The sequence below is a fragment of the Sorangium sp. So ce836 genome, from assembly GCF_028553905.1.
In the GTDB taxonomy this organism is placed as follows: domain Bacteria; phylum Myxococcota_A; class Polyangia; order Polyangiales; family Polyangiaceae; genus Sorangium; species Sorangium cellulosum_D.
The window spans coordinates 7186200-7301542 of the sequence record NZ_CP102233.1 but is presented as its reverse complement, the minus strand read 5'-3'; the positions used below and the strand labels follow the sequence as shown (position 1 = coordinate 7301542).

The following is a 115343-nucleotide window of genomic DNA, read 5'->3' as shown; positions in this document are numbered from 1 at the left end:
CGCCGGCGCTTCGAGCGCCGCGACGGCGGCTGCGGCGGCGGTGGCGGCCGAGAACGTCGAGCTGAAGGCGCGTCTCGACCGGCTGGAGATCTCCGCGATGCTCGACAAGCGCCCGGACCTCTCTGCGGCCGTGCGGAAGTGGTGCCTCGCGCAGACCCCCGACGTCGCGCGGAGCTTCCTCGAGCAGGCGAGCAAGCCCACCGCGCAGCGCCACGAGAAGGCCTCGCAGCCCAAGGCCGGCCCCGCCCTCCTCGAGGGCCGCGAGCGGGACGAGCTCGACGAGGGGATGGGCATCCGGAAGGCGGGCGCCTCGGGTCCCAGCAAGGACGAACACGGCCGCTTCACGATCAATGTGGAGACCCCGGCCCAGACCCGCGCGCGCCTCGCCGCGCAGAAGGGGGCGTGACCCATGGCCGCACTCACCAAGCCCAAGGGCAACTCCATTCGGGTGATCGGCAGCCGTGACAAGCGCCCGCTCGCGGCGAACGTCAAGGCCTTCCAGGGCGGCTTGGCCGTGTGCATCGTCAGCGGGACGAGCCGCGGTTTCTACGCGCCTGCGTCTGACGACCTGATCGCGGTCCCGGTCGGGCGCTTCTACGAGACCATCGACAACACCGGCGGCGCGGACGGCGCGAAGAAGGTCGAGATCCAGTTCTTCAAGGAGCGGAAGGTGCTCCTGATGGCGAACGACACGGACACCCCGGTCGTCGCCGCGGACCGCGAGAGCCTCTGCTACGTGCTCGACGACCAGACCGCGACGGGGGCCGTGAGCACGGCGCCTGCCGGCCCGGTCTACGACGTCACCAGCGAGGGCGTCTGGGTCGAGGTCGGCGCGGCGACGATGTCGACCGCGGAACCCTCGGGCCTCTCCAACGTCGCGCCCGCAGACCCGAGCTCGACCGCGGCGTCGGCCGGCTCGGCCGACGAGGCCGCGCGCCAGGACCACAAGCACCACATCGCGCTCGCGACGCCCTCCGGCGAGGGCCTGATGAGCGCGGCCTACGCGAGCGCGGTGCACGCGCCTGTCGCCGACCGGACCGCTCTCAAGGCGATCGCCGCGGCGGACCGCGCCGCCGGGATGCTGTGCCTCGTGCTCTCCGACATGAGCCTGTGGCGGTTCCACGCCACGTCGACGGCGGCCGACACGACGGAGAACCTCGTCGCGACGCCGGCGGCGGGCAGCGGCCGATGGCTCCGCGCCGACCCCGTCGTCACGCTCTCGCTGCCGGTCACCTCCGCCACCGCGGACGGGGCGACGATCTTCACCGTGCCCGTCGGAGCGCGCCTTCACCCGCGCGAGGCGTGGTGGGAGGTCGGCACCAACTGGACCGGCGGGTCATCGTCGGCCATCGGCGTGAGCGCTTCGGTCTCCGGATGGGACACCGAGGGCGACATCCTCGGCGGGGCCTCCGGCGACGTGCAGGCGACGCTCGTCACCACCAACACCCGCATGACGGGCACGATCGGCGCCACGCTCGACACGCGCAGCGACGGGCGCCTGATCCTGGTCGCGGCCGACACGCTGGTGTTCAACCGCATCACCTCCGCCTTCACCGCGGGCGCCGCCAACGTGCGCGTGCTCTGCGACGTGCTCGCCAATCTCGGCGCGTGAAAGGGATCTGAGTCATGAAGATCACACCGACTTGGATCGCGACGTTCGAAACGAACGTCCAGACGATCATCCTGAACGCCTGGGATGAGACGGCGTCCGACCTCATCTGGGACAGGTTCATGGACGTGAAGACGTCCGGCACCCGCCGCGAGCTCTTCTTCTGGCTCATCGAGTCCGCGGGGATCGAGATGCAGGGGCAGGGCGGCAACGCGCGATACGACGACATCGCGGCCACGTACCTCGAGATCGAGAACGATGACTCTGGTAAGAACCTCGAGCTCACCGTGAACGAGATCGAGGACAACCAGATGGCGAGTCCGATGCTCCGCGGCATGCCGGCGCTCGACTATGCGGCCAACTGGGCGCGCCAGATGGGCAGTTCCGCCGCGTACTGGCCGCAGAAGAGCCTGTTCACGCGGCTCATCGCGAACGGCCTCACCGAGGCCGGATACGATGGGGTGCCGTTCTTTTCGCAGGCCCACCCGATCAACGTGGCCAACGAGGGCGCCGGGACGTTCAGCAACTTGCTCACCGGGGCCTCGTCGGGGAGCTACCCCGGTGCGTGCCCGATCGACGTCACGAACGCGCCGACGCTGGACGTCGCGCACACCAACCTGGCGCGGGCGGTGGCGTACATCCAGGGCCTTCGCGGCCCGCACGGTGAGACGCGGCGGCTCAAGGTCAAGTACCTCCTTGCCGGCGAGGACCTGCGGAAGCGCTCCGCGGAGATCCTCACGACGCGGTACTTCGGCACCGGGCAGGGCTCGACGGAGAACGTGATCTCGACCTACGGGATCGAGCCGGTCATTGCGCCGGAGCACAACGAGATCGGCGTCTACTACCTCGCGTGCCAGTGGGCGAAGGGATCTGGCGGGCCGTTCGTGTTCCAGAACCGCAAGCCCTACCAGCTCAACACCTTCACCGCGTACACCGATGTGCAGCTCGCGCACCGGGACAGCTACGAGTGGAAGTTCAAGGGGCGCAACGGCGTCTCATACGGCCACCCGTACCTGTTCTTCCGCGTGCAGCCCACGTGACCCGCGCGGCGTGAGCCGCTGTCCGCCAAGGCGCCCCAGGAGCGGCGCCGCCCGAACCCCGACCGGCTTTGCCGGCGGGGCTTCTGGGTCAAGAGTCCATGAGCTGCTACGCCACGCTGCAAGACGTCATGGACCTGGGGATCCTCCTCCAGGAGGATGTCGACTGGCTGGAGCAGCGGTATCCCAGGATCGTGGAGCGGACCGTCACGAAGGTCAGCGGGTCCATCGACGGGCGGCTGGCGAAGCGCTACGGGGTGCCCTTCGTCGCGCCGTACGACGACGGCCTCGTCGACGCCACGGCCGCCATCGTCGCCTACCGGCTGCTCGTGAAGCGCGGCGCCAGGCCCGACGGCACGAAGGTGGCGGCGGCCGAGCGCGCGCACGACGCCGCGCAGGCATGGGTCATGGAGGCTGCGAACTCGAAGGACGGGCTCGTCGAGCTCGTGCGCACGCAGTCGACTCCGCGTGGTGCGACGGCGATCGATAAGGGCGCTCCGATGGCGTACAGCGAGGCCTCCCCCTACGAGTGGATGGACCGCCAGGTCGAGCGCTTGGGGGGGCGCTGCGGATGAGTGGCATCGACGGCGTGGACCGCATCGAGGAGCTGGCGGAGTGGTTCCGCACGCTGCCCGGTCGCACGAAGGGCAAGGGCATGGAGCTCGTGGCGGCCGCGGTGCAGAAGGTCGCGCTCAACGAGTACGCGCAGGGCAAGGGGCCGCCTGGCGCCCGCGGCCCGTGGCCGGCCCGCAAGAAGGACGGCGCCGTCGCGCTGCTGCGCCCCGCCGGCGAGGTGCAGTTCTTCGGCAAGGCGGGCGCGATCCGATCGACGACCGCCGAGGAGCCGACGCTCGACCATCACCGCGGACTCCGGCCCGTCTACCCGGGCGCGGGCAAGGCCAAGCAGATGACGCCGTCGTGGGTCGAGGCCGCGGAGAAGGCGCTGCGCGAGTACCTCGACGAACTGTCGCGGAGGGCGCCGAAATGACCCTCGCGATCGACTGGCTGCGCGACCAGGTCGCGACCTACTTCGAGCAGAACGGGATCGACGTGCCCGTGATCTACGGGACGGAGCAGGACTACCGCGACCTCGACACGCCAGCGCGCGTGGTGATCGGGCTGGCTCGCACCTTCAAGATGCTCCCGGCCGGTCCCGCAGGGGCGCCGGGCAACCAGCAGATCGCCGCGGGCTACTCCTCGCGCAGCCTGGCGACGAAGCGGCAGGGCTTCTGGATCGTGGTGCGCGCAACGCCGTCGCCTGGTGTCGACGCGGCCGACCGCGTGCGCGTCTCCCAGTCGCTCGCCTCCGACCTCCTCGACGAGGTCATCCGGGCGATCCACAAGGCGACGCACGGCTCGAACAGCCTGAACGTCGACGCGGCCGGGGAATGGCCCGAGGTCGACGAGGCGGACGACCGGCACGGGGCGCTGATCAAGGTGACCGGCACGCTGGACATCCCGGTGTTCGAGCGGCGCCGCCCGCGCTTCGGGCTCGCAGGCTCCTCGCTCGACCCGACGAAGGTCAACATCGGTCTCGACCTCGAGGCCTGCGACTCGACCGTTTGCACCCCCGTGGTGTCCTCACCGTAGGAGATTCGATGGCTCTCGCACTTCCCTCTGCCAGGCTCCGGGTACGCTCGAATCGAGCGGTGTTCGCGCCCGTGAGCCGCATCCATAGCGTGGTGGGCCCCTGCTCCAAGGGCCCGTACACACCGACGCGCGTCGCTGACGTGGACGCGCTGACCTCCACGTTCGGCTTCGGCCCCGCCGTCAAGGCGCTCGCCTACGAGATGGGCAGGACCGGCGCGCCCGGGATCATGCGCCGGATCGACCCGACGACGCAGCTCGCGGAGGTCGGGGATGTCGTCCCTGGCGAAGGTGCCACGGTGCCCGCGATCACCGGGACGCCGAACGACCACTATCAGGTGATGTGGGAGACCACGACCCCCGGCGAGCTCAACGCCGCGCAGGGGCGCTATTCGCTCAACGGCGGTGCGACGTGGAGCACGCCCGCCACGGTGCCGAGCGGCGGCGCGGTCGTGCTCGGGAGCTCCGGGCTCACCGCGACGTACTCGACGGCTACCGGCAACGACGTCGCCGGCAGCTGGACGCTCGAGGCCTTCCCTGCGTCGCAGGCCGTGCTCCCAGTCGTCGCGACCCGCGTCGGCTCCTCGACGAGCGTCGTCACCATCACCGGGACGCCGCTCGACGCGTACGAGATCGTGCTCGAGGCGCTGACCGGCGGGACCATCGGCACGGCCGGGATCGTGGCGCGGTACTCGCTCGACGGCGGCCGAACATACACCAAGCGGATCCGCCTCGGGACGGCGACCACGCTCCAGATCAACGACGGCACCGAGGACTCCGGCCTCGACTTCAGCTTCGCCGCGGGGACGCTCGAGACGGGCGACGAGTTCGCCTCTGGAACGACGGAGCCCGCGATCGCCGCGAGCGACGTCGTCGAGGCGCTCGACGAGCTCGACGCGATGGCGGTCAACTGGCGCTTCTGCCACGTCGTCGGCGCGGTGGACGCGCCGGCGGCCGGGACCATCGGCGCGGAGTTCACCGCGTTCGCCGCCGACGAGCTCTCCAACGCACGCTTCGCGTGGGCGCTCATGTCGGCGAGGGACCGGCGCCGCCTGGAGACCGAGACGGCCTGGGAGAACGCCCTCGTCGACGATTTCGACGCGCTCGAGAACGCGCGCGTCGCGGTGGGCGGGGGCTACGTGCGCATCACCTGCCCGCTCACCCGCCGCCGGAACCGCCGGCCGGTCGCGTGGCTCGCGGTGCCCGAGCTCCTCCGCCGGCCCATCGAGGAGGACCTCGGCCGGAAGGCCTCCGGGGCGCTCTCCAGCGACGTCGCCATCTACGAGGACGGCGAGCGCATCGAGCACGACGCGCGCGTCTCGCAGACGCTCCAGGGGGCGCGCTTCCTGACCCTCCGCACGTTCAAGCGCAGCGGCGACAGCGTGTTCTTCACGCGCGGCTCGACCTTCGACGCGGAGGGCGGGCTCGAGGGCTACATCGCCCGGCGCCAGGTCCTCGACGTGGCGAGCGACATCTTCGCCCAGGTGCTCGAGGAGCAGCTCATGGACGGCGTCGAGGTCAACGCCGCGGACGAGGAGAACCCCGGCGCGATCACCGAGGCGAACGCGGCGCGCATCGACCGCGAGGTCGAGACGGCCATCCGGCGGCAGCTCGAGGGGAAGTTCTCGGCCCTGTCCGTGCGGACCTCGCGCACCACGGTCCTCGCCGCGGGCGTGAGGCTCCCCTGCAAGGTGTCGATCGTCGGCCTCGAGTACCTCGAGCAGCTCGATGGCGACATCGGGTTCGTGACTCCGGAGCTCGTGCAGCTCGCGGCGTGAGGTGAACGACGATGGGCCTCTACCACAACGGGAATTACCACAACCACGCGAGCGCCGAGATCGACTGCGCCGGCAAGCCGTTCCTGGGCATCACCACGCTCAACTACTCGGACGAGCTCGAGAAGGAGCTGCAATACGGCACCGGCTCGATCGCGCTGGGCGTCTCCCAGGGTCAGTACAAGCCGAACGCCGACATGGAGATGTTGAAGAGCGAGTGGGAGCGCATGAAGGCCGTGCTCCCGCAGAACGGGTTCGGCGAGTTCCCGTTCAACATCGGGGCGACGTTCAAGGAGGCGAGCGGGACGATCGTTGACGAGCTGCGCACCGTCTTCATCACCAAGGTCGAGAACGCGTCGCAGCAGGGTCCGGCCGCGAACAAGGTCAAGCTGTCGCTGTGTGTGGTCGAGCCGATTCGCCACAACGGTTCGACGCTGGTGAAGGTCAAGGAGCGCCCGCGCCTCGCGCTGCGGACGTGACGGGAGAGGTTATGAGCAAGCCGGACATGAAGGGGTGGACCCCCGAGCAGATCAAGGCGTACGAGGAGGCCGCGGCGGCGCTGGCGGCGGAGGAGAGCGCGATCGCGGAGGCTAGCGCCCGCCAGGAGCGCGAGGCGGCCTCCCCGGAGGCGCTGGCGGAGAAGCTGCGCGAGCAGGCGGCGGCGGCGCGCGAGGCGCGGGCGCGGGCGGCGCGCGATGCGGCGGACGACGCCGCGTACCGCAAGGCCTGCAAGGAACACGGCGAGCGGCGTGTGGCGCGCACCCGCACCGTCGAGGGATCCGTGATCCAGCGCGCCATGACCCGGCAGGAGCACGAGGAGTTCAGCGACCGGATTGCCGGGCTGGAGAGCGAGGCCGACATCCTGAAGGTCGCGCGAGCGGCGACGCTCGACACGGTGGTTCACCCGCCGCGGCCGCGCATGCTCGAGATCCTCGAGCGATATCCGCGGCTCTGGGTGCACCTCTACGCCGCGCGCGATGAGCTGATCACCGGCGTGGAGGAGGCCGCCCGGGGAAAAGGCTGAAGCTGTACGAGGAGGCCCGCGGGCGTCTCGAGGCGACCGCGGAGCTCCTCGCCGCGCTGCTCCCCCCGAGGCTGCGCGCGGACGACAGGGCGAGAGCAGCGCTCCTGTGGATCGCTGAGGTCGGCAGCAACCTGATCGGGTTCGAGAGGAATGGACAGCCGTAGTGGAGCTCGTCGCCAAACTTGATGACCAGATCTCGGAGCCCGCGGCTGCGGCCGCGGCGGCCCAAGAGGGTCTCGCGCAGGCGACGAAAGCGGCGGACGCGCAACTGCGGGCGCTCGACAGCACCCAGCAGAAGGCGGCGCGGCGCTCGCAGCTACAGGCCAAGGCCTTCAGCCCGAAGGCCTACCAGCAGCAGATCCTGGCGGAACGCGAGCTCGCCGGCGCGAAGGAGAAGGCGCTTCAACAGCTCGGGCTGGGCCTCTCCCAGCGAGAGAAAGAAGAGGCCGCGGCGAAGAAGGCCGCGGAAGAGGAGCGCAAACGCGAGAGAGACGCCGCGCGCAAGCGAGCGTCCAGCGGCATAGGGGGGCTGGCGTCGCAGGCCAAGTCGCTCGCGCTCGCCCTCGGTGCCGTCGCCGGCGTGTCGGGGGCTCTCGGGTTGGCCAAGGTCGCGATCGGCTACCAGGGCATGGCCCGGCTCCAGGTGATCTCGTACCAGGCGGGCCTCCAGATCCGCTCGCTATTTCGGGGCGTCGACTCGCGGCCGCTGGAGCGCGCCTACCTCCAGTTCACCAAGCTATTCTCGCTGTCTACCACGACGGGACAGGCGGTCTCCAAGGGCCTGACGCGCGGCTTCAACGGCCTGTTCTCGGCCATCGAGAAGGCGGAGCCGTACGTGTCCGGCTTCATTCGCGGCATGGTGCTCGGCGCGCTCAAGGTCGAAGGGGCGTGGCTGGCTGCACGGATCTGGCTCTTCCCGCTCACGGATGCACTCGAGGACGCAACCGGGAAGGTCGACGGGGTCAAGGTCGCCGCGTACGCCGGCGTCGTCGCGGTGGGGTTGCTCGCCGCGAAGGGGACCGGGATCCTCTCGGTCGGCAGCGCAGCGCTGACGGCTAGCAAGGGGCTGACGCTGCTCGCGGCGCGCGGGACCGCTGCGGGTTTCGCCGCTACCGGCGCGGCAGCGCCGTGGCTCGCCTTCGCCGCGGCGATCGGGGCCGTGGTGGCCGCCGGCTATCAGCTCTCGAAGCTGATGGACGAGTGGGACACGGACGTGATGCTGCGCGCGCTCGGGATCGGCGGCGGCGAGTCGGACGCCGATCGGATGAACCGGCAGTTCGACGAGGAGGCCGCGGCGCGCCGCAAGGCCGGCAAGAAGTCGCTCGTGCGCGAGGTGGACCAGCTCCCGGCCGCGGCGGGGCCACGCATGGCGGGCGATGCGTGGATGGACACGCGGAGTCAGGCGCTGATCGACGGCAAGAAGACCGGCGCGGCGATGGGGGCCGGCATCGTCACCGGGCTCAAGTCCAAGGAGGCCGAGGTCGCCGCCGCGGGCGGGGCGCTCGCCGCGGCCGCGGACCGCGGTGTGCGCTCGGCGGCGGACATCCACAGTCCATCGCGCCTGTTCCGCAAGGAGGCCCGCTATATGGGCCAGGGCGCGGAGCTCGGCCTCAAGGACAGCGCCAAGGGCGTCCAGATGGCCGCCGCGGAAAGCCTCGTGCCGTCGCCCCGCGCTGCCGCCGCGCCGAGCTCGGGCGGCGCCGCAGGCGGCGCGCCGGCGAGCGTCACGCTCTACTTCATGGGGGACATCAACGTCGGTGCCGGCGTCGACCGCCAGGAGGTCCGCGAGAGCTTCGATGAGGCGATGACCGCGATGCTCCAGCAGGTGGGAGTGATGCTCGGCGCGCCGCGCGCGGAGGTGCCGAGTGCTGGTTGACAGCCCGATCGACAACCCGGCCGCGTGGGACTCGATCACCATCGACGGGATCGACACGCCTGGGACCTGCGCGCTCTCCGGCGGCGTCCGACGCACCAAGATCGACCAGCAGGTCTCGCCGATGCAGTCGGGCTCGTTCTCCGTCACGCGCGGGCTCGAGCTCGTGCAGGTCGACTACAAGGTCCGCGTCTGGACGACGGAGCAGTTTAACGAGCTCCAGGCGCTCGCGGCGCGGCTCGCGGCGGCGCAGGAGAGCAGGCCGCCGCGGCAGCTGAGGCTCGTCGATATCGCGGTCGCGCACCTGAAAATGAAGGGCGCCGAGGTCTCGTGGCTTGGCCCGATCGAGAACCCCAAGCCGGGCACGTGGACTCTTGGCTTTGGCTTCCTCGAGTGGAAGAAGCGCAAGCCGATCGGCGGCGTCGCGCGCCCGAAGGACGACATTGACCGCGCGATCGAGGCGCAGGAGCAGCAGAATGCGGGGCTGCGCGCGCAGATCGAGGCCCACAACGCGGCGCGCGCGAGGGGGCTCTGATGGCGTTCCACGTCGCCGGCATCGACATCCAGCGCGCGATCGCGGTGCTCCCGGACGCGGGGATCTGGTCCGTGCGCGCCGACCTCGTCGGCGGGAAGGCGCCGCCGGAACGTGCCCGGGTGCAGGTGGTCCTCGGCGACCTCGTGCTGTCCGGGACCGTGCGCCACGCGGAGGTGTTCGCGGGCCGCGCCGAGGTCTTCATCGTCGGCGGCGCGGACCGGTGGGGCGATCCGGTCCAGCGGCGCCCGTACCGCGCGGACAACGGCGTGCGGCTCGACCGGGTGGCTGGCGACCTCGCGCGCGACGCCGGCGAGACGCTGGCGCCCCTGGGCGCGCTCGCGGGCGCGATCGTGGGGTACGCGTGGGTCCGGCCGGAGGGCCCCGCGGTCGCTGCGCTGAACGAGCTCGGGCACCCGTGGTACGTGGACCTCGACGGCTCGACGCGGCTCGGCGCGCGTCCCACCGTCGCCAGGGGCGGGCTGCGCCTCGGTGTCAACTACCGCCCTTCGCTGCGCCGCGCGGTGATCACGAGCCCGGAGGACGCATTCGCCGCGCTCACGCCCGGCTCGGTCATCTCCGGCGATGGGTTCCCGACCCTGACCATCCGGGCCACGACGATCCAAGTCACGGACCGCACCGCCTTCGCCGAGGTCGACGTATGAGCGCCGCGCCCGACTTCGCTCGACTCCTGCGCTTCATCGAGTCCGGCATTCGCCGCTTGATGGCCTACTCGTGGGTCCACCCCTATCGAGTCGTCGGGCAGAACGCCGTGTCTGGCCGCCTGAGCCTCCAGGCGGTGAACGAAGGCGACGTCCTGCTCCCGCAGCTCGTCGAGGTCCCGAAGGCGCACGGGACGCCCGGCGTCGACGAGAAGTGCCGGCCCGGGACGATCGTGCTCGTGGGGTTCCAGGGCGGCAACCCGGGCGCTCCCTACGTGGCCCACTACATCGAGTCGGTGCGGCGCCCCGGGGAGGCAGAGACGCCGCAGACACCGCTCGAGCTCGAGCTCGACGCCGAGGACGAGATCCGCGCCGGAGCGGGCGCCACGCTGGGCGCGGCGCGCGTCAACGACACGGTGACGGTGCTGCTCCCGCCGGCGATGTTCGTGGGGACCATCGGCGGCTCGCCGGCGAGCGGCATGGTCATCTGGAGCCCCGGGCAGACCACCGGGACGATCACCACCGGCAGCGCGAAGGTGAAGGTCGCATGATCGTGGACTACGGCTCGCTCAGCCTCGGGGTGGTGGTTCCCGGCGCCGCGAACGCCGCGGTGGCGATCGACGTCGCGTGCGGCGTCGCCGCGCCGAACGTGTCCGCGCAGCTCACGGCGCTCGCGACGTTCACCCCGAGCGCGTCGCTCGGCCTGGCGGCGCAGCTCGATCTGGCCCAGGCCATCGTGGCGAACATCCAGAGCGCGATCGCCCTCGGGCTCGAGTCCCCGAGCCTCGATGCGCAGGTGGCGGCGGCGGCCGCCATCACGGCCGACCTGCAGGCGAAGCTCTTGACGGTGCAGGCGCAGGTCGACATCGCGGTAGAGCTCCAAGGCATGCTCGCGACGGGCGGCGTGCGGTTGCTCAAGTTCGTGGGGACGCAGGACGCGTTCGGCGCCGAGCTGGCCGCGGAGCTTGGGCCCGCGACGACGGCAACCTACGCGCTCGTGCTGCTCACGAACGGCGGCGCCGCTTGGACCGCCGTCCAGGGGGTGTTCAAGACGTCATGAGCGCCTACGGCGAGAGCATCAACATCGACAGCCCCACGTTCCGCCGGACGAGGGACCCCGCGCGCATCATCGCCCAGGCGATCGAGATGCGGCTGTCGACGCGGCGCGGGACCTACATCGACGATCCGGACTACGGGCTGCTCATCGACGACTTGCTCCTCGATGCGGCCCCGGCCGGCCGCCGCGCGCGCCTCGCTGCGGAGATCGCCGGGGAGATCGAGAAGGACGAGCGCGTCGAGAGCGCGACCGTCACGCTCGCCGCGGAGAGCAACGGCGGGGTGTCGTTCGCGGCCGATGTGACCCTCGTCGATGGGCAGGAGTTCCCGCTCACGATATCGATTCATGACTTGACCGTGGATGTCATCCTCAGAGGTGCTTGATGCCTACGCCGCTCGATGACCTGTTGGCCGACCTGACCCCCGAGGAGATCTTCGAGGACCTCCTCGCGATCGCGAAGGCGCTCGGGCTCTCGACGACGGCATGGCAGCCGGGGGAGCCGATCCGGGGCGTGATGTCCGTGTTCTCGCGGTGGACAGCCCCCTTGTGGAATGGCCAGGTGTTGCCCGCCCTGCGGGCGCTCTTCTTGGATAAGTCCTCTGGCGACTGGCTGACGCTCGTCGCGTGGGCGTTCTACAAGGTCTATAAGAAACAGGCCACGTTCGCGAGCGGACCGGCGATCACCGTCGAGAACCGCGAGGGCGGTTTCTGGGGGATCAACCCCGGCGACATCCGGTTCGAGGTCGCGGGCAAGACGTACACGAACATCGACGGCGGCACGCTCCCGGCGTGGACGGGCACCGGGGCCTTCCCGGTGGTCGACCTGCACTTCGTCGCGGACGAGGCGGGGACGGACAGCGATCTCGACCTGGCCGACGTACCGGAGCACCCCGCGGCGCCGTTGCTCGCGCCCGGCGCGGGCATCTACCTCCGCGCGGGAGAGGGCATGCTCCTCGGCCAGGACGAGGAGGAGGACGACGATCTCAAGGAACGCTGCCGGCTCTCGACGGGGCCGCTCTCTCCGGCCGGGCCGCGCGCCGCGTACCAGTACGTCGCGCTCTCGACGCGCCGGCCGGCGGCTGACGAGGCCGTGACGATCGAGCGGCTGCTCGTCTCCCAGGCGGGAGATATCGGCGTCAACGTCAACCGCGCCCTCGTGCGGAACCTCGGCGGGGGCGTCGTCGACGTGCGGCTCGCCTCGCCGTCCGGCGCGGCGTCTGGCGACGTCGCCACCGCGGGCACCGACGTCTACCTGGTGAACCAGGCGATCCAGCTGCTCGTGGTCCCGATGGGGCTCACGGCGAACGTGGCCTCCGCCGCCGAGGAACCGCTGGCGATCGCGCTCGAGCTCGACGTGCTGCGCGAGAGCAATGTGACGGCCGCCGCCGCGAAGGCGGCCGCGGAGAAGGCCGTCAACGACTTCTTCCGGCGCTTCCCGATCGGTGGGCGCAAGCTGGCAGACAGCGCGGTGCGGTTCGTGGTCATGAGCGAAGTGCGTGCGATCGCGAAGGCCGCGTCGCCAGGCATCTACCGGGTCAGGTCGACGCCGCCGGACGATCAATCGATCTTGGTGACCGACGTCGTCGTCCCCACCGTGACCGCGACCGCAACCCTCGTGGAGCAGTGACATGGCGCTGATCGACAAGCTCGAGACGATGCTCCCCGGGTGGATGGTCGAGCGCTCGCACTGGCTCGCGCTCGGGGGCACGTTCGCGGCCGTCATCGACGCGCTGATCGAGGGCGTGCACGACGGCGTCCTCGGGGCGCTGCCTGGCCAGATCGACGACCTGCCGTTCTTGGGCGGATTCGCCGGCACCGACGGGCTCCCGCTCATCGGGCGCGACCGACGCATCCCCCGCGGCCTGTTGGAGAAGCCTGGCGTGTACGCGGCGGCGCTCCGGGAGTGGCTATTCATCCACCGCCGCGCGGGCACGGCGTTCGGCTTTCTCGCGCAGGTGCGGCGCGTGCTCGGGCCGAGCTTCCCGCGCGTGCGGCTCGTGACCGGGGCCGGCGTCTGGCACACGATCGAGTCGGACGGCTCGATGAAGCTGCACACGCCGGCCGGGACGGGGCTCCAGATCAGCGCGCAGGGCGTGTCGACGCCGCTCACCACGCCGGCGCACCCGTGGGACTGGGACGGCTCCGGAAACCCGTTCCAGGCCTTCCTAATCGTGTACGCGCCCGTCGGTGGGCTCATCGCGGCGAACGAGGGGACGTGGGGTGACGGCTCGACGCGGTGGGGTCGAGAAGGGGAGCCCGGTGGGGGCCTCATCGGCATCGACTCGACGCTCGCCGTCGTCAACCAACTCCGCGGCCTGATCAACGAGTTCGGCGCGCTGGGCGTGACGATCCCCTGGGTCGTCGTCGCCTTCGACGCGGACAGCTTCGACCCGGAGACCCCCGGCCCCTATCCGGCCGCGGGGATGCCGGACGGTACATGGGGGCGCGCCGGCCGGCTCGTCGGCGGGGTCTACACGAGAACGCGCCTGAGCACAGCGCGGTACGTGAGAGGTGTCTTATGAGCACGGTGACGGGTAACAGCGCTGCTTATCACGCGTCGGTCGAGGCCCCGGACGACGGCGACGAGCGCGACGCGGAGGCGCTCCAGGTCATAGCGGAAGCTGCGATGGACAACACCGCGTTCCTATATGCGCGTGTCGTTGGCGGGTCGGAGGTGATCAACACCGGCGGCCTGAACGTCGCCGGTACCGCGGACATCGCAGGGAGCGCCCACGTCGGCGGCAGCCTGACGGTCGACGGCAACTTGACGGTCCACGGCACGGCGAATGTGCACGTGCTCGATGTCGACCTCGGCGCCGACGTCGGCGGCGATGTCGTGGTCACGGGCGGCAGCGTCACGTCCGAATTCGGTTACTTCCTCCTGTCTCCAAAGACGGTTACGATCGCCATCGACGGACCAGCAGAGACCGATGACGGGTGGGAGTTCAACCGGTCGACGAACGACTTCTTCTGGTCGTCGACGTCAACGAGCCAGCGGCGCATCCGGCTCTGCCTGAACGCTGTCGTCCCTCGCAACGCCAACATCACCCAGATCGTCGCGCGGTTCAAGGGCGCCCCTGGTCACTCGGCGCTGCCTGGAGGAATGCCAACTCTCATCCTCTACAGGAAGCGGATCGGAACGACGGGGGCCGCGTCTGGCGTAGTCGACAGCACGAACGACGGGTCCGCGGATACCACGGCCTACCAGGCAGAGCATAACATCACTCTTACCCTGGGGACGCCCCACACTGCCGACACGTCGACGCACTCCTATTACGCAGTGATAACCAGCGAGTCCGACGGCGGCTCCAACGCGATTGCTGGGGCTGAGTTCTACGGGCTGCGCGTCACCTACACCTACTCGAGGGTTGACAGGCAATGAGCTGGATCACCGACAAGCTCCTCGGCCTCCGGGCCGTATTCTTCGGTGGGGAGCAGCTGCCGGAGCGTGGTGCGCTGGAGTTCGCGGGCGACGGCGTCGAGGTCGAGGACGACCCCGCGAACAAGCGCACGAAGGTGACAATCGCCGGCGGCGGGGGCGGCCCGAGCGTGCTCCGTTACGAGCGCGCGGCGGACTCAGACCCTCTTGACGAAACGGTCACGCACCTGAGCTCGTTTCTGACAGAGAGTCGTCGAATTACGACAGCGCACTTTTTGTCGTACGACGATTACGACAGCGGTAGTGCCGTTGATATCGCTCGTATCCAGCTGGTGGCGCAATCTCCAGGGCTCGAGGATATTTTGCTGGGTGAGATCGCCACCAATACGGGCGGTGGCGTCTCCGGTTGGACAGGCGTTTACAGCGAACTTGGTGCGTCGATGATCGGTATTCCGCTTGACATACCAACCGTGCCGGAGCCTTACGCTCTCGTTTTTCGTGTGCTCAAGCAGGGGGCCGGTTCGACTCTGCCGAGAATTATGCTTTTCGTCACATGGGCCCCGGAGGATTGAGGCGATGGCCATCGCAAACGCGATAGGCGGTCGTCGCGGTCCCCAAGGGCCTGCAGGACCGCAGGGTGCGCCAGGCGCCACGGGCCCGACCGGCCCCGCCGGCGCGGACGGCGCGCAGGGGCCCCAAGGCCCGCAGGGGGCAACAGGCCCTTCGTGGGATGTCCAGGCGACGGGTCAAACGACCAACGCGAACGGTCCGTTGGATATCATCACATGGCCTGTACCAGCAAACACCGTGCAATTCATCCGGGTGAATTGCACGGGCTCGGCGACGGTCTCGGGCAACCCGCGGGCCGTGGCGTTCGGGCGGGAGCTCTGCGTACGTCGCGGGGCTAGCGGTGCGGCGGCGATCGTTGCGTCGTCGCCGAACGGCACGCTGACCGTGCGCGACACGGAATTGAATACCACGAACATCGCGTTCAACGTCGATTCCAGCGGAAACCTGTTGGTGCAGGTGACAGGGACCGCCAGCGACACGATCACTTGGAGAGCGAACCTTCGGGCCTCACCCACTGGAGCGATATGACAGCAGCGTACGACGACCAGTTCATCACGGACACGGAGATCACCGCGTCGGGCGCGCACGAGATCGCGCGCATCCCGATCGCGCCCGGGGCGACGGCGGCGGGTGTGGCCGAGTTCTTCATCGTCGCGCGCGGCTCCGGGACGCGCATCTTGATCGACGAGCCCCGTGTGCGCTTCGCGAAAGGCTCTTCGCTCAACGTGCAGCCGCTCACGCGAAACGAGCCGCCGTTCGTGGGCGCGGGGCTCTCCGGCGCGACGCTCGCGATCGTGGCGGACGGGAGCGACATCGTCGCGCGCGTGACGCTCTCCAGCGCGGTCAGCATCTCCGTCAAGGTGCGCTGCAAGATCAGCGGCATTTTCGGGGGCGACGCGTGAGCACCGCCTACCCGCGGCCCTCGACGCCGGAGCCCATCACCTACTCGCACGCCGCGGACGACGGCACGCCGATCAGCGGCGCCGACGTCGTGGTGCGGGTCCGACGCGCCGACGGGCTCTGGCTCGACTGGGCGGACGGCACCTACGCCGCGCGCGCCGCGGTCGCGCAGCTCGACGAGCCCATGCCCGAGATCGACGAGCCGGGCACCTACGAGGCGACGTGGCCGGGCGGCGAGGACGGCGAGCGCTACAAGGCCTTCGTCGCGGTCGACGGCGTCGTTCGCGGCGTCGTGGAACTCCACGTGGGAGGCCTCGCTGCGCCCGGGGACGAGATGTCGCTCGAGGCGGGCGCGGTCACCGCGGTGCAGGTCGGGCTTGCAACCGCGGCCGCGCTCGCGGACGTGGCCAGCGACGCGGAGATCGCCCGGAAGGTGCTCGACAATCGGCAGGAGGTCGACGCCGTGGGGGGCGGCAGGTGCATCACCTACGACGACGACGGGACGACGCCCTGGCGGACGAGGACGCTGCGCGACGGCGACGGCAACGGGATCGCGCTCGGCGCCGGCGTCCCGGCGAGGAGGGGCGCGCCGCAATGAGCTGCTCCACCGCCATCCCGAAGTACTGCACGCGGCAGGGCGCGCGCGACCCGGTCGCCCTGCGCATCGTCATCGCGGCGAGCGATGCCGTCCCGGACCTCACGCTGGTGACGGCCGTCGAGCTCTCGGCTCTGGACCGGCGCGCTTCGCCGGCGACGCCGGAGACCTGGACGACGACGATCCTCGAGCGCGTCGAGGACGAGCTTGTCGTCGAGCACCGCTACCAGGAGGCTGACACCGCCACGCCGCGGACGTGGCGCATCACGCCGTGGATGACCATCAGCGGGGCCGCGAACCCGGTCGCCGCCGCCACCTTCGACCTGCAGGTGATGGCGCGGCCATGAACCTGTTGGGCTTGCTGTCGCAGCTCGGGAGCGCGCTCGTGTCGCTCGGTCTGGGGGGGCCGGGCGAACAGGAGCGAGAGGCGATCCCGTGCCCGGAGGTGCGCGCTACGGCGGACGCGCACACGATCGTCGAGGTGACCGCCGAGAGCCACACCGTCGTGCAGGTCACGACGGACTGCTGAGGAGCCCCCCATGAACGAGAACGAGCGACGTCCACCGATCATCCCGACCGAGCCGCCGCCGCCTCCGCCGGCGCGAGCGCCCGAGGAGCCCATCGAAGAGCCGCCGCCCACGGTGCCACCGACCGAGCGCCCCCGGCATCCCTCCTCGCCCGACCACGCCCCTTCGCAGCGCTCTGGCGGGCGCGTGACGCTCAAGCGCAAGGAGACGCCGCCCGAGGGGACCCCGGTCATCATCGACCGCCAGCGCGGCAGCGCCCGCGCCCAGGCCGGCATCCACAGCGCGGGCCTCGCCGGCGTCTACCTGCTCGGCTGAGACGCCGCGGTGTGGCCGGTCGTCGCCGCCGCTCTCCTGCTCCTCGCGATGGCGGAGAGCGCGGCGATCGTCGTCCTCGCGCTCGTCCTCCGCGCGATGCGGCGCGAGCGCGCGCCGGCGCCAGAGGCCGCCCGGGAGAGCGAGCCATCGCCCTCCGAGGAGCTCACCCCGGCTCGCCGACCGATCGGGTTCCGGCCGCCGTGACGGCCTCCTTCGCTCGCTCGGCGCGCACCCGCCCAAGCCACGCCGCGGCGTGCTCGCACGCAGGCTCGACGTCGACCTCCGCCGTCGCTGGCCCAGTCATGTTGGTGCGCATCATCCAGCGCACCCGGGTCACCGTCCACTTCCCGCGGTAGCCTCGACTGTCTTGACCGGCAGCCATGATTGTCTCGCCGACGCGCGGGACGTCGCCGGTCCAGTCGCAGACCTCCACATCGTCGTCGGCCATCGCGCAATGCAACATCACGCCTCCTCGCGCATCAAAGCGCGCCCTTGCAAGAATACCAGCACCGCCCCCATGACGCCCGCCTGCGCCGCCACGACGGCCCACCCCCACCCGAGCTTGGCCCAGGCCTCGGGGAAGCCCAGGGGCCCCGCGAGCGCGAGCACGTCCCCGCCGGCGAGCACCAGCGCGCAGGTCTCCGAGACGCCCGCGGCGCGCGGCGAGCGCCAGAACGACACCGCGGCCGCGCCCTGGACGACGACCGCCGCCACGTGCGCGGCGAGGGGCGCGTGCGGCCAGAACCACGGCCAGGCGACCGCCAGCCAGAGCGCGGCGGCCCAGATGGCGAGCGGCGCCGCCGGCGCGGCCCACGGCCCGAGCCCCGCCAGCACCCGCAGCGCGCACCACGCCGACAGCGCCGGCGCGGCGAGGTAGAGCGCGAGCTCGACCTGCGGCGGGAGCTCCAGCGCCGCCCGCGCGAGGTCGCCGACGAGCACGCCCCCGAGCGCCCACGCGATCGGCCGGTGGGCGGCGTCGCGCCGGGCGAGGACGGCCGCCAGGACGACGGCCGCGCCGATGACGAGGCGGGGGACGATCACGAGCGGCGTGGTGGGCGAGGTCGAGAAGGACCTCACCGGCGAGATCTAGAAGCTCCCGAGCGCGGCGAGTCCGACGCCCGCCGTGTCACCCCATGGGAGGCGAAGATAGAGGGCGGAGAGCTCGACACCGACGCGCGTGTTGCCGTCGACGTAGAGAGCGCGCACGTCCCCCGCGGTCCAGGCGTTCCACCACCTCATGCACTGCCTGACGCCGGTATCCCACGGTCGGCACGTCGCGAGTTGCCCGTACGGCAGGCCAAGTCCGCCCCCGAGCTCGAAGGCGCCCCAACGCCTCCACGCCCCTGCCCGCGGCCCGGCGACGACACCCATGTGATACCAGCCGCCCTGGATGCCGATGAGGCGGAGGCCTGCGCCAAGGTCCACCCCCGCGTCGTCGCCAATCGGGACCCGCGCGAGCGCGGACGCACCGGCCGACATGCCGCCCGCAGGTGCGTCGAACCCCAAGACCATCACGCCGGCCCACGGCTCCACGGTGATGCGGACCTTGCGCGGCTCCTGACCGACGGCGGAGGCAGGCAACGCGAGGGCCGCGGCGATGCCCAGCGTGCAGAGCGAGCGCTTCATCGGTCTCCTCCGCCGGACGAGGCGGACGTGCTCGGCGGCGCATCGTCGAGCGGGTTGTCGACGCAGGCCCAGTCGACGCCCTGGGGACACAGGACGCCGCCGGGTCCGACGAATCCAGGTACGCCCATCAGCAGCAACTGGATCTCGACGGGGGGAGGAGGGCCGAGCAGGGCGTCTCGGATCTGTTCGTCAGTGATTCTTTTGGCGTCCATCTCGGGCGGGATCTTGGCCGGATCCATGTCCGGCTCGAACCAACTCCACTCGCATCCGAACTGGTCGCCTCTAATGCGGTTAATATCTCTTACGATGAGATCCAGGCACTCCTTGTATGTCGTTGTAAGGTTCCTGTTCAGACACAGGAGCATCTCCTCCATCGGTACGGGAATGTACTCACCGTCCTTCGCCTTGCCGTCTACGCAGAATAGGCCTCCGAGGTTGTTTCCGCGGTGATTAAGGCAGTACCCGTAGGCTATCCGGTTGGCGGCCCACTGGGACAGTGCTGCCTTCAGCCCTGTCGGCAGTGACGCCACCTGGTCTTGTAGCCTGTCCAGATCGTCGCCGTCCGGGATGGCCTTGCATCCGACCGCCATCGCCACGCCAACTACAAGTGCCGCAATTATCGATCTCATTGTGTCTCCTAGTCCCGCATCACCGCGGACGCTCGCCCCCGCACGCAGGGGCGAGCGTCCGCGGCGCCACGTGGCGCCGGGTCGGTCAGGTCGGTGAGCCCCTCCTCGCCCGCGCGCGGGCCGCGCTATCGGGGCAGTGCCCGACGCAGCAGCCATGCACCCCGCTGAGCACGCACGCGCAGCGCTGGTCTGCGGCCGAGAGCAGGTCGGCGGTCAGCACGTAGGCGGGCCGGTCCCCACCGCACTTGCACCGGCAGGCCGTGAGCTGCGCGCGGAGGCTCTCGAGCTCGAGCCGGAGCCCCTCGATCTCAGACAGGAAGCCGATGCGCTCCTCCATCAGGTGCGCCTCGAGCGGGCGCCGCATCTGGGCGCGGGTCGACTCCCGCACGGCCTCCTCGACGACCGCGCGCGCGAAGGCCTCGAGGCTCTCTGTGGTCTTGCGCACCAGCGCCGCCGGCGTGCCGTGGTGCGCGAGACGGCTGCCGTCCACGTCGTGGCCCGTGATCCGGCACGCGACGGAGAGCGCCGCGGGCGCGACGCCCTCCGTGACGGGCTCGAACCGCTCGAGCAGCCCGAGGGCCTCGGTGATGAGGCGCATCCCCGAGGATCGCCGCTCGGCCTCCGGCGTGCTCTCGTCGAAGAGCGCGACGGTGGCCATGAGCTTGGCGCGGAGCGCGACGATGTCGTTCATGCCGCCCGCGCCCCCTTCGCCGCCCGCATCCGCGCCGCGATCGCGTCGAGCTCCTGGACCTCCTCGCGGGTGAGGCCCTGCACGTCGATCTCGTGGATCACGGGCCGCCGCGGCTCCCTGGGCTTCGGACCCCGGTTGCTGACGACGAAGCTCTCCACCGAGGCCGCGTCGACGTACCAGGTGCCGCCGTCCTTCCGCGCGCGCAGGCGGCCCGCCGTGATGGCCTGCCTCGTCGCGCTGTCGCTGATCCCGAGCCGCCGCGCGGCCGAGGCCACCGAGAGCTCGCGTTTCTGTTCTGTGCCTGACATCGCCTCTCCCTTCCTTCCACCACCCCGAAACCACGCGGCCGCCTTGCGCCTGAGCGCCTCGCGCGCGCGGGCGGCCGCCACGCGCTCGCGGTTCAAGCAGCCGCAGCTCTCCGCCTTGCCGCTGCGCAGGTGCTTGCCGCGCACCCGGAGCCGCACGCTGCACGGCACGCACTCGACCAGCGCGAGCGCCGCGCGGTGCCGATCGCGCCCGGCGTACTCCTGGATCACCCGCAGGCGCCCGTAGTCCTGCTCCAGCGGCCCGGCCCTCATCGCGAGCCCCCTTCGCCCCCGCGGTGGCGCGCGTGCGAGCACCGGGCGAACGGACAGGCCGGGTCGCTGCATGGGTCCACATCGCCGCCGGTGACGTCGTGCGCGGCCTGCGCCGACCCCGCCTCGAGCACGTCCCAGAACACGCCAGCGGCCGCGGCGGCGCCGCGCATCTCGACGAGCTCGACTACGACCTGCTGGTCGCCGGCGCCGCCATGGGCTACGTCTGGGGAGGGGAGGGAGCCATGCGGGACGGCCTCATGGCTCTGCCCCAACGCTGCCCCAAAAACGACATTTCGCGCACTTACGGGCGCCGGTCCGGGTGCATGCGGCGCGTCGAACCCTCCGGATGGCGGCTCGAAACCAGCAGATGGCGGCATATTACGCGGGTTCGAATCCCGCTGGGGACGCCATCGGTAGTGCACCTGGCACTACCCTCGATGGCGAGCATCGCCTCGAGCCCGACCTCCCCCTCGATCCGGTAGCGTTTGCCCTCTCGCGCGCTCGGCGATGCGGCAACGCATCTCCGGAGGGCCTCGGCGATGGCCTGCCGCGTCGACCAGCCCTGGGGGCTCGACGCCGCGGGCGTTGAGGTCCTTCGCGATCGTTCGAAGCCCTTCACCGGCGGCGTACCGCCGGAAGATCTCGCGGACGATCTTCGCCTGCTCCTCGTTGATCTTGTACTCGACGCGTACGCGCCGGTCGCCGTCCTCGATCTCGATATTGTCGTAGCCGTAGACCCGGCCGCCGACGTTGAGCCCGCGCCGGGCCTTGGTCGGGAGGTGCTCGTGCGTCCTCTGGCTGATCTTCTCCCGCTCGAGCTCGGAGGCGAAGTTACGCACGGTGAGCACGACCTTGTCGACAGCGCCGTCGATCCTCACCTCCTCGTCGGTGAAGTAGTAGAAGAGCCAGACGCCGGTATCGAGCAGGTTCTGGATGAACGGCGAGGTCCGGTTCATGTCGCCGCCGAGGCGGGACTCGTCGCGCACGAGGACGGGGGACCCGTCCTGCGGCTGCCGAAGCTGCACGTCGAGATCGAGCCTCGTGCGACCGAGACGCGATGCGGCGGGCTGGCGTTGGTCGAGCAGTTCTATCGGAAGTTCGGGGTGGCCCAGGAGATCAATCAGCGGGTTCGCGTGCTCAAGCAGCACCTTCCGTATCGCGAGGCGGACCATGTGCTCGCCCAGGCGATGAACGTCTACGTCGGCGGGCGGTGCCTGGAGGACACGGCAACGCTGCAGAACGACGAGGCGGTGTGCAGGATGTTCGGTGCGTGCCGGCAGCCCGACCGACGACCGCGGGGGACTTCCTGAGGCGCTTCAACGCCGACGCGCTGACTGGTCTTCGGCAGGCGATCGACGCGGTCCAGCACAAGGTGTGGAGCAAGCTCGCGCGGCACAATGGCCGGCGCTGCACCGAGCGCTCGCTCGCGGTCGTCTACCTCGACGGCCATCTCAAGGCGCTGTACGGGAATCAGTTCGAGGGCGCAGACTTCTCCTACAAGGGCAAGCTGTCGTTCAACGCGCTGGTGGTCACGCTGGCCGGCACCGGCGAGTGCCTCCGCATGGTCAAGCAGTACGTCGGTGAGGTGGGCTGGACCCCGCGGGGCAGCCATCAACCCCTGCGGCTCGTTGTTCGCCGGCAGATCCTCGACCGCTTCGAGGGAGAGCAGGGCCGGCTGACCGACTTCATTCGCGAACGATACGTGGTGACCGACCTCCCCCAGAGCTGGTCGGTCGAGGACCACAGGCATTCATCGGGCGCGTCAGAGTTGGCTCCGCTTCGCTGGCTCGCACCGCTTCGTGCATACGCTCTTCGCCGCTCTCCTCGGCTTGTCGCCATAGCGTTGACACCGCCCCGCAACGCACGCGTCGCATGCGTATCGCTGTCAAACGCCGCTTGCAGCGGATACGTGTGTCCTCAGCCAGGGGAAAGAGCCTCCTCGAGCGGCGTTGGACCGGCTCAGCTCGTCCACGTTCCCCTCATTGCCGCTCGAGCTCGCCGCAGCAGCACTGAAAATGTTGGGGCTGCCTATATATGTGACTCGTGAGTAAAGAAATGTTGTGGCTGCCGACACATGGTTGACTCGTGAGCAAAGGCGGGTCAATTCTTCTGAGCGGGGAAGAACCGGATCGAGGGCAAGTCGGCGGCGGAGGTCTCGCGCATGGCGGGGATCTCTCCAAACACGGTGGCCGCGCGTTTGCATGCGCGCAGTGCGCGCTCCGTGAGGCACGCGCTTCGTGAGGACTTGACGGCGCGAGAGCGCGCGCTAGAGCATCGACCAGGTTGATTTTTTGGAAATTCTGAGCGGTCCGATGGATGGATCGACAGGTTCGCATGGCCATGATCTCATCCGCACCAGGAGGTGCATGAATGGAACGATAGTCGCCGCCGGTGGAGCTGTCGCGGCAGGAGCAGTCGCTGATGAAGCCGTTGGCACGCGTAAGGACACTGCTCGGCTTTCTCAGGCTGCACCGGCACGAGCTGTTCGACGGGGCATTCCAAGAGCAGCTCGAGAGCATGTACCGGACAACGGGAGCAGGGGAGCCGCCCCATCCACCGGCGCTCATGTGCATGGTCACGCTGCTTCAAGGTTACGTCGGCGCATCGGATGCAGAGGCGGTGGAGCTGTCCGTCGTGGACCTGCGCTGGCAGATGGTGCTCGGCTGCCTGGGTGCGGTCACGCCCCCATTCTCGCAGGGCGCGCTGCAGGGGTTCCGAGAGCGCATGGTGGCGCACGAGACGGCGGCTGCGCATCGCCGAGCTCCACATTGATCGCGCCTACGTGAACAGTCCCGTCGTGGATGGCCTGGTCACGACGATATGACGGTCGGCGGACAGAGGGCCGTCTAGATGCGCGTCGATTGTGTGTCGACCAGCCGCCACACGTGGAGTTCGTGAAAGGTCCCCGTTCAGGAAATAGGCTCGGTGTACGGCTGGTCGCGCGCCGACGGCGCCAAGGAGGAGTGATCGATGTTGTCAGCAGACATGCCCATGGTCGCCGGCCTCGCCAAGACAGCAGAGGATTTGTATGAGTCCGTCAAGCGACGTGAGTCCAGCGCACGGACCTATGCGTCGTCGTTCGAAACGGTGTTCGAGCGCGGGACGGGCATCCGCATGCGCGACCGGTCCGGGCGCGAGTTCATCGATTGTCTGGCCTGCGCCGGCGCTCTGCCGCTCGGGCACAATCACCCGGAGATCCGAGACGCACTCCTACACTTCATCGACTCGGGTCACGTGCAGCAGGTCCTGGATCTGACCACGCCGGCCAAGTGCGAGTTCCTCGACGAGCTGTTCGGCCTCTTACCAGACAAGTGGGCCGCCCGGGCGAAGGTCCAGTTCTGCAGTCCGAGTGGGTCCGATGCGGTCGAGGCGGCGATGAAGCTGACGCGCATCGCTACGGGTCGCCAGCCAATCATTGCCTTTCACGGCGCGTACCACGGCATGACCGGCGGCGCGCTGGCCGCGATGGGAAATCTCACCCCCAAGGCGGGGCTGCCCGGTGCGGCTGGCGGTATCCACTTCGCGCCGTATCCGTACCGGTACCGCTGCCCGTTCGGCACCGACGGACGCGATACCGACCAGCTCTCGATCCACTACTTGCGAAATCTGTTGTGTGATCCGGAGAGCGGGATTCCCCGCCCAGCGGCCGTCATCGTCGAGGTCGTCCAAGGGGAGGGAGGGTGCATCCCGGTCTCGGACGACTGGCTACGCCAAGTGCGGCAGCTCACCCGCGAGCTCGAGATCCCGCTCGTCATCGACGAAGTGCAGACCGGATTCGCACGGACCGGGACCATGTTCGCGTTCCAACGCGCGCGCATCGTGCCCGACGTGCTCATTCTGTCCAAAGCTGTCGGCGGTGGTTTCCCGCTGTCGGTCGTCGTGTACGACGAGGCTCTCGATCTGTGGTCCCGCGGCATGCACGCCGGAACGTTCCGCGGTAACCAGATCGCGATGGTGGCCGGAAAGGTCACGATGCAGATCTTGCGACGCGATCGGCTCGCCGAGCACGCAGCGGAGATGGGTGAGCTGCTCATGACGGGTCTGCGCCGGATCGCGAGCGACCACCCGGAGCTGGGAGACGTGCGCGGGCGCGGGTTGATGATCGGCGTCGAGGTCGTGGAGCCGTCGCCCGGCGCGCGCCGCGGACGGCACGACGGAGTGCTGAGCGCGGCGATCAAGCGAGCGGCATTCGAGAGCGGCTTGCTCGTGGAAACTGGGGGCCGGCGTGGCTCCGTGCTCCGGCTGCTCCCGCCGCTGATCGTGACGAGGTCCGATGTCGGCGAGATCCTCGACCGCCTCGAGGCGGCGGTCGCTCGCGCCAAGCGGCAGTGACGAGGCCGTGGTGACGCAAACACGCGTCCGGCAGACGTTCGCCTTGTTGTGGGCGAGCGAGACCGCCTTCGACCTCGGCTCCGCGCTGATGACGTTCGCGCTCGGAGTCTGGTTGTTCCAGCAGACGGGATCTGCGCAGCAGTTCTCGATGGCGATCGTGGCGACCGCGTTTCCAAGCCTGCTCATGACCCCGGTGGCGGGCGCGCTGGCCGATCGGTTCGACCGGCGCTGGGTCATCGTGGGGTGCGACGTCTGCTCGGCGGTGTTGGTCGCCGTGCTCGCTGTCCTGGTGTTTCAGAATCGGATGCAGCCGGGCCACCTCTATGCGTTCAACGTCGCCAGTGCGGTCGTTGGCTCGATCCGCATCCCGGCGTACCGGGCGGCGATGGGATCGATCGTGCCGCGGGAGCGGCTCACCCAGGCTGGTGCTCTGATCGGGCTCACGCAGAGCGTGTTCCAGGTCGCGGTGCCCCTGGTCGCGGGTTACCTCATGGCCGCGCTCGGACTGACCGGCATCGTCACCGTGCACATTCTCCTCGTGGCTGCTGGAGCGATCGCCGCGTTCGGCGGGCTCTCGCGGAGCCGGCAGGCCGTCCGCGGGGTCGAGCGCGCGGGGCGGTCGTCGCTCTTCCGCGAGACCGCTCTCAGCGTGCGCTCCGCGTTGGCCTATCTCCGCGAGGTGCCGATGATGGCCGGGCTCTCGATCTATGGCGCGATCCAGGAGGCCCTCGTCGTGCTCGCCGCGAGCATGATGATCCCGCTCGTCCTGTCGACGCATGCCAGCGAAGCGGTCGGCTTGATCCTGAGCAGCGGTGCGCTGGGAGCGGTGGCGGGGTCGGGACTGCTGGTGGTCGCGCCGGTGCGTCGTCGCCAGATGCGCTGGATGCTCGTGGCTCAGCTGTTGGTATCGCTGACGCTGGTGCTGGTCGGGCTCGCGAGCTCGACGGTCCTGTGGGCCCTGTGCGCGTTCGGCGCGTACTTCGGCGGTGCGACGTCGACCGCATGCGCCCTCGCGCTGCTCCTGCGCAAGACGCCGGTCGAAAGCCGAGGAAGTCTGTTCGCGCTGAATGCTGCGCTCAACGGGGTCATGTTGTGCGTGGCGATGCTGGTGGGTGGCTATTTCGCTCACCATGTCTTCGAGCCGGCGCTTCTGCCCGGAGGCGCCTGGGCGAGCACGGTGGGCGCCTGGGTCGGCACAGGCAAGGGCCGCGGTCTGGCCTTCGTCTTCATCGTGTGCGGCGCCGCTGGCGGCCTCCTGTCGCTCATCGCGCTGCTCTCGCCGCGATTCCGGGACTTCGACGAAGGGACGCCCGATCCAGCGGATGAACCGACGACAGCCACGTCGCCGGCCGCGGCGCACCCCGATCCGTGGGCCCGAGGCCACGCGCCAGGTGTGGATGAACTTCTCGCTTGCGAACCGACGTCACCCGAGCGCCCAGGAGTCGCCGTTGACCACTCGACATGACCTCACGTCCGTCCAGCAGGCGATCTGGCTGGATCAGATGCTGGCGCCAGGGGTGCCGTCCTACAACATCGGGATGGTCTTTCGGATCGATGGCGACCTCGACGAGGCGCGGTTCGAGGCGGCGTTCGGTCACGTCGTCCAGAGCCACGACGCGCTTCGGCTGGTGATCGGGGAGGAGGCCGGTGTCCCTTTCCAGCGCGTCGTGCCGCGTGTCGGTGGCATCGTGCCGGTGCTCGACCTGACCGGCCACGACGACGCCGAGGCGCGCGCCTGGGCCCACATCCAGCGGGCAGCAAGCACGCCGTTCGAGCTTTACGGCCGCCCGCTGTGGGAGGCGCAGCTCGTGCGGATCAGGCCGGACTGCCGGTACTTTCGGCTCCACTTCCACCACCTCGTGTCCGACGGCACCCACTTCGCCATCGTGGTGCGCGCCATCGCGGAGGCTTACGAGCGGTGCTCGCGCGGCGCACCGGTGGGCGCGCCGGCGCCGTCCTACCTCGAGTTTGCCGAGAAAGACCGGCTGTATCTGGCGTCGCCCCGCTACGAGGCCGATCGACAGTTCTGGACAGAGCGATTCGCCACCTTGCCACCGCCGCTCCTCTCGCCGCGCGCGATCGAGGCCATGGCCAGCGGTCGCGACGCCTGGGTCAGCGACCGTGTCATGCGGCGGATCGAGGGCGACGAGCTCGCCCGCCTGCGCGCGTATCTCGCGGCGTCTGGGAGCACGTTGCAGCACTTCCTGCTCGCCGTCGTGGCCGCCTACTTCGCGCGCACGCATGGCGTAGAGGAGGTGGTGATCGGGGTGTCGGTGCACAACCGCGGCACGGCGCGCGACCGGTGCACGGCGGGCATGTTTTCCTCGATGATCCCGCTCGGGATCCAGGTCGATCGCGGCAAAAGCATCGCCGAGCTGATGCAGGACATCGCCGCCGAGCTGCGGCGTTGCTATCGCCATCAACGATTCCCGATCCAGGATCTCAACAGGTCGCTGCGCCTCGACCAGCTCGGCCGGCGGCAGCTGTTCGACGTGACGCTGAGCCTGGACATCTATCCGGAAGCAGCGCCGATCGGCGCGGCGCGCTGGGCGGTGGTCGACAAGATGTACAGCGGCTTCGCTCAGGTCCCCCTGGCCGTGTGCATCAACGAGTATCCGGGGACCGACCGCGCAATCATCGAGCTCGACTACAGCCGCGCGGCCTTCGAGCGCGGCGAGATCGAGCGCATTCAGCGCCGCCTTTCGTGCGTGATGAATGCTGTGCTCGAAGGCGGCGCTGGCCGGCCGATCGGCGCGCTGCCGCTGATCGACGAGGACGAGCGGCGCCAGGTGGTGGTGGGCTGGAACGAGACCGGCACGGCGTACCCGACGGGGCTGCGCGTGCACGAGCTGTTCGAGGCGCAGGTGGCGCGGACCCCGGCCACGGTGGCGGTGGACGACGGCGCGCGGCGGCTGTCCTACGCGGAGCTCAATGCGCGCGCCAACCAGCTTGCGCACGCGCTGCGGCGGCAGGGCGTGGGCCCAGACGTGCCGGTGGGGCTGTGCCTGGAGCGCAGCGTGGAGATGGTGATCGGGCTTCTGGCGGTGCTGAAGGCGGGCGGCTGCTACGTGCCGCTCGATCCAGACCAGCCGAAGGTGCGGCTGCGCGAGATGATCGCGGACAGCGCGCCGTGCGTGGTGCTGGTGGACGAGGTGGGTGACCGGACGCTGGTCGAGGTCGAAGGCATCGGCGCACGGCGCGTGGCGCTCTCGATGCAGGCCTGGGGCTTCTCGCATGAGCCGTGCGACGAGACGCCGGCGGAGGGACACGAGCGCGACCTGGCGTACGTGATCTACACGTCGGGCTCGACGGGGACGCCCAAGGGGGTGATGAACGAGCACCGCGGCGTGGTGAACCGGCTGCTGTGGATGCAGCAGGCGTACGGGCTGGGCGAGCGGGACGTGGTGCTGCAGAAGACGCCGTTCGGGTTCGACGTGTCGGTGTGGGAGCTGTTCTGGCCGCTGATGGCGGGAGCGCAGCTGGTGATGGCGCGGCCGCACGGGCACAAGGACCCGGAGTACCTGGCGACGCTGATCGAGCGCGCGAGGGTGACGACGCTGCACTTCGTGCCGTCGATGCTGCAGGCGTTCCTGGCCGAGGACGTGGCGGAGCGGTGCACGAGCCTGGTGCGGGTGTTCTGCAGCGGCGAGGCGTTGCCAGCGCCGCTGGTGCGGCGCTTCCACGACCGGCTGCCCGGGATAGAGCTCCACAACCTGTACGGGCCGACCGAGGCGGCGGTGGATGTCACTGCGTGGCAGTGCAGGCCGGGCGAGACGAGCGATTCGATCCCCATCGGCCGGCCGATTGCGAACACACAGCTTTACATTCTCGACGAGCGGCGGCAGCCGGTGCCGGTGGGCGCGACGGGCGAGCTCTACATCGGCGGCGTGCAGGTGGCGCGGGGCTACCTGAACCAGCCGGCGCTGACCTCAGCGCGTTTCGTCGACGATCCGTTCACGGCGGGTGGTCGGCTGTATCGCACGGGAGATCTGGGGCGCTGGCGGTCAGACGGGGCGATCGAGTACCTGGGGCGCAACGACCTGCAGGTGAAGATCCGCGGCGTACGGGTCGAGCTGGGCGAGATCGAGGTGCGGCTCGCCGAGGTGAAGGGGCTGCGCGAGGTGGCGGTGACGGCGCGCGAGGACGAGCCGGGCGACCTTCGGCTGGTGGCGTACTACACGGCAGATGGCGAGCAGGCGCCGGACGCCGAGGCGCTGCGAGCGCACGCGGCGCAGCGGCTGCCAGCGGCGGCCGTACCGGCGGCGTACGTGCGGCTCGCGGCGATGCCGGTGACGACGAATGGCAAGCTCGATCGCAAGGCATTGCCCGCGCCGGATGCTGCGGCGTTCGCACACCGGGTGTACGCGCCTCCCCAGGGCGCGACCGAGCAGACGCTCGCCGGGATCTGGGCCGAGCTGCTCGGGATCGAGCGGGTCGGCCGCCACGACAACTTCTTCGCGCTGGGCGGCCACTCGCTGATCGCCATCCGGCTGATCGAGCGCATGCGCAGCGCGCACATGCACGCCGACGTGCGGGTCGTGTTCAGCGCTCCGACCCTGGCGGCGCTCGCGAGCCAGGTCGGCGCGGACAGCGACGAGGTGGCGGTGCCGCCGAATCTCATCCCGCCGGACGCCGACCGCATCACGCCCGAGATGTTGCCGCTGGTGAGCCTCAGCCAGGCATCCATCGACGCGATCGTCGCGGCGGTCGATGGCGGCGCGGCCGGCGTGCAGGACATCTATGCGCTGGCGCCGCTCCAGGAGGGGATCCTGTTCCATCATCTGGTGCGGAGCCCCGACGACGCGGATCCGTACGTCATGTCCGGCGTGTTCGGCTTCGCCAGCCGCGCGCGGCTCGACCGCTTCCTCCAGGCGCTGCAGCAGGTGATCGACCGCCACGACATCCTGCGCACCGCCATTGCCTGGCAGGGCGTGGTGGAGCAGCCGGTCCAGGTGGTACACCGGCGTGCGACGCTCGAGGTCGAGGTCGTCGCGCTCGATCCGGACGCCGGCGATATCGTCGCGCAGCTCGAGGCAGGTCACGACGCGCGGATCGACGTGACCCGGCCGCCGCTGTTTCGCGGTCGCGTCGCTGCCGACCCGACGCGCGGGCGCTGGCTTCTGCACCTCCTGTTTCATCACCTGGTGCTGGACCACACGACGCTGGAGACCGTGCTCGCCGAGGCGCGCGCGATCGAGGACGGCCAGCGCGATTTGCCGGCGCCGGCGCCGTTCCGCGACTTCGTGGCGCAGGCGAGGTCGCGGGTCTCTGCCAGCGAGCACGAGGCGTTCTTCCGCGAGATGCTCGGCGACGTCGACGCGCCGACCGCGCCGTTCGGGCTGCTCGACGTGCACGGCGACGGCAGCGGCATCGCCGAGGCGAGCCGGATCTTGCCGGCCGAGCTCGCGCGCGCGGTCCGTGATCGCGCGCGGGCGCTGGGCGTGAGCACGGCGAGCCTCTTTCACCTGGCGTGGGCGCTCGTGCTGGCGCGGACGACGGACCGGCGCGACGTCGTGTTCGGCACCGTGCTCGTCGGTCGCACGCAGGGCGGCGCGCGAGCGGACCGGGCGCTCGGCGTGTTCATCAATACGCTGCCGATCCGCATCGACGTGGACGCACGCGGTGTCGCGGACACGGCGCGAGGCACGCACGCGCGCATCGTCGAGCTACTCCGCCACGAGCACGCGCCCCTCGCGCTGGCGCAGCGAGCCAGCGCGATCCCGAGCCAGGCGCCGCTGTTCACCTCGCTCCTCAACTACCGGTTCAGCGCGGACGACAGCGATGCGCCATCGCTTTCGCACGTGCTGGGATCGGAGATCGAGCTCCTCGCCAGCCGCGAGCGCACGAACTACCCGCTCGGTCTCACCATCGACGATCTCGGGCAGGCGCTCGTCCTCACGGCCAAGGCGCCGCGGGAGGTGGGGCCAGAGCGGATCTGCGACTTCGTACAGACCGCGCTCCACGTGCTGGTCGACGCGCTCGCAACGGAGCCCGCGCGGCCCGTGTGCGAGCTCGACGTGCTGCCGGCGTCCGAGCGCGAGCGCGTGCTCGCGTCCTGGAGCGACACCGCGATCGAGGTCCCACGAGGCGCGTCCGTCCACGGCCTGTTCGAGGCGCAGGTCGCGCGGACGCCACGGGCGATCGCCGTCGTGCACGGGGATATCGAGGTGACGTTCGCCGAGCTCGATGCGCGGGCGAACTGCGTGGCGCAGGCCCTGCGCGCCCACGGCGTCGGGCCAGATCGCCGGGTTGCGATCGTGCTCGAGCGCGGGGTTGACATGATCGTCGCCGTGCTCGGCATCCTCAAGGCCGGAGGCGCCTACGTGCCGCTCGACCCGTCGTGGCCGCCGGAGCGCCTCGCGCAGGTGTTGGTCGACGCCGGACCGGTCTGCGTGATCTCGCAGGCGGCGCTCCGCGCGAGCTTACCTTCCGCACCGCCGGTGATCCTGCTGGCCGCGGGCGGAGCGAACATCGCGCTTGCCCGGGGAATGGCCGACGCGCGGCTTGAGGAGACGGTAAGCGATGCGCCCGGCGCGTCGAGCGATCCGGCTCGCCAGCTGGCCTACGTCATCTACACGTCGGGATCGACCGGGCGACCGAAGGGGGTCATGGTCGAGCACGGTAGTGTGGTCAACCTCTGGGCGGCGCTGGAGCGCGCCATCCACGCGCATCACCCGCGCTGCCGGCGGGTCAGCCTCAACGCGCCGCTCGCGTTCGACTCGTCCGTCAAGCAGTGGGTCCAGCTGCTGTCTGGACGCACGCTCGTCGTCGTGCCGGCCGATGTGCGGGCCGACGGCGCGGCGTTGCGCGACTTCGTCGCCGCGCACGAGATAGACGTCCTGGACTGCACGCCGTCTCAGCTGGCGCTGACGCTGGACGAGCACGGGGCGCCTCGCTGCGCCGTCACGCTGGTCGGCGGCGAGGCGATCAGCCCGGCGCAGTGGCATGCGCTGGTCGAGCAAGGCCAGACGACCTTCTACAACGTCTACGGCCCGACCGAGTGCACCGTCGACGCCACGGTGGCGCGCATCTCGGGCAGTTCGCCGCACATCGGCCGACCGATCACGAATGTGCGGGTGTACGTCGTGGACGCGTCGTTTCGGCCATCGCCGGTTGGTGTGGTCGGTGAGATCGTGATTGGCGGGGCGGGGGTGGGGCGGGGCTACCTGGGGGAGCCTGGTTTGACGGCGGAGCGGTTCGTGGACGATCCGTTCGTGTCCGGAGGACGAGTGTACCGGACAGGGGACCTCGGTCGCTGGCGTGCGGACGGGACGATCGAGTACGTGGGCCGCAACGACTTTCAGGTGAAGCTTCGAGGCTACCGTATCGAGCTTGGGGAGATCGAGGCGCGGCTCGGGGAGGTGAGGGGAGTCGAAGAGGTGGTGGTGGTGGCGCGTCGCGAGGGCGGGGACGCGGGCGATGCGCGGTTGGTGGCGTACTACACGGGCGAGGGGAATCTAGGGGACGCGCTGCGCGCCCACGCGTCGCGGAGCCTTCCGTCGTACATGGTGCCGACGGCGTACGTGGCGCTCGAGGCGCTGCCGCTGACGGCGCACGGCAAGCTCGACCGGGGTGCGCTGCCTGCGCCCGAGGCGTCGGAGGCGAAGCCAGGCGAAGCGCCGCGGAATCAGATTGAAGAGATCCTCGCCGGGCTGTGGAGCGAGCTTTTGGGGCGCGAGCGGGTGAGCCGGAGCGACCACTTCTTCGAGCTTGGTGGGCACTCGTTGCTGGCGATGCAGCTTGTGTCGCGGGTGCGTCGGTTGCTGGGGGTGGAGCTTGCGTTGTCCGAGCTGTTCTCGCACCCCGAGCTGCACCGGCTGGCGGCGCGCGTGAGGGTGGCGGAGCGCACGGAGCTGCCGGAGATCGCGGCGGGTGAGCGGCGCGGACCGGAGCCGGTGTCGCTGACGCAGCAGCGGCTATGGTTTTTGACGCGGCTGGAGGGCGCGAGCGCGGCGTATCACATCCGGGGTGCGTTTTTGCTGCGCGGCGCGCTGGACCGGGGCGCGCTGGTGGGCGCGCTGAGGCGAATCGTGGAGCGTCACGAGTCGCTGCGCACGCGCTTCGGGGTGCAGGACGGCGTGCCGGTGCAGGAGGTGCAGGCGACGGCCGCGCTTCAGCTGCGCGAGGAGGATGTGCGAGGCTCGGCCGATGCGGCGGCTGCGGCGCGCGCGCTGGGCGATGCGCATGCGGCCAGGGCGTTCGAGCTGAGCGAGGACCTGCCGCTGCGGGTGCTTGTCGTGCGCACGGGCGAAGACGAGCACGTGCTCGAGGTGGTGATGCACCACATCGCGTCGGACGGCTGGTCGGTGGGCGTCTTTTTGCGCGAGCTGAGCGCGCTGTACGCCGCGTATGCGTCGGGTCGAGCCGATCCGCTGCCGGCACCGACGGTGCAGTACGCGGATTGGGCAGCGTGGCAGCGGAGCACGCTGGCGAGCGGGCAGCTTGCGCGGCAGAGCGAGTTCTGGCGGAGCAACCTTTGCGGTGCGCCGAGCCTGTTGAGCTTGCCGTGGGACCGACCGCGCCCTGCGCAGCAGGATCCTGCAGGCGCGAGCATCGACGTCGAGGTGGGCGCGGAGCTGACGCGCGGGCTGCGTGCGCTGAGCCGTCGTCACGGGGTGACGATGTACATGACGCTGCTCGCGAGCTGGGGGGCGGTGCTCTCTCGGCTGAGCGGGCAAGAAGAGGTGGTGATCGGGAGTCCCGTGGCTGGGCGTGGGCGGGCGGAGATCGAGTCGTTGATCGGGTTCTTCGTGAACACGCTGGCGCTGCGCATCGACCTGCAGGGAGAGCCGACGGTAAGCGAGGTGCTGGCGCGTACGCGTGCGCAGGTGCTTGCGGCGCAGGAGCACCAGGACCTGCCGTTCGATCAGGTGGTGGAGGTGGTCGCGCCGCCGCGCAGCCTGTCGCACACGCCGCTGTACCAGGTGATGCTCGACTGGCACGGCACGCGGGATGCGCCGGTGACGCTGCCTGGCTTGCAGGTGACGACGCTCCCGACGGAGCTGGACACGGCGCAGTGCGACCTGACGCTGGCGCTGCAGGAGCGTGAGGAGGGGCTGGTCGGGAGCCTGAACTACGCGACGGCGCTGTTCGAGCGCGAGACGGTGGAGCGCTACCGTGGCTACTGGCTGCGTGTGCTGGAGGGCATGGTGGCCGACGATCGGCAGCCGATCGGTGCGATTCCTGTGCTGTCGCCGGCGGAGTGGCAGCGCGTGGTGGTCGAGTGGAACGACACGGGGCGTGCGTTGCCGCTCGAGCGGTGCGTGCACGAGCTGTTCGAGGCGCAGGTGGCGCGGGCCCCTGAGGCGATCGCGGTCGACGACGGGACGGAGCGCCTGAGCTACGGCGAGCTGAACCGGCGAGCCAACCGGCTGGCGCGACACCTGCGCGAGGTGGGCGTCACGGCGGACGCGCGGGTGGGCGTGTGCGCCGAGCGCGGCACGCCGGTGCTTGTCGCGCTGCTAGCCACGCTGAAGGCGGGCGGAGCGTACGTGCCGCTCGATCCTGCCTACCCAGGCGAGAGGTTGGCCCACATCATCGAGGACAGCGCGCCCGTCGCGGTGCTGACGGCGGGGGGCGCAGGGCGCGACGTGGCGCGCCGTCACGTGGCCGGGACGGTCCCGATGTTCGATGTCGAGCTGGACGCGGGCCAGTGGGCCTCGCGCCGTGATGACGACCTCGACGCGCGGGCGCTGGGTGTTGGCGCGGAGCACCTGGCCTACGTGATCTACACGTCGGGCTCGAGCGGTCAGCCGAAGGGCGTGATGATCGAGCACCGCAACCTCGTGAACTACACGCTTGCGGCGATCGAGTGGTTCGGGCTCGGACCCGCGGACACGGTGCTGCAGCAGAACTCGCTGAACTTCGACCTTTCGCTGGAGGAGATCATGCCAGCGCTGCTGGCGGGAGCGCGGCTGTTGCCGAGGTCGCGCCCGTTCGGGGCCGGGGACGAAGGCGAGCGCGCGAGCGTGGTGCACCTGACCGCGGCGCACTGGCACAGCCTGGTCGGCGAGTGGAGCCGTCCGGAGGCGGGCGCGCCGCCGCTGGACGGAGTGCGCATGATGAACGTGACGGGAGATGCGCTGTCGCCGCACGCGCTGGCGCGCTGGGAGGCGCTGGGGGCGGAGACGCGGCTGATCAACACGTACGGGCCGACGGAGGTCACGGTATCGTGCAGCGCGGCCTATGTTCGCCACGAGGCCGGCGCGGCGCGCGTGAGCATCGGTAAGCCGTTCGCGAACACGCGGATGTACGTCCTGGACCGCCGCGGCGAGCCGGTGCCGGTGGGCGTGGTGGGGGAGCTGTTCATCGCGGGCGCGCAGGTGGGGCGGGGCTATCTGCACCAGCCGCAGCGCAGCGCCGAACGGTTCGTGGAGGACCGCTTCCATCCCGGCCAGCGCATGTACCGCAGCGGCGACCTGGCGCGCTGGCGGCCCGACGGGGAGCTCGAGTTCATCGGGCGCGATGACGGGCAGGTGAAGGTGCGCGGCTTCCGCGTGGAGCTCGGTGAGGTCGAGAGCGCGCTCGCGCAGCTGCCTGGGCTCGACGAGGTGGCGGTGCTCGTGCGCGAGGACGTTCCCGGCGACAAGCGCCTGGTTGCGTACTACACCGGCGCGGCCGCGCTCGACGACGACGCGCTGCGACGTCACGCCGCCGAGAAGCTGCCGGCGTACATGCTGCCGGCGGCCTACGTGCGGCTCGCTGCGCTGCCCCTCACGCCCAACGGCAAGCTCGATCGCAAGGCGCTGCCCGCGCCGGAGGCTGCAGCATTCGGGCATCAGGCGTACGAGGCTCCCCAGGGCGCGATCGAGCAGACGCTCGCCGAGATCTGGGCCGAGCTGCTCGGCGTCGAGCAAGTCGGACGCAACGACAACTTCTTCGCGCTGGGCGGCCACTCGCTGATCGCCATCCGGCTGATCGAGCGCATGCGCCGCGCGCGCATGCACGCCGACGTCACCGCGATCTTTCTGACGGCCTCGCTGAGCGAGCTTGCGGCGCAGGTGCGCGCCAGCGCTGACGAGCCGAACGTTCCCGCGCGCCTGATTGCGTGCCACCCGGGCGGCGTCCGCGATCCGGACGCGGCGTTCGGGCTCGACGTCGAGGAGATCCGACTGTGAACACACGCGCCCTGCTGCAGCTCCTGGAAGAGAAGCAGATCCAGATCCACGCCGATGGCGGTGAGCTGGTCATTCGCGCACCGCGCGGCGCGCTCGACCCGGCGCTGGTCGAGTCGCTAAGGAGCGGGAAGGCCGCCCTGCTCGCCGAGCTCACGCAGCGGAACGAGCGGACCGCGCCCGTCGCCCGGATCACGCCGGACATGATCCCTCTCGTCAAGCTGCCCCAGGACGCGATCGACGCGATCGTCGCGAAGATCGAGGGCGGAGCGGCCAACGTCCAGGACATCTATCCCTTGGGTCCGCTGCAGGAGGGGCTGTTCTTCCACTACCTGCTCCAGGACGGCGGCGACCCGTACCTGTTGTCCACCGTGCTCCGCTTCGACACCCGAGGGCGGCTCGACGGCTTCGTCGCCGCGCTGCAGGAGGTGATCGATCGTCACGACATCTTGCGCACCGGCTTTGTCTGGGAAGGGCTCGACCAGCCGGTCCAAGTCGTGTGGCGGCGAGCGACGCTCTCGGTCCAAGAGGTGGAGCTGGATGCGCAGGGGGACGACGCGGCCGAACGCCTCGAAGCGCTGCACCACCCATCTCGCTATCGCCTGGACGTGGGCCGCGCGCCGCTCCTCACCTGCTACGTGACCCCCGACCACACGCCGGCCGAGATCGCCGACGAGGCGGCAGGCACGTCGCGTGACTCCGCGGGCGGGCCCTGGCTGCTGCACCTGCTCGCCCACCACCTGATCAGCGATCACACGACGCTGGACCTGCTCGTCGAGGAGGCGCGCATGATCGTCCGCGGCGAGCGAGACCGCTTGCCGCGGGCGGTGCCGTTTCGCAACTTCGTGGCCCAGGCCTGCACGAGCGTGGGCCAGGACGACCACGACGCGTTTTTCCGCAGCCTGCTCGGCGACATCGAGGAGCCGACCGCGCCGTTCGGTGTCGTCGAGGTCCAGGGCGATGGCCGCGGCCACGACGAGGTCCGACAGATGCTCGACCCCGCGCTGTCGACCGGGCTCCGCCGCGTCGCGCGCGCCATGCGGGTCAGCGCGGCGAGCCTCGTCCACCTGGCGTGGGCCCTGGTCCTGGCCCGGACGACCGGGCGGCGCAATGTCGTGTTCGGCACGCTGTTGTTCGGTCGGATGCAGAGCGGCGCGGACGCGGATCGCGCGCTGGGGATGTTCCTCAACACACTGCCGATACGCATCGACGTCGGCGATGACGGCGTCCGGCGCGCGCTCGAGCGCACGCACGCGACGCTGGTCCAGCTGCTCCGCCACGAGCACGCATCGCTGGCGCTCGCCCAGCGCGCGAGCGGCGTCCCCGCGAAGACCCCTCTGTTCACCTCGCTGTTGAACTATCGCCACAGCGATCGGGCCGCGGTGGATCGCAGCGGTCAGGCGCGATACCTCGGCGATGGCATCGCGCTGCTCCGCGCCCGCGAGCGCACCAACTACCCCCTGAGCCTCGATGTCGACGACCTGGGCGACGGTTTCCACCTGACCGCGCAGGCCGATGCCTCGATCGGCGCAGCACGGCTGTGCGACTACATGGTCCGCGCGCTGACCGGCCTGGTCCAGGCGCTCGAGCGCACTCCGGACCGGCCCGTTCGCGAGCTCGAGGTCCTGCCCGGACCCGAGCGTGTGCAGCTCATCGAGACCTGGAGCGCGGGTGGCGAGGCCGCGGCCGACGTGGATGCGTGCATCCACGAGCGCTTCGAGCAGCAGGCGGCGCTGCGCCCCGACGCGATTGCGCTCGCGTGGGGCGATCGCCGGCTCCGCTACGGCGAGCTCAACGCGCAGGCCAACCGGCTCGCGCATCACCTCCGCGCCATGGGCGTGAGACCCGACGACCGCGTCGCCGTGTACGGTCCGCGCAGCACCGAGATCATCGTGGCCGTGCTGGCCGTGCTCAAGGCGGGCGGCGCCTACGTCCCGCTGGATCCGAGCTATCCGCTGGAGCGCCTGGGCCAGATGGTCGAGGACTGCGACCCGCGGGTCATGCTCCACGTCGGGCCTTTCCCGGACGCGATCGCGCGCCACCTGCCTCGTGTCGACCTGCAGGCCGACGCCGCATGGCAGCACGAGAGCGAGCGCAATCCCGATCGCCAGACCATCGGTCTGGGTCCGCAGCACCTCGCCTATGTGCTCTACACCTCGGGCTCCACGGGGCGCCCCAAGGGCGTGATGATCGAGCACCGCGGTGTGGTGAACCAGAACGCCGCGCTGGCCGAGCGGATCGGCCTCGGTCCGGGCGATCGCATGCTGCAGTTCGCCTCGCTGTCGTTCGACACGTCCGTCGAGGAGCTGTTCGCGACCTGGATGCGCGGCGCCACGCTCGTGGTGCGCACCGACGAGTGGCTGGCCGGTCCGCGTACATTCTGGGCGCTGTGCGAGGCGCACGGCGTGACGATCGTGGATCTGCCGACCCAGTTCTGGGCGCAGCTCGCGCTCGATCCCGAGCGAGCGTCGATCCCGGTCTCGGTGCGGCAGGTCATCATCGGCGGCGAAGCCGTGACCGAACGCGCGCTCGCGGCGTGGTTTGCGCGCGACGGGCACCGGCCGCGGCTGCTCAACACCTACGGGCCGACCGAGACGACGATCAGCGCGACGATGCACGACGTCGAGGGCGGCGCGGGCCAGTGGCGGATCATCGGTCGCCCGAGCGCCGGCGTCCGGGTCTACCTCGTGGATCGCGAGTTGCGGCCGGTACCCGCTGGCGTGGCGGGCGAGATCGTGATCGGGGGCGTGCAGGTCGGACGCGGCTACCTGAACCAGCCCGCGCTGACGGCAGAGCGGTTCTTCGACGCGCCCAGCGCCCTGGGCGCGTCGGGCGCGCGGCTGTACCGCACCGGCGACGTCGGTTGCTGGCGACCGGACGGCACCATCGAGTACCTCGGGCGCGACGACCACCAGGTGAAGATCCGCGGCTTCCGCATCGAGCTCGGCGAGATCGAGGCAGCGCTCGCGAAGGTCACGGGCGTCACGGACGTCGTGGTGGTGGCCCGCGCAACCGAGCTCGACGGGCACGGCGACCAGAAGCTGGTGGCGTACTTCGTCGGCGACGCGGCCCCGGACGCCGAGACGCTGAGGCAGCACGTCGCGCAACACCTGCCCGCTTACATGGTCCCCTCCGCGTACGTTCGCCTCGCCGCGCTGCCGCTGTCTCCGACAGGCAAGCTCGATCGCCGAGCGCTGCCCGCGCCGGATGCCGACGCGCACGTCCGGCGGTCGTACGACGCTCCCCGCAGCGGGACCGAGCAACTGATCGCCACGATCTGGGAGGACCTGCTGCAAATCGAGCAGGTCGGGCGCCACGACGACTTCTTCGCGCTCGGCGGGCATTCGCTCCTGGCGGTGCGGCTGCTCGCGCGGCTACGCCGGACGCTCGACGTCGAGATCTCGCTCGCCGATCTGTTCGCGCACACGGAGCTGTGGCGGCTGGCTGAGCACCTGGCAGGCGCGCGTGCCTCGTCGCTGCCGCCGATCCGGCCGGCAAAGCGCACGGGGCCGTTGCCGCTGTCGCTCGCGCAGCAGCGCCTGTGGTTCCTCACTCGGGTGGAAGGCGCGAGCGCGGCGTACCACCTCACCGCGCTGGGGCGGCTGACCGGCCCGCTCGATCGCCCGGTCCTGATCCGCGCGCTGCGTCGCGTCGTGGAGCGACACGAGGCGCTGCGCACCCGTTTCCAGCTCGTCGACGACCAACCGGTGCAGATCGTCGAGCCCGGCGCCGAGCTACCGGTCGCCGAGGACGATCTGCACGGCGCGTCGGATGCCGCGGCCCGGGCCCTCGAGCTCGTGAAAGCCCACGCCTGCGCGCCGTTCGACCTCGCGCGCGAGATCCCGGTGCGCGCGCTGGTCGTGCGCGTGTCCGAGGACGAGCACCTGCTGCAGGTCGTCATGCACCACATCGCTTCCGACGGCTGGTCGGTGGGTGTGCTGCTCGACGAGCTCGGTCGGCTGTACCGCCTCTACCTCGCGGGCGAATCCGACCCGCTGCCGCCGCTCGCCATCCAATATGCCGACTACGCCGCCTGGCAGCGCGCCTGGTTCGTCGAGGGCGAGGTCGAGCGCCAGCGTGCGTACTGGCGCCGCGCCCTCGGCGGTGCGCCGATCTTGCTCGAGCTGCCCACCACCTGGCCGCGGCCCTCAGAACAGGCTCACGCCGGGGACGAGGTCGGCGTGAGCCTCGATGCCGCGCTCGTGCAGCGGCTGCGGACGCTGTGCCGGCGGCACGGCGTGACGTCGTACATGGCGGTGCTGGCGAGCTGGGCGGCGACGCTCGGGCGCCTCGCTGCGCAGCACGAAGTGGTGATCGGAACCCCGGTGGCAGGGCGCGACCGCGCCGAGATCGAGCCGCTCGTCGGATTCTTCGTCAACACGCTGCCGATCCGCATCGACCTCCAGGGAGCGCCCACGGTGGCGGAGCTCCTCGCGCGCACCCGCGCGCAGGTGCTCTCGGCGCACGAGCACCAGGATCTGCCGTTCGATCAGATCGTCGAAGCGGTCGCGCCTCCGCGCAGCCTGGCCCACACGCCGCTATTTCAGGTGATGCTCGCCTGGCAGGGCGGGTCAGAGCGCGAGCTTTGCCTGCCCGGCGTCACGGTGACGCCGCTGCGGATCGGACAGGCGACCGCCCAGTTCGACCTGACGCTCTCGCTCGAGGACGGAGCGCACGGGATCACCGGAACGCTCAACTACGCCACCGCGCTGTTCGACCGCGCGACCGCGCAGCGCTTCGTCGCGTACTGGGAGACGCTGATCGAGGCGTTCGTCGCCGACGGCGGCGAGGCGGTTGTCGCCCGACTGCCGATCTTGCCGGAGGCCGAGCGCCTGGACGTGGTGGAGAGGTGGAACCAGACGCGAGCGTCGGCGAGCCGAGGGTGCGTGCACGAGCAGTTCGAGGCGCATGCGCGGCGCAACCCCGATGCGACCGCGCTGGTGCACGGAGCGGAGCGGGTGAGCTACGGTGCGCTGAACGCGGCGGCGAACCGTCTGGCGCATCACCTGCGCGGGATGGGGGTTGGGCCGGAGCAGCGGGTGGCGATCTGCCTCGAGCGCGGGGTGGCGCTGGTGACCGCGATCCTTGCGGTCCTCAAGGCGGGCGGCGCCTACGTGCCGCTCGATCCGGCATACGCCTCGGAGCGGCTGGTGGCGACGCTGACCGACAGCGACCCTTCGGTGGTGCTGGTGGACGCGACGGGGCGGGGGGCGCTGGGTGAGCCAGTGTCGCGGTCGGCGCGGTGGGTCGATGTCGAGCGAGACGCGACGCAGTGGGCGGAGGCGGACGAGCACGATCCTGGGGTGGAAGTTTTGCCGAACCACCTTGCGTACGTGATCTACACGTCGGGTTCGACGGGGCGGCCCAAGGGCGTGATGGTCGAGCACGCGCAGGTGTCGCGGTTGTTCGCATGCACCGAGGCGTGGTTCGGGTTCGACGAGCGGGACGTGTGGAGCCTGTTCCACTCGATCGGATTCGACTTCTCGGTGTGGGAGCTGTGGGGCGCGCTTTCGTACGGCGGGCGGCTGGTGGTGGTGCCGCTGACGACCGCGCGCTCGCCGGCCGAGTTTTATGAATTGCTGTGCGCCGAAGGGGTGACGGTCCTGAACCAGACGCCGAGCGCGTTCCAGCAGCTGATGGCGGCGCAGGCGCAGACGCCGATGGTGCACCAGCTGCGCTGGGTGATCTTCGGTGGGGAGGCGCTGGAGCTGCGGACGCTCAAGCCCTGGTACGAGCGCAACGACGAGCAAGCGACGAGGCTCGTGAACATGTACGGCATCACCGAGACGACGGTGCACGTGACCTACCGTGCGCTGGCGGCTCGGGACGCGGCACGGCCTGGTCCGAGCCCGATCGGGGTGAAGCTGCCCGACTTGCGGCTGTACGTGCTGGACGAGCAGAGGCAGCCGGTGGCGGTGGGGGTGACGGGCGAGCTGTACGTCGGAGGCGCGGGGGTGGCGCGCGGCTACCTCGGGCAGCCGGAGCTCACGGCGGAGCGCTTCGTGGATGACCCGTTCACGGGAACGGGGCGTCTGTACCGGACGGGCGATCTGGGTCGGTGGCTGCCCGACGGGAGCATCGAATACCTGGGACGCAACGACTTCCAGGTGAAGATTCGCGGCTTCCGGATCGAGCTCGGGGAGATCGAGGCGCGGCTAGCGGGTGCGCCAGGCGTCGCGGAGGTGGTGGTCGCCGCGCAGCCGGTGGGCGAGAGCGCGCCGGGAGAGCGGCGGCTGGTCGCGTACTACACGGGCGAGCACGCGCCGGATGCGCGCGCGCTGCGTGAGCACGCCGCACGAGGCCTACCCGAATACATGCTGCCAGCCGCCTACGTGCGGCTCCCAGCGCTGCCGCTCACCCCCAACGGCAAGCTCGACCGCAAGGCGCTGCCGGCGCCTCAGGGCGAGGCTTTCGCGCGTCGCTCCTACGAGCCTCCGCAGGGCCCCATCGAAGAACGCCTCGCGATGCTGTGGGCGAGGCTCCTCAAGCAGGAGCGCGTCGGGCGACACGACAACTTCTTCGCGCTCGGCGGTCACTCGCTGCTGGCGGTCAGCTTGCTCGAGCGCATGCGGCGCGAGGGACTGCACGGCGACGTGCGTGCGGTGTTCAAGGCGCAGACCTTGGCGGAGCTCGCGGCGCAGATTCGCAACGAAGATCCGGAGCTGCCTGTGCCTCCGAACCTGATTCCGGCGCAAGCCGATCGGATCACGCCGGAGATGCTCACGCTCGTCAGCCTCGACCAGGACGCGATCGACGCGATCGTCGCGTCGGTCGACGGCGGCGCGGCCAACGTGCAGGACATCTACCCGCTCGCGCCGATGCAGGAGGGAATGCTGTTCCACCACCGGCTCGATGCGCCGTCCGAGACCGATCCATACATGGAGTCGTACACCCTGGCCTTCAGGTCGCGGGGCCGGCTCGAACGCTTCCTGGCGGCGCTCCAGCACATCGTCGACCGCCACGACATCCTGCGCACCGGGTTCTGGTGGGACGGCCTCGAGCAGCCGGTCCAGGTGGTGCGCCGGCGCGCGGTCGTCCCCGTCTCGTGGCTCGATCCCGATGATCTGGGCGCCGTCGACGGCGACGTCGTGCGGGCGCTCGAGGAGCGGTTCGATCCGCGGCGGCTCCGCCTCGATATCCAGCGGCCGCCGCTGCTCGCCTGCCACGTGGTCGAGGACCGCGCGCAGCAGCGCTGGGTGCTGTGCGTCCTCATGCACCACCTCGTCATCGACAACACGACGCTGAAGCTGCTGGCCGCCGAGGAGCGGGCCATCGAGCTCGGCCGTCTCGACGAGCTGCCGCGGCCCGCACCGTACCGCGAGTTCGTGGCGCGCGCCCGGCAGGCGATCGGCCTCGGCAAGCACGCCGCGTTCTTCCGCGAGTTGCTCGGAGACATCGACGAGCCGACCGCGCCCTTTGGCCTCGTCGACGTCCGCGGCGACGGGCGTGGCATCGCGGAGGCGGAGAGCAGGCTGCCCGCCGAGCTGTCGCGCGCCATCCGGCGCTGCACCGCGCGGCTCGGGGTGAGCCCGGCGAGCTTCATGCACCAAGCCTTTGGCCTCGTGCTCGCCCGGGTGACCGGCCGGCGCGACGTGGTGTTCGGGACCGTGGTGTTCGGTCGCATGCATGCCGGCGCCCGAGCCGACCGGGTGATGGGGATGTTCATCAACACGCTGCCGATGCGGATCCGCGTCGACGAGCGCGGCGTCGAAGACAGCCTCCGACGCACCCACGACCTCGTGGTCGAGCTGCTGCGCTACGAGCACACGCCGCTCGGGCTCGCGCAGCGCGAGAGCCGCGTGCCGGCGCAGACTCCGCTCTTCTCCGCCCTGCTCAACTACCGGCAAGGCGCCCTCGTTGTGCAGGAAGAGCTCGACGACGCGAGCGCGCCTCCGGATCCCGGTCGCGACGACGAGATCGATTTTCTCGGTGGCAACGAGCGCACCAACTACCCGCTGGTCCTGTCGATCGACGACCTGGGGGACGACTTCTCGGTCACCGCACAGGTGAGCAGCGACATCGGGCCTGAGCGCGTGTGGGACTTCATGCACGAGGCCCTCGCGGGCCTGGTCCGCGCGCTGGACGAGGATCCACGGGCGCCCACGTGCGGCATCGACGTGCTGCCCGCGGCGGAGCGCGAGCGCGTGGTCGCGGAGTGGAACGACACGGCGCGGGCCTACCCGCTCGAGTCCTGCGTGCACGCGCTGTTCGAGGTGCAGGTCGCGCGCTCTCCGGCGGCGATCGCCGTGGCGCAGGGCGACGAGGCGGTCTCGTATGCAGCGCTCGACGCGCGGGCCGACCGGCTGGCCTGGCACCTGCGGCGACTGGGCGTGCATTCCGGGGCCCGAGTCGCGCTGTGCTTCGAACGCAGCCCCGCGCTGATCACGGCGATGCTGGCCACGGCCAAGGCCGGCGGCGCCTACGTGCCGCTCGATCCCGCGTATCCCGCCGAGCGGCTCGAAACCTTGCTGCGGAGCTCGGCTCCGGCCGCCGTGCTGACCGACGCCCATGCCCGGCTCGCGATTGGCGCGACCGCACAGCGCGCAGGCGTGCGGGTGCTCGATCTCGACCGCGATGTCGAGCTCGACGCAAGCGCGCGGCGGGGACACGACAGGGACGACACCGCTGCCGCGCCGCCGACGTCGAGCGACCTCGCCTATGTCATCTACACCTCGGGATCGACCGGCGAACCCAAGGGGGTGATGGTCGAGCACCGCAGCCTGACCAACCTGGTCGCCTGGCATATCGAGGCGTTCGGGCTTGCGCCGGGCCATCGCAGCTCGAGCACGGCAGGCGTTGGCTTCGACGCGATGACCTGGGAGATCTGGCCACCGCTGTGCAGTGGCGGCACCTTGCTGCTGCCGCCGCGGGACGTGGAGGGCGATCCGGAACGGCTACTCGATTGGTGGCGCGCCCAGGCTCTGGACGTGAGCTTCCTGGTCACGCCGCTCGCGGAGCTGGCCCACGCCGGCGGAGCGGGCAACCCGCGCCTGCAAACGTTGCTGATCGGCGGCGATCGGCTGCGCCGCTGGCCGCAGGGTCTGCCGTCCGGTCAATCCCTGATCAACAACTATGGGCCGACGGAGAGCTGCGTGGTCGCGACTTCCGGTCGGCTGCACGAAGGCGACTCCGTCCTGCACATCGGCCGACCGATCGCGAATGTGCGGGTGTACATCGTGGACGCGTCGTTTCGGCCATCGCCGGTTGGTGTGGTCGGTGAGATCGTGATTGGCGGGGCGGGGGTGGGGCGGGGCTACCTGGGGGAGCCTGGTTTGACGGCGGAGCGGTTCGTGGACGATCCGTTCGTGTCCGGAGGACGAGTGTACCGGACAGGGGACCTCGGTCGCTGGCGTGCGGACGGGACGATCGAGTACGTGGGCCGCAACGACTTTCAGGTGAAGCTTCGAGGCTACCGTATCGAGCTTGGGGAGATCGAGGCGCGGCTCGGGGAGGTGAGGGGAGTCGAAGAGGTGGTGGTGGTGGCGCGTCGCGAGGGCGGGGACGCGAGCGATGCGCGGTTGGTGGCGTATTACACGGGCGAGGGGAACCTAGGGGAAGCGCTGCGCGCCCACGCGTCGCGGACCCTTCCGTCGTACATGGTGCCGACGGCGTACGTGGCGCTCGAGGCGCTGCCGCTGACGGCGCACGGCAAGCTCGACCGCGGTGCGCTGCCTGCGCCCGAGGCGTCGGAGACAAAGCCAGGGGAAGCGCCGCGGAATCAGATTGAAGAGATCCTTGCCGGGCTGTGGAGCGAGCTTTTGGGGCGCGGGCAGGTGAGCCGGAGCGACCACTTCTTCGAGCTTGGTGGGCACTCGTTGCTGGCGATGCAGCTTGTATCGCGGGTGCGTCGGTTGCTGGGGGTCGAGCTTGCGTTGTCTGAGCTGTTCGCGCACCCCGAGCTGCACCGGCTGGCGGCGCGTGTGAGGGTGGCGGAGCGCACGGAGCTGCCGGAGATAGCGGTGGGTGAGCGGCGCGGACCGGAGCCGGTGTCGCTGACGCAGCAGCGGCTATGGTTTTTGACGCGGCTGGAGGGCGCGAGCGCGGCGTATCACATCCGGGGTGCGTTTTTGCTGCGCGGCGTGCTGGACCGGGGCGCGCTGGTGGGCGCGCTGAGGCGAATCGTGGAGCGTCACGAGTCGCTGCGCACGCGCTTCGGGGTGCAGGACGGCGTGCCGGTGCAGGAGGTGCAGGCGACGGCCGCGCTTCAGCTGCGCGAGGAGGATGTGCGAGGCTCGGCCGATGCGGCGGCTGCGGCGCGCGCGCTGGGCGATGCGCATGCGGCCAGGGCGTTCGAGCTGAGCGAGGACCTGCCGCTGCGCGTGCTGGTCGTGCGCACGGGCGAAGACGAGCACGTGCTCGAGGTGGTGATGCACCACATCGCGTCGGACGGCTGGTCGGTGGGCGTCTTTTTGCGCGAGCTGAGCGCGCTGTACGGAGCGTATGCGTCGGGTCGAGCCGAGCCGCTGCCGGCACCGACGGTGCAGTACGCGGACTGGGCAGCGTGGCAGCGGAGCACGCTGGCGAGCGGGCAGCTTGCGCGGCAGAGCGAGTTCTGGCGGAGCAACCTTCGCGGTGCGCCGAGCCTGTTGAGCTTGCCGTGGGACCGACCGCGCCCTGCGCAGCAGGACCCTGCGGGCGCGAGCATCGATGTCGAGGTGGGTGCGGAGCTGACGCGCGGGCTGCGTGCGCTGAGCCGTCGTCACGGGGTGACGATGTACATGACGCTGCTTGCGAGCTGGGGGGCGGTGCTCTCTCGGCTGAGCGGGCAGGAAGAGGTGGTGATCGGAAGTCCCGTGGCGGGGCGGGGGCGGGCGGAGATCGAGTCGTTGATCGGGTTCTTCGTGAACACGCTGGCGCTGCGCATCGACCTGCAGGGAGAGCCGACGGTGGGCGAGGTGCTGGCGCGCACGCGAGCGCAGGTGCTTGCGGCGCAGGAGCACCAGGACCTGCCGTTCGATCAGGTGGTGGAGGTGGTCGCGCCGCCGCGCAGCCTGTCGCACACGCCGCTGTACCAGGTGATGCTCGACTGGCACGGCACGCGGGATGCGCCGGTGACGCTGCCTGGCTTGCACGTGACGACGCTCCCGACGGAGCTGGACACGGCGCAGTGCGACCTGACGCTGGCGCTGCAGGAGCGTGAGGAGGGGCTGGTCGGGAGCCTGAACTACGCGACGGCGCTGTTCGAGCGCGAGACGGTGGAGCGCTACCGTGGCTACTGGCTGCGTGTGCTGGAGGGCATGGTGGCCGACGATCGGCAGCCGATCGGCGCGATCGCTGTGCTGTCGCCCGCGGAGTGGCAGCGCGTGATGGTCGAGTGGAACGACACGGGGCGTGCGCTGCCGCTCGAGCGGTGCGTGCACGAGCTGTTCGAGGCGCAGGTGGCGCGGGCCCCTGAGGCGGTGGCGGTCGACGACGGGACGGAGCGTGTGAGCTACGGCGAGCTGAACCGGCGAGCCAACCGGCTGGCGCGACACCTGCGCTATTTGGGTGTCACGGCGGACGCGCGGGTAGGGGTGTGCGCCGAGCGCGGCGCGCCGGTGCTTGTCGCGCTGCTCGCGACGCTGAAGGCGGGCGGAGCCTACGTGCCGCTCGATCCTGCCTACCCAGGCGAGAGGTTGGCCCACATCATCGAGGACAGCGCGCCCGTCGCGGTGCTGACGGCGGGGGGCGCAGGGCGCGACGTGGCGCGCCGTCACGTGGCCGGGACGGTCCCGATGTTCGATGTCGAGCTGGACGCGGGCCAGTGGGCCTCGCGCCGTGATGACGACCTCGACGCGCGGGCGGTTGGTGTTGGCGCGGAGCACCTGGCCTACGTGATCTACACGTCGGGCTCGAGCGGTCAGCCGAAGGGCGTGATGATCGAGCACCGCAATCTCGTGAACTACACGCTTGCGGCGATCGAGTGGTTCGGGCTCGGACCCGCGGACACGGTGCTGCAGCAGAACTCGCTGAACTTCGACCTTTCGCTGGAGGAGATCATGCCAGCGCTGCTGGCGGGAGCGCGGCTGTTGCCGAGGTCGCGCCCGTTCGGGGCCGGGGACGAAGGCGAGCGCGCGAGCGTGGTGCACCTGACCGCGGCGCACTGGCACAGCCTGGTCGGCGAGTGGAGCCGTCCGGAGGCGGGCGCGCCGCCGCTGGACGGAGTGCGCATGATGAACGTGACGGGAGATGCGCTGTCGCCGCACGCGCTGGCGCGCTGGGAGGCGCTGGGGGCGGAGACGCGGCTGATCAACACGTACGGGCCGACGGAGGTCACGGTATCGTGCAGCGCGGCCTATGTTCGCCACGAGGCCGGCGCGGCGCGCGTGAGCATCGGTAAGCCGTTCGCGAACACGCGGATGTACGTCCTGGACCGCCGCGGCGAGCCGGTGCCGGTGGGCGTGGTGGGGGAGCTGTTCATCGCGGGCGCGCAGGTGGGGCGGGGCTATCTGCACCAGCCGCAGCGCAGCGCCGAACGGTTCGTGGAGGACCGCTTCCATCCCGGCCAGCGCATGTACCGCAGCGGCGACCTGGCGCGCTGGCGGCCCGACGGGGAGCTCGAGTTCATCGGGCGCGATGACGGGCAGGTGAAGGTGCGCGGCTTCCGCGTGGAGCTCGGTGAGGTCGAGAGCGCGCTCGCGCAGCTGCCTGGGCTCGACGAGGTGGCGGTGCTCGTGCGCGAGGACGTTCCCGGCGACAAGCGCCTGGTTGCGTACTACACCGGCGCGGCCGCGCTCGACGACGACGCGCTGCGACGTCACGCCGCCGAGAAGCTGCCGGCGTACATGCTGCCGGCGGCCTACGTGCGGCTCGCTGCGCTGCCCCTCACGCCCAACGGCAAGCTCGATCGCAAGGCGCTGCCCGCGCTGGACGACTCGGCCGCGTCGAGCCAGCCGTTCGAAGCACCGTGCGGCGAGGTCGAGGAGCGGCTGGCCCGCATATGGTCCGAGCTCCTCGATCTGCCGCGCGTCGGGCGCCATGACGACTTCTTCGCGCTCGGCGGCCACTCGCTCCTAGCCGTCCGTCTCATCGAGCGGATGCGCCACGAGGACCTCCACGCCGATGTCGCCTCCATCTTTACCGCCGTCAGCCTTGCCGAGCTGGCGAGAGCCACCACGCGCCTGAAGGAGATTCTGCTGTGACGACTCTGAACCAGCTCTTGACCATGCTCGAGACCAAGGGCCTCTCGCTGACACTCGTCGGCGACGGGCTATCGTTGCGAGGCAACGAGTCGGCGCTCGCCGATCGCGAGCTCGTCGCATCGGTGCGCCAGCACAAGCAGGCCCTGGTCGAGCTCCTCCGAGCCGGGCACACGATTGGCGCCGGCGCGCGCGCCGCCGTGCCACCCAACCTGATTCCCGACGCCGCCGCGCGGATCACCCCCGAGATGCTCACGCTGGTGAGCCTGGACCAGGCTGCGATTGACGTGATCGTCTCGCGCGTGCCCGGTGGCGCACCCAACGTGCAGGACATCTACCCGCTCACGCCCCTCCAGGAGGGCATGCTGTTCCACCACCTGTGGAGCCCCGATGGCGACGCCTACACCGAGGGCTACGTCATGGCCTTCCCGTCGCGGGCGCGCATGGATCGCTTCACCGACGCGCTCGAGCAGGTGGTCGCGCGCCACGACGTCCTCCGCACCAGCATCGCGTGGGATGGGCTCGAGTCGCCAGTCCAGGTGGTGCAGCGGCGCGCTGCGCTCCCCGTCGAGATCCTCGATGTCGACCCGGCCTGCAGCGACGTCGCCCGGGAGCTCGAGCTGCGCTGCGGCGCCCAGCATCTCCGGCTGGACCTCGGACGCGCGCCGCTGCTGCGCTGCTACGCCGCGCACGATGTGTCCACGGGCCGCTGGCTGCTGAGCGTCGTCTTCCATCACATTGCGATCGACCACCTCGCGCTGGAGCTGCTCGTCGCGGAGACCTGGGCCATCGAGCAGGGCCGCGGCGCCGAGCTGCCGGCGCCGGCGCCGTTCCGTGCGTTCGTCGCGGAAGCTCGGCTCGGCGTGAGCGAGCAGGAGCATGCGGCGTTCTTCACGAAGCTGCTCGGCGACATCGACGAGACCACCGCACCGTTCGGCCTGCTCGACGAGAAAGGCGACGGCAGCGCCGTGGCGGAGGCGACCGTCCAGCTGCCGCGCGCGCTGGCCAGCGCGATTCGCGCGTCGGCGCGCCGTCTCGGCGTGAGCCCGGCGAGCCTCGTCCACCTGGCCTGGGCCCTGGTCGCGGCGCGGACGACCGGCCGCAAGGACGTGGTGTTCGGCACCGTGCTGTTCGGTCGCATGCAGGCGGGCGTCGACGCAGGCCGCATGCTCGGCCTGCTCATGAACACGCTGCCGGTGCGGGTCAGCGTCGGCGACGAGGATGTCGTGCAGGCGGCGAAGACCGTCCATGCCCTGCTGGTGGACCTCATGCGCCACGAGCACGCGCCGCTGTCGCTCGCGATGCGCGCGAGCGGGGTCGCGGCGCCGGCGCCCCTGTTCACGTCGCTGCTCAACTATCGCTACAACGTCGAGGCCAAGAACAGCGGCGGCCGCAGCGACGGCGTCGAGGTCCTCGCCAGCCACGAGCGCACCAACTACCCGTTGACGCTGTCGGTCGACGACCTGGGCCACGACTTCGCGCTGACCGCGCTGGTCAGCAAGCGCGTTCTGCCCGAACGGGTATGCGCGTTCATGCAGACCGCGCTGGAGCGCCTGGTGGACGCCCTCGAACACCGTACGCCGCTCCGCCTCGTCGACGTGCTGCCGGAGGCGGAGCGCCGGGACGTGGTGGAGAGGTGGAACCAGACGCGAGCGTCGGCGAGCCGAGGGTGCGTGCACGAGCAGTTCGAGGCGCATGCGCGGCGAAACCCCGATGCGATCGCGCTGGTGCACGGAGCGGAGCGCGTGAGCTACGGCGCGCTGAACGCGGCGGCGAACCGTCTGGCGCATCACCTGCGCGGGGTGGGGGTTGGGCCGGAGCAGCGGGTGGCGATCTGCCTTGAGCGCGGGGTGGGCCTGGTGACCGCGATTCTTGCGGTCCTCAAGGCGGGCGGAGCCTACGTGCCGCTCGATCCGGCATACGCCTCGGAGCGGCTGGTGACGACGCTGACCGACAGCGACCCTTCGGTGGTGCTGGTGGACGCGACGGGGCGGGGGGCGCTGGGTGAGCCAGTGTCGCGGTCGGCGCGGTGGGTCGATGTCGAGCGAGACGCGGCGCAGTGGGCGGAGGCGGACGAGCACGATCCTGGGGTGGAAGTTTTGCCGAGCCACCTTGCGTACGTGATCTACACGTCGGGTTCGACGGGGCGGCCCAAGGGGGTGATGGTCGAGCACGCGCAGGTGTCGCGGTTGTTCGCATGCACCGAGGCGTGGTTCGGGTTCGACGAGCGGGACGTGTGGAGCCTGTTCCACTCGATCGGATTCGACTTCTCGGTGTGGGAGCTGTGGGGCGCGCTTTCGTACGGCGGGCGGCTGGTGGTGGTGCCGCTGACGACCGCGCGCTCGCCGGCCGAGTTTTATGAATTGCTGTGCGCCGAAGGGGTGACGGTCCTGAACCAGACGCCGAGCGCGTTCCAGCAGCTGATGGCGGCGCAGGCGCAGACGCCGATGGTGCACCAGCTGCGCTGGGTGATCTTCGGTGGGGAGGCGCTGGAGCTGCGGACGCTCAAGCCCTGGTACGAGCGCAACGACGAGCAAGCGACGAGGCTCGTGAACATGTACGGCATCACCGAGACGACGGTGCACGTGACCTACCGTGCGCTGGCGGCTCGGGACGCGGCACGGCCTGGTCCGAGCCCGATCGGGGTGAAGCTGCCCGACTTGCGGCTGTACGTGCTGGACGAGCAGAGGCAGCCGGTGGCGGTGGGGGTGACGGGCGAGCTGTACGTCGGAGGCGCGGGGGTGGCGCGCGGCTACCTCGGGCAGCCGGAGCTCACGGCGGAGCGCTTCGTGGATGACCCGTTCACGGGAACGGGGCGTCTGTACCGGACGGGCGATCTGGGTCGGTGGCTGCCCGACGGGAGCATCGAATACCTGGGACGCAACGACTTCCAGGTGAAGATTCGCGGCTTCCGGATCGAGCTTGGGGAGATCGAGGCGCGGCTGGCGGGTGCGCCAGGCGTCGCGGAGGTGGTGGTCGTCGCGCAGCCGGTGGGCGAGAGCGCGCCGGGAGAGCGGCGGCTGGTCGCGTATTACACGGGCGAGCACGCGCCGGATGCGCGCGCGCTGCGTGAGCACGCCGCACGGGGCCTACCCGAATACATGCTGCCGGCCGCCTACGTGCGGCTCCCAGCGCTGCCGCTCACCCCCAACGGCAAGCTCGACCGCAAGGCGCTGCCGGCGCCAGACGTCGAGGACTTCGGGCGTCAGGGCTACGAGCAGCCGACGGGGCGCATCGAGCAGGCGCTCGCCGGGATCTGGGCCGAGCTGCTGCAGGTCGAGCGCGTGGGCCGGCGCGACAGCTTCTTCGCGCTCGGCGGTCACTCGCTCGCGGCAGTGCGGCTGGTCTCTCGCGTCCGCAAGGTCTTGGGTGTCGAGCTCGCGCTGAGCGACGTGTTCTTGCGCCCGGAGCTCGCCGCGCTCGCCGAGGCCGTCAGCCGCGCCGCGCGCGCGGCCCAGCACGCGATCCCCGTCGCGCTGCGCAGCGGGCCGCAGCCGCTGTCGCTGGCCCAGCGGCGACTCTGGTTCTTGAGCCAGATGCGCGGCGCGAGCGAGGCCTATCACATCAGCGGCGTGGTCGGGCTCCGCGGCGTGCTCGCCCGCGACGTCCTCCGCCGCGCGCTCCAGCGCATCGTCGAGCGCCACGAGGCCCTGCGCACCTGCTTCCAGGAGCTCGACGGCGAGCCGGCGCAAATCGTCCAGGACGCCGGGCTGGTCCTCGACGAGCAAGACCTCCGCGGCGAAAGGGACCCCGAGGCCGCCACACGCCGGTTGATCGAGTCGAACACGGCCCGCGCGTTCGATCTCACCCGCGAAATCCCGCTGCGTGTGCTGCTCGTGCAGCGAGCCGAGCACGAGCACGTGTTGCACGTGGTCATGCACCACATCGCCTCCGACGGCTGGTCGATCGGCGTGTTCGTGGACGAGCTGACCCGGCTCTATCGCGCGTTCCTCGCCGGGCAACCCGACCCGCTGCCTCCGCTCGCGATCCAGTACGCCGACTACGCGGCCTGGCAGCGACGCTGGCTCGGCCACGGCGAGCTCGAGGCGCATGCAGCGTACTGGCGCGAGAGTCTGCAGGGCGCGCCGGCCCTCCTGGAGCTGCCCATCGACCGGCAGCGCCCCGCGCGGCAGGATCACGCAGGCGCCGCGGTCGACCTCGCGCTCGACGCCGCGCTGACGGCGCGGATCCAGGCGGCGGCGCAGCACCACGGCGTGACGCCCTACGTGCTGCTGCTCTCCAGCTGGGCGGCGCTGCTGGGCCGGCTGTCCGGCCAGACCGACGTCGTGATCGGCAGCCCGGTCGCGGGCCGCAATCGGACCGAGGTCGAGCCTCTGATCGGCTTCTTCGTCAACACCCTTCCCCTGCACATCGACCTGAACGGCGACCCCACGGTACGGGAGCTCGTGGCGCGCACCCGCGATCGGGTGCTGGCTGGGCAGGCTCACCAGGACCTGCCTTTCGACCAGATCGTCGAGGCCGTGAACCCGCCGCGCAGCCTCGCGCACCCGCCGCTCTTTCAGGTGATGTTCGCCTGGCAGAACACCGCCGACGCAACGCTCGAGATGCCGGGCCTCGAGCTCTCGGAGCTGCGCGTGGCGCAGCCGACCGCTCAGCTGGACTTGACGCTGACGCTGCACGAAGGCCCCGCGGGCATCACCGGTGATCTGAGCTATGCGACAGCGCTCTTCGATCACGAGACCGCAGAGCGCATCCGCGGCCAGTGGCTCACGCTGCTCGAGGCCATGCTCGCCGATGAAGAGCAGCCGGTCAGCACACTGCCGCTCCTGTCCGAGCGCGAGCGCCACGCGCTGCTCGTCGACTGGAACACGATGGCCGAGGTGCCGGCGCTGGACTGTCTCCACGAGCGATTCGAGGCGCAGGTCCGGCAGAGGCCCGACGCCATCGCCCTGGCGCACGGCCCGGCGCGGCTCACCTATCGCGCGCTGAACGAACGTGCGAACCGGCTCGCCCATCACCTGCGGGCGCTGGGGATCGGGGCGGACCGCCTGGTCGCGATCTGCGTCGATCGCGGCCTCGACATGGTCACCGCCCTCCTCGCCACGCTCAAGGCCGGCGGCGCCTACGTGCCGCTCGATCCGGCGTACGCGTCCGAGCGGCTCGGCGCCACGCTGGCCGACTGCGCGCCAGCCGTGCTGCTGGTCGACGCGGTGGGGCGCGAGGCGCTGGGGGCGTTCACGCCGGGCCCCACGCACGTGATCGACCTCGACCGTGACGCCGCGGCCTGGGCTGATGCGCCCGACAGTGACCTCGAGCCTGGCTCCACCGGCGTGGCGCCGAACCACCTCGCGTACGTCATCTACACGTCGGGATCGACCGGAAGGCCCAAGGGCGTCATGGTCGAGCACGCCCAGGTCGTGCGTCTGTTCGACGCCACCGAGGCGTGGTTTCACTTCGATGATCACGACGTGTGGACGCTGTTCCACTCGTTCTCGTTCGACTTCTCGGTGTGGGAGATCTGGGGTGCGCTCCTGTACGGCGGCCGGCTGGTCATCGTGCCGGCGGCGGTTGCCCGCTCGCCCCGCGACATGGTCGAGCTGATCTGCGACGAGGGTGTGACCGTGCTCAACCAGACGCCGAGCGCCTTCCAGCAGCTCATGGCGGCCGAGGCGGAGTGCGGGCGCGCGAACCGGCTGCGTACCATCATCTTCGGCGGTGAGGCGCTCGAGCTGCACACGCTGCGGCCGTGGTATGCGCGCCACGAGCACGGCCCGCGGCTCGTCAACATGTACGGGATCACGGAGACCACCGTACACGTGACGTACCGCCCGCTCGAGGCCGAGGACGCGGCTCGGCCGGGACCGAGCCCGATCGGCGTGCGCATTCCCGATCTGCAGCTGCACATCCTCGACGGACATCGCCAGCCGGTGCCGGTCGGCGTGACCGGCGAGCTCTACGTCGGCGGCGCCGGCGTGGCGCGCGGCTATCTGGGCCAGCCCGAGCTCACCGCCGAGCGTTTCCTCGAAAACCCGTTCCCCGGCGGCGGCCGGCTGTACCGCACCGGCGACCTGGCGCGCCGGCTGCCCGACGGCAGCGTCGAGTACCTGGGCCGCAACGACTTCCAGGTCAAGATCCGCGGCTTCCGCATCGAGCTCGGCGAAATCGAGGCGAGCCTGTCGCGCGTCGAGGGCGTGCGCGACGTGGTCGTCGTCGCGCGCGAGGACGAGCCGGGCGACAAGCGCCTCGTCGCGTATTTCACGGCCAGCGGCGGATCCGCGCCGGACGCCGAGCTGCTCCGGCGGCACGCCGCGCAGTCGCTGCCGCCGTACATGGTCCCGGCCGCCTATCTTCACCTGGAGGCGCTGCCGCTCACGGGCAACGGCAAGCTCGATCGCAAGGCGCTGCCGGCTCCGGAAGCGGGTTCGTACGTGCGGCGTGCGTACGAGGGGCCGCGCGGACGGATCGAGGTGCTGCTCGCGGACCTGTGGTCGGAGCTGCTCAAGGTCGAGCGCGTGGGGCGCCGTGACGACTTCTTCGCGCTGGGCGGTCACTCGCTGCTCGCCGTACAGCTGGTGTCCAGGGTGCGCCGTGCGCTCGACATCGAGATCTCGCTCGCCGTCGTGTTCGAGTACCCCGAGCTCGCCCGGCTCGCGGAGCACCTGAACGAAGCGGCGACCTCGCGGTTACCCGCGTTCCTGCCGCTGACCGACGACGAGCGCCGAGAGCCCCAGCCGCTCTCGCTGGCGCAGCAGCGGCTGTGGTTCTTGACCCGGCTCGACGGCGCGAGCGACGCCTATCACATCGGCGGCGCAGTACGCCTGCGTGGCGCGCTCGACCGCGAGGTGCTGCGCCGGTCGCTGCAGCGGATCGTCGAGCGCCACGAGGCGCTGCGTACCACGTTCGAGCGGATCGACGGACAGCCGAGGCAGGTGGTGCGACGCGATGCGGTGCTCCCCTGGCAGGAGCGCGAGCTCGCCGCCGAGGCCTACCCCGACCGCGAGGCCGCGGCCCTGGCGATGTGCAGCGCGCACGAGTCCGCGGTGTTCGATCTCGAGCGCGATCTGCCGGTGCGCGCGCTGCTCGTGCGGCTGTCCGCCGACGACCACGTCCTGCATCTGGTGATGCATCACATCGCCGCCGACGGCTGGTCCATGGGGATCCTGCTCGGCGAGCTGAGCGCGCTCTATCGCGCCCTGGCTCGCGGCGAGGCCGATCCGCTTCCGCCGCTGGCGATCCAGTACGTCGACCACGCAGTCTGGCAGCGTCGCTGGCTCGCCGCGGGCGAGCTCGAGGCCCAGGCCGAGTTCTGGCGCCGCAACCTGGCCGGCGCGCCGGCGCTGCTCGGGCTACCGACCGACCAGCCGCGGGTCGAGCGCAGTCACGCGGGAGCCAACGTCGATGTTCAGCTCGGCGCCGCCCTGAGCCATCAGCTGTATGCGCTGTGCCGGCGCCACGGCGTGACGCCGTACATGGCGCTGCTCGCCAGCTGGGCCGCGACGCTCGGCCGGCTCGCGAACCAAGAAGACGTGGTGATCGGCAGCCCGGTCGCCGGCCGCAGCCGGACGGAGATCGAGCCGCTGATCGGCTTCTTCGTCAACACGCTCGCCCTGCGCATCGACCTGCGCGGCGAACCGACGGTGGCCCAACTGCTCGCGCGCACCCGCGCGCAGGTCCTAGCCGCGCAGGACCACCAGGACCTGCCGTTCGACCAGGTGGTCGAGGCGGTCAAGCCGCCGCGCAGCCTCGCGCATTCGCCCCTGTTCCAGGTCATGTTCGACTACCATTCCGCGCAGCCCGGCGGGCTCGATCTACCCGGCCTGCAGCTGTCGAGCGTCGCGCGGCCAGCGGCGACGGCCCGGTTCGACCTGTCGCTGACCCTCGAGGAGGGCGACGCCGGGATCACCGGCTCTTTGGTCTACGCGACGGCGCTGTTCGAGCGCGCCACGGTGGAGCGCATCGTGGCGCACTGGACGACCTTGCTCGAGGCCATGGCGGCTGGCGACGACCGTCGTGTCGCGGAGCTTCCGGTGCTGAGCGAGGCGCAGCGCCGGCAGATCCTGGTCGAATGGAACGACACCGCCGGGGACTATCCGCGCGCGCAGTGCCTGCACGAGTTGTTCGAGGATCAAGCGCGGCGCACGCCGGACGCGACGGCGCTCGTCGCGGGCGATCAGTCGCTGAGCTTCGCCGAGCTCGACGCGCGGGCCAGCCGGCTCGCGCGATCGCTGCGCGCCCGCGGCGTCGGTCCCGACGTGCTCGTCGCGGTCTGCGCCGAGCGCGGCATCGCGATGGTGGTCGGATTCCTCGGGGTGCTCAAGGCCGGCGGCGCGTACATCCCGGTGGATCCGCACCACCCCGCCGCGTGGCTCGCGGAGATGCTCGAGGAGGCCGCGCCGCGCGTGGTGCTGACCGAGGCGGCGTGGCAGGCGCGCTTGCCCGCCGCGCAGGCGGACGTCGTCCTGCTCGCTCCGGGCGGCGAGCCCGTCGAGGATGTCGACCGCTCGGCCGACGCTGACGAGCTCGACCTGCGCGCCCTCGGGCTGACCCCCCGGCACCTGGCGTACGTCATGTTCACGTCCGGATCGACCGGGCGGCCCAAGGGGGTCATGGTCGAGCACCGCGGGATCGTGAACTACACGGCCCACATGATCCGGCAGCAGGATCTGGCCAGCGGCGATGGCTCCCTCATCCTCACCTCGCTCAGCTTCGACCTCGCGCTCACCGGGCTCTACCCGCCGCTCTTGTGCGGCAAGACCGTGCGCCTCGGCACACCGGGCAACGACGTGGAGGCGTGGCGTCGCCAGCTCCTTTCGTGCTCCAACCTCGCGCCGCTCAAGCTGACACCGTCGCACCTGGCGCTGCTGCAGCAGGTGATCCCGGCGGAGGCGCTGGCTGGCCGGATCCGCACGCTCGTGCTGGGCGGCGAGCCGCTGCGCGGCGCAGCGCTGCGCTGGTGGCGCGAGCACGCGCCCGACATGCGAATCTTCAACAACTACGGACCGACGGAGATCTCGGTCGCCTGCACCGCCCAGGAGGTCACCGATCCGCTGCCCGCGTCGGTGCCGCTCGGACGGCCCATCACCAACGCGCGCATCTACATCCTCGATGCCCGGGGCGAGCCCGTACCGGTCGGCGTAGCCGGCGAGCTCCACGTCGGCGGCGTGGGCGTGGCGCGCGGCTACGTCAACCGCCCGGAGCTGACCCGCGAGCGGTTCCTGCCAGATCCATTCGCCGCCGAGCCCGACGCGCGGATGTACCGCACCGGCGACGTCGCGCGCTGGCGTCCCGACGGCACCATCGAATACCTCGGGCGCAACGATCACCAGGTCAAGATCCGCGGCTACCGCGTCGAGCTCGGCGAGATCGAGACCACGCTGCGCGCACAGGACGGCGTCGACGAGGTGGTGGTGGTTGCGCGCGAGGACGCGCCGGGCGACCTTCGCCTCGTCGCCTACCTCACGGGCGCGCCGGTGTCGCCGGAGGCGCTGCGGCAGCACGCGAGCGATCGTCTGCCGTCCTACATGGTGCCGTCGGCGTTCGTGCACCTTGAGGCGCTGCCGCTCACGGCCAACGGCAAGATCGATCGCGCGGCGCTGCCGGCGCCGGACGGGCAGACCTCGACCCGCGCCTACGAGGCGCCGCGCGGCGAGAAGGAGGAGCGGCTGGCCCGGATCTGGGCCGAGCTGCTCAAGCTCGAGCAGGTCGGGCGCAACGACAACTTCTTCGAGCTCGGCGGACACTCGCTCTTGGCCGTGAGCCTCATCGAGCGCATGCGCGCCGAGCGGCTGCACGCCGACGTGCGCGCGGTGTTCCGGGCGTCGAGCCTGGCCGAGCTCGCCCAGCGGGCCGGCACCGAGAGCCAGGAGGTCGCGCTGCCGGACAACCTCGTCACCCCCGGGGCGACGCGCATCACCCCGGAGATGCTGACCCTGGTCCGCCTCGATCAGGAGGCGATCGACAGCATCGTCGCGGGCGTCGACGGCGGCGCGGCCAACGTGGCCGATATCTACCCGCTCGCGCCGCTCCAGGAGGGCATGCTGTTCCACCACCTGCTCGACGACAGCAGCGATGCGTACGTCGAATCGCACCTGCTCGCGTTCCCGACCCGAGCCGGGCTCGATCGCTTCGTCGCCGCGCTCGATCACGTGATCGCTCGCCACGACATCCTGCGCACCGGCATCGCTTGGCGCGGGCTCGATCAGCCCGTCCAGGTCGTGCGCCGGCAGGCGAAGCTGCCGGTCGAGCTCGTCGTGCTCGATCCGCGCGAGGGCGACATCGCGACCCAGCTCGCCGCGCGCTGCGATCCGCGGCGCGTGCGGCTCGACATCAGCCGGGCACCGCTCTTGCGCTGCCACATTGCGAGCGACGAGGCGAACGGCCGCTGGGTGATGAGCGTGCTGTCGCATCACCTCGTGGTCGATCACACGACCCTCGATCTGCTCGTCCACGAGGCGAAGGCCTTCTTGCGCGGCGAGGCCGACCGCCTGCCGCCACCGGTGCCGTTCCGCACGTTCGTGGCCCAGGCGCGCCTGGGCGTCAGCCAGGACGAGCACCGTGCGTTCTTTGCGAAGATGCTGGGCGACATCGACGAACCGACCGCGCCCTTCGGACTCGTCGATGTGCGCGGTGATGGCCGGGGCATCGGCGAGGCGCACGAGCTCCTGCCGGCCGAGCTCGCCCTGGCCATCCGACGCGAGGCGCGGCGGCTCCGGGTCAGCCCCGCGAGCCTCATGCACCTGGCGTGGGCCATGGTGCTGGCCCGGACGACCGGCCGCGAGCAGGTGGTGTTCGGCACCGTGCTGTTCGGCCGAATGCAGGGCGGCGCCCACGCCGATCGCGGCCTGGGCCTGTTCATGAACACGCTGCCGGTGCGGCTCGGCGTCGGCGAGCGCGGCGTAGCCGAGAGCGTGACCGCGACCCACGCGCTGCTCGTCGACCTGCTCCGCCATGAGCACGCCCCACTCGTGCTGGCGCAGCGGGCGAGCGCCGTGCCGGCGGAGGCGCCGCTATTCACGTCGCTCCTCAACTATCGCTACACGATCGAGGATGCCGCGCCAGAGACGCCGACGGCGGGCGATGCGAGCGAAGAACGCATCGAGCTGCTGTCCGCCGAGGAGCGAACCAACTACCCGCTCGTCATGTCGGTGGATGATCTCGGCGAGGGCTTCGCGCTCACCGCTCACGTGTGCGAGCCGATCGAGCCCGCGCGCGTCTGCGCCTTCATGCGCACGGCCGTGGAGGCGGTCGTGCGCGCGCTCGAGCACGGAGGCGGCGCGGCCGTGCGCGAGCTCGACGTGCTGCCGGCGGCGGAGCGCGTGCAGGTCGTCGCTGCCTGGAATGCGACGGCACGGGACTACCGACATGATCTGTGCGTGCACGAGCTGTTCGAGGCCCAGGCGCGGCGAACGCCGGACGCGATCGCGGTGATCGCGGGCGAGGCCCGCGCGACCTACCGCGAGCTCGACGAGCGCGCGAACCGGCTCGCCCACCTGCTCCGCGTCCGCGGCGTGGGCCCGGACGGCCTGGTCGGCGTGGCTGTCGACCGCGGCATCGATCTGGTCGTGGCGGTGCTCGGAACGCTGAAGGCGGGCGGGGCCTACGTCCCGCTCGATCCGAGCTATCCGCGCGAGCGGCTCGCGACCATGCTCGCCGACGCCCGGCCGAGCCAGCTCGTCAGCCAAACCGCGATCGCGGCGAGCCTGCCGGCCACCTCCGCGGCGCTCGTGCTGCTCGACGCGCCGGGCGCGCTCGACGGGTATCCCAGCAGTCGCCCGGAGCGCGCCGAGCTGACATCGCGCCACCTCGCGTACGTCATCTACACGTCCGGATCGACCGGCCAGCCCAAGGGCGTGATGGTCGAGCACCGCAGCATCGTCAACTTCCTGACCACCATGCGGGACGCTCCCGGCATCACCGCCGAGGACGTGCTGCTCGGCGTGACCTCGCTGTCGTTCGACATCGCCGGGCTCGAGCTGTACCTGCCGCTGTCGTGCGGCGCGACCGTGGTGATCGCCACCCGCGAGCAGGCTGGTGACCCGGTGGCGCTGCATGCGCTGATCGAGGCCCACAACGTATCGATCCTGCAAGCGACGCCCTCGACCTGGCGCATGCTCGCGCAGCACAGCTGGCCTGCGCGGTGCCGCTCGCTCAAGGTGTTGTGCGGCGGTGAGGCGTTGCCGCCGAGCCTGGCGGCGGAGCTCCTCGGTGGCGTGCCAGAGCTGTGGAACCTGTACGGTCCGACCGAGACGACCATCTGGTCGACCCTGAGCCGCCTCACCGAGCCGGTTCCGCACATCGGCCGACCGATCGCCAACACACAGGTCTACGTGCTCGACGCGCAGCGCCGCCCCGTGCCCATCGGCGTACCCGGTGAGCTGTATATCGGCGGCGATGGCGTGGCGCGCGGCTACCTCCATCGCGAGGAGCTGACCGCAGAGCGCTTCGTGTCCGATCCGTTTACGCCGGATGGACGCCTGTACCGCACTGGCGACCTCGTCCGCTGGCTCCCGGACGGCAATCTCGAGTACCTCGGGCGCAACGATTTCCAGGTCAAGCTGCGCGGCTTCCGCATCGAGCTCGGCGAGATCGAGGCGCGGCTGGCCGAGGTCGACGATGTCCGTGAGGTCGTCGTGGTGGCGCGCGAGGACGTACCGGGCGACGCGCGCCTGGTCGCCTATTACACGGCGCAGGCCTCCCGCACCGACGCCCTCCGGCAGCATGCCGCCGCGAGCCTCCCTGCCTACATGATGCCGGCGGCCTTCGTGCACCTTTCGGCGATGCCGCTCACCGCGAACGGCAAAGTCGATCGCAAGGCGCTGCCCGCCCCGGAGACCAGCTCGCCGGTGCGGCGTCACGACGAGGCGCCGCGCGGCCAGATCGAGCAGATGCTCGCGGGGCTCTGGGCCGATCTGCTCCAGGTGCCGGACGTGACCCGCCACGACAACTTCTTCGAGCTCGGCGGCCACTCCCTGCTCGCCGTGCAGATGGTGTCACGGCTTCGCCGGATGCTCGACATCGAGGTCCCGCTCGCCCACGTCTTCGAGCACCCGCGACTGAGCGCGTTGGCCGAGCGGCTGAGCGACGCTGCCCGCTCGCAGGTCGACGCGATCACGCCGATCGAGCGTGGCAGACCGCTGCCGCTCTCGCTGGCGCAGAAGCGCCTGTGGATCCTCGACCGGCTGTCCGAAGGCCGCCAGGCGCACCACCTCCAGGGCGGCATCCGGCTGCGCGGTCCGCTCGATCGCGAGGCGCTCGCCTGGGCGCTTGCGCGGATCGTCAAGCGTCACGAGGCGCTGCGCACCTGCTTCCGCGTCGTCGACGGGGAGCCCATGCAGATCGTGCGGCCCGAGGCCGAGGCCGAGCTGGTCGTGGTTGCGCGCGATCTACGCGGGCGGCGTGACCTCGACGCCACGACGCTGCAGCTCGCGAGCGCGCACACCGCGGCGCGGTTCGACCTCGAGCGCGATCTGCCGGTGCGGGCGATGCTCATGCGCGTTGCTGACGACGAGCACGTGCTGCACATCGTGACGCACCACATCGTGTCGGATGGTTGGTCGATGGGCGTGCTGCTCGACGAGCTCAGCGCCCTGTACAACGCGCACCGCAAGGGTGCGCCCGACCCCATGCCCGCCCTTTCGGTCCAGTACGCCGACTACGCCGCCTGGCAGCGCCGTTGGCTGGAGCGCGGCGAGCTGGAAAACCAGGTCGAGTTCTGGCGCCGCAACCTCGCCGGCGCGCCGACGCTGCTCGCGCTGCCGACCGATCGACCTCGCCCGGCCCAGCAGGACCACGGTGGCGACACCGTTGCCGTGCGGCTGCCCGTCGAGCTCGCCGATCAGCTCCGGGCGCTCGGCCGGCGCCACGGCGTGACCCTGTACATGACCATCCTGGCGAGCTGGGCCGTGACGCTGGGGCGGCTCGCCGGTCAAGACGACGTGGTGATCGGCACCCCGGTCGCGGGCCGGACCCGGGCCGAAATCGAGCCGCTGATCGGCTTCTTCGTCAACACCCTGGCGATGCGCATCGACCTCGCCGGCGATCCGACGCTCGCCCAGCTGCTCGCGCGGACGCGGGCCCAGGTGCTTGCGACCCAGCGTCACCAGGATCTGTCGTTCGATCAAGTCGTCGAGGTGGTGAAGCCACCGCGCAGCCTCTCGCACTCGCCGATCTTCCAGGTCCTGTTCGCATGGCAGAACGCGCCCGCTGGCGCGCTTGCGCTCGACGGCCTCGATCTGGCGAGCTTCGAGGTGCCCCAGTCGTCGTCGCAGTTCGACCTGCGCCTTTCGCTCTACGAGACCGAGTCCGGGATCGAGGGGACGCTGAGCTATGCGGCCGCCTTGTTCGAGCGCGCCACGGCGGAGCGCTTCGCCGCGATGCTCGAGCGGTCGCTGCGCGCGGCGGTGGCCAGCGGCGCCGACACACGGCCCATCGCGCGACTGTCGCTGCTCGACGCGGCGGAGCGCGCGCAGGTGGTCACGACCTGGAACGCGACCCGCGCTCCGTACCCGCATGACCGCTGCTTCCACGAGCTGTTCGAGGACCAGGTGGCCCGCACGCCGAACGCGGCGGCGCTGGTCTGGGATTCCGGGCAGCTCTCGTACAAAGAGCTCGACGAGCGCGCCAATCGACTCGCCCGCTACCTGCGCCGCCGCGGCGTGCGAGCCGAGTCGCGCGTGGCGGTCTGCATCGACCGCAGCCCCGACGTGATCGTCGCGCTGCTGGCGACGCTCAAGGCCGGCGGTGCCTACGTGCCGCTCGATCCGTCGTACCCGCCCGACCGGCTGGCATACATGCTGGCCGACAGCGCACCCAAGATCGTGCTGGTCGACGCCATCGGCAAAGCCGCCGTCGGACCACGGGCGGTGATCGACCTGTCGCGCGGCGACGCCGCATGGGCCAGCGAGCCGGCCGGCCCGCTCGACCGGGCCGAGGTCGGGATCGGATCGAGGAGCCTCGCCTACCTCATCTACACCTCCGGTTCCACCGGCCAGCCCAAGGGCGTGCTGAACGAGCACCGCGGGCTTTGCAATCTGGTGACCGCCCAGAGCGCGATCTTCGGCGTCGACGAGACGAGCCGCGTGCTGCAATTCGCGGCATTCAGCTTCGACGCCAGCGTGTCGGAGGTCGGCATGGCGCTGGTCCGCGGCGCGAGCCTGCACGTGGTCTCGCGCGACGAGCTCATGCCCGGCCCGGCGCTGTCGAGGACGCTCGCGCGCCACGGGATCACCCACGTCACGCTGCCGCCGTCCGCGCTCGCGCAGTGCGACCCCAAGCACTTCACGGCGACCACGCTGATCGTCGCGGGCGAGGCGATCGCGTTGCGCGAGGCGCAGCGCTGGTCGGCGCAGGTCAGGCTATTCAACGCGTACGGCCCGACCGAGGCGGCGGTATGCGCGACGATCCACCGCTGCTCGCGCGTCGATGGCGCGACCGTGCCGATTGGACGGCCCATCCCCAACGCGCGAATCTACCTCCTCGACCGCTATCGCGAGCCGGTGCCGGTCGGCGTGATCGGCGAGATCTACATCGGTGGTGACGGCGTCGGGCGCGGCTACCTGAATCGCCCGGAGCTCACCCAGGAGCGCTTCCTCGACGATCCGTGGAGCGACTGCGCCGGCGACCGCATGTACCGTACCGGCGACCTCGGGCGCTGGCTGCCCGACGGCAGCGTCGAGTTCCTCGGGCGCAACGATCACCAGGTGAAGATCCGCGGCTTCCGTATCGAACCTGGTGAGATCGAGGCCGTGCTGGCCGAGGTGGATGGCGTCGGGGAGGTGCTCGTGCTGGCACGCGAGGATCAGCCCGGCGACCTCCGGCTGGTCGCCTACTACACAGCGGAGCAGCCGGTGCCTGTCGGCACGCTCCGCAGGCGCCTCGCCGACTTTTTGCCGGAGTACATGATCCCCTCGGCCTACGTGCACCTCGCCGCGTTTCCGCTGAGCGCGAACGGCAAGGTGGATCGCAAGGCGCTGCCGATCCCGGAAGTCGAGGCCTACGTCAGCCGCGCCTACCTACCGCCCCAAGGCGAGATCGAGCAGAGCGTGGCGGCGCTGTGGGCCGAGCTGCTGAACGTCGACCGGATCGGACGTCACGACAGCTTCTTCGATCTCGGGGGCCACTCGCTGCTCGCGGTGCAGATGCTGGCCCGGCTGCGCGAGCTCGTCGATGCGGAGGTCGCGCTGCGCGAGCTGTTCGCCGCGCCCACGCTGCTCGAGCTCTGCGCCGTGGCCGCGCGCCGGACGCCGCTGCATCTACGCTCGAACCTCACGCCATTCCGCCGCGCCGGCACCAAACGACCGGTGTTCTTCATCCACCCCGGCCCGGGCGAGATCGGCTACGTCACCGCGCTCCTTCCGGGCATCGACCCAGAGGTGCCAGTCTATGGCCTGTCGGCCATCGGCTACCTCTCCGGCGAGACGCCGCTCGAGACGATCGAGGCCATGGCGGCCGCGTACGTCAGCGCCATCCGCGAGGTTCAGGCCCACGGGCCCTATCGCATCGTCGGCTGGTGCTTGGGCGGCAACGTCGGCTACGAGATGGCGCACCAGCTGCTCTCGGCTGGCGAGCGCGTCGAGTTCCTCGCCTTCCTCGATGCTCCCAGCAGCGGGCCGATCGACCCGTCGTGGCTGGCCACCGTGCTCAATCGGCTCCCCGACGACATCCCGGACGAGCTGCGCGCCAAGCTCGGCGAGCTCGACCGCGCGGGCGATGTGCGCGGCATGCTGCTGACCGCCCAGGCAACCGGTTTCTTGCCCGTCAACCTGCCGATCGACGTCATCGAGCGCTACGTGACCGTCGCGCATGCCGTCAAGCACGCCAAGCTGCGCTACGTCCCGCCGCCGCTCCCGATCACGATCACGCACTATCTCGCCGCGGAGCGTGATCCGGTGTGGACGATGGATGGGTGGGAGAAGGTGGCCCAGCGCGTGGTCTACGAGGAGGTCGGCGGCGACCACATGACGATGGTGCAGCCACCGCACGCCCGCGCCCTGGCCCGACGCATCTCCGAGGACATGGCGCGTGCCAGCGCGGAGCACCTCGCCGTCGAAGCTCGGCCCTTGCGCGCCGAAAAACAATCACGAGCCCATGCGGGCCCAAACATCTCTGAATGATGGAAGCAAGCCTTGACCGCAACCGCATGATCTCGCGGCAACGCCTGGCCGAGCTGTCTCGGCCCGACACCGCCCGGGTCCTCCGCGCGGTAGCGTTCGACTACGCGGTGATCGTGGCGGCGGTCGTGATCAGCGAACGGTTCTGGTCGCCGCCGCTCTACTTGGCGGCGGTGATCACCATCGCCGCGCGTCAGGTCGGGATGTTCTCGGTTGCGCTCCACGACGGCGCGCATGGCCTGCTCACGCGCGATCGGGCTCGCAATGACCGCCTCGCGCGGCGCTTGCTCGTGCCGAGCATCGTCTTCGACTTGTTCGAGTACCGTCCGATGCACTTCGACCACCACCGTCACGTCAACGCCCCGGCCGACCCCGATCTAGACGAGTTCTTGAGCTGGTACGCCGTGCCACCGTGGCGTCGGGCGCTCCAGCTCGCGAGCGCGCTGGTCGGCCTACGCCTGCTCGTGCCGCTGTGCCGGCTGGTGATCCGTGGCAACTGGCGGCAGCGCGTGCTCGCGATCGCGATCCCGGGCGCGCTGGTCGCCGGGGTGGTCCTGCCGGTGTGGCCGCTGCGAATCGTGGCGCTCTACTGGATGGTGCCGCTCGCGACCTGGGGAATGTTCATCAACCTGCTGCGCGCGGTCGCCGAGCACTACCCGCCGGGCACGGCGAACCGGCCTTCGGACACGCCGCTGGTGCTGCTCACCCGCGATGTCGTGCCCTCGCTGTTCGACAGCGCCTTCGTGGTCACGCGCAACGCCGGCTACCACCTATCACACCATCTATTTCCCAGTGTTCCCTTCTTCCGACTCCCCGAGCTGCACCGCGAGCTCGCCCGGAGCGAGCCGTTCCAGCGCCACGCGCATGTCACTCGCGGCTACCATCGAGCCCTGCTGGAAGTGGTGTTCGACCGCGCCCCGGCTGCGGTGTTCCAGAGAGGTGCAGCGCCATGATCCCGCTCGCGATCGGCTCGTTCGTCACCCTGCTCGCGCTCGGGTTGTTCCGGCTGACCCGACAGTGGCTCGCCGAGCGCCGGCGGAGGCAGCGCATCGAGCGCGAGTTCTGGGCGCGGCAGAGCCGTGACGCCGTCACGCGGTTGGTGTCGGACGCCGCGGCGGCGATCCCCGCACCGCTCGAGGTGCTGCAACAGCACGCCGCGGTGAGCAGCACGGTGCAGGCGATCGTCGTCGCCCGCGAGCTCGGCATGCTGCGCTTTATCGACGACCGTCCGGGAACGACCGCTGACGAGCTGGCGGCCCACTTCGGCTTTGTGGAGCGCCCGGTGCGCGCGTGGGTCGAGCTCCTGGCTGCCGCGGGAGTCCTCGAGGGCCGCGACCATGGTCTGGCGCTCACCGAGGCCGCGCGGTTCTACCTCTATCCCGATAGCCCGTTCTTCGACAGCTCGCTGCCCGCCGCGTCGATCAGCCGCTCGCTCCTCCACACGCTGCGCTCGGGTAGCGCCGGCGGCTCCAAGGCGAAGTGGTCGGAAGGCAGCGCGCACCACGCCGCGCTGTGGGGACCGGCCATGCACCGGTTCTCGTTTCCGCTCGGCTTCGCGCTCGATGCCTCGGGTCTGCTCGCGGGCCGGCGCGCGATCCTCGATGTCGCCGGCGGCATCGGCTCGATGTGCGTCGCGCTCGCGCTCCGCGACCTCAGCCGGCAGCTCACGCTGCTCGAGCTGCCGGGTAGCGTGGACCTGGCGCGACAGCTGACCGACCGCTACGGCGTGGCCGATCGCGTGCGCTGCATCGGCGGCGACATGTTCCAGGTCGCGTGGCCCGGCGGCTTCGACGCCGTCCTGTTCACCAACATCTTCCACGACTGGAACGACGAGCGCTGTCTCGAGCTGGCGCGGCGCGCCTACGCCAGCCTGAAGCCGGGTGGTCTTGTGCTCGTGCAAGAGGCGCTGCTCGACGAGGATAGGCCCGGGCCGCTGTGGACCGCCCACTTCTCGCTCATGATGGCGCTCGACATGGAGGCGCGTCAGTTTCGCCCCTCGCAGCTGCGCGACCTGCTTGCCGAGGCCGGCTTCGTCGATCTCCGCGTCATGCCGCTGCTCGGATACAACAGCTCGGTGGTCGGTGCCCGGCCACTCACCGGCTGAGCCGTTCAGTCACGCGCGCTCTGAGGCAACAGGCTTGACGATCGGGAGTGTTGGCTTTATGCTGTCTCAGGCAGTCCGCATGCTAGCTGTTCTCCAATGGCAGCCCGGCGCGTGACTCGTCGCATCGCGATCGGCCGATCACCGGCATATGCGTGACGAGGCGCGTGCAGTGCGGACATGGACATGAAGAATGCTCGCCCACGACGTCCCGACCCATGCTCGCCTCGAAGACCTGGACTCCACCGGCTATGTGGTGGTGCGCTCGTTTCTGAACGACGCAGAAATCGCTCGGTTCGAAGCCGACTACGCGGCGAGTGCTGGGGTCGACACGTCGTACGGAGTCCGGCAAGTCTCTGCCGACGCACGAAGCGCGATCGACGACAAGCTGGCGGTCATGGCGCGCGCCGTCGCGGGCGCCAGCAGCGTGCGGGTCGACATCGCGTCGGTCTGCGCGTTCGGCAGCGCCTACTTCACGACCGAAGGCGAGATCGGGACGGCGTGGCACCAAGACGCGGTGTCGTACTTCGCCTACCAGAACCACCACGACTATCTGAATTTCTACGTGCCCATCGTGAAACCGGCGCGCGAACGGTCCAACCTTTGCGTGATTCCGTTCGATGCCTTTGCGGCGCGTAGCCCGGAGCTCGCCGCCCGGCTCCGCGGGCGCGGCGCGACGCGCTTCGTCGTGAAGGATGGCGTGACGATCGTCCACGACAACGACGCCGGCGGTACTCACGGCGTCCTGCCTTATGCGCTCGACGAGCTGGCCGTGACTCCGCAGCTCGGCCGCGGCGATCTTCTGCTGCTGCGAGGCGACGTGATCCACCGCACCGAGGACAAGGACACGCGCCGGGTGGCAGTTTCGATCCGGATGATGAACCGAGAGACCCGGGTCCGCCGCGCCGAGCTCGTCCGCGGCGGCTTCCTGAAGGCGGTCGTGATGACCCATGGACGGCGCGACTTCAGGCGGCTCTTCGACTGCTTCGATGCCGCGGGGAAGGACGAGCTGACGATCGGAGAAATAGCGGGTTTCGAGGCCAGCGCGCGTCCGGCGCGAGCGACCTCGTTCGTCAGCTTCATGGCGTTCCTGATGTGGAACCGGATGCGCGAGCGCCTGGGGCTGTTCTAGCACCGCGTTCGACGAGAGGACTGGGCGATGACACAAGCGACAGTGCAACAAGACGAGCAATTCGACGTGATCGTTCTAGGCGGGGGGCCCGGTGGGTCGTCCGTCGCCTCGTTCGTCGCGATGCAGGGCCACAGCGTGCTCCTGCTCGAAAAGGAGAAGTTCCCGCGCCATCAGATCGGCGAGTCCCTCTTGCCTGCCACCACCTACGGTATCTGCGGCCTGCTCGGGATCAGGGACCGGATCGAGCGGGCCGGCTTCACGCGCAAGCAAGGCGGCACGTTTCGCTGGGGCAAGAGCCCCGAGCCGTGGACCTTCCGGTTCGCCGAGAATCCCCGCGTCCCCGGCGGCTATGCATTCCAGGTCGAGCGCAGCGTGTTCGACAAGATGCTGCTCGACGCCGCGCGCGAGAAGGGCGTCGATGTTCGCGAGGAGCATCCCGTGGTGCGCGTGGAACAGGAAGACGGTCGGTTCTCTCGTGTGCGGTTCCGCGACGACCGTGGCATCGAGCGAACCGCGACCGCGAAGTACATCGTCGACTCGGAGGGGCACCGCGGCCAGACCTACGCGCTGGTCGGCGAGCGAGTGTTCTCGCAGTTCTTCCAGAACGTGGCGCTCTACGGCTACTTCCACGATGGCAAGCGTTTGCCCGCGCCGAGCAGCGGCAACATCCTGTGCGCCGCGTTTCGCGACGGCTGGTTCTGGTACATCCCGCTGTCCGACCGGCTCACCAGCGTCGGCGCGGTCGTGTCCCGCGAGGCCGCGCAGCGGATCCAGGATGGGCCCGAGCAGGCGTTCCAGAGCTTCGTGGATTCCTGCCCGATCATCGCAGAGTACCTCGCGCCCGCCACGCGCGTGACCGAGGGCGTGTACGGCGAATTTCGTGTCCGCAAGGATTACTCGTACTGCAACACGCGATTCTGGAAGCCCGGCCTGGTTCTGATCGGAGATGCCGCCTGCTTCATCGATCCGGTGTTCTCGTCAGGCGTTCACCTGGCGACTTACTCGGCGCTCCTGGCGGCGCGGTCGATCAACAGCTGCCTCGCGGGTGACATCGACGAGCACGAGGCGTTCGAAGAGTTCGAGTTCCGCTACCGGCGCGAGTTCGGAAACTTCTACCAGTTCTTGCTGTCGTTCTACGACATGCATCAGGAAGCGGACTCGTACTTCTGGCAGGCGCGCAAAGTGCTCAACACCGGCGAGAGGGCCAACGACGCCTTCATCCGGTTGGTCGCGGGAGCATCGAGCGTCGACGAGCCGGTGTTCAACCACGCCGAGGACTATTTTCGCTCCCGGCAGGGCATGGGCGAGTGGTTCGAGGGCATGCTGAGCAACCAGCTTGCGATGCAGGTCGACGGCCTGCCCGGCCAGAGCGCGCCAGCGACGCTCGAGGCCGGTCTGAGCGCCGAGCACTTCATGGAAGGCTTCACGGCGGAGGTGCGCCAGATCCAGACGCAAGCGATGTTCGGCCACCGCCGAGCACGCGAGAGCTCGGTGCGACCCCAGGGCCTGATCCCTTCGACCGATGGCTTCGCCTGGCAACGCGGATAGCCGAGGCCCGCTGGTTCGACACGAGGCCACGCATGCAATCTCAACTACACACGAACCTGCACGACATCGTCCGTACGCTGCTGCCGTCGGTCGCCGACGGAAAGCCACAGACCGTCGTCCAGTTCACCGTTCGAGACCAGCGGCTGAGTGCTTATGTGGTCGTCGACCGGACCGAGCACGGCGAGACGCTTCGTGTCGAGGACGGTAAGCACGGTCGTCCCGATGCGAGCATCTTCCTGTCCACGGCGGACCTCGCCGACATCGCGAGCCTGGGCTGCGTCCGCGGCCCGGTCTCGATGACCGGAAGTCCGCCGCTGCTCAGCTCGTTCCGCGATCGGTTCATGTCGATCTCGCCCGCGGGCAAGGCACGGATCGAGGAGATCACCCGGAGCCGGAGCTGCGCGGAGGTCGACCGCATCAGCATCGCAGCGCTCTCGCCGGCGGACTTCATCCAGCGCTACGCGATGGCGAGCCGCCCTGCCGTGATCGTCGACGCCATGCCCAAGCGGGACGCCGCTCCCTGGACGATCGAACGGATCCGCTCCGAGCTCGGCGATGCGTCGGTCGAGGTGCGCACCGGCAACTATGCCGCGGACATCTACAAGGAGACGATGCAGACCGAGGAGCTGAGCCTCGCCGAGTATCTGGCGTCCCACGGCGATGGCCTGGCTGACTCCGCGCAGGCCACCCCTCGTCCTTATGCCGCGAGCAATGGGGTTCCGTGGGACTGGCACCTCTGGCTCGATTATCCACCGTTCGTTCCAGAGGGCTTGTGTCAGTATGCAAAGTTCTGGATCGGCCCCGCCGGGACCAAGACACCCCTGCATCGCGATTGGCTCGACAACTTCCTGTCACAGCTGGTCGGCACCAAGCGGATCGCGCTCGTCTCGCCCCACCACGCCCCTCTGCTGTCACCGAGGGTCATTCATGCCGGGCTCGACTCGTGCAACACGGTCGATCCCTTCGAGCCGCAGCATCAGGTCACCTCCAAGTGTGATCCTGTGTTCGTCACGTTGAACGCCGGTGAGATGCTGTTCTTGCCTGCGGGGTGGTTCCACGACGTCCGGTCGACGTCGTTTTCGTTCTCGGTGAACTTCTTTCTGATGCGAATCCCCTACGCCGTTTGCCCGCCGGACTTGACGACCTTGCTGTAGCGACGCGCGCAAGGACGTCGCGGCGGCTGCGAGCGCCTCGCGACGCTCGTTATCCGAATGCTCTGCAAATAGCCCTCAGGGGCAGCTCGACGCGGTGTAGAGCCCGTCGGCGTCGAAGCCTCCATGGGTGAGGTCGGTATGGGACCCGTACACCCTGCACGAGACCCCGCTCTCGTCGATGCTCAGGATCTCGATCGTGCCGCCGTCGAACACGCCGCTGACGAGCTCAGCCGCCGTGCAGGGCGCGCCCCACGACTGGGTGAACGACGCAGCGATGGCTGGATCCGTGAGATCCAGGATCCCGGGCTTCTGGTAGTCCGGCGGGAGGCGCAACGTCACGCGCGAGGTGCCGGTGCACGCGACGGATGACCAGGGATCCGCGCAGCTCTCGGCCGCGCTCCCGAGGAACAGGTAGAGCGCGTCGGGATCCGGGATCGGCCCGTCCGGAGGCGCGGCCAGCGCGGCGCCAGGGATCGCGCGCCCGGGCGAGGGCGGGAGCTGCGGCGGCGGATCGCCGCAAAACGTGGCCGTGTAGTCGCCGCCGAAATCTACATCGGGCGCGTACGGCACGCCGTTCACCTCGACCTGCCACGCCGGCATCCCCCAATAGAGCTTCACCGAGACGGAGCTCGCGTCGCTGCTCACGATCTCGAGCGTCTTCTCCCACACCCCTCCGATGACGCTCGACCCGGGGCCGACGGAGGCGTGGCCGAAGCGCGGGTGCTCCCAGAAGATTCCGTACGACATGATGCGAAAGTCCCTGAGATCGATGAGCCCGGGCCGGTTGAGCTCCGGCGGGATGAAGAACGCAATCTGCCAGAAAGCGTAAGGGGCCGGAGCGTCGGCCAGCCCGTCCGGCGTCCACCCGATCAGCGGCAGGCTGCACTCCTGCGCGGCATCACTGATGAAGAGCGCGAGCGAGTCGGGGTGCGGTTGGTGCTGGAACTGCATCCCGTTCCCCAGCACCTGCGCGTTGTACGGGTCTGACAACAGATCACCGTACCGCACGGCGACGGCGCTGCGCGAGGGCGGCTTCTCTACCGGCTCCTCCTCTAGTGGTTCCTCCTCCACCGGGCCGAGCACGATCGGGGCGCACCCGCCGTTCACGATCACCACCGCTGCCGCGAGGGCCGTCATCCAATGTTCCATTCGATCACCTCCAAGGCGAGCTCACTCAATTGAAGACCTCGGCGGTGCCGGCCACGGCTCATCAGAACCAACCGAAATCGACGCCGGCTGAGGCGAGCACGAGCGGCCGTCCCCAGGTCGCGGCCTTGCTGGCGCCGAGCTGGATCGAGACCCCTTGAACGATCACGCCGACCAGGACGTCGGCGCGGACGCGGAGCGTGGGTGTGGGCGCGAAGGCGAGGCCGGCGCGCGCGAACGGGGCCGCCGTCGCCGCGGAGACGGAGCGCGCGACGAAGCCCGCGCTCGCCGTTCCGTCGCTCTGGAGCGACACGGCCATTGCGCCGAGATCCACCGAAGGCGCCCACCGCGCCGCGCGGGGGGTCGGGACGAAGCGCAGGCCCACGCCGGCGAGCAGCGCCGCGAGATCGGCGGCGCCCTGCGCGCCTTCGACACGCGGCCTCGCCAGCGGGATCGCTGCGAACCCGCTGACGCCGGCATGCGCGCTGGGCATCCAGGCGACGCCGACATCGACGCTGGCCGCGGCGCTGAAGCCGCCGGGGCTGAAGAGCATGCCGGGAGCGAGCGAGAAGCGGAGCGCGGGCGGCGGCTTCTCCACGAGCGCGCCGGGGGCGGGGAGGGCCAGCTTCGCGCGGATCTCGGCCGTCGCAGGGACCTCACCCGGCGGCGGCTCCGGCAAGGCGACCTCGAGGAGGCTCGCGCGCAGGAGATCGACCGTGCGCATCGCGAGCGCGGCGTCGCCGCCCTGCGCGCCCTCGGCGCCGGCCATCGCCCGAACGACGGTCTTGCCCGTGACGCGGTCGGCGATCCACACCTCCACGCCGCGCTCCGAGGGGACCGCGCGGATCGCGGCGACGGCGCCGGCCGCGCGCGCCGCTTCCTCCAGCGACGCGCGCGACGCCGCCTCGGTCGTGGGATCGAGCAGCACGGCCCGGAAGCCCAGCGCCTCGAGCTCCGCCTGCACGCGGAGGCCGACGCGATCGCCGGGCGCGCAGAGCACCGCGACGGTGGAGGCCGCCTCCGTCGACGCCTCGCCGTCCGCGCGCACGGGCGGCGTGGCGGAGGCGATCGCGACGAGCGCCGAGCAGGCGAGGGCGAGCGGCGAAGAGCGGCGCGTCGCCGAAGAGCGGCGCTTCATGGCGTCGCGCGCCCTCCACGAGCGAGCACCCTCCGCGCATAGGCCGCGTGCGGGCCGCTCGGGTGGGCCGCGAGGTAACGCTCCGCCGCTCGGCGCGCTCCGGCCTCGTCCCCCATCTCATGCGCGGCTTCGATGAGGCGCCCCGCCGCCTCCGCGGCGTTCTCGCCGCCCGGCCGCTCGCTCAGATACCGCGTGAACCAGCCCGCGGCGCCCGCGTGGTCCTTGCTTTGATCTTGCGCGATCCTCCCGAGCATGAAGGCCGCGGCCGCCGCCTCCGGCGAGCCGGGGAATCGCGCGCGGAGGGACGTGAAGGCCTGCCCCGCGCGCGCCGGGTTGCCGCCAAGCCGGGCTACGTCGCCGAGGGCGCGCAGATCATGAGCGCTCGCGGCCGCGCAGATCGCGTCGAACCCTTCGAGCTCGGCCGCCGCGAGGGCCTCTTTGTATCTCGCGTCGAGCGCGAGGGCGCGCCAGTCGGGTGCCGCCGGTCGCGCCGGCGCGGCCGTAACCTCGGCGCTCGCGCGGACGTGCGGCGAAGGCGGCGCGGCCTCCACGACGCGCGCCGGCGGGCCAGGCGCGGACGCGCTCGGCGTCACCTCGACCGGCGGCGCGCTCGGCGCAGGCGCGCTGGGGATCGCGGCCGCGGGCGCGGGCGCCGGGGCCTCGTCGAGCGCGCCGACCTGGAGCGTGCCCTCCGCGGGCGAGATCGTGAGCCGCTCGCCCGCGCGAACCGCGCGCCCGTCACCGACGACCGGCCCCGAGACGGTGATCGCCCCTTCACGCAGCGCGACGACGAGCTGCTCCGCCGTGGGATCCCAGCGGATCTCGAAGCGCGTGCCGATCACATGGACCTGAAACGGACCGACGCGCACGCTCCAGCGCGTGTGATCGCCGTGGACGATGGAGAGATCGAGCGCGCCCCGCTCGAGCGCGATCTCGGCGCCGTCCGTGTCGACGGCGGCGACGCGGGCGCGCCCTCCCGGCGCGAGCAGGAGCCAGGATCCATCGGAGAAACGGATCGGGAGCTCGGCCGTGGACGGCGCCGCGAGCCACGCGCCGACGGCCCCGGGCTCGCCCGCGCCGAGCGTGAACTGGAGCGGCCGAGGCCGCATCACGACGCCCGCCGCGATCGCGATCGCGAGCAGCGCCGCCGCGGAGATCGCGCTGAGCCGGACCGCGAGCGGCCTCGTCGCGGGCCGGGCGCGGAGCTCGGCCGCGCCGAGCCGCGCGCGCCCTCGCACGTGGTCGAGCCGCGCCTCCGGCGCCTGATCTTGCAGCGCCGCGACGCGCCGACCCAGGTCGCTCAGCGATCGCTCGGATTTGCCCATCGGGTACCTCCCTCGATCCACGGCTCGAGCGCGGGGTGTCTGCGCGCCTCCGCCTCGAAGCGCGCGACGGCGCGGGCGAGGCGCCGCTTGACGGTCGCCAGCGAGGTCGCGCAAGCCGCGGCGACCTCGGTGAGCTCCATGTCGTCGATGAAGCGGAGCGCGAAGGCGATGCGCTCCTCGGCGGGGAGCGCCTCCAGCGCGGCGTAGGTGGCCCGCACCGCGTCGAGCACCTCGCCGGAGGGCCCGCTGGAGGCGACCTCGGGCAGCTCATCGCCGGGCAGGAACCAGAGCCACCTCTGGCGCCGACGTCGGGTGATCGACGACCTCGCGACGTGGACCGCGATCATCGTGAGCCAGCCCTTGAGGCTCCTGGGATCCTCGAGCTTCGCAATCGAGCGAAGCGCGCGGACGAAGACGTCGTGGTGGAGGTCGGCGAGGTCGCGATCGAAGCCCAGAATCCGGTAGAGAACACGGTGGACGTGATCCGCGTGCCGTTCATAGAGGGCGTCGCGTGCCTCGGGATCCCCGCGCAGGAAGGCCTGGACGAGCTCGGCGTCATCGCCGACGAATGCGCCGCCGCGAGGCGCGGGCGGTGATTGGATGAGCTTGAGGCGAGCGCGCACGGAGGGGTCCTGCGCGTGAAGACTCCGGAGGGCCGGGCCCACGGCTCACGGGGAGCGACGAATCTTCGAACGCAGCAGGCCCGTCGGGAGGGACGCGTACCGCCGGCGCAGCCTCTCCAGGCATGACGCCATCCACGAGGGCAGGCTCGCCTCGAGGATCTCCTCCATGGTGTAGACGCGCCGCCGCTCACCCCGCCACTCGATCCACGCCTCGGGCGGCTCCGCATGCGGCTCCGGCGGCTTGCCCTCCACGGCGCGCAGGAGGATCCGGGCCTCTCGCGATGAGGATTTCCCGAGGATCTCCAGGGCATCCTCGGTCCCCAGGAGCGCGAGGCCTGTCGCGGCCTCCTGGCGGGCCCAGGGGATGTCCGAGCTCAGGACTTCGGCGAGGCGCTCCAGCCCTCGGTCGGGATCGAGCAGCGCCAGCATGTACGCGCTCTCGCCGGCTGCATGGCCGGCCGTCGTCGCGAGGAGCGTTACCAGACGGCCGCGCAGGCTGCTGGACAGGGCGACCTCGACGGCGCTCTGGAGGGCCAGCCGGCAGGCCGTGGCGCGCACGTGAGGCGCCGGGGGGACCTCGCCGGTCGCGCGTTCGGCGGCGTCGAGCAGAGGTTCGACGAAGCGAGGATCGCTCCAGTCCTCGATGATGTCGAGCGCGACACTCGTGACGCCGTCCAGGGGAGAGCGATGGAGCTGCGCGAGGACCGCTTCCTCTGCGTGCTGTCGACCCAGTCGGGCGAGGGCTCGCAGATCTGCCGCGTTGCCGAGCTCATAGGGGCCGGAGAGCCGTGATATGCGCTCGAAGACCTGCGCCTGCGCGGCTGCCTGGATGCTCGCCGGCACCGCCAGCGACGCCAGCTCGTCGGATGCCCGGACGAAGTCGCCGAGGAGGACCGCCAACCACGCGCGCCGGAGCGGCGACTCGGACCGTGCGAGCTCTTCGAGGAGCGGCGCGAGCGCGCCCGCGAGCGTCTGGCCGGAAGCGGTGAGCACGACGCGGTGCTCGCCCGTGATGAGCTTCAGCGCCTTGAGCGTGCGAAGGTCAGCCATCCACCAGGCCGCCGTACCTCCGGCGCCCTTCAACGAAGCCTCGATCCCCTCGGGCTCCGGGAGCGAATCGAGGTAGCTCTCGTAGAACCAGGGGTCGATCGAGTCCGCGCCGTTCTCGTCGATGTCGACGTCGATCTCGGTGCCGTCGTCGTGCGTCAGGCGACAGCCGATCCCATGGAAGAAGTAGCTCCAGCCCTCCAGACCAGGGACCGGTCCCGCTTGGGGTCGGTCCACCGGAGCTCCGAGCGCGCCGTCCGTCGCGAGCCTCGCGAGGTCTCCATTCAGGTGCTGCTCCACGATCCGACCGACCCAGCGCTGGCGCGGGATGTGGCGATGGAGGGCGACGAGGAGCCATCTCGCCCACGGGTCCCCGGGGAGCTCGACGCCGAGATCGAGAGCAGCCCGAGCGACGCTCTCTGCGCTCTCCGGCTGCGTCTGCGTGGCCTGCGCGAGCCTCTGGCCGAGGGTATGCAGGTGGAGCATGGTGCGCGCAATCCTATCGAACTCCGCTGGATGGCGCACCGGCGATCGCATCCCATGGCATGCTCCTGTCGACATGAGCTCCCTCCCGACACAAGCTTCGCTCGACGCCCTCTTCGCCCGCGCCACCTCTGCCCGTGTGCTCGATGGCGGCCGCGGCCGGGCCACGGAGCGGCATGTGCTCGCCGAGGCGCGCGGGATCGAGGACCTCCGCGCCCTCCGAGAGCACCTCCGCATCCAGGAAGGGGGGCCGTCCTTTCACTGCATGTGCCTCGGCGACCTGACGGTGGAGCTCCTCGCGCACGACCAGACCAGCCCCTCGCGTCCATCAGCTTTCACCATGCCCGCAGCCTGAGGAAGCCCGACTGGAGCTCGGACGCGATGCTCGTCGACGGCCCCGCGCTCGTCCGGTGGCTCGCCGCGCGCGGCGCGCCGGGTCCCCTCCGCGAGTACGAAGAGGAGCGCGAGCGAGCCCGAACCGCGCAGGAGGCGAGGCGCCTGTGGCTCGCGGCCGCGCCGCCCTGTTTCGCGCCCGATCTGCCCCGCTTCGAGGACGACGCCAACGGGCTGCCGCTCGGCCCGATGTCGCCTGAAGTCGCCGAGGCCGAGCGGCGCCTCCGCGCCTCGTACGCGACTCCTGAGCTCGCCTGTGCCGCGCTGCTCGCCTGGCTCGGGACGGGCGCGGGTCCCTGGTCCGGATATCCCGCCTACGAGATGCTGCCAGAGAATCTGCTCCTCGGGTTTGGCCTCCCGACCGCCATCGCCGCGGCCTCCGCGCCCGGCACATCGGAGGCCGCTCTCCGCGGCGCAGCGCGGCTGTTCGCCTCCTGGGAGGTCGTATCGAGCAAGAAGAGCCAGCTCGGCGACATCCCCGAAGCCCTGCGGGAGCGGCTCCGGACGATCGTCCGCGCGATGGGCAATGCCGACAACCTCTCTCGCTTCGAGCGCGCCGAGGCGATCGCGGCCGAGGTGCGCCGCCTGCGCGCACAGCCGGCGCCCTTCGCGGCCGGCGCCGGCCTGGCGGTCGCTGGGGTCTCCTCGAGCGGCCGGCTCTCGGGCCTCGTGACCGACGGAGACGCGTTGTACTCCGGCGACGGCAACGACATCGTCATGTTCCAACCCGGCCGGGTCTCGCCGGTCGTGCTGCTCGCCGGAACCGATCCCTTCTTCGAGCTCGCGCCGCCGGTCAGCCAGATGCTCTTCGTCGCGCACGCCAACGCGGGCACCATCTCCAAGGTCCTGACGGAAGGCAGCCCCCTCATCGTGATGGCAAGAAACCAGGCGCGACCGATGAGCCTCGTCCACGCTCGCGGGTTCATGGCGTGGGTCAACCAGGCCATGGTGCCCGACCCCGAGCGGGGCGCGCCCTTCGTCGTCCAGCGCTCGACCATCATGGAATTCGAGCACCCCACGCCTCGTTGTCTCCACGAGCCCGCCGGCAGCGCTTTCTCCCTCGCCTGCGACGAGGAGCACCTCTACTGGTGCGAGCTTTCGGCTGGCCGGCTCGAGCTATGGCGCCACCCGCACCACCGCCCCGGCGCCCCGAGCCGCTTCGCGTCGCTCGGCGAGCACCCCATCCCGGCGACCTGGTACCCCAAGCTCGCCCTCAATGCGACCCACGTGCTGTGGGCCGACCCTGATCGCAGGGCCATCCTCGGGGTCGACAAGCGCACCGGCGTAGAGCCCGTCGTCCTCGCGGAGACGCGCCATCCCCCGGCGCACGTCGTGGTCGAGGACCGGGACATCTTCGCGCTTACCGGACAGCCCGACTCCCGCGACTGGCACGTCGAGCACATCCGCTCCGGCGCCTCCACCGTCGTGGCCGACTACCAGCGCCAGCTATGGGACCGCCCTGACATGGTGCTCAACCGGCGCGGCCTCTTCTTCACGACGAACGACCGCATCCTGACGCTCGCCCGCAGCTGACATCGCTCAACGCCGGGCCGCTCATCGAGGGCGCCCGGACCGAGCTGGCGACCCGCCGCTGGCGGGCCGCAGCTCATGCCGATTCGGTGGCGAGATAGACGCTGCGCCAGAAACGCTCGAGAGCCCCCGAGAACAGGAAGCCGGCGGATTGTGTCATCACGATCCCGATCAGCCCGCGGCCCGGATCATTGATCCAGGACGTCCCGAACCCGCCGTCCCAGCCATAGCGCCCGGGCACCTCCGAGACGACGTCCGGCGCCGTGATGACGGCCAGCCCGTAACCCCAGCCGTGCGTCTCGAAGAAGCCTGGGAAAAACGAGGACGCCGCCTTCTGGGCCGGCGTGAGGTGATCGGCCGTCATCTCGCGCACCGAGGCGGCGCTCAAGAGCCGCCGGCCCTCGTGCACACCGCCGTTCATGAGCATGCGCGCGAACTGGAGGTAGTCGTCCACCGTCGACACGAGCCCGGCGGCGCCCGAAGGGAACGCCGGCGGGCTGGCATAGGCGCTCTCGGCCCCGTCGCGATCCATGCGCGTCTTCTCCCCCGTCTGCTCGTCGGTGAAGTAACCGCAGCCCGCGAACCGAGCGAGCTTGTTCGCCGGGACGTGAAAGTCGGTGTCCCGCATCCCGAGCGGCGCGAGGATGCGCTCGCGCACGAACGCATCGAAGCCCTGGTCGGCCACGCGCCCCACGAGCACCCCCTGCACCAGGCTCCCCGTGTTGTACATCCACTGCGCCCCCGGCTGATGCATGAGCGGCAGCGTCCCGAGCCGTCGGATCCACTCGTCTGGCCCGTGCGGCGTCATCGGCACCGGCTGCGCGTTGGCGAGCCCGAGCTCGTCGATGGCCCGCTGGATCGGCGACGATGCGTCGAACGAGATTCCGAAGCCCATCGTGAACGTCATCAGGTCGCGCACCGTGATCGGCCGCTCCGCGGGCACCGTCTCGTCGATCGGACCATCGATGCGCGCCAGCACCTTCCGGTTCGCGAGCTCCGGCAACCATCGGTCGACGGGGGAGTCGAGGTCGAGCTTGCCTTCCTCGACGAGCATCATCACCGCCGTCGCGGTGACCGCCTTCGTCATCGAGGCGATCCGGAAGATCGTGTCCCGCCGCATGGGCGCGCTGCCGCCGAGCTCGGTCACGCCCACCGCGTCCACGTGCACGTCGTCGCCGCGCGCGACCAGCCAGACCGCTCCCGGCATCTGCCCCGCCGCCACCTCCGCCGCCATCACCTCGCGCGCGGGCGCCAGCGCGCCGGCCCCCGCGTCCTGCCCTGGCTGCCCCTCCTCCTCGGCCCCGCCCAACGCGCACCCCGGCGCCGCCACGCTGATCAAAGCTCCCATGAACTCCCGCCTTCTCATGACCGTCGATGCCTCTCCGAGCGGGGGCGCCTGCCCCTGCCGAGAGCACTGACTGCCCGCGCCCGAAAAAATCATCGGTGCCCCGTCACGATCGCCGCCGGGCGTTGCTCCGCCTGGCCGTCCGCTCGGATGCCCGCCCTGGACGAGTAGCCCTCGCTCGCCCGCGCTCAGCACGCCGCTTGCCATGCCCGGCCTGCACCCACACCGAGGAGCCACCCACCCTGATGCACGGCCTTACCGAGCGGCAGGTCCTGCTCTCGCTCGTCACCCTCGCGCTCATCCTCGTGACCGCGCGCGCCTCCGGCGAGCTCGCGCGGCGGCTGCGCCAGCCCGAGGTGCTCGGGGAGCTCTTCGGCGGCGTCGTGCTGGGCCCCTCCGTCGTCGGCGCGCTCGCGCCCGGGTTCCATCGAGCCCTCTTCCAGGATCCGGCGGTCGGGGTCGTGCTCTCGGGCATCTCCTGGATAGGCGCGCTCCTCCTGCTGCTGATGGCGGGCATCGAGGTCGACGTGGGCATCCTGCGCAAGGAGGCGCGCCCCGGGGCGCTCTCGGCGCTCGGCGCGATCGCGCCCCCGCTCGCGGCGGGCGCCGCCTTCTCGGCGCTCGTGCTCGATCGGCCCCTCCCGAGCGGCCTCTTCCTCGGGATCGTGCTCTCGGTGACGGCGGTCAGCGTGATCGCGAAGGTGCTGATCGAGCGCGAGTCGATGCGCCGCAGCTATGCGCAGGTGACGCTCGCGGCGGGGGTGGTCAGCGAGGTCGCTGCCTGGGTGCTCGTCGCGATGACGTCGTCGAGCTACGGCGCGTCGCCCGCGCTGGCGGTCGCCCGGAGCGCGCTCTTGGCGAGCGGATTCTTGCTGTTCATGGTGCTCGTCGGGCGGCGGCTCACCCACCTCGCGATGCGCTGGGTGGCCGACGCGACGCGCGTCTCCAAGGGACAGGTGTCGCTCGTCCTCGTCCTCACGTTCCTGGCCGCGGCGCTGACGCAGCGGCTCGGCCTGCACCCGCTGCTCGGCGCGTTCGCGCTCGGCGTGCTGCTCAACAACGCTCCTCGCACCAATCGCCCTCTCCTCGACGGCGTGCAGACGCTCGTGGCCGGCCTCTTCGCGCCTGTGTTCTTCGTCCTCGCGGGCATGCGCGTCGACGTGTCGCAGCTGCGCACGCCGGCGGCGTGGGGGACGGTCGCGTTGCTGCTGGCGATCGCGACGGCGGCGAAGGTCGTCCCCGCCGCGCTCGGCGCGCGGCTCGGCGGGCTCAGGAGCAGCGAGGCGGCGCTCGTGGCGGTGGGCCTGAACATGAAGGGCGGCACGGACCTCATCGTCGCGATCGTCGGCGTCGAGCTCGGGCTCCTCTCCAACGAGGCTTATACGATGTACGCCGTCGTCGCGCTGGTCACGGTGACCGTCTCACCCGCGCTCCTCATCTGGCTCGAGAAAAGGGCGCCTCCGACGCAGGAGGAGTCGGCTCGCCTCGAGCGCGAGGAGGCCGCGCGGCGCGCGTACATCCCCGGGGTCGAGCGCATCCTCGTCCCCATCGTGGCGCATGCCCTGCCCGGGTTCGCCACGGACATCGTGGAGAGCATCGTCGCCGCCAAGCGAAAGCTCGGCGAGACGGTCGACATCACGGAGCTCTCCGTGGAGCAGCAGGCGCCCGGCCCATCGCGCGCCGCGGGGGAGGCGAGCCGGGGGCTCGCGAGGCTCGGCGCGCGCCTCCGCGTCGGCATCTGGCGGCAAAGGCGCGAGCTGCGCGGCTCGCTCCAGGCGATCCTGCGCGCCTCGGGGGATCACGATCTGCTCGTGATCGGCGCGCGATCGCCGGCGCGCGGGCGCGGAATGTCGTTTGGCCGCCTGCAGGACGCGATCGTCCAGCGGGCCGAGTCCAACGTGCTCGTCGTGGTGGGCGACCCTCCGGCGGCGGAGCGCGCCTCCGCGCGGCGGATCCTCGTCCCGATCATCGGCCTCGAGTACTCCTTCGCCGCCGCCGATCTCGCGGCCCACGTGGCGCTGGCGTGGGACGCCGAGCTCGTGCTGCTCAGCAGCGCGCAGACCGATCCGGGCGCGGTCGTCTGGCGCGATCGCGAGCCATCCCGGGTGCGCGCGGTGGCGCGGAGCGTCGTCGAAGAGGCGGTGTTCCGGGGGCGCCGGCTCGGCGTGCGCGTCTCGTCGCGCGTGCACGTGGGCGCGCGTCCGAGCGACGAGATAGCGCGGGAGCTCGCGCGCGCTACCTACGATCTGCTCGTGCTCGGATGCTACGACCATGGGCCGCTCGGCCGGCTCTACCTCGGGAGCACGGTCGAGTCGGTGGTGGTCCGGAGCCGGGTGCCGGTCGCGTTGCTCGTCGCGCACGGAGGAACTCGAGAGCAGGTGAGGTGAGGCTTCCACTGCGCTCGCCCGTGAGGAAGCGAGCGCCCGGCTCTGCCGACGATCGTCACTCCCGGTCCGTGTAGGCGATCGTGCTGAGCAGCGCGTTCTCCGCCTGACGCGAGTCGAGCCGGGTATGCTGCACGACGATGGGAACGTCCGATTCGATCACGCTGGCATAGTCCGTATCGCGCGGGATCGGCTCGGGTTCGGTCAGATCGTTGAACCGGACGTGCCGGGTGCGCCTCGCTGGAACGGTCACCCGGTAAGGCCCGGCGGGGTCGCGGTCGCTGAAGTAGACGGTGATGGCGACCTGCGCGTCCCGGTCCGATGCATTCAACAGGCAGGCCGTCTCATGGCTCGTCATCTGCGGCTCAGGTCCGTTGCTCCGGCCTGGGATGTAGCCCTCTGCGATTGCCCAGCGCGTCCGCCCGATCGGCTTGTCCATGTGTCCTCCCTCCTGGTTCCTCTTTGGCTTCCTCCCTCTGCTGTCCAGGAGCGATGGCCTCTTCGCTCGACGCGCTCGGGGATCCATGGCTGAAAATCCTCGCCGAGCGCTCCCTGCCGACCGGCGTGCTGACCGCCGACGGGCTTTGAAAGCACGCGACCGGACACGTGATGCCGGCGCGACGAGGCCGCCCCGCGTCTGATCCCGATCGTGACATCACGACGTCCGCCGGCGCCTCGGCAGGGCGGCGTGAGCGCTGCGCGGTCATGGTCGTCCTCGCGTCACCGCCACCCCAAGATTCACATCCCACCGCGGCACGACGCTTGCTCAAACCGCGACGACACGGCCGGGCGGCTGTGGCACCGGCCAGTCCGGACGCGAGGCCCAGAGGGACAGTGGGTCCGCCGTGGAGCAGAGAGGCGATCGAGGTGGGGAGATGAAACACGTTGACACGGGCCGACGATTCGGCCGCCGGATAGGGCTCACGCTCGGTCTCCTCGCGAGCATGGCGCTCGCCGGCTGCGGCGGCCCGAGCGAGAAAACCGTGCAGGGCACGCGGCTCGCGCCCGGCGCCGGTGCGCACGTCGCCGCCGACGTCGACCCTGACGCCGCGACCACGCGGCTGGCGGTGGACGTCGTTCACCTCTCGCCGCCCGAGCGGATCGAGGCCGGCGGCGAGCGGTTCGTCGTCAGGCAGCGTCCGAGCTCCGAGTCCCCGTGGCGACGGGTCGGAGTGCTCGACTACAATGCTGACAGCCGAAGAGGCAAGCTGGCCGAGACGACCGTGCCGTATGCCAACTTCGAGCTGCTCATCACCGCCGAGAAGCAGAGCAGCCCTCAGTCGCCATCGTCTGCCGCCGTCATCGGGCCGACGTCTGTCGGGTGACATCGCGCTATCAGCAGCGCTGAGCCCGCCAGCAGGCCCCAGGGCCCTGCCTCGATGGCCTTCCCCATCACCCCTGCGCACTCCTCCAGCGACGGCCGCGCAGCGACGGCCGCGTCCAAGCAACCGCCGTGCCGGCGCGGCTCCACGCGCGCGACAGGCGAGCGTCCTGGCGCGGCCTGCGCATCGCTGGAAGGATCGGCGGAGCATGGAGAGAGAATCGAGGATCGCGATCTTTGGTGCCATCGCAGCCAACGTGGCGATCGCGGCGGTCAAGTTCATCGCCGCCGCCGTGACCGGCAGCTCGGCGACGCTCTCCGAGGGCGTGCACTCCCTCGTCGATACCGCGGACGGGCTCCTCCACCTGCTCGGCGTGATGCGCATCGAGTTCGACGCCGCGCTCACGGCTTCCGGGGTGGCGGAGGCGATCGAGCGCATCGAGACCCGGATACGGAGCGAGCGACCCGACGTGAAGTGTCGGTGATCCTCGCGTTCCGCGTCCGATCGGTGAAGACCGCGGCGAGGTGATCGCCGGCGTTCACCGTTCACCGCCGGCCCCCGCGCCAATCTGGGCCGCGCTCGCCTCCGCGGCGTAGACGTTGCGCCCGCCGAAAAGTCGAAGGCCCGAGGGCTGCCACCCTCGAGCCTTCTGGAGCTCCGCCTTCGGAGTCCCCCACCTCCACCACAAGCCGGGCTCCAGGTCCAGAAAACAGCGGCATGGAGCCTGTTGCCTTCGTCCGTCTATCGCCTCGCCCTCTGCTCCGGCTGCCGCGTCCAGCTTCGCCTCTGCCGTCGCTGCGACCGCGGCCAGCGCCTCTGCCTCGACTGCCGCCCGCTCCGGCGCCGTGAGTCGCTCCGTCGCGCCGGCGCCGCCTACCGGACCCGGCCTCGCGCTCGCCGCCTCCAGGCCGCTCGTCAGGCCCGCTACCGCGACCGGCAGCGGGACAAGTTCTCCGCGCAGAAAGTGACGCATCACGAGGTGACGCAAGCCGCGGCCGCGTCGACGTCCCGGTTCGCGCCGGAGCTCTCCTCCGGCCGAAAGGACGACCATGATGCTCGGTTCCGAGATGTCAGCCGCTGCTCGCTCTGCGGAGCGCGGCTCTCGCCCTGGGCTCTGCGTGAGCGACGCGCGCGGCCAGCTCTTCACCGACGCGCTCCCCGCGTCCCACGAGGGCCTGCGCCGTGACGGGAGGGGGCGGTGATCACCAAAGAGAAGGAGGCGGAGATCCTGCGCCTCTACCACGGCGAGAAGTGGCCCATCGGCACCATCGCCGGCCAGCTCGGGTTGCACCACACCACCGTGCAGCGCGTGCTCGGACAAGCGGGCGTCGACCCGAAGGCCGTCGCGCCGCGCCCGTCCATGGTCGATCCCTTCGTGCACTTCATCGTCGAGCAGCTCGGCAAGTATCCCTCGCTGCGCTCCAGTCGCCTCTTTGTCATGCTGAAGGAGCGCGGCTATCCGGGCGGTCCCGATCATCTGCGCCGGGTGATCGGCCGTCTCCGCCCCAAGAAGCCGGCGGAAGCGTTCCAGCGGCTGCGCACGCTCCCCGGCGAGCAAGCGCAGGTCGACTGGGCGCACTTCGGCAAGCTGGCTGTCGGCCGGGCACTGCATCCGCTCTGGGCCTTCGTCATGGTGCTCAGTTACTCGCGGCGGATCTTCCTGCGCTTCTTCCCCGGCGCGGCCATGCCCTTCTTCGTGCGCGGGCACGTCGAGGCGTTTGCCGACTTCGGCGGCGTCCCGCGCGTGCTGCTCTACGACAACCTCAAGAGCGCCGTCGTCGAGCGCCACGGCGACGCGATCCGGTTCCACCCCACGCTGCTGGCTCTGTCGGCGGATTACCGCTTCGAGCCGCGCCCCGTCGCCGTCGCCCGCGGCAACGAGAAGGGCCGCGTCGAGCGCGCCATCCGCTACGTCCGCGAGGGCTTCTTCGAGGCCCGGGCCTACGCCGACCTCGGAGACCTCAACCGCCAAGCGACCGAGTGGACCAGCTCCGCGGCGCTCGATCGCTCCTGGGTCGAGGACCGCGCCCGCACCGTGCGTCAGGCCTTCGACGACGAGCGCAGCGTGCTGCTGCGACACCCTGACACACCGTTTCCGGACCACGAGCGCGTCGAGGTCGAGGTCGGAAAGACCCCCTACGCGCGCTTCGATCTCAACGACTACTCGGTCCCCCACGACCGGACGCGCCGCACGCTGGTCGTCCTCGCCGACCTCAGTCAGGTACGCATCGCCGACGGCAACCAGATCGTCGCGACCCACGTCCGTTCGTGGGACCGCGGCCAGCAGATCGAGCAGCCCGAGCACCTCCAGCGCCTGGTCGACGAGAAGCGCCGCGCCCGCGAGCACCGCGGCCTTGATCGCCTCGCGCGCGCCGCCCGCAGCAGCCAGGCATTCCTGCGCATCGTCGCCGAGCGCGGCGATAACGTCGGCAGCGCGATCGCCCGGCTTCTGCAACTGCTCGACGCCGTGGGCGCCGCCGAGCTCGAAGAGGCCCTGGTCGAGGTGCTTGAGCGCGACACCATCCACATCGGTGCCGTCCGCCAGGTGATCGACCGCCGCCGCTCCGAGCGCCACCTGCCGCCTCCAGTCTCAATCCCCGTCACCCGCGGCGAGCACGCCGCCCTCGTCGTCACGCCGCATTCCCTCGCCACCTACGACGCCCTGAAGAAGGACCCGACGCCATGACCGACCTGACGCCCACCGAGACCAAAGACCGGCTCAAGAGCCTCGGCCTCTTCGGCCTGCTCGCCTGCTGGGAGCAGCTCGCCGACAAGCCCTGGCTTCGCGAGGTGCTCGCCATCGAGGAGCGCGAGCGCCACAAGCGCAGCCTCGAACGCCGCCTGAAGAACTCCCGCGTCGCCGCCTTCAAGCCCATGACCGACTTCGACTCGTCCTGGCCCAAGAAGATCGATCGCGAGGCCGTTGACGACCTCTACGATAGCCGCTACGCGGACCTGCTCTTCGAGGTCGTCACCCGTCGCTACGACGCGCAGAAGCCGCTCTTGCTCAGCACGAACAAGGCATTCGCCGACTGGGGCCAGGTCTTCCCGCACGCCGCGTGCGTCGTCACGCTCGTCGACCGGCTCGTGCACCGCGCCGAGGTGATCGAGATCGAGGCCGAGAGCTACCGGCTGAAGGAAGCCAAGGAGCTCAACGCCACCCGCACCAAGCAGCGCCGCACCGAGAAGCACTGAGCGGCATTTTCACCGGTGAACTTCACCGAAATCCCGCGTGTTGCCGAGATCATCTACAGGCGGATCGAGACCGTGCTCACGGCGTGGACGACATGGCGCGGAAACGTCGTCGTAACTGCCCAGCAATGTCATGGGAATGGCCCCTTGAGGGGCTGGCCGGGGTCGACGATATCGCGCGATCTCCCCGTCAATTCCCGAGCGTAAAAGAAAAATTTGTCATAGATCGTAAGCTGTGCTAGTGATCTGCCTTACGTTACGTCTTCCGCACCTCGAGCGAATTCTCTCGGATAACTTTCAAGCTTTCTGAGGGGGCTTGGTCTCTGGTTCCTCAGGAAGCCTGATCGGGGCGAGCTAATTCCCATCCATTTTTTTGAGACTCTGCTCAAAGGGATTAGACCGAGTGAGACAGTTCTTTTGCAGTGAGCGAAGAACCTGGGGCTCGACCGGAGGACGATCGACGTCCGCGAGCGGGTCAGCCGCTGAGGATGTGCCCGTCGTGGCGGATCGGCCCATCGAGCGCGCAGCCGAAGATCCGATTGCGATCGTCGGAGCGGGCTGCCGTCTGCCCGGTGGCGTGATCGATCTGAGCGGGTTCTGGACGCTCCTCGAGGGCTCGCGCGACACCGTCGGGCAAGTCCCCGCCGAACGCTGGGATGCAGCAGCGTGGTTTGATCCGGACCCCGATGCCCCGGGGAAGACGCCCGTTACGCGCGCATCTTTCCTGAGCGACGTAGCCTGCTTCGACGCCTCCTTCTTCGGCATCTCGCCTCGCGAAGCGCTGCGGATGGACCCTGCACATCGACTCTTGCTGGAGGTGTGCTGGGAGGCGCTGGAGAACGCCGCGATCGCTCCATCGGCGCTCGTCGGTACGGAAACGGGAGTGTTCATCGGGATCGGCCCGTCCGAATATGAGGCCGCGCTGCCGCGAGCGGCGGCGTCCGCAGAGATCGACGCTCACGGCGGGCTGGGGACGATGCCCAGCGTCGGAGCGGGCCGAATCTCGTATGTCCTCGGGCTGCGAGGGCCGTGTGTCGCGGTGGATACGGCCTATTCGTCCTCGCTCGTGGCCGTTCATCTGGCCTGTCAGAGCTTGCGCTCCGGGGAATGCTCCACGGCCCTGGCTGGTGGGGTATCGCTGATGTTGTCGCCGAGCACCCTCGTGTGGCTCTCGAAGACCCGCGCGCTGGCCACGGACGGTCGCTGCAAGGCGTTTTCGTCGGAGGCCGATGGGTTCGGACGAGGCGAAGGGTGCGTCGTCGTGGTCCTCAAGCGGCTCAGTGGAGCCCGCGCGGACGGCGATCGGATATTGGCGGTGATTCGAGGATCCGCGATCAATCACGACGGAGCGAGCAGCGGTTTGACCGTGCCGAACGGGAGCTCCCAAGAAATCGTGCTGAAACGGGCCCTGGCGGACGCAGGCTGCGCCGCGTCTTCGGTGGGTTATGTCGAGGCACACGGCACGGGCACGACGCTTGGTGACCCCATCGAAATCCAAGCTCTGAATGCGGTATACGGCCTCGGGCGAGACGTCGCCGCGCCGCTGCTGATCGGGTCGGTGAAGACCAACCTTGGCCATCCTGAGTATGCGTCGGGGATCACTGGGCTGCTGAAGGTCGTCTTGTCCCTTCAGCACGGGCAGATTCCTGCGCACCTCCACGCGCAGGCGCTGAACCCCCGGATCTCATGGGGTGATCTTCGGCTGACCGTCACGCGCGCCCGGACACCGTGGCCGGACTGGAATACGCCGCGACGGGCGGGGGTGAGCTCGTTCGGCATGAGCGGGACCAACGCGCACGTGGTGCTGGAAGAGGCGCCGGCGGCGACGTGCACACCGCCGGCGCCGGAGCGGCCGGCAGAGCTGCTGGTGCTGTCGGCAAGGACCGCGGCAGCCCTGGATGCACACGCGGCGCGGCTGCGCGACCATCTGGAGACCAACCCTTCGCAGTGTCTGGGCGATGTGGCGTTCAGCCTGGCGACGACGCGCAGCGCGATGGAGCACCGGCTCGCGGTGGCGGCGACGTCGAGCGAGGGGCTGCGGGCAGCCCTGGACGCTGCGGCGCAGGGACAGACGCCGCCCGGTGTGGTGCGCGGTATCGCCGATTCCTCACGCGGCAAGCTCGCCTTTCTCTTCACCGGACAGGGGGCGCAGACGCTGGGCATGGGCCGTGGGCTGTACGATGTATGGCCCGCGTTCCGCGAGGCGTTCGACCTGTGCGTGAGGCTGTTCAACCAGGAGCTCGACCGGCCGCTCCGCGAGGTGATGTGGGCCGAACCGGCCAGCGTCGACGCCGCGCTGCTCGACCAGACAGCCTTCACCCAGCCGGCGCTGTTCACCTTCGAGTATGCGCTCGCAGCGCTGTGGCGGTCGTGGGGCGTAGAGCCGGAGTTGGTCGCTGGCCATAGCATCGGTGAGCTGGTGGCTGCCTGCGTGGCGGGCGTGTTCTCGCTTGAGGACGCGGTGTTCCTGGTGGCTGCGCGCGGGCGCCTGATGCAGGCGCTGCCGGCCGGCGGGGCGATGGTGTCGATCGCGGCGCCGGAGGCCGATGTGGCTGCTGCGGTGGCGCCGCACGCAGCGTCGGTGTCGATCGCCGCGGTCAACGGTCCGGACCAGGTGGTCATCGCGGGCGCCGGGCAACCCGTGCATGCGATCGCGGCGGCGATGGCCGCGCGCGGGGCGCGAACCAAGGCGCTCCACGTCTCGCATGCGTTCCACTCACCGCTCATGGCCCCGATGCTGGAGGCGTTCGGGCGTGTGGCCGAGTCGGTGAGCTACCGGCGGCCGTCGATCGTCCTGGTCAGCAATCTGAGCGGGAAGGCTGGCACGGACGAGGTGAGCTCGCCGGGCTATTGGGTGCGCCACGCGCGAGAGGTGGTGCGCTTCGCGGATGGAGTGAAGGCGCTGCACGCGGCCGGTGCGGGCACCTTCGTCGAGGTCGGTCCGAAATCGACGCTGCTCGGCCTGGTGCCTGCCTGCCTGCCGGACGCCCGGCCGGCGCTGCTCGCATCGTCGCGCGCTGGGCGTGACGAGCCAGCGACCGTGCTCGAGGCGCTCGGCGGGCTCTGGGCCGTCGGTGGCCTGGTCTCCTGGGCCGGCCTCTTCCCCTCAGGGGGGCGGCGGGTGCCGCTGCCCACGTACCCTTGGCAGCGCGAGCGCTACTGGATCGATACGAAAGCCGACGACGCGGCGCGTGGCGACCGCCGTGCTCCGGGAGCGGGTCACGACGAGGTCGAGAAGGGGGGCGCGGTGCGCGGCGGCGACCGGCGCAGCGCTCGGCTCGACCATCCGCCGCCCGAGAGCGGACGCCGGGAGAAGGTCGAGGCCGCCGGCGACCGTCCGTTCCGGCTCGAGATCGATGAGCCAGGCGTGCTCGATCACCTGGTGCTTCGGGTCGCGGAGCGGCGCGCCCCTGGTCTGGGCGAGGTCGAGATCGCCGTCGACGCGGCGGGGCTCAGCTTCAATGATGTCCAGCTCGCGCTGGGCATGGTGCCCGACGACCTGCCGGGAAAGCCCAACCCTCCGCTGCTGCTCGGAGGCGAGTGCGCCGGGCGCATCGTCGCCGTGGGCGAGGGCGTGAACGGCCTTGTGGTGGGCCAACCGGTCATCGCCCTTTCGGCGGGAGCGTTTGCTACCCACGTCACCACGTCGGCTGCGCTGGTGCTGCCTCGGCCTCAGGCGCTCTCGGCGACCGAGGCGGCCGCCATGCCCGCCGCGTACCTGACGGCATGGTACGCGCTCGACGGAATAGCCCGCCTCCAGCCGGGGGAGCGGGTGCTGATCCACGCGGCGACCGGCGGGGTAGGTCTCGGCGCGGTGCAGTGGGCGCAGCACGTCGGAGCCGAGGTCCATGCGACGGCCGGCACGCCCGAGAAGCGCGCCTACCTGGAGTCGCTGGGCGTGCGGTATGTGAGCGATTCCCGCTCGGACCGGTTCGTCGCCGACGTGCGCGCGTGGACGGGCGGCGAGGGAGTAGACGTCGTGCTCAACTCGCTTTCGGGCGAGCTGATCGACAAGAGTTTCAATCTCCTGCGATCGCACGGCCGGTTTGTGGAGCTCGGCAAGCGCGACTGTTACGCGGATAACCAGCTCGGGCTGCGGCCGTTCCTGCGCAATCTCTCCTTCTCGCTGGTGGATCTCCGGGGGATGATGCTCGAGCGGCCGGCGCGGGTCCGTGCGCTCTTCGAGGAGCTCCTCGGCCTGATCGCGGCAGGCGTGTTCACCCCTCCCCCCATCGCGACGCTCCCGATCGCTCGTGTCGCCGATGCGTTCCGGAGCATGGCGCAGGCGCAGCATCTTGGGAAGCTCGTACTCACGCTGGGTGACCCGGAGGTCCAGATCCGTATTCCGACCCACGCAGGCGCCGGCCCGTCCACCGGGGATCGGGATCTGCTCGACAGGCTCGCGTCAGCTGCGCCGGCCGCGCGCGCGGCGGCGCTGGAGGCGTTCCTCCGTACGCAGGTCTCGCAGGTGCTGCGCACGCCCGAAATCAAGATCGGCGCGGCGGCGCTGTTCACCCGCCTCGGCATGGACTCGCTCATGGCCGTGGAGCTGCGCAATCGTATCGAGGCGAGCCTCAAGCTGAAGCTGTCGACGACGTTCCTGTCCACGTCCCCCAATATCGCCTTGTTGACCCAAAACCTGTTGGATGCTCTCGCCACAGCTCTCTCCTTGGAGCGGGTGGCGGCGGAGAACCTACGGGCAGGCGTGCAAAGCGACTTCGTCTCATCGGGCGCAGATCAAGACTGGGAAATCATTGCCCTATGACGATCAATCAGCTTCTGAACGAGCTCGAGCACCAGGGTATCAAGCTGGCGGCCGATGGGGAGCGCCTCCAGATACAGGCCCCCAAGAACGCCCTGAACCCGAACCTGCTCGCTCGAATCTCCGAGCACAAAAGCACGATCCTGACGATGCTCCGTCAGAGACTCCCCGCAGAGTCCATCGTGCCCGCCCCAGCCGAGCGGCACTTTCCGTTTCCTCTCACAGACATCCAAGGATCCTACTGGCTGGGTCGGACAGGAGCGTTTACGGTCCCCAGCGGGATCCACGCCTATCGCGAATACGACTGTACGGATCTCGACGTGGCGAGGCTGAGCCGCGCCTTTCGGAAAGTCGTCGCGCGGCACGACATGCTTCGGGCCCACACGCTGCCCGACATGATGCAGGTGATCGAGCCTAAAGTCGACGCCGACATCGAGATCATCGATCTGCGCGGGCTCGACCGGAGCACACGGGAAGCGAGGCTCGTATCGTTGCGAGATGCGATGTCGCACCGCATCTATGACACCGAGCGCCCTCCGCTCTATCACGTCGTCGCCGTTCGGCTGGACGAGCGGCAAACCCGTCTCGTGCTCAGTATCGATCTCATTAACGTTGACCTAGGCAGCCTGTCCATCATCTTCAAGGATTGGCTCAGCTTCTACGAAGATCCCGAGACCTCTCTCCCTGTCCTGGAGCTCTCGTACCGCGACTATGTACTCGCGCTGGAGTCTCGCAAGAAGTCTGAGGCGCATCAACGATCGATGGATTACTGGAAGCGGCGCATCGCCGAGCTCCCACCTCCGCCGATGCTTCCGATGAAGGCCGATCCATCTACCTTGAAGGAGATCCGCTTCCGGCACACGGAGCAATGGCTGCCGTCGGACTCCTGGAGTCGATTGAAGCAGCGTGTCGGGGAGCGCGGGCTGACCCCGACGGGCGTCATTCTGGCTGCATTTTCCGAGGTGATCGGGCGCTGGAGCGCGAGCCCCCGGTTTACGCTCAACATAACGCTCTTCAACCGGCTCCCCGTCCATCCGCGCGTGAACGATATCACCGGGGACTTCACGTCGATGGTCCTCCTGGACATCGACACCACTCGCGACAAGAGCTTCGAACAGCGCGCCAAGCGTATTCAAGAGCAGCTGTGGGAAGCGATGGATCACTGCGATGTAAGCGGTATCGAGGTCCAGCGAGAGGCCGCCCGGGTCCTGGGGATCCAACGAGGCGCATTGTTCCCCGTGGTGCTCACGAGCGCGCTCAACCAGCAAGTCGTTGGTGTCACCTCGTTGCAGAGGCTCGGAACTCCGGTGTACACCAGCACGCAGACTCCTCAGCTGCTGCTGGATCATCAGCTCTACGAGCACGATGGGGACCTCGTCCTCGCGTGGGACATCGTCGACGGAGTGTTCCCGCCCGACCTTCTGGACGACATGCTCGAAGCGTACGTCGTTTTTCTCCGGCGGCTCACTGAGGAACCATGGAGTGAACAGATGCGCTGTTCGCTTCCGCCTGCCCAGCTAGAAGCGCGGGCGAGCGCAAACGCGACCAACGCGCTGCTGAGCGAGGATACGCTGCACGGCCTGTTCGCGGCGCGGGTCGAGCAGCTGCCTATGCAGCTCGCCGTGGTGTCGGCGCGCAAGACGCTCACGTACGAAGAGCTTTCGCGCCGTTCGCGGCGACTCGGCGCGCGGCTGCGCGAGCAGGGGGCACGCCCGAACACATTGGTCGCGGTGGTGATGGAGAAAGGCTGGGAGCAGGTTGTCGCGGTTCTCGCGGTGCTCGAGTCAGGCGCGGCCTACGTGCCGATCGATGCCGACCTACCGGCGGAGCGTATCCACTACCTCCTCGATCATGGTGAGGTAAAGCTCGTGCTGACGCAGCCATGGCTGGATGGCAAACTGTCATGGCCGCCGGGGATCCAGCGGCTGCTCGTGAGCGAGGCCGGCGTCGAAGGCGACGGCGACCAGCTTCCGATGATGCCAATTCAGACACCTTCGGATCTCGCGTATGTCATCTACACCTCGGGATCCACAGGGTTGCCCAAGGGGGTGATGATCGATCATCGGGGTGCCGTCAACACCATCCTGGACATCAACGAGCGCTTCGAAATAGGGCCCGGAGACAGAGTGCTGGCGCTCTCCTCGCTGAGCTTCGATCTCTCGGTCTATGATGTGTTCGGGATCCTGGCGGCGGGCGGTACGATCGTGGTGCCGGACGCGTCCAAGCTGCGCGATCCGGCGCATTGGGCAGCGTTGATCGAACGAGAGAAGGTGACGGTGTGGAACTCGGTGCCGGCGCTGATGCGGATGCTCGTCGAGCATTCCGAGGGTCGCCCCGATTCGCTCGCTAGGTCTCTGCGGCTTTCGCTGCTGAGCGGCGACTGGATCCCGGTGGGCCTGCCTGGCGAGCTCCAGACCATCAGGCCCGGCGTGTCGGTGATCAGCCTGGGCGGGGCCACCGAAGCGTCGATCTGGTCCATCGGGTACCCAGTGAGGAACGTCGATCCATCGTGGGCGAGCATCCCCTACGGCCGTCCGCTGCGCAACCAGAGGTTCCACGTGCTCGATGAGGCGCTCGAACCGCGCCCGGTCTGGGTTCCGGGGCAACTCTACATTGGCGGGGTCGGACTGGCACTGGGCTACTGGCGCGATGAAGAGAAGACGCGTAAGAGCTTCCTCGTGCACCCCGAGACCGGGGAGCGCCTTTACAAGACCGGCGATCTGGGCCGCTACCTGCCCGATGGAAACATCGAGTTCATGGGGCGGGAGGACAACCAAATCAAGCTTCGCGGATACCGCGTTGAGCTCGGGGAAATCGAAGAAACGCTCAAGTCGCATCCGAACGTACGCGACGCGGTGATTGTGCCCGTCGGGAACGACGCGGCGAACAAGCTCCTTCTAGCCTATGTGGTCCCGGAAGGCACACGGAGACGCGATGCCGAGCAGGACGCGAGCCTCAAGACCGAGCGGATCGACGCGAGAGCACACGCCGCCGAAGCGGACGGCTTGAGCGACGGCGAGAGGGTGCAGTTCAAGCTCGCTCGACACGGACTCCGGAGGGATCTGGACGGAAAGCCCGTCGTCGATCTGACCGGGCTGGTTCCGCGGGAGGCGGGGCTGGACGTCTACGCGCGTCGCCGTAGCGTCCGAACGTTCCTCGAGGCCCCGATTCCATTTGTTGAATTCGGCCGATTCCTGAGCTGCCTGAGCAGCGTGGAGCCCGACGGCGCGGCCCTTCCCAAATTCCGTTATCCATCGGCGGGCAGCACGTACCCGGTGCAAACCTACGCGTACGCCAAATCCGGCCGCATCGAGGGCGTGGACGAGGGCTTCTATTATTACCACCCGTTCGAGCACCGTTTGCTGAAGGTCTCCGATCACGGGATCGAGCGCGGAGCGCACGTTCCGCAAAACTTCGACGTGTTCGATGAAGCGGCGTTCGGCCTCCTGTTCGTGGGCAGGATCGATGCCATCGAGTCGCTGTATGGATCGTTGTCACGAGAATTCTGCCTGCTGGAGGCCGGATATATGGCGCAGCTCCTGATGGAGCAGGCGCCTTCCTGCAACATCGGCGTCTGTCCGGTGGGTCAATTCAATTTTGAACAGGTTCGGCCGGTTCTCGACCTGCGGCGTTCGGACGTTTACGTGCACGGCATGCTGGGTGGGCGGGTAGACCCGCGGCAGTTCCAGGTCTGTACGCTCGGTCAGGATTCCTCACCGAGGCGCGTCACGACGCGCGGCGCCCCTCCTGGCCGCGATCAGCACTTCGCCGATATCCTTCGCGACTTCTTGAGGACCAAACTACCCGAGTATATGGTGCCTACAGTCTTCGTGGAGCTCGATGCGTTGCCGCTGACGTCCAACGGCAAGGTCGATCGTAAGGCCCTGCGCGAGCGGAAGGATACCTCATCGCCGCGGCATTCGGAGCACACGGCGCCACGGGACGCCTTGGAGGAGATCCTCGTCGCGGTCGTACGGGAGGTGCTCGGGCTGGAGGTGGTCGGGCTCCAGCAGAGCTTCGTCGATCTTGGTGCGACATCGATTCACATCGTTCGCATGAGGAGCCTGTTGCAGAAGAGGCTGGATAGGGAGATCGCCATCACCGAGTTGTTCCAGTACCCGAACCTCGGCTCGCTGGCATCCGGTTTGCGTCGAGACTCGAAAGATCTAGATCAGCGGCCGAACATGCAGGACCGAGTGGAGGCCCGGCGCAAGGGCAGGAGACGTAGCTAAGAGCGCCGAACAAAACCAGGCCGAGCGGGCCGATGAGCCGCAAGCCCGCCTGCGTCACCCTGGGATTCATCTGATCTGATCGCGGGTGCGCGTCGCGGGTGTGCGCGTTGAGCCGTTTTGTTCGAGCGCTGAGGAACGGTGAGCTCATGGAAGAACAAGATTCCTCCGCAATCGCAGTCATCGGCATGTCGGGCCGTTTTCCGGGGGCGCGGGATCTGGACGAATTCTGGAGGAACCTTCGAGACGGCACGGAGGCCGTGCAGCGCTTCTCCGAGCAGGAGCTCGCGGCGTCCGGAGTCGACCCCGCGCTGGTGCTGGACCCGAGCTACGTCCGGGCGGGCAGCGTGCTGGAAGATGTCGACCGGTTCGACGCTGCTTTCTTCGGCATCAGCCCGCGCGAGGCAGAGCTCATGGATCCGCAGCACCGGATCTTCATGGAATGCGCCTGGGAGGCGCTGGAGAACGCCGGATACGACCCGACGGCTTACGAGGGCTCTATCGGCGTGTACGCCGGCGCCAACATGAGCTCGTACTTGACGTCGAACCTCCACGAGCACCCAGCGATGATGCGGTGGCCCGGCTGGTTTCAGACGTTGATCGGCAACGACAAGGATTACCTCGCGACCCACGTCTCCTACAGGCTGAATCTGAGAGGGCCGAGCATCTCCGTTCAAACTGCCTGCTCCACCTCGCTCGTGGCGGTTCACTTGGCGTGCATGAGCCTCCTGGACCGCGAGTGCGACATGGCGCTGGCCGGCGGGATCACCGTCCGGATCCCCCATCGAGCTGGCTATGTATATGCTGAGGGGGGCATCTTCTCTCCCGACGGCCATTGCCGGGCCTTCGACGCCAAGGCGAACGGCACGATCATGGGCAACGGCTGCGGGGTTGTCCTCCTGAAGCCGCTGGACCGGGCGCTCTCCGATGGTGATCCCGTCCGCGCGGTCATCCTTGGGTCTGCCACAAACAACGACGGAGCGAGGAAGATCGGGTTCACTGCGCCCAGTGAGGTAGGCCAGGCGCAAGCGATCATGGAGGCGCTGGCGCTGGCAGGGGTCGAGGCCCGGTCCATCCAATACATCGAGACCCACGGGACCGGCACGCTGCTCGGAGACGCCATCGAGACGGCGGCGTTGCGGCGGGTGTTCGATCGCGACGCTTCGGCCCGGAGGTCTTGCGCGATCGGCTCCGTGAAGACCGGCATCGGACACCTCGAATCGGCGGCTGGCATCGCCGGTTTGATCAAGACGGTCTTGGCGCTGGAGCACCGGCAGCTGCCGCCCAGCCTGAACTTCGAGTCTCCTAACCCATCGATCGATTTCGCGAGCAGCCCGTTCTACGTCAATACCTCTCTTAAGGATTGGAATACCGGCTCGACTCCGCGGCGGGCCGGCGTCAGCTCGTTCGGGATCGGCGGCACCAACGCCCATGTCGTGCTGGAGGAAGCACCCGCGGCGAAGCTTCCAGCCGCGGCGCCGGCGCGCTCTGCCGAGCTCTTCGTCGTCTCGGCCAAGAGCGCAGCGGCGCTGGATGCCGCGGCGGCACGGCTACGAGATCATCTGCAGGCGCACCAGGGGCTTTCGTTGGGCGACGTCGCCTTCAGCCTGGCGACGACGCGCAGTCCCATGGAGCACCGGCTCGCGGTGGCGGCACCGTCGCGCGAGGCGTTGCGAGAGGGGCTCGACGCAGCGGCGCGAGGCCAGACCCCGCCGGGCGCCGTGCGTGGCCGCTGCTCCCCAGGCAACGTGCCGAAGGTGGTCTTCGTCTTTCCCGGCCAGGGCTCTCAGTGGGTCGGTATGGGCCGTCAGCTCCTGGCTGAGGAACCCGTCTTCCACGCGGCGCTTTCGGCGTGCGACCGGGCCATCCAGGCCGAAGCTGGTTGGTCGCTGCTCGCCGAGCTCGCCGCCGACGAAGGGTCGTCCCAGATCGAGCGCATCGACGTGGTGCAGCCGGTGCTGTTCGCGCTCGCGGTGGCATTTGCGGCGCTGTGGCGGTCGTGGGGTGTCGCGCCCGACGTCGTGATCGGCCACAGCATGGGCGAGGTAGCCGCCGCGCATGTGGCCGGGGCGCTGTCGCTCGAGGATGCGGTGGCGATCATCTGCCGGCGCAGCCGGCTGCTCCGGCGCATCAGCGGTCAGGGCGAGATGGCGGTGACCGAGCTGTCGCTGGCCGAGGCCGAGGCAGCGCTCCGAGGCTACGAGGATCGGGTGAGCGTGGCCGTGAGCAACAGCCCGCGCTCGACGGTGCTCTCGGGCGAGCCGGCAGCGATCGGCGAGGTGCTGTCGTCCCTGAACGCGAAGGGGGTGTTCTGCCGTCGGGTGAAGGTGGATGTCGCCAGCCACAGCCCGCAGGTCGACCCGCTGCGCGAGGACCTCTTGGCAGCGCTGGGCGGGCTCCGGCCGCGTGCGGCTGCGGTGCCGATGCGCTCGACGGTGACGGGCGCCATGGTAGCGGGCCCGGAGCTCGGAGCGAATTACTGGATGAACAACCTCAGGCAGCCTGTGCGCTTCGCCGAGGTAGTCCAGGCGCAGCTCCAAGGCGGCCACGGTCTGTTCGTGGAGATGAGCCCGCATCCGATCCTAACGACTTCGGTCGAGGAGATGCGGCGCGCGGCCCAGCGGGCGGGCGCAGCGGTGGGCTCGCTGCGGCGGGGGCAGGACGAGCGCCCGGCGATGCTGGAGGCGCTGGGCGCGCTGTGGGCGCAGGGCTACCCTGTACCCTGGGGGCGGCTGTTTCCCGCGGGGGGGCGGCGGGTACCGCTGCCGACCTATCCCTGGCAGCGCGAGCGGTACTGGATCGAAGCGCCGGCCAAGAGCGCCGCGGGCGATCGCCGCGGCGTGCGTGCGGGCGGTCACCCGCTCCTCGGTGAAATGCAGACCCTGTCGACCCAGACGAGCACGCGGCTGTGGGAGACGACGCTGGATCTCAAGCGGCTGCCGTGGCTCGGCGACCACCGGGTGCAGGGAGCGGTCGTGTTTCCGGGCGTGGCGTACCTGGAGATGGCGATTTCGTCGGGGGCCGAGGCTTTGGGCGATGGCCCATTGCAGATAACCGACGTGGTGCTCGCCGAGGCGCTGGCCTTCGCGGGCGACGCGGCGGTGTTGGTCCAGGTGGTGACGACGGAGCAGCCGTCGGGACGGCTGCAGTTCCAGATCGCGAGCCGGGCGCCGGGCGCTGGCCACGCGTCCTTCCGGGTCCACGCTCGCGGCGCGGTGCTCCGGGTGGAGCGCACCGAGGTCCCGGCTGGGCTTACGCTTTCCGCTGTGCGCGCGCGGCTCCAGGCCAGCATACCCGCCGCGGCCACCTACGCGGAGCTGACCGAGATGGGGCTGGAGTACGGCCCTGCCTTCCAGGGGATTGCTGAGCTATGGCGGGGTGAAGGCGAGGCGCTGGGACGGGTACGCCTGCCCGACGCGGCCGGCTCGGCAGCGGAGTATCGGTTGCATCCTGCGCTGCTGGACGCGTGCTTCCAGATCGTCGGCAGCCTCTTCGCCGGCGATGGCGAGGCGACGCCGTGGGTGCCCGTGGAAGTGGGCTCGCTGCGGCTCTTGCAGCGGCCTTCGGGGGAGCTGTGGTGCCATGCGCGCGTCGTGAACCATGGGCACCAAACCCCCGATCGGCAGGGCGCCGACTTTTGGGTGGTCGACAGCTCGGGTGCAGTGGTCGCCGAAGTCTGCGGGCTCGTGGCGCAGCGGCTTCCGGGAGGGGGGCGCCGGCGCGAAGAAGACGATTGGTTCCTGGAGCTCGAGTGGGAACCCGCAGCGGTCGGCACAGCCAAGGTCAACGCGGGCCGGTGGCTGCTCCTCGGCGGCGGCGGTGGGCTCGGCGCCGCGTTGCGCGCGATGCTGGAGGCCGGCGGCCATGCCGTCGTCCATGCGGCAGAGAGCAACACGAGCGCTGCCGGCGTACGCGCGCTCCTGGCAAAGGCCTTTGACGGCCAGGCTCCGACGGCGGTGGTGCACCTCGGCAGCCTCGATGGGGGTGGCGAGCTCGACCCAGGGCTCGGGGCGCAAGGCGCATTGGACGCGCCCCGGAGCGCCGACGTCAGTCCCGATGCCCTCGATCCGGCGCTGGTACGTGGCTGCGACAGCGTGCTCTGGACCGTGCAGGCCCTGGCCGGCATGGGCTTTCGAGACGCCCCGCGATTGTGGCTTCTGACCCGCGGCGCACAGGCCGTCGGCACCGGCGACGTCTCCGTGACACAGGCACCGCTGCTGGGGCTGGGCCGCGTCATCGCCATGGAGCACGCGGATCTGCGCTGCGCTCGGGTCGACCTCGATCCGGCCCGGCCCGATGGGGAGCTCGGTGCCCTGCTGGCCGAGCTGCTGGCCGACGACGCCGAAGCGGAAGTCGCGTTGCGCGGTGGCGAGCGATGCGTCGCTCGGATCGTCCGCCGGCAGCCCGAGACCCGGCCCCGGGGGAGGATCGAGAGCTGCGTTCCGGCCGAGTCCGGCGTCACCATCCGCGCGGACAGCACCTACCTCGTGACCGGCGGTCTGGGTGGGCTCGGTCTGAGCGTGGCCGGATGGCTGGCCGAGCGCGGCGCTGGTCACCTGGTGCTTGTGGGCCGCTCCGGCGCGGCGAGCGTGGAGCAACGGGCAGCCGTCGCGGCGCTCGAGGCCCGCGGCGCGCGCGTCACCGTGGCGAAGGCAGATGTCGCCGATCGGGCGCAGCTCGAGCGGATCCTCCGCGAGGTTACCACGTCGGGGATGCCGCTGCGGGGCGTCGTCCATGCGGCCGGCATCTTGGACGACGGGCTGCTGATGCAGCAGACTCCCGCGCGGTTTCGTAAGGTGATGGCGCCCAAGGTCCAGGGGGCCTTGCACCTGCACGCGTTGACGCGCGAAGCGCCGCTCTCCTTCTTCGTGCTGTACGCTTCGGGAGTAGGGCTTTTGGGCTCGCCGGGCCAGGGCAACTACGCCGCGGCCAACACCTTCCTCGACGCTCTGGCGCACCACCGGAGGGCGCAGGGGCTGCCAGCGTTGAGCGTCGACTGGGGCCTGTTCGCGGAGGTGGGCATGGCGGCCGCGCAGGAAGATCGCGGCGCGCGGCTGGTCTCCCGCGGAATGCGGAGCCTCACCCCCGACGAGGGGCTGTCCGCTCTGGCACGGCTGCTCGAAAGCGGCCGCGTGCAGGTGGGGGTAATGCCGGTGAACCCGCGGCTGTGGGTGGAGCTGTACCCCGCGGCGGCGTCTTCGCGAATGTTGTCGCGCCTGGTGACGGCGCATCGCGCGAGCGCCGGCGGGCCAGCCGGGGACGGGGACCTGCTCCGCCGCCTCGCTGTTGCCGAGCCGAGCGCGCGGAGCGCGCTCCTGGAGCCGCTCCTCCGCGCGCAGATCTCGCAGGTGCTGCGCCTCCCCGAGGGCAAGATCGAGGTGGACGCCCCGCTCACGAGCCTGGGCATGAACTCGCTGATGGGGCTCGAGCTGCGCAACCGCATCGAGGCCATGCTGGGCATCACCGTACCGGCAACGCTGTTGTGGACCTATCCCACGGTGGCGGCGCTGAGCGGGCATCTGGCGCGGGAGGCATGCGAAGCCGCTCCTGTGGAGTCACCGCACACCACCGCCGATTCTGCTGTCGAGATCGAGGAGATGTCGCAGGACGATCTGACGCAGTTGATCGCAGCAAAATTCAAGGCGCTTACATGACTACTCGCGGTCCTACGGCACAGCAGAATCCGCTGAAACAAGCGGCCATCATCATTCAGCGGCTGGAGGAGCGGCTCGCTGGGCTCGCACAGGCGGAGCTGGAACGGACCGAGCCGATCGCCATCGTCGGTATCGGCTGCCGCTTCCCTGGCGGTGCGGACGCTCCGGAAGCGTTTTGGGAGCTGCTCGACGCGGAGCGCGACGCGGTCCAGCCGCTCGACAGGCGCTGGGCGCTGGTAGGTGTCGCTCCCGTCGAGGCCGTGCCGCACTGGGCGGGGCTGCTCACCGAGCCGATAGATTGCTTCGATGCTGCGTTCTTCGGCATCTCGCCTCGGGAGGCGCGATCGCTCGACCCGCAGCATCGTCTGTTGCTGGAGGTCGCTTGGGAGGGGCTCGAGGACGCCGGTATCCCGCCCCGGTCCATCGACGGGAGCCGCACCGGTGTGTTCGTCGGCGCCTTCACGGCGGACTACGCGCGCACGGTCGCTCGGCTGCCGCGCGAGGAGCGAGACGCGTACAGCGCCACCGGCAACATGCTCAGCATCGCCGCCGGACGGCTGTCGTACACGCTGGGGTTGCAGGGACCTTGCCTGACCGTCGACACGGCGTGCTCGTCATCGCTGGTGGCGATTCACCTCGCCTGCCGCAGCCTGCGCGCAGGAGAGAGCGATCTCGCGTTGGCGGGAGGGGTCAGCACGCTCCTCTCCCCCGACATGATGGAAGCCGCGGCGCGCACGCAAGCGCTGTCGCCCGATGGTCGTTGCCGGACCTTCGATGCTTCGGCCAACGGGTTCGTCCGTGGCGAGGGCTGTGGCCTGGTCGTCCTCAAACGGCTCTCCGACGCGCAGCGGGATGGCGACCGCATCTGGGCGCTGATCCGGGGCTCGGCCATCAACCATGATGGCCGGTCGACCGGGTTGACCGCGCCCAACGTGCTGGCTCAGGAGACGGTCTTGCGCGAGGCGCTGCGGAGCGCCCACGTCGAAGCTGGGGCCGTCGATTACGTCGAGACCCACGGAACAGGGACCTCGCTGGGCGATCCCATCGAGGTCGAGGCGCTGCGGGCGACGGTGGGGCCGGCGCGCTCCGACGGCACACGCTGCGTGCTGGGCGCGGTGAAGACCAACATCGGCCATCTCGAGGCCGCGGCAGGCGTAGCGGGTCTGATCAAGGCAGCGCTTTCGCTGACGCACGAGCGCATCCCGAGAAACCTCAACTTCCGCACGCTCAATCCGCGGATCCGGCTCGAGGGCAGCGCGCTCGCGTTGGCGACCGAGCCGGTGCCGTGGCCGCGCACGGACCGTCCGCGCTTCGCGGGGGTGAGCTCGTTCGGGATGAGCGGAACGAACGCGCATGTGGTGCTGGAAGAGGCGCCGGCGGTGGAGCTGGGGCCTGCCGCGCCGGAGCGCTCGGCGGAGCTTTTGGTGCTGTCGGGCAAGAGCGAGGGGGCGCTCGACGCGCAGGCGGCGCGGCTGCGCGAGCACCTGGACATGCACCCGGAGCTCGGGCTCGGGGACGTGGCGTTCAGCCTGGCGACGACGCGCAGCGCGATGAACCACCGGCTCGCGGTGGCGGTGACCTCGCGCGAGGGGCTGCTGGCGGCGCTTTCGGCCGTGGCGCAGGGGCAGACGCCGCCGGGGGCGGCGCGCTGCATCGCGAGCTCGTCGCGCGGCAAGCTGGCGTTCCTGTTCACCGGACAGGGCGCGCAGACGCCGGGCATGGGCCGGGGGCTTTGCGCGGCGTGGCCAGCGTTCCGAGAGGCGTTCGACCGGTGCGTGGCGCTGTTCGACCGGGAGCTGGACCGCCCGCTGCGCGAGGTGATGTGGGCGGAGGCGGGGAGCGCCGAGTCGTTGTTGCTCGACCAGACGGCGTTCACCCAGCCCGCGCTCTTCGCGGTGGAGTACGCGCTGACGGCGCTGTGGCGGTCGTGGGGCGTAGAGCCGGAGCTCCTGGTTGGGCATAGCATCGGGGAGCTGGTGGCGGCGTGCGTGGCGGGGGTGTTCTCGCTGGAAGATGGGGTGAGGCTCGTGGCGGCGCGCGGGCGGCTGATGCAGGGGCTCTCGGCGGGCGGCGCGATGGTGTCGCTCGGAGCGCCGGAGGCGGAGGTGGCCGCGGCGGTGGCGCCGCACGCGGCGTGGGTGTCGATCGCGGCGGTCAATGGGCCGGAGCAGGTGGTGATCGCGGGCGTGGAGCAAGCGGTGCAGGCGATCGCGGCGGGGTTCGCGGCGCGCGGCGTGCGCACCAAGCGGCTGCATGTCTCGCACGCGTTCCACTCGCCGCTGATGGAACCGATGCTGGAGGAGTTCGGGCGGGTGGCGGCGTCGGTGACGTACCGGCGGCCAAGCGTTTCGCTGGTGAGCAACCTGAGCGGGAAGGTGGTCACGGACGAGCTGAGCGCGCCGGGCTACTGGGTGCGGCACGTGCGGGAGGCGGTGCGCTTCGCGGACGGGGTGAAGGCGCTGCACGAAGCCGGCGCGGGGACGTTCCTCGAAGTGGGCCCGAAGCCGACGCTGCTCGGCCTGTTGCCAGCCTGCCTGCCGGAGGCGGAGCCGACGTTGCTGGCGTCGTTGCGCGCCGGGCGCGAGGAGGCTGCGGGGGTGCTCGAGGCGCTGGGCGGGCTGTGGGCCGCCGGCGGCTCGGTCAGCTGGCCGGGCGTCTTCCCCACGGCTGGGCGGCGGGTGCCGCTGCCGACCTATCCGTGGCAGCGCCAGCGATGCTGGATCGAGGCGCCGGCCGAAGGGCTCGGAGCCACGGCCGCCGATGCGCTGGCGCAGTGGTTCTACCGGGTGGACTGGCCCGAGATGCCCCGCTCATCCGTGGATTCGCGGCGAGCCCGGTCCGGCGGGTGGCTGGTGCTGGCCGACCGGGGTGGAGTCGGGGAGGCGGCCGCGGCGGCGCTTTCGTCGCAGGGATGTTCGTGCGCCGTGCTCCATGCGCCCGCCGAGGCCTCCGCGGTCGCCGAGCAGGTGACCCAGGCCCTCGGTGGCCGCAACGACTGGCAGGGGGTGCTGTACCTGTGGGGTCTGGACGCCGTCGTGGAGGCGGGGGCATCGGCCGAAGAGGTCGCCAAAGTCACCCATCTTGCCGCGGCGCCGGTGCTCGCGCTGATTCAGGCGCTTGGCACGGGGCCGCGCTCACCCCGGCTCTGGATCGTGACCCGAGGGGCCTGCACGGTGGGCGGCGAGCCTGACGCTGCCCCCTGTCAGGCGGCGCTGTGGGGTATGGGCCGGGTCGCGGCGCTGGAGCATCCCGGCTCCTGGGGCGGGCTCGTGGACCTGGATCCGGAGGAGAGCCCGACCGAGGTCGAGGGCCTGGTGGCCGAGCTGCTTTCGCCGGACGCCGAGGATCAGCTGGCATTCCGCCAGGGGCGCCGGCGCGCAGCGCGGCTCGTGGCCGCCCCACCGGAGGGAAACGCAGCGCCGGTATCGCTGTCCGCCGAGGGGAGTTACTTGGTGACGGGTGGGCTGGGCGCCCTTGGCCTCCTCGTGGCGCGGTGGTTGGTGGAGCGCGGGGCGGGGCACCTTGTGCTGAGCAGCCGGCACGGATTGCCCGACCGCGCGGAATGGGGCCGAGATCAGCCGCCAGAGGTGCGCGCGCGCATTGCGGCGGTCGAGGCGCTGGAGGCGCAGGGCGCGCGGGTCACCGTGGCGGCGGTCGACGTGGCCGATGCCGAAGGCATGGCGGCGCTCTTGGCGGCCGTCGAGCCGCCGCTGCGGGGGGTAGTGCACGCCGCGGGTCTGCTCGACGACGGGCTGCTGGCCCACCAGGACGCTGGTCGGCTCGCCCGGGTGTTGCGCCCCAAGGTGGAGGGGGCATGGGTGCTGCACACCCTTACCCGCGAGCAGCCGCTGGACCTCTTCGTACTGTTTTCCTCGGCGTCGGGCGTCTTCGGCTCGATCGGCCAGGGCAGCTACGCGGCAGGCAATGCCTTTTTGGACGCGCTGGCGGACCTCCGCCGAACGCAGGGGCTCGCCGCCCTGAGCATCGCCTGGGGCCTGTGGGCGGAGGGGGGGATGGGCTCGCAGGCGCAGCGCCGGGAACACGAGGCATCGGGAATCTGGGCGATGCCGACGAGTCGGGCCCTGGCGGCGATGGAATGGCTGCTCGGTACGCGCGCGACGCAGCGCGTGGTCATCCAGATGGATTGGGCCCATGCGGGAGCGGCTCCGCGCGACGCGAGCCGAGGCCGCTTCTGGGATCGGCTGGTAACTGCCACGAAAGCGACCTCCTCCTCGGCCGTGCCAGCTGTAGAGCGCTGGCGTAAGGCGTCTGTCGTGGAGACCCGCTCGGCGCTCTACGAGCTTGTGCGCGGCGTGGTCGCCGGGGTGATGGGCTTTACCGACCAGGGCACGCTCGACGTGCGACGAGGCTTCGCCGAGCAGGGCCTCGACTCCCTGATGGCCGTGGAGATTCGCAAACGGCTTCAGGGGGAGCTGGGTATGCCGCTGTCGGCGACGCTGGCGTTCGACCATCCGACCGTGGAGCGGCTGGTGGAATACTTGCTGAGCCAGGCGCTGGAGCTGCAGGACCGCACCGACGTGCGAAGCGCTCGGTTGCCGGCGACAGAGGACCCGATCGCCATCGTGGGTGCCGCCTGCCGCTTCCCGGGCGGGGTCGAGGACCTGGAGTCCTACTGGCAGCTGTTGACCGAGGGCGTGGTGGTCAGCACCGAGGTGCCGGCCGACCGGTGGAATGGGGCAGACGGGCGCGTCCCCGGCTCGGGAGAGGCACAGAGACAGACCTGCGTGCCCAGGGGTGGCTTTCTGCGCGAGGTGGAGACGTTCGATGCAGCGTTCTTCCACATCTCGCCTCGGGAGGCGATGAGCCTGGACCCGCAACAGCGGCTGCTGCTGGAAGTGAGCTGGGAGGCGATCGAGCGCGCGGGCCAGGACCCGTCGGCGCTGCGCGAGAGCCCCACGGGCGTGTTCGTGGGCGCGGGCCCCAACGAATATGCCGAGCGGGTGCAGGACCTCGCCGATGAGGCGGCGGGGCTCTACAGCGGCACCGGCAACATGCTCAGCGTTGCGGCGGGACGGCTGTCATTTTTCCTGGGCCTGCACGGGCCGACCCTGGCTGTGGATACGGCGTGCTCCTCGTCGCTGGTGGCGCTGCACCTCGGCTGCCAGAGCCTGCGACGGGGCGAGTGCGACCAAGCCCTGGTTGGCGGGGTCAACATGCTGCTCTCGCCGAAGACCTTCGCGCTGCTCTCACGGATGCACGCGCTTTCGCCCGGTGGGCGGTGCAAGACGTTCTCGGCCGACGCGGACGGCTACGCGCGGGCCGAGGGCTGCGCCGTGGTGGTGCTCAAGCGGCTCTCCGACGCGCAGCGCGACGGCGACTCCATCCTGGCGGTGATCCGGGGTACGGCGATCAATCATGATGGCCCGAGCAGCGGGCTGACAGTGCCCAGCGGCCCTGCCCAGGAGGCGCTGTTGCGCCAGGCGCTCGCGCACGCAGGGGTGGTTCCGGCCGACGTCGATTTCGTGGAATGCCACGGGACCGGGACGGCGCTGGGCGACCCGATCGAGGTGCGGGCGCTGAGCGACGTGTACGGGCAAGCCCGCCCTGCGGACCGACCGCTGATCCTGGGAGCCGCCAAGGCCAACCTTGGGCACATGGAGCCCGCGGCGGGCCTGGCCGGCTTGCTCAAGGCGGTGCTCGCGCTGGGGCAAGAGCAAATACCAGCCCAGCCGGAGCTGGGCGAGCTCAACCCGCTCTTGCCGTGGGAGGCGCTGCCGGTGGCGGTGGCCCGCGCAGCGGTGCCGTGGCCGCGCACGGACCGTCCGCGCTTCGCGGGGGTGAGCTCGTTCGGGATGAGCGGAACGAACGCGCATGTGGTGCTGGAAGAGGCGCCGGCGGTGGAGCTGGGGCCTGCCGCGCCGGAGCGCTCGGCGGAGCTTTTGGTGCTGTCGGGCAAGAGCGAGGGGGCGCTCGACGCGCAGGCGGCGCGGCTGCGCGAGCACCTGGACATGCACCCGGAGCTCGGGCTCGGGGACGTGGCGTTCAGCCTGGCGACGACGCGCAGCGCGATGAACCACCGGCTCGCGGTGGCGGTGACCTCGCGCGAGGGGCTGCTGGCGGCGCTTTCGGCCGTGGCGCAGGGGCAGACGCCGCCGGGGGCGGCGCGCTGCATCGCGAGCTCGTCGCGCGGCAAGCTGGCGTTCCTGTTCACCGGACAGGGCGCGCAGACGCCGGGCATGGGCCGGGGGCTTTGCGCGGCGTGGCCAGCGTTCCGAGAGGCGTTCGACCGGTGCGTGGCGCTGTTCGACCGGGAGCTGGACCGCCCGCTGTGCGAGGTGATGTGGGCGGAGGCGGGGAGCGCCGAGTCGTTGTTGCTCGACCAGACGGCGTTCACCCAGCCCGCGCTCTTCACGGTGGAATACGCGCTGACGGCGCTGTGGCGGTCGTGGGGCGTAGAGCCGGAGCTGGTGGCTGGGCATAGCGCCGGGGAGCTGGTGGCGGCGTGCGTGGCGGGGGTGTTCTCGCTGGAAGATGGGGTGAGGCTCGTGGCGGCGCGCGGGCGGCTGATGCAGGGGCTCTCGGCGGGCGGCGCGATGGTGTCGCTCGGAGCGCCGGAGGCGGAGGTGGCCGCGGCGGTGGCGCCGCACGCGGCGTGGGTGTCGATCGCGGCGGTCAATGGGCCGGAGCAGGTGGTGATCGCGGGCGTGGAGCAAGCGGTGCAGGCGATCGCGGCGGGGTTCGCGGCGCGCGGCGTGCGCACCAAGCGGCTGCATGTCTCGCACGCGTCCCACTCGCCGCTGATGGAACCGATGCTGGAGGAGTTCGGGCGGGTGGCGGCGTCGGTGACGTACCGGCGGCCAAGCGTTTCGCTGGTGAGCAACCTGAGCGGGAAGGTGGTCGCGGACGAGCTGAGCGCGCCGGGGTACTGGGTGCGGCACGTGCGGGAGGCGGTGCGCTTCGCGGACGGGGTGAAGGCGCTGCACGAAGCCGGCGCGGGCACGTTCGTCGAAGTGGGCCCGAAGCCGACGCTGCTCGGGCTGTTGCCAGCTTGCCTGCCGGAGGCGGAGACGACGCTGCTGGCGTCGTTGCGCGCCGGGCGCGAGGAGGCTGCGGGGGTGCTCGAGGCGCTGGGCAGGCTGTGGGCCGGCGGCGGCTCGGTCAGCTGGCCGGGCGTCTTCCCCACGGCTGGGCGGCGGGTGCCGCTGCCGACCTATCCGTGGCAGCGGCAGCGGTACTGGCCCGACATCGACACTCCCAGCCGCCGCCACGCAGCCGCGGATCCCACCCAAGGCTGGTTCTATTGCGTGGACTGGCCGGAGATACCTCGCAACCTCCAAAAATCAGAGGAGGTGAGCCGTGGGAGCTGGCTGGTGTTGGCTGATAGGGGTGGAGTCGGCGAGGCGGTCGCTGCAGCGCTGTCGACACGTGGAATTCCATGCGTCGTGCTCCATGCGCCGGCAGAGACATCCGCGACCGCCGAGCTGGTGACCGAGGCTGCCGGCGGCCGAAACGACTGGCAGGTAGTGCTCTACCTGTGGGGTCTGGACGCCGTCGTCGGCGCGGAGGCGTCGATCGATGAGATCGGCGACGCGACCCGTCGTGCTACCGCGCCGGTGCTCGGCTTGGCTCGGTTTCTGAGCACCGTGTCTTGTTCGCCCCGACTCTGGGTCGTGACCCGGGGGGCATGCATCGTTGGCGACGAGCCTGCGATCGCCCCTTGTCAGGCGGCGTTATGGGGCATGGGCCGGGTGGCGGCGCTCGAGCGTCCCGGGGCCTGGGGCGGGCTCGTGGACCTGGATCCCCGAGCGAGCCCGCCCCAAGCCAGCCCGATCGACGGCGAGATGCTCGTCACCGAGCTATTGTCGCAGGAGACCGAGGACCAGCTCGCCTTCCGCCATGGGCGCCGGCACGCGGCACGGCTGGTGGCCGCCCCGCCACGGGGGGAAGCGGCACCGGCGTCGCTGTCTGCGGAGGCGAGCTACCTGGTGACGGGAGGCCTCGGTGGGCTCGGCCTGATCGTGGCGCAGTGGCTGGTGGAGCTGGGAGCGCGGCACTTGGTGCTGACCAGCCGGCGCGGGTTGCCCGACCGGGAGGCGTGGTGCGAGCGGCAGCCGCCTGAGATCCGCGCGCGGATCGCAGCGGTCGAGGCGCTGGAGGCCCGGGGTGCACGGGTGACCGTCGCAGCGGTGGACGTCGCCGACGTCGAACCGATGACAGCGCTGGTCTCGTCGGTCGAGCCCCCGCTGCGAGGGGTGGTGCACGCCGCTGGCGTCAGCGTCATGCGTCCACTGGCGGAGACGGACGAGACCCTGCTCGAGTCGGTGCTTCGTCCCAAGGTGGTCGGCAGCTGGCTGCTGCACCGGCTGCTGCACGGCCGGCCTCTCGACCTGTTCGTGCTGTTCTCGTCGGGCGCAGCGGTGTGGGGTAGCCATAGCCAGGGTGCGTACGCGGCGGCCAACGCTTTCCTCGACGGGCTCGCGCATCATCGGCGTTCGCAATCGCTGCCCGCGTTGAGCGTCGCGTGGGGTCTGTGGGCCGAGGGAGGCATGGCGGACGCGGAGGCTCATGCACGTCTGAGCGACATCGGGGTTCTGCCCATGTCGACGTCGGCAGCGTTGTCGGCGCTCCAGCGCCTGGTGGAGACCGGCGCGGCTCAGCGCACGGTGACCCGGATGGACTGGGCGCGCTTCGCGCCGGTGTACACCGCTCGAGGGCGTCGCAACCTGCTTTCGGCGCTGGTCGCAGGGCGCGACATCATCGCGCCTTCCCCTCCGGCGGCAGCAACCCGGAACTGGCGTGGCCTGTCCGTTGCGGAAGCCCGCGTGGCTCTGCACGAGATCGTCCATGGGGCCGTCGCTCGGGTGCTGGGCTTCCTCGACCCGAGCGCGCTCGATCCTGGGATGGGGTTCAATGAGCAGGGCCTCGACTCGTTGATGGCGGTGGAGATCCGCAACCTCCTTCAGGCTGAGCTGGACGTGCGGCTTTCGACGACGCTGGCCTTTGATCATCCGACGGTACAGCGGCTGGTGGAGCATCTGCTCGTCGATGTACTGAAGCTGGAGGATCGCAGCGACACCCAGCATGTTCGGTCGTTGGCGTCAGACGAGCCCATCGCCATCGTGGGAGCCGCCTGCCGCTTCCCGGGCGGGGTGGAGGACCTGGAGTCCTACTGGCAGCTGTTGGCCGAGGGCGTGGTGGTCAGCGCCGAGGTGCCGGCCGACCGGTGGGATGCGGCGGACTGGTACGACCCTGATCCGGAGATCCCAGGCCGGACTTACGTGACCAAAGGCGCCTTCCTGCGCGATTTGCAGAGATTGGATGCGACCTTCTTCCGCATCTCGCCTCGCGAGGCGATGAGCCTCGACCCGCAGCAGCGGTTGCTCCTGGAGGTAAGCTGGGAGGCGCTCGAGAGCGCGGGTATCGCTCCGGATACGCTGCGAGATAGCCCCACCGGGGTGTTCGTGGGTGCGGGGCCCAATGAGTACTACACGCAGCGGCTGCGAGGCTTCACCGACGGAGCGGCAGGGCTGTACGGCGGCACCGGGAACATGCTCAGCGTTACGGCTGGACGGCTGTCGTTTTTCCTGGGTCTGCACGGCCCGACGCTGGCCATGGATACGGCGTGCTCGTCATCCCTGGTCGCGCTGCACCTCGCCTGCCAGAGCCTGCGACTGGGCGAGTGCGATCAAGCGCTGGTTGGCGGGGTCAACGTGCTGCTCGCGCCGGAGACCTTCGTGCTGCTCTCACGGATGCGCGCGCTTTCGCCCGACGGGCGGTGCAAGACGTTCTCGGCCGACGCGGACGGCTACGCGCGGGGCGAGGGGTGCGCCGTGGTGGTGCTCAAGCGGCTGCGCGATGCGCAGCGCGCCGGCGACTCCATCCTGGCGCTGATCCGGGGAAGCGCGGTGAACCACGACGGCCCGAGCAGCGGGCTGACCGTGCCCAACGGACCCGCCCAGCAAGCATTGCTGCGCCAGGCGCTTTCGCAAGCAGGCGTGTCTCCGGTCGACGTTGATTTTGTGGAGTGTCACGGGACAGGGACGGCGCTGGGCGACCCGATCGAGGTGCAGGCGCTGAGCGAGGTGTATGGTCCAGGGCGCTCCGGGGACCGACCGCTGGTGCTGGGGGCCGCCAAGGCCAACGTCGCGCATCTGGAGGCGGCATCTGGCTTGGCCAGCCTGCTCAAGGCCGTGCTTGCGCTGCGGCACGAGCAGATCCCGGCCCAGCCGGAGCTGGGGGAGCTCAACCCGCACTTGCCGTGGAACACGCTGCCGGTGGCGGTGCCACGTAAGGCGGTGCCGTGGGGGCGCGGCGCACGCCCGCGTCGCGCCGGCGTGAGCGCGTTCGGGTTGAGCGGAACCAACGTGCATGTCGTGCTGGAGGAGGCACCGGAGGTGGAGCCGGCGCCCGCGGCGCCGGCGCGACCGGTGGAGCTGGTCGTGCTATCGGCCAAGAGCGCGGCCGCGCTGGACGCCGCGGCGGCACGGCTCTCGGCGCACCTGTCCGCGCACCCGGAGCTGAGCCTCGGCGACGTGGCGTTCAGCCTGGCGACGACGCGCAGCCCGATGGAGCACCGGCTCGCCATCGCGACGACCTCGCGCGAGGCCCTGCGAGGCGCGCTGGACGCCGCGGCGCAGCGGCAGACGCCGCAGGGCGCGGTGCGCGGCAAGGCCGTGTCCTCACGCGGTAAGTTGGCTTTTCTGTTCACCGGACAGGGCGCGCAAATGCCGGGCATGGGCCGTGGGCTGTACGAGGCGTGGCCTGCGTTCCGGGAGGCGTTCGACCGGTGCGTGGCGCTCTTCGATCGGGAGATCGACCAGCCTCTGCGCGAGGTGATGTGGGCTGCGCCGGGCCTCGCTCAGGCGGCGCGGCTCGATCAGACCGCGTACGCGCAGCCGGCTCTCTTTGCGCTGGAGTACGCGCTGGCTGCCCTGTGGCGTTCGTGGGGCGTGGAGCCGCACGTACTGCTCGGTCATAGCATCGGCGAGCTGGTCGCCGCCTGCGTGGCGGGCGTGTTCTCGCTCGAAGACGCGGTGAGGTTGGTGGCCGCGCGCGGGCGGCTGATGCAGGCGCTGCCCGCCGGCGGTGCCATGGTAGCCATCGCAGCGTCCGAGGCCGAGGTGGCCGCCTCCGTGGCACCCCACGCCGCCACGGTGTCGATCGCCGCGGTCAACGGTCCTGACGCCGTCGTGATCGCCGGCGCCGAGGTACAGGTGCTCGCCCTCGGCGCGACGTTCGCGGCGCGTGGGATACGCACGAAGAGGCTCGCCGTCTCCCATGCGTTCCACTCGCCGCTCATGGATCCGATGCTGGAAGACTTCCAGCGGGTCGCTGCGACGATCGCGTACCGCGCGCCAGACCGCCCGGTGGTGTCGAATGTCACCGGCCGCGTCGCAGGCCCCGAGATCGCCACGCCCGAGTATTGGGTCCGGCATGTGCGAAGCGCCGTGCGCTTCGGCGACGGGGCAAAGGCGTTGCATGCCGCGGGTGCCGCCACGTTCGTCGAGATTGGCCCGAAGCCGGTCCTGCTCGGGCTATTGCCAGCGTGCCTCGGGGAAGCGGACGCGGTCCTCGTGCCGTCGCTACGCGCGGACCGCTCGGAATGCGAGGTGGTCCTCGCGGCGCTCGGGACTTGGTATGCCTGGGGGGGTGCGCTCGACTGGAAGGGCGTGTTCCCCGATGGCGCGCGCCGCGTGGCTCTGCCCATGTATCCATGGCAGCGTGAGCGCCATTGGATGGACCTCACCCCGCGAAGCGCCGCGCCTGCAGGGATCGCAGGTCGCTGGCCGCTGGCTGGTGTCGGGCTCTGCATGCCCGGCGCTGTGTTGCACCACGTGCTGTCGATCGGCCCACGCCATCAGCCCTTCCTCGGTGATCACCTCGTGTTTGGCAAGGTGGTGGTGCCCGGCGCCTTTCATGTCGCGGTGATCCTCAGCATCGCCGCCGAGCGCTGGCCCGATCGGGCGATCGAGCTGACAGGCGTGGAGTTCCTGAAGGCGATCGCGATGGATCCCGGCCAGGAGGTCGAGCTCCACGCCGTGCTCACCCCCGAAGCTGCCGGGGATGGCTACCTGTTCGAGCTGGCGACCCTGGCGGCGCCGGAGACCGAACGCCGATGGACGACCCATGCCCGCGGTCGGGTGCAGCCGACAGACGGCGCGCCCGGCGCGTTGCCGCGTCTCGAGGTGCTGGAGGACCGCGCGATCCAGCCCCTCGACTTCGCCGCATTCCTCGACAGGTTATCGGCGGTGCGGATCGGCTGGGGTCCGCTTTGG

61 protein-coding genes and 2 pseudogenes (2 of these 63 cut by a window edge) are annotated in these 115343 nt (G+C 70.4%); 48 read left to right on the top strand and 15 right to left on the bottom strand.

Annotated features, from left to right (window positions below; translation table 11 throughout):
* The 19 genes from NQZ70_RS26175 to NQZ70_RS26085 form a co-directional block, all read left to right on the top strand.
* A protein-coding gene (locus tag NQZ70_RS26175; RefSeq protein WP_129576635.1) for a S49 family peptidase crosses the window boundary here: on the top strand, positions 1-406 show its 3' portion. 998 nt of this gene lie to the left of the window's left edge; the window shows 406 of its 1404 coding nt (coding positions 999-1404); its start codon lies beyond the left edge, outside the window; its stop codon occupies positions 404-406.
* 3 nt (positions 407-409) lie between these two features.
* Positions 410-1612 (top strand): hypothetical protein, encoded by a 1203-nt coding sequence (locus NQZ70_RS26170; protein WP_129576634.1) that lies wholly within the window; start codon positions 410-412, stop codon positions 1610-1612.
* Positions 1613-1626: 14 nt separating this feature from the next.
* Positions 1627-2649: a Mu-like prophage major head subunit gpT family protein gene (locus NQZ70_RS26165; protein ID WP_129576633.1), complete on the top strand. Its 1023-nt coding sequence runs from the start codon at positions 1627-1629 to the stop codon at positions 2647-2649.
* 98 nt (positions 2650-2747) lie between these two features.
* Complete coding sequence (locus NQZ70_RS26160) at positions 2748-3221, top strand: phage protein Gp36 family protein (RefSeq protein WP_129576632.1); 474 nt, start codon at positions 2748-2750, stop codon at positions 3219-3221.
* A complete protein-coding gene (locus NQZ70_RS26155; RefSeq protein ID WP_129576631.1) occupies positions 3218-3634 on the top strand; it encodes a hypothetical protein in 417 nt (138 codons plus the stop codon). The genes NQZ70_RS26160 and NQZ70_RS26155 overlap by 4 nt, the downstream gene beginning before the upstream one ends.
* A complete protein-coding gene (locus NQZ70_RS26150) occupies positions 3631-4236 on the top strand; it encodes a hypothetical protein (protein WP_129576630.1) in 606 nt (201 codons plus the stop codon). The genes NQZ70_RS26155 and NQZ70_RS26150 overlap by 4 nt, the downstream gene beginning before the upstream one ends.
* An 8-nt stretch (positions 4237-4244) precedes the next feature.
* Complete coding sequence (locus NQZ70_RS26145; protein WP_129576629.1) at positions 4245-6011, top strand: DUF2586 family protein; 1767 nt, start codon at positions 4245-4247, stop codon at positions 6009-6011.
* An 11-nt stretch (positions 6012-6022) separates the two neighbouring features.
* Positions 6023-6487 carry a hypothetical protein gene (locus NQZ70_RS26140; protein WP_129576628.1) on the top strand — a complete coding sequence of 155 codons (465 nt, stop codon included), beginning with the start codon at positions 6023-6025 and terminating at the stop codon, positions 6485-6487.
* A gap of 11 nt (positions 6488-6498) precedes the next feature.
* On the top strand, positions 6499-7032 hold the full coding sequence (locus tag NQZ70_RS26135) for a hypothetical protein (protein ID WP_129576627.1): 534 nt from the start codon (positions 6499-6501) through the stop codon (positions 7030-7032).
* A 163-nt stretch (positions 7033-7195) separates the two neighbouring features.
* Positions 7196-8908 carry a hypothetical protein gene (locus tag NQZ70_RS26130; protein ID WP_129576626.1) on the top strand — a complete coding sequence of 571 codons (1713 nt, stop codon included), beginning with the start codon at positions 7196-7198 and terminating at the stop codon, positions 8906-8908.
* Positions 8898-9440: a hypothetical protein gene (locus NQZ70_RS26125; RefSeq protein WP_129576625.1), complete on the top strand. Its 543-nt coding sequence runs from the start codon at positions 8898-8900 to the stop codon at positions 9438-9440. The genes NQZ70_RS26130 and NQZ70_RS26125 overlap by 11 nt, the downstream gene beginning before the upstream one ends.
* Entirely contained in the window at positions 9440-10102 is a 663-nt protein-coding gene (locus NQZ70_RS26120; RefSeq protein ID WP_129576624.1) for a hypothetical protein, read from the top strand. The genes NQZ70_RS26125 and NQZ70_RS26120 overlap by 1 nt, the downstream gene beginning before the upstream one ends.
* Entirely contained in the window at positions 10099-10650 is a 552-nt protein-coding gene (locus NQZ70_RS26115) for a hypothetical protein (RefSeq protein WP_129576623.1), read from the top strand. The genes NQZ70_RS26120 and NQZ70_RS26115 overlap by 4 nt, the downstream gene beginning before the upstream one ends.
* A complete protein-coding gene (locus NQZ70_RS26110; protein ID WP_129576622.1) occupies positions 10647-11159 on the top strand; it encodes a hypothetical protein in 513 nt (170 codons plus the stop codon). Before NQZ70_RS26115 ends, NQZ70_RS26110 begins: the two co-directional genes overlap by 4 nt.
* Positions 11156-11539: a hypothetical protein gene (locus tag NQZ70_RS26105; protein WP_129576621.1), complete on the top strand. Its 384-nt coding sequence runs from the start codon at positions 11156-11158 to the stop codon at positions 11537-11539. The genes NQZ70_RS26110 and NQZ70_RS26105 overlap by 4 nt, the downstream gene beginning before the upstream one ends.
* The gene (locus NQZ70_RS26100) at positions 11539-12783 is read left to right on the top strand and encodes a baseplate J/gp47 family protein (protein WP_129576620.1); all 1245 of its coding nucleotides are present in this window, start codon (positions 11539-11541) and stop codon (positions 12781-12783) included. The genes NQZ70_RS26105 and NQZ70_RS26100 overlap by 1 nt, the downstream gene beginning before the upstream one ends.
* A 1-nt stretch (position 12784) precedes the next feature.
* On the top strand, positions 12785-13678 hold the full coding sequence (locus tag NQZ70_RS26095; protein ID WP_129576619.1) for a hypothetical protein: 894 nt from the start codon (positions 12785-12787) through the stop codon (positions 13676-13678).
* Positions 13675-14538, top strand: a complete 864-nt coding sequence (locus tag NQZ70_RS26090) for a hypothetical protein (RefSeq protein WP_129576618.1) — start codon at positions 13675-13677, stop codon at positions 14536-14538. The genes NQZ70_RS26095 and NQZ70_RS26090 overlap by 4 nt, the downstream gene beginning before the upstream one ends.
* Positions 14535-15107, top strand: a complete 573-nt coding sequence (locus tag NQZ70_RS26085) for a hypothetical protein (RefSeq protein WP_129576617.1) — start codon at positions 14535-14537, stop codon at positions 15105-15107. Before NQZ70_RS26090 ends, NQZ70_RS26085 begins: the two co-directional genes overlap by 4 nt.
* 174 nt (positions 15108-15281) lie before the next feature.
* Here the strand turns inward: NQZ70_RS26085 and NQZ70_RS26080 are convergent, their stop codons facing one another.
* Positions 15282-15590, bottom strand: a complete 309-nt coding sequence (locus tag NQZ70_RS26080) for a hypothetical protein (protein WP_165374173.1) — start codon at positions 15588-15590, stop codon at positions 15282-15284.
* 39 nt (positions 15591-15629) lie between these two features.
* On the opposite strand from NQZ70_RS26080, the gene NQZ70_RS26075 reads away from it, so the two are divergent.
* From NQZ70_RS26075 to NQZ70_RS26055, 5 genes are read left to right on the top strand one after another with little or no spacing between them, the layout of a single operon-like run.
* Positions 15630-16007, top strand: a complete 378-nt coding sequence (locus NQZ70_RS26075; protein ID WP_129576615.1) for a hypothetical protein — start codon at positions 15630-15632, stop codon at positions 16005-16007.
* Entirely contained in the window at positions 16004-16603 is a 600-nt protein-coding gene (locus NQZ70_RS26070; protein WP_129576614.1) for a hypothetical protein, read from the top strand. The genes NQZ70_RS26075 and NQZ70_RS26070 overlap by 4 nt, the downstream gene beginning before the upstream one ends.
* On the top strand, positions 16600-16947 hold the full coding sequence (locus NQZ70_RS26065; protein WP_129576613.1) for a hypothetical protein: 348 nt from the start codon (positions 16600-16602) through the stop codon (positions 16945-16947). Before NQZ70_RS26070 ends, NQZ70_RS26065 begins: the two co-directional genes overlap by 4 nt.
* Positions 16944-17129, top strand: coding sequence for a hypothetical protein (locus NQZ70_RS26060; RefSeq protein ID WP_129576612.1), 186 nt, complete (start codon positions 16944-16946; stop codon positions 17127-17129). The genes NQZ70_RS26065 and NQZ70_RS26060 overlap by 4 nt, the downstream gene beginning before the upstream one ends.
* 10 nt (positions 17130-17139) lie before the next feature.
* Positions 17140-17442: a hypothetical protein gene (locus tag NQZ70_RS26055; RefSeq protein WP_129576611.1), complete on the top strand. Its 303-nt coding sequence runs from the start codon at positions 17140-17142 to the stop codon at positions 17440-17442.
* A 163-nt stretch (positions 17443-17605) separates the two neighbouring features.
* On the opposite strand, the gene NQZ70_RS26050 is transcribed toward NQZ70_RS26055, so the two are convergent.
* From NQZ70_RS26050 to NQZ70_RS26020, 7 genes are all read right to left on the bottom strand, one after another.
* Positions 17606-17890 (bottom strand): hypothetical protein, encoded by a 285-nt coding sequence (locus NQZ70_RS26050; protein ID WP_129576610.1) that lies wholly within the window; start codon positions 17888-17890, stop codon positions 17606-17608.
* Positions 17891-17904: 14 nt separating this feature from the next.
* On the bottom strand, positions 17905-18519 hold the full coding sequence (locus NQZ70_RS26045; RefSeq protein ID WP_129576660.1) for a hypothetical protein: 615 nt from the start codon (positions 18517-18519) through the stop codon (positions 17905-17907).
* A 9-nt stretch (positions 18520-18528) separates the two neighbouring features.
* Positions 18529-19068, bottom strand: coding sequence for a hypothetical protein (locus NQZ70_RS26040; protein WP_129576608.1), 540 nt, complete (start codon positions 19066-19068; stop codon positions 18529-18531).
* A complete protein-coding gene (locus NQZ70_RS26035) occupies positions 19065-19697 on the bottom strand; it encodes a hypothetical protein (protein ID WP_129576659.1) in 633 nt (210 codons plus the stop codon). The genes NQZ70_RS26040 and NQZ70_RS26035 overlap by 4 nt, the downstream gene beginning before the upstream one ends.
* An 85-nt stretch (positions 19698-19782) precedes the next feature.
* Positions 19783-20388, bottom strand: coding sequence for a hypothetical protein (locus tag NQZ70_RS26030; RefSeq protein WP_129576606.1), 606 nt, complete (start codon positions 20386-20388; stop codon positions 19783-19785).
* Positions 20385-20966, bottom strand: a complete 582-nt coding sequence (locus NQZ70_RS26025; RefSeq protein WP_165374172.1) for a helix-turn-helix domain-containing protein — start codon at positions 20964-20966, stop codon at positions 20385-20387. Before NQZ70_RS26025 ends, NQZ70_RS26030 begins: the two co-directional genes overlap by 4 nt.
* A 428-nt stretch (positions 20967-21394) precedes the next feature.
* The gene (locus NQZ70_RS26020) at positions 21395-22138 is read right to left on the bottom strand and encodes a recombinase family protein (RefSeq protein ID WP_129576604.1); all 744 of its coding nucleotides are present in this window, start codon (positions 22136-22138) and stop codon (positions 21395-21397) included.
* Here NQZ70_RS26020 and NQZ70_RS26015 point away from each other — a divergent pair.
* From NQZ70_RS26015 to NQZ70_RS25955, 13 genes and pseudogenes are all read left to right on the top strand, one after another.
* Positions 22040-22276: a hypothetical protein gene (locus tag NQZ70_RS26015; protein ID WP_165374169.1), complete on the top strand. Its 237-nt coding sequence runs from the start codon at positions 22040-22042 to the stop codon at positions 22274-22276. The genes NQZ70_RS26020 and NQZ70_RS26015 overlap by 99 nt on opposite strands.
* Positions 22237-23013, top strand: a complete 777-nt coding sequence (locus NQZ70_RS26010; RefSeq protein ID WP_129576603.1) for a hypothetical protein — start codon at positions 22237-22239, stop codon at positions 23011-23013. Before NQZ70_RS26015 ends, NQZ70_RS26010 begins: the two co-directional genes overlap by 40 nt.
* 374 nt (positions 23014-23387) lie before the next feature.
* Positions 23388-23705: pseudogene (locus NQZ70_RS26005) on the top strand (transposase); the annotation flags it as partial.
* A 252-nt stretch (positions 23706-23957) separates the two neighbouring features.
* Positions 23958-25298, top strand: coding sequence for a diaminobutyrate--2-oxoglutarate transaminase family protein (locus NQZ70_RS26000; protein ID WP_408022438.1), 1341 nt, complete (start codon positions 23958-23960; stop codon positions 25296-25298).
* 10 nt (positions 25299-25308) lie between these two features.
* Positions 25309-26763: an MFS transporter gene (locus tag NQZ70_RS25995; RefSeq protein WP_165374168.1), complete on the top strand. Its 1455-nt coding sequence runs from the start codon at positions 25309-25311 to the stop codon at positions 26761-26763.
* On the top strand, positions 26747-36415 hold the full coding sequence (locus NQZ70_RS25990; protein WP_237245612.1) for a non-ribosomal peptide synthetase: 9669 nt from the start codon (positions 26747-26749) through the stop codon (positions 36413-36415). Before NQZ70_RS25995 ends, NQZ70_RS25990 begins: the two co-directional genes overlap by 17 nt.
* Positions 36412-49533, top strand: coding sequence for a non-ribosomal peptide synthetase (locus NQZ70_RS25985; RefSeq protein WP_129576600.1), 13122 nt, complete (start codon positions 36412-36414; stop codon positions 49531-49533). Before NQZ70_RS25990 ends, NQZ70_RS25985 begins: the two co-directional genes overlap by 4 nt.
* Before the next feature lie 23 nt (positions 49534-49556).
* On the top strand, positions 49557-66602 hold the full coding sequence (locus NQZ70_RS25980) for a non-ribosomal peptide synthase/polyketide synthase (RefSeq protein WP_408022437.1): 17046 nt from the start codon (positions 49557-49559) through the stop codon (positions 66600-66602).
* Entirely contained in the window at positions 66599-67552 is a 954-nt protein-coding gene (locus NQZ70_RS25975) for a fatty acid desaturase family protein (protein WP_129576598.1), read from the top strand. The genes NQZ70_RS25980 and NQZ70_RS25975 overlap by 4 nt, the downstream gene beginning before the upstream one ends.
* Before the next feature lie 218 nt (positions 67553-67770).
* Complete coding sequence (locus tag NQZ70_RS25970; protein WP_165374167.1) at positions 67771-68703, top strand: methyltransferase; 933 nt, start codon at positions 67771-67773, stop codon at positions 68701-68703.
* Positions 68704-68893: 190 nt separating this feature from the next.
* The gene (locus NQZ70_RS25965) at positions 68894-69832 is read left to right on the top strand and encodes a phytanoyl-CoA dioxygenase family protein (RefSeq protein WP_129576596.1); all 939 of its coding nucleotides are present in this window, start codon (positions 68894-68896) and stop codon (positions 69830-69832) included.
* Positions 69833-69859: 27 nt separating this feature from the next.
* On the top strand, positions 69860-71380 hold the full coding sequence (locus NQZ70_RS25960; protein WP_272829114.1) for a tryptophan 7-halogenase: 1521 nt from the start codon (positions 69860-69862) through the stop codon (positions 71378-71380).
* Between the two features lie 32 nt (positions 71381-71412).
* Positions 71413-72534: a cupin-like domain-containing protein gene (locus tag NQZ70_RS25955; RefSeq protein WP_129576595.1), complete on the top strand. Its 1122-nt coding sequence runs from the start codon at positions 71413-71415 to the stop codon at positions 72532-72534.
* Between the two features lie 75 nt (positions 72535-72609).
* Here the strand turns inward: NQZ70_RS25955 and NQZ70_RS25950 are convergent, their stop codons facing one another.
* From NQZ70_RS25950 to NQZ70_RS25930, 5 genes are all read right to left on the bottom strand, one after another.
* Positions 72610-73683 carry a hypothetical protein gene (locus tag NQZ70_RS25950; RefSeq protein ID WP_129576594.1) on the bottom strand — a complete coding sequence of 358 codons (1074 nt, stop codon included), beginning with the start codon at positions 73681-73683 and terminating at the stop codon, positions 72610-72612.
* Positions 73684-73744: 61 nt separating this feature from the next.
* Positions 73745-74818 (bottom strand): hypothetical protein, encoded by a 1074-nt coding sequence (locus NQZ70_RS25945; RefSeq protein ID WP_129576593.1) that lies wholly within the window; start codon positions 74816-74818, stop codon positions 73745-73747.
* Entirely contained in the window at positions 74815-76143 is a 1329-nt protein-coding gene (locus NQZ70_RS25940) for a FecR domain-containing protein (protein WP_129576592.1), read from the bottom strand. Before NQZ70_RS25940 ends, NQZ70_RS25945 begins: the two co-directional genes overlap by 4 nt.
* A complete protein-coding gene (locus NQZ70_RS25935) occupies positions 76119-76766 on the bottom strand; it encodes an RNA polymerase sigma factor (RefSeq protein WP_129576591.1) in 648 nt (215 codons plus the stop codon). Before NQZ70_RS25935 ends, NQZ70_RS25940 begins: the two co-directional genes overlap by 25 nt.
* A 45-nt stretch (positions 76767-76811) precedes the next feature.
* Positions 76812-78299 (bottom strand): DUF6896 domain-containing protein, encoded by a 1488-nt coding sequence (locus tag NQZ70_RS25930; RefSeq protein ID WP_129576590.1) that lies wholly within the window; start codon positions 78297-78299, stop codon positions 76812-76814.
* Between the two features lie 73 nt (positions 78300-78372).
* Here NQZ70_RS25930 and NQZ70_RS25925 point away from each other — a divergent pair, with 73 nt between their 5' ends.
* Complete coding sequence (locus NQZ70_RS25925; protein ID WP_129576589.1) at positions 78373-78651, top strand: hypothetical protein; 279 nt, start codon at positions 78373-78375, stop codon at positions 78649-78651.
* 26 nt (positions 78652-78677) lie between these two features.
* Positions 78678-80222 carry a hypothetical protein gene (locus NQZ70_RS25920; protein WP_129576588.1) on the top strand — a complete coding sequence of 515 codons (1545 nt, stop codon included), beginning with the start codon at positions 78678-78680 and terminating at the stop codon, positions 80220-80222.
* Positions 80223-80295: 73 nt separating this feature from the next.
* Here NQZ70_RS25920 and NQZ70_RS25915 read toward each other — a convergent pair whose 3' ends face one another.
* Positions 80296-81567, bottom strand: coding sequence for a serine hydrolase (locus NQZ70_RS25915; RefSeq protein WP_237245610.1), 1272 nt, complete (start codon positions 81565-81567; stop codon positions 80296-80298).
* A gap of 242 nt (positions 81568-81809) precedes the next feature.
* Between NQZ70_RS25915 and NQZ70_RS25910 the strand changes: the two genes are divergently transcribed.
* Positions 81810-83951 carry a cation:proton antiporter gene (locus NQZ70_RS25910; RefSeq protein WP_165374166.1) on the top strand — a complete coding sequence of 714 codons (2142 nt, stop codon included), beginning with the start codon at positions 81810-81812 and terminating at the stop codon, positions 83949-83951.
* A 55-nt stretch (positions 83952-84006) separates the two neighbouring features.
* On the opposite strand, the gene NQZ70_RS25905 is transcribed toward NQZ70_RS25910, so the two are convergent.
* Entirely contained in the window at positions 84007-84387 is a 381-nt protein-coding gene (locus NQZ70_RS25905) for a sensory rhodopsin transducer (RefSeq protein ID WP_129576586.1), read from the bottom strand.
* 436 nt (positions 84388-84823) lie between these two features.
* Between NQZ70_RS25905 and NQZ70_RS25900 the strand changes: the two genes are divergently transcribed.
* The 8 genes and pseudogenes from NQZ70_RS25900 to NQZ70_RS25865 all read left to right on the top strand — a co-directional run.
* The gene (locus NQZ70_RS25900) at positions 84824-85273 is read left to right on the top strand and encodes a hypothetical protein (RefSeq protein WP_129576585.1); all 450 of its coding nucleotides are present in this window, start codon (positions 84824-84826) and stop codon (positions 85271-85273) included.
* A 205-nt stretch (positions 85274-85478) separates the two neighbouring features.
* Positions 85479-85652: pseudogene (locus NQZ70_RS53420) on the top strand (cation transporter); the annotation flags it as partial.
* 816 nt (positions 85653-86468) lie between these two features.
* Positions 86469-87956, top strand: coding sequence for an IS21 family transposase (istA, locus tag NQZ70_RS25890; RefSeq protein ID WP_129576584.1), 1488 nt, complete (start codon positions 86469-86471; stop codon positions 87954-87956).
* Complete coding sequence (locus tag NQZ70_RS25885; RefSeq protein ID WP_129576583.1) at positions 87953-88465, top strand: ATP-binding protein; 513 nt, start codon at positions 87953-87955, stop codon at positions 88463-88465. The genes istA and NQZ70_RS25885 overlap by 4 nt, the downstream gene beginning before the upstream one ends.
* A 496-nt stretch (positions 88466-88961) precedes the next feature.
* Positions 88962-93227, top strand: a complete 4266-nt coding sequence (locus NQZ70_RS25880; RefSeq protein ID WP_129576582.1) for a type I polyketide synthase — start codon at positions 88962-88964, stop codon at positions 93225-93227.
* On the top strand, positions 93224-97456 hold the full coding sequence (locus NQZ70_RS25875) for a non-ribosomal peptide synthetase (protein ID WP_129576581.1): 4233 nt from the start codon (positions 93224-93226) through the stop codon (positions 97454-97456). Before NQZ70_RS25880 ends, NQZ70_RS25875 begins: the two co-directional genes overlap by 4 nt.
* 146 nt (positions 97457-97602) lie before the next feature.
* Positions 97603-103107, top strand: coding sequence for a type I polyketide synthase (locus NQZ70_RS25870; protein ID WP_129576580.1), 5505 nt, complete (start codon positions 97603-97605; stop codon positions 103105-103107).
* On the top strand, positions 103104-115343 hold the 5' portion of the coding sequence (locus tag NQZ70_RS25865) for a type I polyketide synthase (protein WP_165374165.1). The gene runs 9534 nt beyond the window's last position; only the first 12240 of its 21774 coding nucleotides appear in the window; its start codon is at positions 103104-103106; its stop codon lies off the right edge, out of view. The genes NQZ70_RS25870 and NQZ70_RS25865 overlap by 4 nt, the downstream gene beginning before the upstream one ends.

Coding starts and splice junctions, on each gene's coding strand:
- NQZ70_RS26170 (WP_129576634.1), top strand. CDS start 410: ATGGCCGCACTCACCAAGCCCAAGGGCAACTCCATTCGGGTGATCGGC.
- NQZ70_RS26165 (WP_129576633.1), top strand. CDS start 1,627: ATGAAGATCACACCGACTTGGATCGCGACGTTCGAAACGAACGTCCAG.
- NQZ70_RS26160 (WP_129576632.1), top strand. CDS start 2,748: ATGAGCTGCTACGCCACGCTGCAAGACGTCATGGACCTGGGGATCCTC.
- NQZ70_RS26155 (WP_129576631.1), top strand. CDS start 3,218: ATGAGTGGCATCGACGGCGTGGACCGCATCGAGGAGCTGGCGGAGTGG.
- NQZ70_RS26150 (WP_129576630.1), top strand. CDS start 3,631: ATGACCCTCGCGATCGACTGGCTGCGCGACCAGGTCGCGACCTACTTC.
- NQZ70_RS26145 (WP_129576629.1), top strand. CDS start 4,245: ATGGCTCTCGCACTTCCCTCTGCCAGGCTCCGGGTACGCTCGAATCGA.
- NQZ70_RS26140 (WP_129576628.1), top strand. CDS start 6,023: ATGGGCCTCTACCACAACGGGAATTACCACAACCACGCGAGCGCCGAG.
- NQZ70_RS26135 (WP_129576627.1), top strand. CDS start 6,499: ATGAGCAAGCCGGACATGAAGGGGTGGACCCCCGAGCAGATCAAGGCG.
- NQZ70_RS26120 (WP_129576624.1), top strand. CDS start 9,440: ATGGCGTTCCACGTCGCCGGCATCGACATCCAGCGCGCGATCGCGGTG.
- NQZ70_RS26115 (WP_129576623.1), top strand. CDS start 10,099: ATGAGCGCCGCGCCCGACTTCGCTCGACTCCTGCGCTTCATCGAGTCC.
- NQZ70_RS26110 (WP_129576622.1), top strand. CDS start 10,647: ATGATCGTGGACTACGGCTCGCTCAGCCTCGGGGTGGTGGTTCCCGGC.
- NQZ70_RS26105 (WP_129576621.1), top strand. CDS start 11,156: ATGAGCGCCTACGGCGAGAGCATCAACATCGACAGCCCCACGTTCCGC.
- NQZ70_RS26100 (WP_129576620.1), top strand. CDS start 11,539: ATGCCTACGCCGCTCGATGACCTGTTGGCCGACCTGACCCCCGAGGAG.
- NQZ70_RS26095 (WP_129576619.1), top strand. CDS start 12,785: ATGGCGCTGATCGACAAGCTCGAGACGATGCTCCCCGGGTGGATGGTC.
- NQZ70_RS26090 (WP_129576618.1), top strand. CDS start 13,675: ATGAGCACGGTGACGGGTAACAGCGCTGCTTATCACGCGTCGGTCGAG.
- NQZ70_RS26085 (WP_129576617.1), top strand. CDS start 14,535: ATGAGCTGGATCACCGACAAGCTCCTCGGCCTCCGGGCCGTATTCTTC.
- NQZ70_RS26075 (WP_129576615.1), top strand. CDS start 15,630: ATGACAGCAGCGTACGACGACCAGTTCATCACGGACACGGAGATCACC.
- NQZ70_RS26065 (WP_129576613.1), top strand. CDS start 16,600: ATGAGCTGCTCCACCGCCATCCCGAAGTACTGCACGCGGCAGGGCGCG.
- NQZ70_RS26060 (WP_129576612.1), top strand. CDS start 16,944: ATGAACCTGTTGGGCTTGCTGTCGCAGCTCGGGAGCGCGCTCGTGTCG.
- NQZ70_RS26055 (WP_129576611.1), top strand. CDS start 17,140: ATGAACGAGAACGAGCGACGTCCACCGATCATCCCGACCGAGCCGCCG.
- NQZ70_RS26050 (WP_129576610.1), bottom strand. CDS start 17,890: ATGGCCGACGACGATGTGGAGGTCTGCGACTGGACCGGCGACGTCCCG.
- NQZ70_RS26040 (WP_129576608.1), bottom strand. CDS start 19,068: ATGAAGCGCTCGCTCTGCACGCTGGGCATCGCCGCGGCCCTCGCGTTG.
- NQZ70_RS26035 (WP_129576659.1), bottom strand. CDS start 19,697: ATGAGATCGATAATTGCGGCACTTGTAGTTGGCGTGGCGATGGCGGTC.
- NQZ70_RS26030 (WP_129576606.1), bottom strand. CDS start 20,388: ATGAACGACATCGTCGCGCTCCGCGCCAAGCTCATGGCCACCGTCGCG.
- NQZ70_RS26025 (WP_165374172.1), bottom strand. CDS start 20,966: ATGAGGGCCGGGCCGCTGGAGCAGGACTACGGGCGCCTGCGGGTGATC.
- NQZ70_RS26020 (WP_129576604.1), bottom strand. CDS start 22,138: ATGGTCCGCCTCGCGATACGGAAGGTGCTGCTTGAGCACGCGAACCCG.
- NQZ70_RS26000 (WP_408022438.1), top strand. CDS start 23,958: ATGGTCGCCGGCCTCGCCAAGACAGCAGAGGATTTGTATGAGTCCGTC.
- NQZ70_RS25980 (WP_408022437.1), top strand. CDS start 49,557: ATGCTCGAGACCAAGGGCCTCTCGCTGACACTCGTCGGCGACGGGCTA.
- NQZ70_RS25975 (WP_129576598.1), top strand. CDS start 66,599: ATGATGGAAGCAAGCCTTGACCGCAACCGCATGATCTCGCGGCAACGC.
- NQZ70_RS25965 (WP_129576596.1), top strand. CDS start 68,894: ATGCTCGCCCACGACGTCCCGACCCATGCTCGCCTCGAAGACCTGGAC.
- NQZ70_RS25960 (WP_272829114.1), top strand. CDS start 69,860: ATGACACAAGCGACAGTGCAACAAGACGAGCAATTCGACGTGATCGTT.
- NQZ70_RS25955 (WP_129576595.1), top strand. CDS start 71,413: ATGCAATCTCAACTACACACGAACCTGCACGACATCGTCCGTACGCTG.
- NQZ70_RS25950 (WP_129576594.1), bottom strand. CDS start 73,683: ATGGAACATTGGATGACGGCCCTCGCGGCAGCGGTGGTGATCGTGAAC.
- NQZ70_RS25945 (WP_129576593.1), bottom strand. CDS start 74,818: ATGAAGCGCCGCTCTTCGGCGACGCGCCGCTCTTCGCCGCTCGCCCTC.
- NQZ70_RS25940 (WP_129576592.1), bottom strand. CDS start 76,143: ATGGGCAAATCCGAGCGATCGCTGAGCGACCTGGGTCGGCGCGTCGCG.
- NQZ70_RS25930 (WP_129576590.1), bottom strand. CDS start 78,299: ATGCTCCACCTGCATACCCTCGGCCAGAGGCTCGCGCAGGCCACGCAG.
- NQZ70_RS25925 (WP_129576589.1), top strand. CDS start 78,373: ATGAGCTCCCTCCCGACACAAGCTTCGCTCGACGCCCTCTTCGCCCGC.
- NQZ70_RS25920 (WP_129576588.1), top strand. CDS start 78,678: ATGCTCGTCGACGGCCCCGCGCTCGTCCGGTGGCTCGCCGCGCGCGGC.
- NQZ70_RS25915 (WP_237245610.1), bottom strand. CDS start 81,567: ATGGGAGCTTTGATCAGCGTGGCGGCGCCGGGGTGCGCGTTGGGCGGG.
- NQZ70_RS25910 (WP_165374166.1), top strand. CDS start 81,810: ATGCACGGCCTTACCGAGCGGCAGGTCCTGCTCTCGCTCGTCACCCTC.
- NQZ70_RS25905 (WP_129576586.1), bottom strand. CDS start 84,387: ATGGACAAGCCGATCGGGCGGACGCGCTGGGCAATCGCAGAGGGCTAC.
- NQZ70_RS25900 (WP_129576585.1), top strand. CDS start 84,824: ATGAAACACGTTGACACGGGCCGACGATTCGGCCGCCGGATAGGGCTC.
- NQZ70_RS25885 (WP_129576583.1), top strand. CDS start 87,953: ATGACCGACCTGACGCCCACCGAGACCAAAGACCGGCTCAAGAGCCTC.
- NQZ70_RS25875 (WP_129576581.1), top strand. CDS start 93,224: ATGACGATCAATCAGCTTCTGAACGAGCTCGAGCACCAGGGTATCAAG.
- NQZ70_RS25870 (WP_129576580.1), top strand. CDS start 97,603: ATGGAAGAACAAGATTCCTCCGCAATCGCAGTCATCGGCATGTCGGGC.